At 49.8% G+C, this 115,343-nt stretch carries 106 protein-coding genes and 2 riboswitches (1 of these 108 running past the window's edge); of the genes, 47 read left to right on the top strand and 59 right to left on the bottom strand.

Features of this window, described 5'->3' with window-relative positions; all coding sequences use genetic code 11:
* Positions 1-9: 9 nt before the first annotated feature.
* Together EJN92_RS21505 and EJN92_RS21310 are read right to left on the bottom strand one after the other, a co-directional pair.
* Entirely contained in the window at positions 10-159 is a 150-nt protein-coding gene (locus EJN92_RS21505) for a hypothetical protein (protein ID WP_157984417.1), read from the bottom strand.
* A 311-nt stretch (positions 160-470) separates the two neighbouring features.
* Entirely contained in the window at positions 471-2,315 is a 1,845-nt protein-coding gene (locus tag EJN92_RS21310) for a PAS domain-containing sensor histidine kinase (RefSeq protein ID WP_126129675.1), read from the bottom strand.
* A gap of 506 nt (positions 2,316-2,821) precedes the next feature.
* Between EJN92_RS21310 and EJN92_RS21305 the strand changes: the two genes are divergently transcribed.
* Positions 2,822-3,586: an OmpW/AlkL family protein gene (locus EJN92_RS21305; protein WP_126129674.1), complete on the top strand. Its 765-nt coding sequence runs from the start codon at positions 2,822-2,824 to the stop codon at positions 3,584-3,586.
* A 372-nt stretch (positions 3,587-3,958) separates the two neighbouring features.
* Complete coding sequence (locus EJN92_RS21300) at positions 3,959-5,281, top strand: M48 family metallopeptidase (protein ID WP_126129673.1); 1,323 nt, start codon at positions 3,959-3,961, stop codon at positions 5,279-5,281.
* Positions 5,282-5,413: 132 nt separating this feature from the next.
* On the opposite strand, the gene EJN92_RS21295 is transcribed toward EJN92_RS21300, so the two are convergent.
* The gene (locus EJN92_RS21295) at positions 5,414-6,151 is read right to left on the bottom strand and encodes a carbonic anhydrase family protein (RefSeq protein WP_126129672.1); all 738 of its coding nucleotides are present in this window, start codon (positions 6,149-6,151) and stop codon (positions 5,414-5,416) included.
* Between the two features lie 285 nt (positions 6,152-6,436).
* Between EJN92_RS21295 and EJN92_RS21290 the strand changes: the two genes are divergently transcribed.
* The 4 genes from EJN92_RS21290 to EJN92_RS21275 all read left to right on the top strand — a co-directional run bounded on the left by EJN92_RS21290 (position 6,437) and on the right by EJN92_RS21275 (position 11,963).
* Complete coding sequence (locus EJN92_RS21290) at positions 6,437-8,128, top strand: L-lactate permease (protein ID WP_126129671.1); 1,692 nt, start codon at positions 6,437-6,439, stop codon at positions 8,126-8,128.
* Positions 8,129-8,333: 205 nt separating this feature from the next.
* Positions 8,334-9,119: a hypothetical protein gene (locus EJN92_RS21680; RefSeq protein WP_194074952.1), complete on the top strand. Its 786-nt coding sequence runs from the start codon at positions 8,334-8,336 to the stop codon at positions 9,117-9,119.
* Positions 9,120-9,285: 166 nt separating this feature from the next.
* Complete coding sequence (locus EJN92_RS21280) at positions 9,286-9,750, top strand: hypothetical protein (protein ID WP_126129670.1); 465 nt, start codon at positions 9,286-9,288, stop codon at positions 9,748-9,750.
* An 89-nt stretch (positions 9,751-9,839) separates the two neighbouring features.
* Positions 9,840-11,963 (top strand): M13 family metallopeptidase, encoded by a 2,124-nt coding sequence (locus tag EJN92_RS21275; RefSeq protein WP_126129669.1) that lies wholly within the window; start codon positions 9,840-9,842, stop codon positions 11,961-11,963.
* 152 nt (positions 11,964-12,115) lie between these two features.
* On the opposite strand, the gene recJ is transcribed toward EJN92_RS21275, so the two are convergent.
* Positions 12,116-13,804: a single-stranded-DNA-specific exonuclease RecJ gene (recJ, locus tag EJN92_RS21270; RefSeq protein WP_126129668.1), complete on the bottom strand. Its 1,689-nt coding sequence runs from the start codon at positions 13,802-13,804 to the stop codon at positions 12,116-12,118.
* Positions 13,801-14,874 (bottom strand): hypothetical protein, encoded by a 1,074-nt coding sequence (locus EJN92_RS21265; protein WP_126129667.1) that lies wholly within the window; start codon positions 14,872-14,874, stop codon positions 13,801-13,803. Before EJN92_RS21265 ends, recJ begins: the two co-directional genes overlap by 4 nt.
* A gap of 85 nt (positions 14,875-14,959) precedes the next feature.
* Here EJN92_RS21265 and EJN92_RS21260 point away from each other — a divergent pair, with 85 nt between their 5' ends.
* Positions 14,960-16,216 (top strand): lipoprotein-releasing ABC transporter permease subunit, encoded by a 1,257-nt coding sequence (locus EJN92_RS21260; RefSeq protein WP_126129666.1) that lies wholly within the window; start codon positions 14,960-14,962, stop codon positions 16,214-16,216.
* On the top strand, positions 16,209-16,904 hold the full coding sequence (gene lolD / locus EJN92_RS21255; RefSeq protein ID WP_126129665.1) for a lipoprotein-releasing ABC transporter ATP-binding protein LolD: 696 nt from the start codon (positions 16,209-16,211) through the stop codon (positions 16,902-16,904). Before EJN92_RS21260 ends, lolD begins: the two co-directional genes overlap by 8 nt.
* A 160-nt stretch (positions 16,905-17,064) precedes the next feature.
* On the opposite strand, the gene EJN92_RS21250 is transcribed toward lolD, so the two are convergent.
* The 3 genes from EJN92_RS21250 to EJN92_RS21240 form a co-directional block, all read right to left on the bottom strand.
* On the bottom strand, positions 17,065-17,754 hold the full coding sequence (locus EJN92_RS21250) for a hypothetical protein (RefSeq protein ID WP_126129664.1): 690 nt from the start codon (positions 17,752-17,754) through the stop codon (positions 17,065-17,067).
* Between the two features lie 405 nt (positions 17,755-18,159).
* Complete coding sequence (locus EJN92_RS21245; protein WP_126129663.1) at positions 18,160-19,107, bottom strand: hypothetical protein; 948 nt, start codon at positions 19,105-19,107, stop codon at positions 18,160-18,162.
* A 79-nt stretch (positions 19,108-19,186) separates the two neighbouring features.
* Positions 19,187-20,821, bottom strand: coding sequence for a hypothetical protein (locus EJN92_RS21240; protein WP_227869626.1), 1,635 nt, complete (start codon positions 20,819-20,821; stop codon positions 19,187-19,189).
* A 388-nt stretch (positions 20,822-21,209) separates the two neighbouring features.
* Between EJN92_RS21240 and EJN92_RS21235 the strand changes: the two genes are divergently transcribed.
* Entirely contained in the window at positions 21,210-21,938 is a 729-nt protein-coding gene (locus EJN92_RS21235; RefSeq protein ID WP_126129662.1) for a Type 1 glutamine amidotransferase-like domain-containing protein, read from the top strand.
* Positions 21,939-22,046: 108 nt separating this feature from the next.
* On the opposite strand, the gene EJN92_RS21230 is transcribed toward EJN92_RS21235, so the two are convergent.
* The gene (locus EJN92_RS21230) at positions 22,047-22,400 is read right to left on the bottom strand and encodes a hypothetical protein (protein ID WP_126129661.1); all 354 of its coding nucleotides are present in this window, start codon (positions 22,398-22,400) and stop codon (positions 22,047-22,049) included.
* A 334-nt stretch (positions 22,401-22,734) separates the two neighbouring features.
* Here EJN92_RS21230 and EJN92_RS21225 point away from each other — a divergent pair, with 334 nt between their 5' ends.
* Positions 22,735-24,786 (top strand): ATP-binding protein, encoded by a 2,052-nt coding sequence (locus tag EJN92_RS21225; protein ID WP_126129660.1) that lies wholly within the window; start codon positions 22,735-22,737, stop codon positions 24,784-24,786.
* 28 nt (positions 24,787-24,814) lie between these two features.
* Here EJN92_RS21225 and EJN92_RS21220 read toward each other — a convergent pair whose 3' ends face one another.
* On the bottom strand, positions 24,815-25,741 hold the full coding sequence (locus EJN92_RS21220) for a LysR family transcriptional regulator (RefSeq protein WP_126129659.1): 927 nt from the start codon (positions 25,739-25,741) through the stop codon (positions 24,815-24,817).
* A 178-nt stretch (positions 25,742-25,919) separates the two neighbouring features.
* Between EJN92_RS21220 and EJN92_RS21215 the strand changes: the two genes are divergently transcribed.
* Positions 25,920-26,198, top strand: coding sequence for a DUF2798 domain-containing protein (locus tag EJN92_RS21215; protein WP_126129658.1), 279 nt, complete (start codon positions 25,920-25,922; stop codon positions 26,196-26,198).
* Between the two features lie 83 nt (positions 26,199-26,281).
* On the opposite strand, the gene rsgA is transcribed toward EJN92_RS21215, so the two are convergent.
* The 3 genes from rsgA to EJN92_RS21200 are packed head-to-tail and all read right to left on the bottom strand — an operon-like array spanning position 26,282 to position 28,850.
* On the bottom strand, positions 26,282-27,205 hold the full coding sequence (gene rsgA, locus EJN92_RS21210) for a ribosome small subunit-dependent GTPase A (protein WP_126129657.1): 924 nt from the start codon (positions 27,203-27,205) through the stop codon (positions 26,282-26,284).
* Positions 27,205-27,555 (bottom strand): 4a-hydroxytetrahydrobiopterin dehydratase, encoded by a 351-nt coding sequence (locus tag EJN92_RS21205; protein ID WP_126129656.1) that lies wholly within the window; start codon positions 27,553-27,555, stop codon positions 27,205-27,207. Before EJN92_RS21205 ends, rsgA begins: the two co-directional genes overlap by 1 nt.
* On the bottom strand, positions 27,552-28,850 hold the full coding sequence (locus EJN92_RS21200) for a M48 family metallopeptidase (protein ID WP_126129655.1): 1,299 nt from the start codon (positions 28,848-28,850) through the stop codon (positions 27,552-27,554). The genes EJN92_RS21205 and EJN92_RS21200 overlap by 4 nt, the downstream gene beginning before the upstream one ends.
* Positions 28,851-28,897: 47 nt before the next feature.
* On the opposite strand from EJN92_RS21200, the gene orn reads away from it, so the two are divergent.
* Complete coding sequence (gene orn / locus EJN92_RS21195) at positions 28,898-29,485, top strand: oligoribonuclease (protein ID WP_126129654.1); 588 nt, start codon at positions 28,898-28,900, stop codon at positions 29,483-29,485.
* 102 nt (positions 29,486-29,587) lie between these two features.
* On the opposite strand, the gene dut is transcribed toward orn, so the two are convergent.
* The 5 genes from dut to EJN92_RS21170 form a co-directional block, all read right to left on the bottom strand.
* A complete protein-coding gene (dut, locus tag EJN92_RS21190; RefSeq protein ID WP_126129653.1) occupies positions 29,588-30,037 on the bottom strand; it encodes a dUTP diphosphatase in 450 nt (149 codons plus the stop codon).
* Between the two features lie 81 nt (positions 30,038-30,118).
* Entirely contained in the window at positions 30,119-31,321 is a 1,203-nt protein-coding gene (gene coaBC, locus EJN92_RS21185; RefSeq protein WP_126130054.1) for a bifunctional phosphopantothenoylcysteine decarboxylase/phosphopantothenate--cysteine ligase CoaBC, read from the bottom strand.
* A gap of 24 nt (positions 31,322-31,345) precedes the next feature.
* A complete protein-coding gene (lspA, locus tag EJN92_RS21180; protein ID WP_126129652.1) occupies positions 31,346-31,876 on the bottom strand; it encodes a signal peptidase II in 531 nt (176 codons plus the stop codon).
* A 150-nt stretch (positions 31,877-32,026) separates the two neighbouring features.
* Positions 32,027-34,891 carry an isoleucine--tRNA ligase gene (gene ileS / locus EJN92_RS21175; RefSeq protein WP_126129651.1) on the bottom strand — a complete coding sequence of 955 codons (2,865 nt, stop codon included), beginning with the start codon at positions 34,889-34,891 and terminating at the stop codon, positions 32,027-32,029.
* Positions 34,892-34,984: 93 nt separating this feature from the next.
* Positions 34,985-35,971 carry a bifunctional riboflavin kinase/FAD synthetase gene (locus tag EJN92_RS21170; RefSeq protein WP_126129650.1) on the bottom strand — a complete coding sequence of 329 codons (987 nt, stop codon included), beginning with the start codon at positions 35,969-35,971 and terminating at the stop codon, positions 34,985-34,987.
* A gap of 483 nt (positions 35,972-36,454) precedes the next feature.
* Here EJN92_RS21170 and EJN92_RS21165 point away from each other — a divergent pair, with 483 nt between their 5' ends.
* Positions 36,455-36,982, top strand: coding sequence for a GNAT family N-acetyltransferase (locus EJN92_RS21165; RefSeq protein ID WP_126129649.1), 528 nt, complete (start codon positions 36,455-36,457; stop codon positions 36,980-36,982).
* A 148-nt stretch (positions 36,983-37,130) separates the two neighbouring features.
* On the opposite strand, the gene nhaR is transcribed toward EJN92_RS21165, so the two are convergent.
* From nhaR to EJN92_RS21135, 6 genes are all read right to left on the bottom strand, one after another.
* Positions 37,131-38,057, bottom strand: coding sequence for a transcriptional activator NhaR (gene nhaR, locus EJN92_RS21160; protein ID WP_126129648.1), 927 nt, complete (start codon positions 38,055-38,057; stop codon positions 37,131-37,133).
* Positions 38,058-38,133: 76 nt separating this feature from the next.
* Entirely contained in the window at positions 38,134-38,697 is a 564-nt protein-coding gene (locus EJN92_RS21155) for a DUF2062 domain-containing protein (RefSeq protein WP_126129647.1), read from the bottom strand.
* 57 nt (positions 38,698-38,754) lie between these two features.
* The gene (locus tag EJN92_RS21150; protein WP_126129646.1) at positions 38,755-39,312 is read right to left on the bottom strand and encodes a tellurite resistance TerB family protein; all 558 of its coding nucleotides are present in this window, start codon (positions 39,310-39,312) and stop codon (positions 38,755-38,757) included.
* Between the two features lie 51 nt (positions 39,313-39,363).
* Positions 39,364-39,807, bottom strand: coding sequence for an HPF/RaiA family ribosome-associated protein (locus EJN92_RS21145; protein WP_126129645.1), 444 nt, complete (start codon positions 39,805-39,807; stop codon positions 39,364-39,366).
* A gap of 230 nt (positions 39,808-40,037) precedes the next feature.
* A complete protein-coding gene (locus EJN92_RS21140) occupies positions 40,038-40,640 on the bottom strand; it encodes a YqhA family protein (protein WP_126129644.1) in 603 nt (200 codons plus the stop codon).
* Between the two features lie 55 nt (positions 40,641-40,695).
* Positions 40,696-41,625 carry a sodium-dependent bicarbonate transport family permease gene (locus EJN92_RS21135; protein WP_126129643.1) on the bottom strand — a complete coding sequence of 310 codons (930 nt, stop codon included), beginning with the start codon at positions 41,623-41,625 and terminating at the stop codon, positions 40,696-40,698.
* Between the two features lie 117 nt (positions 41,626-41,742).
* Here EJN92_RS21135 and EJN92_RS21130 point away from each other — a divergent pair, with 117 nt between their 5' ends.
* On the top strand, positions 41,743-42,717 hold the full coding sequence (locus EJN92_RS21130; protein ID WP_126129642.1) for a LysR family transcriptional regulator: 975 nt from the start codon (positions 41,743-41,745) through the stop codon (positions 42,715-42,717).
* A gap of 215 nt (positions 42,718-42,932) precedes the next feature.
* Here the strand turns inward: EJN92_RS21130 and EJN92_RS21125 are convergent, their stop codons facing one another.
* Both EJN92_RS21125 and EJN92_RS21120 read right to left on the bottom strand, forming a co-directional pair.
* Complete coding sequence (locus EJN92_RS21125) at positions 42,933-43,145, bottom strand: hypothetical protein (protein WP_126129641.1); 213 nt, start codon at positions 43,143-43,145, stop codon at positions 42,933-42,935.
* Positions 43,146-43,398: 253 nt separating this feature from the next.
* Positions 43,399-44,553 carry a methyltransferase gene (locus tag EJN92_RS21120; protein ID WP_126129640.1) on the bottom strand — a complete coding sequence of 385 codons (1,155 nt, stop codon included), beginning with the start codon at positions 44,551-44,553 and terminating at the stop codon, positions 43,399-43,401.
* A 439-nt stretch (positions 44,554-44,992) separates the two neighbouring features.
* Between EJN92_RS21120 and EJN92_RS21500 the strand changes: the two genes are divergently transcribed.
* From EJN92_RS21500 to EJN92_RS21105, 3 genes are all read left to right on the top strand, one after another.
* On the top strand, positions 44,993-45,814 hold the full coding sequence (locus EJN92_RS21500) for a hypothetical protein (protein WP_157984416.1): 822 nt from the start codon (positions 44,993-44,995) through the stop codon (positions 45,812-45,814).
* A gap of 184 nt (positions 45,815-45,998) precedes the next feature.
* Positions 45,999-46,493 (top strand): hypothetical protein, encoded by a 495-nt coding sequence (locus EJN92_RS21110; RefSeq protein ID WP_126129639.1) that lies wholly within the window; start codon positions 45,999-46,001, stop codon positions 46,491-46,493.
* Between the two features lie 339 nt (positions 46,494-46,832).
* Positions 46,833-48,713, top strand: a complete 1,881-nt coding sequence (locus tag EJN92_RS21105) for a DUF885 domain-containing protein (protein ID WP_126129638.1) — start codon at positions 46,833-46,835, stop codon at positions 48,711-48,713.
* A 126-nt stretch (positions 48,714-48,839) separates the two neighbouring features.
* Here the strand turns inward: EJN92_RS21105 and EJN92_RS21100 are convergent, their stop codons facing one another.
* From EJN92_RS21100 to EJN92_RS21090, 3 genes are all read right to left on the bottom strand, one after another.
* Positions 48,840-49,274, bottom strand: a complete 435-nt coding sequence (locus EJN92_RS21100) for a YidB family protein (protein ID WP_126129637.1) — start codon at positions 49,272-49,274, stop codon at positions 48,840-48,842.
* Positions 49,275-49,535: 261 nt separating this feature from the next.
* Entirely contained in the window at positions 49,536-50,261 is a 726-nt protein-coding gene (locus EJN92_RS21095; protein WP_126129636.1) for a 16S rRNA (uracil(1498)-N(3))-methyltransferase, read from the bottom strand.
* Between the two features lie 97 nt (positions 50,262-50,358).
* Complete coding sequence (locus EJN92_RS21090; protein ID WP_126129635.1) at positions 50,359-54,627, bottom strand: EAL domain-containing protein; 4,269 nt, start codon at positions 54,625-54,627, stop codon at positions 50,359-50,361.
* A 624-nt stretch (positions 54,628-55,251) separates the two neighbouring features.
* Between EJN92_RS21090 and tkt the strand changes: the two genes are divergently transcribed.
* From tkt to lepB, 4 genes are all read left to right on the top strand, one after another.
* The gene (tkt, locus tag EJN92_RS21085) at positions 55,252-57,255 is read left to right on the top strand and encodes a transketolase (RefSeq protein ID WP_126129634.1); all 2,004 of its coding nucleotides are present in this window, start codon (positions 55,252-55,254) and stop codon (positions 57,253-57,255) included.
* 18 nt (positions 57,256-57,273) lie between these two features.
* Positions 57,274-57,870 (top strand): GNAT family N-acetyltransferase, encoded by a 597-nt coding sequence (locus tag EJN92_RS21080; RefSeq protein ID WP_126129633.1) that lies wholly within the window; start codon positions 57,274-57,276, stop codon positions 57,868-57,870.
* A gap of 73 nt (positions 57,871-57,943) precedes the next feature.
* Positions 57,944-58,957 (top strand): type I glyceraldehyde-3-phosphate dehydrogenase, encoded by a 1,014-nt coding sequence (gap, locus tag EJN92_RS21075; protein ID WP_126129632.1) that lies wholly within the window; start codon positions 57,944-57,946, stop codon positions 58,955-58,957.
* Between the two features lie 99 nt (positions 58,958-59,056).
* Positions 59,057-59,755 carry a signal peptidase I gene (gene lepB, locus EJN92_RS21070; protein WP_126129631.1) on the top strand — a complete coding sequence of 233 codons (699 nt, stop codon included), beginning with the start codon at positions 59,057-59,059 and terminating at the stop codon, positions 59,753-59,755.
* A gap of 71 nt (positions 59,756-59,826) precedes the next feature.
* Here lepB and EJN92_RS21065 read toward each other — a convergent pair whose 3' ends face one another.
* On the bottom strand, positions 59,827-60,612 hold the full coding sequence (locus tag EJN92_RS21065) for an IclR family transcriptional regulator (protein WP_126129630.1): 786 nt from the start codon (positions 60,610-60,612) through the stop codon (positions 59,827-59,829).
* A 191-nt stretch (positions 60,613-60,803) separates the two neighbouring features.
* On the opposite strand from EJN92_RS21065, the gene EJN92_RS21060 reads away from it, so the two are divergent.
* Positions 60,804-61,202, top strand: coding sequence for a diacylglycerol kinase (locus tag EJN92_RS21060; RefSeq protein ID WP_126129629.1), 399 nt, complete (start codon positions 60,804-60,806; stop codon positions 61,200-61,202).
* A gap of 14 nt (positions 61,203-61,216) precedes the next feature.
* Here EJN92_RS21060 and EJN92_RS21055 read toward each other — a convergent pair whose 3' ends face one another.
* On the bottom strand, positions 61,217-62,074 hold the full coding sequence (locus EJN92_RS21055) for an alpha/beta hydrolase (protein ID WP_126129628.1): 858 nt from the start codon (positions 62,072-62,074) through the stop codon (positions 61,217-61,219).
* 221 nt (positions 62,075-62,295) lie between these two features.
* Between EJN92_RS21055 and EJN92_RS21050 the strand changes: the two genes are divergently transcribed.
* Positions 62,296-63,102: a MipA/OmpV family protein gene (locus EJN92_RS21050; protein ID WP_126129627.1), complete on the top strand. Its 807-nt coding sequence runs from the start codon at positions 62,296-62,298 to the stop codon at positions 63,100-63,102.
* Positions 63,103-63,149: 47 nt separating this feature from the next.
* On the opposite strand, the gene EJN92_RS21045 is transcribed toward EJN92_RS21050, so the two are convergent.
* The 8 genes from EJN92_RS21045 to EJN92_RS21010 form a co-directional block, all read right to left on the bottom strand.
* Positions 63,150-64,988, bottom strand: a complete 1,839-nt coding sequence (locus EJN92_RS21045) for a nitric oxide reductase activation protein NorD (protein ID WP_126129626.1) — start codon at positions 64,986-64,988, stop codon at positions 63,150-63,152.
* On the bottom strand, positions 64,989-66,077 hold the full coding sequence (locus EJN92_RS21040) for a 4Fe-4S binding protein (protein ID WP_126129625.1): 1,089 nt from the start codon (positions 66,075-66,077) through the stop codon (positions 64,989-64,991).
* An 11-nt stretch (positions 66,078-66,088) separates the two neighbouring features.
* Positions 66,089-66,469: a hypothetical protein gene (locus EJN92_RS21035; RefSeq protein ID WP_126129624.1), complete on the bottom strand. Its 381-nt coding sequence runs from the start codon at positions 66,467-66,469 to the stop codon at positions 66,089-66,091.
* Between the two features lie 7 nt (positions 66,470-66,476).
* The gene (locus EJN92_RS21030) at positions 66,477-67,301 is read right to left on the bottom strand and encodes a CbbQ/NirQ/NorQ/GpvN family protein (RefSeq protein ID WP_126129623.1); all 825 of its coding nucleotides are present in this window, start codon (positions 67,299-67,301) and stop codon (positions 66,477-66,479) included.
* 23 nt (positions 67,302-67,324) lie between these two features.
* Positions 67,325-67,582, bottom strand: a complete 258-nt coding sequence (locus EJN92_RS21025; protein WP_126129622.1) for a cytochrome C oxidase subunit IV family protein — start codon at positions 67,580-67,582, stop codon at positions 67,325-67,327.
* Between the two features lie 33 nt (positions 67,583-67,615).
* Positions 67,616-68,230: a cytochrome c oxidase subunit 3 family protein gene (locus EJN92_RS21020; RefSeq protein WP_227869625.1), complete on the bottom strand. Its 615-nt coding sequence runs from the start codon at positions 68,228-68,230 to the stop codon at positions 67,616-67,618.
* A 66-nt stretch (positions 68,231-68,296) separates the two neighbouring features.
* On the bottom strand, positions 68,297-69,679 hold the full coding sequence (locus EJN92_RS21015) for a cbb3-type cytochrome c oxidase subunit I (RefSeq protein WP_126129621.1): 1,383 nt from the start codon (positions 69,677-69,679) through the stop codon (positions 68,297-68,299).
* Between the two features lie 73 nt (positions 69,680-69,752).
* Positions 69,753-70,178 carry a c-type cytochrome gene (locus EJN92_RS21010; protein ID WP_126129620.1) on the bottom strand — a complete coding sequence of 142 codons (426 nt, stop codon included), beginning with the start codon at positions 70,176-70,178 and terminating at the stop codon, positions 69,753-69,755.
* 319 nt (positions 70,179-70,497) lie between these two features.
* Here EJN92_RS21010 and EJN92_RS21005 point away from each other — a divergent pair, with 319 nt between their 5' ends.
* Positions 70,498-71,676: a cystathionine beta-lyase gene (locus tag EJN92_RS21005; RefSeq protein ID WP_126129619.1), complete on the top strand. Its 1,179-nt coding sequence runs from the start codon at positions 70,498-70,500 to the stop codon at positions 71,674-71,676.
* A 267-nt stretch (positions 71,677-71,943) separates the two neighbouring features.
* Here EJN92_RS21005 and EJN92_RS21000 read toward each other — a convergent pair whose 3' ends face one another.
* Genes EJN92_RS21000 through yjgA form a run of 3 tightly spaced genes read right to left on the bottom strand, consistent with a single transcriptional unit; the run spans position 71,944 to position 73,867 of the window.
* Positions 71,944-72,618 (bottom strand): alpha/beta hydrolase, encoded by a 675-nt coding sequence (locus tag EJN92_RS21000; protein ID WP_126129618.1) that lies wholly within the window; start codon positions 72,616-72,618, stop codon positions 71,944-71,946.
* 21 nt (positions 72,619-72,639) lie between these two features.
* A complete protein-coding gene (gene mog, locus EJN92_RS20995; RefSeq protein ID WP_126129617.1) occupies positions 72,640-73,278 on the bottom strand; it encodes a molybdopterin adenylyltransferase in 639 nt (212 codons plus the stop codon).
* A complete protein-coding gene (gene yjgA, locus EJN92_RS20990; RefSeq protein ID WP_126129616.1) occupies positions 73,271-73,867 on the bottom strand; it encodes a ribosome biogenesis factor YjgA in 597 nt (198 codons plus the stop codon). The genes mog and yjgA overlap by 8 nt, the downstream gene beginning before the upstream one ends.
* An 82-nt stretch (positions 73,868-73,949) precedes the next feature.
* Here yjgA and pmbA point away from each other — a divergent pair, with 82 nt between their 5' ends.
* Together pmbA and EJN92_RS20980 are read left to right on the top strand one after the other, a co-directional pair.
* Positions 73,950-75,302, top strand: a complete 1,353-nt coding sequence (gene pmbA / locus EJN92_RS20985) for a metalloprotease PmbA (RefSeq protein WP_126129615.1) — start codon at positions 73,950-73,952, stop codon at positions 75,300-75,302.
* Between the two features lie 341 nt (positions 75,303-75,643).
* The gene (locus tag EJN92_RS20980) at positions 75,644-76,738 is read left to right on the top strand and encodes a TRAP transporter substrate-binding protein (RefSeq protein ID WP_126129614.1); all 1,095 of its coding nucleotides are present in this window, start codon (positions 75,644-75,646) and stop codon (positions 76,736-76,738) included.
* Positions 76,739-76,945: 207 nt separating this feature from the next.
* Here EJN92_RS20980 and EJN92_RS20975 read toward each other — a convergent pair whose 3' ends face one another.
* From EJN92_RS20975 to argH, 3 genes are all read right to left on the bottom strand, one after another.
* Positions 76,946-78,622 (bottom strand): TRAP transporter large permease, encoded by a 1,677-nt coding sequence (locus tag EJN92_RS20975; protein WP_126129613.1) that lies wholly within the window; start codon positions 78,620-78,622, stop codon positions 76,946-76,948.
* 18 nt (positions 78,623-78,640) lie between these two features.
* The gene (locus tag EJN92_RS20970; protein ID WP_126129612.1) at positions 78,641-79,225 is read right to left on the bottom strand and encodes a TRAP transporter small permease subunit; all 585 of its coding nucleotides are present in this window, start codon (positions 79,223-79,225) and stop codon (positions 78,641-78,643) included.
* Between the two features lie 319 nt (positions 79,226-79,544).
* Positions 79,545-80,945, bottom strand: a complete 1,401-nt coding sequence (gene argH, locus EJN92_RS20965; protein WP_126129611.1) for an argininosuccinate lyase — start codon at positions 80,943-80,945, stop codon at positions 79,545-79,547.
* Between the two features lie 94 nt (positions 80,946-81,039).
* On the opposite strand from argH, the gene EJN92_RS20960 reads away from it, so the two are divergent.
* The 17 genes from EJN92_RS20960 (at position 81,040) to EJN92_RS20880 (ending at position 98,184) form a co-directional block, all read left to right on the top strand.
* Positions 81,040-82,077, top strand: coding sequence for a sensor histidine kinase (locus EJN92_RS20960; protein ID WP_126129610.1), 1,038 nt, complete (start codon positions 81,040-81,042; stop codon positions 82,075-82,077).
* A complete protein-coding gene (locus EJN92_RS20955; protein ID WP_126129609.1) occupies positions 82,074-82,886 on the top strand; it encodes a LytR/AlgR family response regulator transcription factor in 813 nt (270 codons plus the stop codon). The genes EJN92_RS20960 and EJN92_RS20955 overlap by 4 nt, the downstream gene beginning before the upstream one ends.
* Before the next feature lie 184 nt (positions 82,887-83,070).
* Positions 83,071-84,129, top strand: a complete 1,059-nt coding sequence (cobT, locus tag EJN92_RS20950; RefSeq protein WP_126129608.1) for a nicotinate-nucleotide--dimethylbenzimidazole phosphoribosyltransferase — start codon at positions 83,071-83,073, stop codon at positions 84,127-84,129.
* Positions 84,130-84,133: 4 nt separating this feature from the next.
* A complete protein-coding gene (locus EJN92_RS20945; protein WP_126129607.1) occupies positions 84,134-84,907 on the top strand; it encodes an adenosylcobinamide-GDP ribazoletransferase in 774 nt (257 codons plus the stop codon).
* A gap of 4 nt (positions 84,908-84,911) precedes the next feature.
* On the top strand, positions 84,912-85,469 hold the full coding sequence (locus EJN92_RS20940) for a histidine phosphatase family protein (RefSeq protein WP_157984415.1): 558 nt from the start codon (positions 84,912-84,914) through the stop codon (positions 85,467-85,469).
* 87 nt (positions 85,470-85,556) lie between these two features.
* A complete protein-coding gene (locus EJN92_RS20935) occupies positions 85,557-85,913 on the top strand; it encodes a PilZ domain-containing protein (protein ID WP_157984414.1) in 357 nt (118 codons plus the stop codon).
* Between the two features lie 139 nt (positions 85,914-86,052).
* Positions 86,053-86,296: riboswitch (cobalamin riboswitch) on the top strand.
* 73 nt (positions 86,297-86,369) lie between these two features.
* Entirely contained in the window at positions 86,370-88,355 is a 1,986-nt protein-coding gene (locus tag EJN92_RS20930) for a TonB-dependent receptor (protein ID WP_126129604.1), read from the top strand.
* 66 nt (positions 88,356-88,421) lie between these two features.
* Positions 88,422-89,396 (top strand): FecCD family ABC transporter permease, encoded by a 975-nt coding sequence (locus EJN92_RS20925; RefSeq protein ID WP_126130051.1) that lies wholly within the window; start codon positions 88,422-88,424, stop codon positions 89,394-89,396.
* Positions 89,396-90,187, top strand: coding sequence for an ABC transporter ATP-binding protein (locus EJN92_RS20920; protein WP_126129603.1), 792 nt, complete (start codon positions 89,396-89,398; stop codon positions 90,185-90,187). Before EJN92_RS20925 ends, EJN92_RS20920 begins: the two co-directional genes overlap by 1 nt.
* 44 nt (positions 90,188-90,231) lie before the next feature.
* Positions 90,232-90,849, top strand: coding sequence for a cob(I)yrinic acid a,c-diamide adenosyltransferase (cobO, locus tag EJN92_RS20915; protein WP_126129602.1), 618 nt, complete (start codon positions 90,232-90,234; stop codon positions 90,847-90,849).
* Positions 90,843-92,138 (top strand): cobyrinate a,c-diamide synthase, encoded by a 1,296-nt coding sequence (locus EJN92_RS20910; protein WP_126129601.1) that lies wholly within the window; start codon positions 90,843-90,845, stop codon positions 92,136-92,138. Before cobO ends, EJN92_RS20910 begins: the two co-directional genes overlap by 7 nt.
* Positions 92,139-92,181: 43 nt before the next feature.
* The gene (gene cobU / locus EJN92_RS20905) at positions 92,182-92,733 is read left to right on the top strand and encodes a bifunctional adenosylcobinamide kinase/adenosylcobinamide-phosphate guanylyltransferase (RefSeq protein ID WP_194074951.1); all 552 of its coding nucleotides are present in this window, start codon (positions 92,182-92,184) and stop codon (positions 92,731-92,733) included.
* Positions 92,734-93,684, top strand: coding sequence for an adenosylcobinamide-phosphate synthase CbiB (gene cbiB / locus EJN92_RS20900; protein ID WP_126129599.1), 951 nt, complete (start codon positions 92,734-92,736; stop codon positions 93,682-93,684).
* A 60-nt stretch (positions 93,685-93,744) separates the two neighbouring features.
* Complete coding sequence (gene cobD, locus EJN92_RS20895) at positions 93,745-94,776, top strand: threonine-phosphate decarboxylase CobD (RefSeq protein WP_126129598.1); 1,032 nt, start codon at positions 93,745-93,747, stop codon at positions 94,774-94,776.
* Complete coding sequence (locus EJN92_RS20890; RefSeq protein WP_126129597.1) at positions 94,773-95,717, top strand: cobalamin-binding protein; 945 nt, start codon at positions 94,773-94,775, stop codon at positions 95,715-95,717. Before cobD ends, EJN92_RS20890 begins: the two co-directional genes overlap by 4 nt.
* Positions 95,714-96,535, top strand: coding sequence for an ABC transporter substrate-binding protein (locus tag EJN92_RS20885; protein WP_126129596.1), 822 nt, complete (start codon positions 95,714-95,716; stop codon positions 96,533-96,535). Before EJN92_RS20890 ends, EJN92_RS20885 begins: the two co-directional genes overlap by 4 nt.
* 212 nt (positions 96,536-96,747) lie before the next feature.
* Entirely contained in the window at positions 96,748-98,184 is a 1,437-nt protein-coding gene (locus EJN92_RS20880) for a cobyric acid synthase (RefSeq protein ID WP_126130050.1), read from the top strand.
* 19 nt (positions 98,185-98,203) lie between these two features.
* Here the strand turns inward: EJN92_RS20880 and EJN92_RS20875 are convergent, their stop codons facing one another.
* On the bottom strand, positions 98,204-98,695 hold the full coding sequence (locus EJN92_RS20875) for a pilin (RefSeq protein WP_170174928.1): 492 nt from the start codon (positions 98,693-98,695) through the stop codon (positions 98,204-98,206).
* 274 nt (positions 98,696-98,969) lie between these two features.
* On the opposite strand from EJN92_RS20875, the gene pnuC reads away from it, so the two are divergent.
* Together pnuC and EJN92_RS20865 are read left to right on the top strand one after the other, a co-directional pair.
* The gene (pnuC, locus tag EJN92_RS20870) at positions 98,970-99,581 is read left to right on the top strand and encodes a nicotinamide riboside transporter PnuC (protein WP_126129595.1); all 612 of its coding nucleotides are present in this window, start codon (positions 98,970-98,972) and stop codon (positions 99,579-99,581) included.
* Positions 99,569-100,138 (top strand): AAA family ATPase, encoded by a 570-nt coding sequence (locus EJN92_RS20865; RefSeq protein ID WP_126129594.1) that lies wholly within the window; start codon positions 99,569-99,571, stop codon positions 100,136-100,138. The genes pnuC and EJN92_RS20865 overlap by 13 nt, the downstream gene beginning before the upstream one ends.
* Before the next feature lie 323 nt (positions 100,139-100,461).
* Here the strand turns inward: EJN92_RS20865 and rpoD are convergent, their stop codons facing one another.
* Positions 100,462-102,969, bottom strand: a complete 2,508-nt coding sequence (rpoD, locus tag EJN92_RS20860; protein WP_126130048.1) for an RNA polymerase sigma factor RpoD — start codon at positions 102,967-102,969, stop codon at positions 100,462-100,464.
* Between the two features lie 1,061 nt (positions 102,970-104,030).
* Positions 104,031-106,151, bottom strand: coding sequence for a TonB-dependent siderophore receptor (locus EJN92_RS20855; RefSeq protein WP_126129593.1), 2,121 nt, complete (start codon positions 106,149-106,151; stop codon positions 104,031-104,033).
* A 78-nt stretch (positions 106,152-106,229) separates the two neighbouring features.
* A riboswitch (TPP riboswitch) is annotated at positions 106,230-106,366 on the bottom strand.
* Positions 106,367-106,566: 200 nt separating this feature from the next.
* Between EJN92_RS20855 and EJN92_RS20850 the strand changes: the two genes are divergently transcribed.
* The gene (locus tag EJN92_RS20850) at positions 106,567-107,010 is read left to right on the top strand and encodes a hypothetical protein (RefSeq protein WP_126129592.1); all 444 of its coding nucleotides are present in this window, start codon (positions 106,567-106,569) and stop codon (positions 107,008-107,010) included.
* Between the two features lie 47 nt (positions 107,011-107,057).
* Here EJN92_RS20850 and rarD read toward each other — a convergent pair whose 3' ends face one another.
* Entirely contained in the window at positions 107,058-107,933 is an 876-nt protein-coding gene (gene rarD, locus EJN92_RS20845; protein WP_126129591.1) for an EamA family transporter RarD, read from the bottom strand.
* A gap of 206 nt (positions 107,934-108,139) precedes the next feature.
* Here rarD and EJN92_RS20840 point away from each other — a divergent pair, with 206 nt between their 5' ends.
* Positions 108,140-108,964 (top strand): M90 family metallopeptidase, encoded by an 825-nt coding sequence (locus tag EJN92_RS20840; protein ID WP_126130047.1) that lies wholly within the window; start codon positions 108,140-108,142, stop codon positions 108,962-108,964.
* A 2-nt stretch (positions 108,965-108,966) separates the two neighbouring features.
* Here EJN92_RS20840 and EJN92_RS20835 read toward each other — a convergent pair whose 3' ends face one another.
* The 10 genes from EJN92_RS20835 to EJN92_RS20790 all read right to left on the bottom strand — a co-directional run.
* Complete coding sequence (locus EJN92_RS20835; protein ID WP_126129590.1) at positions 108,967-109,854, bottom strand: cobalamin-binding protein; 888 nt, start codon at positions 109,852-109,854, stop codon at positions 108,967-108,969.
* Positions 109,854-110,705 carry a pantoate--beta-alanine ligase gene (gene panC, locus EJN92_RS20830; protein WP_126129589.1) on the bottom strand — a complete coding sequence of 284 codons (852 nt, stop codon included), beginning with the start codon at positions 110,703-110,705 and terminating at the stop codon, positions 109,854-109,856. Before panC ends, EJN92_RS20835 begins: the two co-directional genes overlap by 1 nt.
* Positions 110,706-110,751: 46 nt before the next feature.
* Positions 110,752-111,600, bottom strand: coding sequence for a segregation and condensation protein A (locus EJN92_RS20825; RefSeq protein ID WP_126129588.1), 849 nt, complete (start codon positions 111,598-111,600; stop codon positions 110,752-110,754).
* Positions 111,601-111,619: 19 nt separating this feature from the next.
* Complete coding sequence (locus EJN92_RS20820; protein WP_126129587.1) at positions 111,620-111,829, bottom strand: DUF3460 family protein; 210 nt, start codon at positions 111,827-111,829, stop codon at positions 111,620-111,622.
* Positions 111,830-112,080: 251 nt separating this feature from the next.
* Positions 112,081-112,662 carry an LOG family protein gene (locus EJN92_RS20815; protein WP_126129586.1) on the bottom strand — a complete coding sequence of 194 codons (582 nt, stop codon included), beginning with the start codon at positions 112,660-112,662 and terminating at the stop codon, positions 112,081-112,083.
* Between the two features lie 12 nt (positions 112,663-112,674).
* Positions 112,675-113,343 (bottom strand): TetR/AcrR family transcriptional regulator, encoded by a 669-nt coding sequence (locus EJN92_RS20810; RefSeq protein ID WP_126129585.1) that lies wholly within the window; start codon positions 113,341-113,343, stop codon positions 112,675-112,677.
* Positions 113,344-113,556: 213 nt separating this feature from the next.
* Complete coding sequence (locus EJN92_RS20805) at positions 113,557-114,069, bottom strand: RDD family protein (RefSeq protein ID WP_227869624.1); 513 nt, start codon at positions 114,067-114,069, stop codon at positions 113,557-113,559.
* Positions 114,070-114,072: 3 nt separating this feature from the next.
* The gene (locus EJN92_RS20800; protein ID WP_157984413.1) at positions 114,073-114,786 is read right to left on the bottom strand and encodes a DUF3106 domain-containing protein; all 714 of its coding nucleotides are present in this window, start codon (positions 114,784-114,786) and stop codon (positions 114,073-114,075) included.
* A gap of 2 nt (positions 114,787-114,788) precedes the next feature.
* Positions 114,789-115,205, bottom strand: coding sequence for a DUF3619 family protein (locus tag EJN92_RS20795; protein ID WP_126129582.1), 417 nt, complete (start codon positions 115,203-115,205; stop codon positions 114,789-114,791).
* Positions 115,202-115,343: the final stretch of an RNA polymerase sigma factor gene (locus EJN92_RS20790; RefSeq protein ID WP_126129581.1), read on the bottom strand. Its footprint extends 428 nt past the window's final position; only the last 142 of its 570 coding nucleotides appear in the window; its start codon lies beyond the right edge, outside the window; it ends in the stop codon at positions 115,202-115,204. The genes EJN92_RS20795 and EJN92_RS20790 overlap by 4 nt, the downstream gene beginning before the upstream one ends.

Raw genomic sequence — 115,343 nt, 5'->3', positions numbered from 1 at the left:
CGAGGCCAGTTAACCGATCAGTAGTCGCAGCAGTGCTAGCAGCACCGGCAGTGCTAGTAATACCAGCAGCGGGCTAGTAAGACGCAGCGCGCAGGCAAGCAATTGCCGTACTGGCTTCGCAATGCTACTGTGGCTGGTGGAAATTACGCTGCTTGACATGTGGTATTTAAAAAAAAATCTGGGCTTGCTGAATAACTTTTGCGGCTCGCAGTGGCAGTGAAACTTAAACTGAAACTGTGCTTGGCTATTATTTGAGTGTTAGCAGCGAGCGTAGTCGACTTAGCGCTGTGCTTAGTCGCAGCAGCGTAGGCAATACCAGTAGCGAGCGTGTTGCGCGCTGGAATTCTGGGGCCGAGGCTGTGAGGGAGAGTGAGTACATGGCTTAAATGTAAGCGATAGCTAGTGAGTTGGTCAAGCGCTAATATTTGAGTGATTAAGCGGGGTAAGCGGGGTAAGCCTGATAAGCGTGATTAAGTTTGACCAGAATTCTGGTCTGGGAGTGGTGCGTCCGGCGCGTTCAATGGCAGGTGCACTTCAAAGCAGCTGCCCACGCCGACTTCAGAACTGACGCTGATAGTGCCGTTGAGGGTTTTGTTAACTAGGTTTTCTACGATGCCCATGCCTAAGCCGGTGCCGCCTTTGCCAGTCTTGGTGGTAAAAAAGGGTTGAAATAATTGTTTGAGATTTTCTTCCGGGATGCCGACTCCATCATCGATAAAAAATAAATGTACTTCTTGCTCCACGAGCTTGGCACTAATGCGCAAGGCTCCATTTTCGCGTCCTTCAAAGGCATGTAAATAGGCGTTATTGATCAGGTTGATGGTCACTTGTCCGAGTGCGCCTGGCAGGCTATGCATGCGTATGCCGTAGGGGATGTCTAGCATTAGTTGATGTGGGTAACGCTTTAAGCTCGGCGCTAGGGTATCAATCACTTCAGTTAGCATCTGGGCTAAATCAAAGGCGCGCAGTTGCTCGCTGGCCTGATCATTGGCCACCTGCCGGAAGGTTTTTAGTAGCTCGGCTGCACGCTGTACATTGCGTAGCATCAGATCATTGCCCTGGGTGACAGCGTTGATGAAGTTGCTCAGGTCTGAGCGTTTAATTTGATTGCTCTCTAAAGCTAGTTGAAAACTTTTGCCTTGGTCAAAGAGTGTGTGCGCGGTCATCAGGCAGTTACCCATAGGCGTACTGAGTTCGTGCGAGACACTCGCGACCAAGGTGTTGAGAGTGGCCTTAGTTTCACTGCGGGCCAACTCTTCTTGTGTCCTTTGCAGTTTGCTCATGGCAGACTCAAGCTCTGCGGTACGTTGCACTACGCGTTGCTCCAGGCTTTCATTGAGATCGCGGATTTGCTGCTCAGCATGCAGTTTATCGGTGACGTCTATCACTAGGGCAAAGACACCGGTCACTGCATTGTCTTGGCTTATTTCTGGTTCCATCATGACATCGACGACGCGTGCTTGACCAGTGTGCGGATCTTGATAGGACCGTCGATACCCGGTGACTTCACCCTTCAGGCAGAGTTCCCAATACGGGGTCATAAATACCAGACCTTCGGGGGACATGTAGTCGGTAATTTTTTTTGCGAGTAGGTCCTCTGCCTGAGCGCCAAATAATTCGGCATAACGGGCATTGCTGAAGCGTAGTATCGCCTCGGCATCAAGCGAGGCAACACCGGCCGGTACGTGATCGAGGATTAATCGCAAATCGCGCTTGCCTTGTTCCAAGCTGTGGTTTTGGCTGGCCAATTGTGCTGATAATGCGATCGCATGGTCACGTTGATGGGTCAGACTGCGGTAGGCTGTCTGTGTTAAAAAAGCGATCGCCAGCAAATTACCAATTACGGTTGACACCACCACCAAGACCGGCGCCCTTGCTGTAGGGTGATAGACTCCGGTCAATTCTCCTAAGCCTAGTGCCAAAATAAACAGCACGCTGATAGCGGTCACCGCTAGCAACCAACGACGACCAAGTATCCAGCCAGCGAGCGCAATCAGAAATGGGTAAGTCAAAAGATTGGCACTATGCACGCCGGCAAAAATGAAGGTAGAGACCGATACGCCCAGCCACAAACCGAGCACCAGAACCTGAGTGCTACGCCGTATTGAATACGGCAATTGCAAATAACTCAGGCTAGCGATCAGCAATAAAGCCAAAACCGTTAAGACTCTAGAAAAACTGAGTGCCTGACTTACTGCGGCTCCGATGACAGTAGAGGCGCAAATAAACAAAAGGATAATGAGTACACGCTGTATTAAGCGCGTATAGGCGGCAGTTTCATCGCCAAAATCTGATTCTTGAGGGGCGTTATTCATGGCTTGCTGTGTTGGTGTGATGCGCGGCACCTAAGTTGTATGCCCTTCTTTTTTCTGTGGCACTTGATGCCAGTTTTGAATTGTACCTCTGGAATGCGCGTTCATCCTTGTTAAACCGCAATGGCGCTTATTGAATTGCCATATTTGTCGTAAGTATCCGCAAGGAAAATTTTTGTCCTGCATTTATCGCTATCGGTCTGAGTATCAAGCAGGGCGCGCCCGCAAGAGGAAAGACTCTAATTTATTCTAGGCTGCAGGGCTTAGAATTGCGAGCGAGAAATCTGATTGAACTAGCATTTTCTGATTTGCGTTTAGTCTATCGTAGATGCGTCACTCGTTTTTTCTTGTTTGCTTAGATCTGAGAATTTTGATGTGAAATTTAATTTAGCAAATTGTAGTTCTTGCTGGGAACTTTTGCATCAGCGGACAAACTAAGTAAGGCTTCCCCCGACGGCGCTATCTGAGGCCGTTAAGTAAAAAATATATTGTCCTTTTGGAGTAGATAAATGCAACAGAAATTCGCAGTCGTATCAAAAATCGCCGCCTTGTCCCTATTCGCATGCTTCGCCGCACCAGTGATGGCGCAGAGCGCAGGCAGTGTGGTTGTAAACGTCGGTTGGGCGCATATCGCACCTAATGACTCAAGCACACCACTTGCTTTCACATACCCAGTTCAAAAATCTGACCCTCTCTCTGGTGCAGGTGTTGACGCTACCAATACTCTAGGCGTTGCGCTCAACTATTTCTACACGGATAATGTTGTATTTGCTGCTGACTTGGGTGTGCCTCCGACGTATAAATTGCACGGCGAAGGTAGTCTTGCTTCAGTCGGCGAAATTGGTGATGCTAAGCAGTGGGCTCCTACTGCCTTGGTTAAATATTTCTTTGGTAATTCAAAATCTAAGCTACGTCCTTACCTTGGTGGTGGTGTGACTTACGTACGTTATTCTGATGTGGAACTGACTTCAGCATTTCAACAAAGAGTCGGCGGTACTATAGTCGCTTTGAGCCAAGGAAAATTGCCAGCTTCGTTAATCCCATCGATCGCTACCTCAGCTGATTTAGGCAGTGGTTTTGCTCCGGTTATCACTGGCGGCGTTAGTTATGAAGTTTCTGATAACTGGTACGCGAATTTTTCACTGTCCTATGTTAAGTTGAAAACAGAAGCTAATTTGACTACGACGTATAAGGGGACGGTCTTAGCAAAAAGCAATACTACTTTGACTTTAGATCCACTGGTCGCTTTCGCTAGTGTTGGTTACCGTTTCTAATTGTTGTTGCATAGGTTTTTTCCGCGTTTAAGACCTGTCTTCAACGCGCGTTTTTCTTAAATTTCTATTGGACGGCACTGGTGTTGGTGCCGGACCGTCCGATAGAAATCCCATCGCCAGATTTAGTCTGCGTCCAGCTTAGTTTTTCCTCTCATCAGCAAAACTCTCTCCCGGCTTAAGCAGAAAAGCGTACTGATAGCGCGCGTCTTTTTTGCGTCTCTCTGCAACTTTCTATGTGTGTACTTGTCAGAAAGCCAGTACTATCCCATCTTGCTAAGATGGTAAATAATTCACCTACCCGTGGCTTACCAAGCTGTCTCGGCACACGATATCTATAAAAAATAATGTGACCATCCTCACCGGAGACTTATCTTGCAGAAAAAAACATTCTGGCTGATTGCCTTACTGATGTTGGCTTTGGCGGCCATCATTGTCTACATGGCGCCGCTATCCCAAAACGAAATTTCCCGCAAAGTAGCTGAGATCGCACCTGCCACTGATGCCTGGCGCGCTGCTTTGCCGCGCGATCCAGCGGCTGCGACGGCTGCTTATATGGCGCGTTTGCCGGCAGCGGCTACGGCCAGGTCGGATGCTTATTTTGAAGGTGGCTATTGGTTGCAATTGATAGGATTTGTCGTCGGTATCGCGGCCTCTTGGGTATTGTTGAGTAGCCGTATTCTGGTCGCACTGCGCGATAAGTTAGAGCAGCATAGTCAAAGGCGCTGGCTCAATAACGCCATCTTGATTGCAGCATTTACTTTGCTCAGCAGCATCTTGAGTGCACCTCTGGACGTCTATCAACGTTATTTTCGCGAGCATTTGTATGGACTTGCGAATCAAAGTTTCGGACCTTGGTTCAGTGATTTTCTATTGAATTTTGCGCTTGCCATGGTGGTCGGCACCTTGTTCATCTCCCTGATTTTTGTGGTGATGCGTAGGCTGGTGCAGACCTGGTGGATTTGGGGTGCTGTGTTAAGCGTGGCTTTCATGGCCTTTATGATGTTGATCGGGCCCACCTATATCGATCCCTTGTTTAATACCTATACCGCGCTGAGCGATGAGAAAGTGAAGCAGCCGATCTTGTCTATGGCACGTGCCAACGGTGTACCCGCTGATAACGTGTATCAATTTGACGCCTCTAAACAGAGTAATCGTATCAGTGCCAATGTCAGCGGCATCTTCGGTAGCGCAGCGGTCAGACTCAATGACAATTTGCTCAAGCGTACTTCGCAGCCAGAGATAGAGGCGGTGATGGGGCACGAGTTAGGTCATTACGTGCTCAATCATGTGTATCATTTCTTGCTCACTTTTGGCGTCTTGTTGGTAGTCGGTTTTGCTTTTGTAAAAACCAGCTATGCCTGGGCGCTGCGTCGTTGGGGGCAACGCTGGGGGATACGCGATCAGGCTGATCCGGTTGGCTTGCCGCTGTTGGCAGCATTGTTTTCTGTGTATTTATTTGTCATGACGCCGGTCTTTAATACCACCATACGCAGCTCGGAAGTAGAGGCCGACGCCTTTGGTATCAATACCTCGCAGCAGGCCGATGGCATGGCCGAGGCGCATCTAAAACTGACCGAATATCGCAAAGCTAATCCCAGCGATATAGAAGAATTCTTTTTCTACGACCATCCTGCACCCAAGAAACGCATCTATATGGCGATGCGCTGGAAGGCGGAGCATTGGCAGGCACCCTAAGCGTTTTTAGTTTTCTGAGTGTCGCTATCAGGTTTGTCTAAAATTAGCTGATGCAGAAATTTTTTGAATTTCTGCATCAGTCGCTAAACGAATAGTTTAATTAAGTAGATTAACTAAGCTCAACTAAGCAAATCAATAAAAAACCACTTTGCCTGTTTCTACATCTAACATCGCACCGACCACTTTAATCTGACCTTTGTCGACCATCTCCTTTAACACCGGGCTTTTTTCTGTAACCGCTTGCACTGTCATTTTCACGTTCATCTCGGCTGCTGCATCGACAAAGTGATGGTTTTTAGAGCTGCGATCACTACCGTGGGTATCGGGTGTGGCCTTGACTGCCGGAGTGATTTTTGCGATCAATTGGGTTAAATTGCCCAGTGCCGCATTGTCACATGCGCCTTTGACCGCGCCGCAATGCGTGTGACCTAAAATAATGATGGCTTTGGAACCCGCGACCTTAGCGGCGTACTCTAAACTCCCCAGAATATCTTCATTAACAAAATTTCCGGCGACTGAAGCATGAAAAATATCGCCTATGCCTTGATCAAAGACCAGTGCCGGTTCAGTGCGCGAATCGATACAACTGACCACACTGGCAAACGGAAACTGACCGTCGTGTCCGGTGGCTTTCACCTGAGCGTTCAGATCACGTTTCAGCATCGCCCCTGAGATAAATCTGGTATTGCCTTCTTGCAGCATCTTAATCGCCATATCCGGGCTGGTTTTGTCTTGTTTGGCCTTATTCATCGCCACTACATCATTGGTTTTTGTGCTGGCAACTTCAGGGCTAGCACAGGCGCTGAGCAAGATGGCGGTGGTTAAAGCAAGCGTGAATTGCGTCAGCTTTTTTGAATAATTAGAAATCATGTGAATTGCTCCTAGAGGTTTTTTAGCGTCTTTGTTAAACATCGAACTACCTGAACAGGATAGCTAAACTTTCGAGAAAAGCAACAATATCGAACAAATATCGCTTTGCTGAGCGTCGGGAGGATGCTCGCCGAAATTAATTGCTTCGTAGTAATGCATCAATTTAGTTCAAGCAAACGTCAAATTCATTTCAGCTAGGCACGATGATTTCTACGCTGTGCCCTGTTGTACCATCGTTTCGCTATGAACTTAGAGTTTAACTACTAAAAATAATTGGGAGACGGTATGGTGTGGAGTCAGGTGTATGACCCTTTGGGGAATATTTGGTTGTCGGCCTTGATGGCGGCAATCCCGGTGGTGGTGATGCTGGGATGTATCGCGTTTGCGCATATGAAGGCGCATTACGCGGCCGGCTTGGGTTTGATCAGTGCCCTGCTGGTGGCGATATTTGGTTTTGGTATGCCTGCCGGTCTGGCATGGAATGCGGCGGGTTACGGCGCCGCTTTTGGGCTTCTGCCTATAGGCTGGATCGTCCTTAATATTATTTTCTTACATCAGCTGACCATAGAAAACGGCTCGTTTAAAGTCTTGCAGGATAGCCTGACCGGTATCACTGATGACAGACGCATACAGCTATTGCTGATTGCATTTTGCTTCGGCGCTTTCTTTGAAGGCGCAGCCGGTTTTGGCACACCGGTCGCAGTTACTGCGGCCATTATGATAGGTCTGGGCTTCTCACCGTTGGCCGCTTCTGGCCTATGCCTGATCGCCAATACCGCGCCGGTCGCGTATGGCGCATTGGGCACGCCGGTGATCGCATTGGCGGCCGTGACCGGCATCGACTTGATGCAATTGTCCGGCATGATAGGGCGACAATTGCCCTTGTTTTCTTTGCTGGTACCTTTCTGGTTGATCTGGGCTTTTGCTGGTTTTAGGGGCATGCTGCAAATTTGGCCAGCGATCCTGGTGGCGGGTTTAAGCTTCGCAATTCCGCAATATCTGGTCTCGAATTTTCACGGTCCCTGGTTGGTCGATGTGGTGGCCGCGATTGTCTCTATGGTCAGCCTGATTTTGTTTCTCAAAGTGTGGCAGCCGAAAAAAATCTGGACTTCTACTTCGCTGAAAGGACGTGAGGCAGAGTCTGGTAGCGCTGATTTGAGCGGCGCCCAGTCGCATCAGTCAGATGCTGGCGCTGCTATGTTTCAGAAACATGATAGACGTGCTTTGGTCATGGCGTGGATGCCTTGGGTCATCCTTACCGCGCTGGTCTTTATCTGGGGCGTGCCAGAATTTAAAAAATGGGTAGATGGAATTTCTGTGTTCAAGATCCCTTTTACTGGCTTACATAATCTGGTCGAAAAAGTGGCACCAGTGGTCGCTAAGCCGCATAAAGAAGCGGCGATTTATACCCTGAACTGGTTGTCGGCCACCGGTACCGGTATCTTTATTGCGTCTATCTTGGCAGGCTTGATGATGAAATATCGCTTGCTTGATTTGTTCCGTATTTATTTCCGCACCATCTGGCTGGTACGTTACTCTTTATTGACGATAGTCTTGATGCTGGCGCTGGGCTATCTGACCCGCTTTTCTGGTACCGATGCCAGTCTGGGCTTGGTGTTTGCGCATACCGGCATGATGTATCCTATTTTCGGTACTTTGCTCGGTTGGTTGGGAGTGGCGTTGACCGGTTCTGATACTGCCGCCAATGTCTTGTTTGGCGGCTTGCAGAAAACCACCGCCGAGCAACTTGGTCTGAGCCCAGTCTTGATGGCGGCGGCAAATAGTTCGGGTGGTGTGATGGGTAAAATGATCGATGCCCAGAGCATCGTGGTGGCCAGTACCGCCACCCGTTGGTATGGACATGAGAGTGAGATCTTGCGTTTTGTGTTCTTCCATAGCCTGGCGCTGGCGCTGTTAGTCGGTCTGTTCGTATTCTTGCAGGCCTACGTCTATCCATTTACTTTATTGGTGTATTGAGTTGCGAAACTAAGCAGCTAAGTTAATTGCTAATGTCAAAGGCGACCTGCGGGTCGCCTTTTTTGTTTTCATCTTGTGCTATGCCAGAATGCCCATACCAGCGTCAAATCGCGTTACACTTTCGCTTAAGTAGATTGCTAGCTGGCATGCTCAGTTAGCGGTAATTTCGATGTCCACCATAGACCATTCAGGAAATCTCAAGTACATGAATAAATTTTTAGACACGCAGCACTCAGACTTATGCGCGCGCGCAGCACGGGCCAGTTCAGGCGATCGCAGCGTCGCACAACTCTGTGCTGGCTTGCTGCTAGGACTCGCACTGTGTGGCTGCGCTACCGCGGACAATCCTGCCAGCACGCCTACTGGTACCAGTGCCAACACTAAGGATGCAGCCGTCAGCGAAAAATCTGCGCCAGCTAGCGGCAGCATGAGTAAGCCTGCCATGGATACCCAGGTCATCGGTGCTGTAACTTCTCCTTTGAGTGATTTTAATCTGATACGCACTGAGATTTCGCCTGAGTTAAATGCCGCTATGAAGGGGCCGTATATACTCCCATCGGATAAAAGCTGCGACGCTATCGGTGCCGAAATAACCGCCTTGGATCGCATCATAGGCCCGGATCTGGATGCGACTACCGGCAGTCAGGTGGCAAGCCTATTCGATCAGGGGCAGTCTGAATTAAGCAATGCGGCAGTCGGCGCCTTGCGTAGTACGGTCGAAGGCGTGATTCCCTTTCGTAGCTGGATACGACGTTTTTCTGGCGCCGATAAGCACTCTAAAGATGTCACTGCTGCGCTGGCGGCCGGCATCGTGCGTAGGGCATTTCTAAAAGGTTTGGGTCAAGCTAGCGGATGCCTGCCACCGGCTGCGCCCCTGCCTTTGGCAACGGCTCCCGCTACTGCGACAATTCCAGCCAAAAGCGGCACCGGCAACAATACTACTGCGCTGCCCGCCGAAACCATCAATCCACCCAGCGCGCCTGCCAAATAAGCGCTTGTTGCTTGCGCTAGACTATTTTTGATGCTAACCCAAGACGCATATTCCATGCGGCTTTCCAGCCATGCCGTGCTGCAGCCCGCATGGAATATGCGCAGTGGCGGCATGGCATCTTTATAATGGGCTGGCCTGCAATTTCCAAGATTGGTTTAATTCCCCCATGTTTAAGCTCAGTGCTTTGTTAAAATTTTTAGGTGTTAGCAGTAAGTTCATCGTGCTGCTGATGCTAGCCAGCTTGCTCAAAGAGCGTTACGACAGCATCAGTATGGTGATCCCAGCGTTACGTTGGGACACCGGGCTAGCTTTACTCTCCCTGGCTCTGCATCTGCCCTTGTTTTGGACCAGCATGATCGCGCCGCTGGCGCTTTTGATTGCTCTATCTATGGCCTCGGATGTCTTGCTAAACGCTGGTGAGCCAGCTGCTTTTGATCAGAGCATGCGCGCTCACATAGGCCGGATAGCGGGCCTGTTGATCTTCGCCGGATGTGCCTGGCTGGTGCTGGTGCCCAGCCTGGAATATTTTATTCTGAGCGGCAAGCTGAGCCTGGTGCTGCATTTTTCGCTCAATGATCTGGCGGTGCTGCTGACTGGCGTGCTTTGTCGGATGCTTCTGTTCTTTAAGTAAAAATCAGGCTGAACTTTTTCTAGGCGAAGCGATCCAAACGCCTAAATCCCCCCCCCAAAAAAAAGCAACTATAAAAATCGAGAGACCCTATGAAAAATGCTATCCGTTTTAAGTCCTCAGCCCAGCGTGGCGAGTTACCCGCTAGTTTGCGTAAGCTCAGTCTGGCTCTCATGCTGGCCTTGCCGGGCGTATTGCTGGCCGTACCAGCAAGCGCGCAACAGGGCGCCATCGTGCAAGCGCCAGCCGGTACTTCCACAATCAGTAATCCTACGGCCAGTCGCAGTGGCATGGATAGCCGTGTCGCTGCGGGCGATGATTTTAATCGCTACGCCAATGGCGGTTGGGAAGACGCCACGGAGATCCCGGCAGACAAAAGCAGTTGGGGCATATTTGGGCAGTTGAGTGAAGACACCGATAAAAAAGTTCTTAAGCTGATAGAGCAAGCCGCGCAAGCAGCGGCCGGCAGTGAGGCGCGCAAAGTCTCCGATTTTTATCAAGCCTATCTGGATATGGCGAGCATTCATCAATTGGGTCTGGCACCGTTGCAAGCGCAATTGCAGCGCATCGATGCACTGACGAATAAGTCGGCTTTATCCAGTTATCTGGGGCAGCAATTGCGCGCCGATGTCGATCCTATCAATGCCACCAATTTGTCTACCGAGAATCTGTTCGGCCTGTGGGTAGCCCAAGGTTTTCATGATCATAGTCGCTATACCGGCTATTTATTGCAAGGCGGCTTGGGCATGCCGGATCGCGAATATTATGTCTCGCGCAATCCAAAAATGGCGGCTTTGCGTCTCAAGTATCAGGCGCATATCGCCAGCATGCTAGGTCTGGCTGGGGTGGCAGATGCCGAGGCTGCGGCGGGTCGCGTGATGGCATTAGAGACGCAGATCGCGCGTAGTCATGTCAGCCGAGAAATCAGCTCGAATGTCTTGAAAGCCGATACTTCCTGGCGTAAATCGGATTTTGTGAAGCAAGCCCGCGGTCTGGATTGGGATGCGTATTTCGCCGCGGCCGGCCTTGCTGATCAAACTTCTTTTATGGTCTGGCACCCGACTGCTTTGAAGGGTGCTGCCAAACTGGTGGCGGCGATTTCTATCGATAGTTGGAAGGATTACTTACGTTTTCATGCCATCAATCAGCGCGCCTCGGTCTTGCCGCAAGCCTTTGTCGATCAAAAGTTTGCCTTTTATGGAGCCGCCTTAAACGGTACACCTGAGCCCGCGCCGCGCTGGAAAAATGCGGTGGCAGCCACCAATCATTCTTTGGGTGAAGTACTCGGTAAGCTGTATGCCGAGCAGCATTTTTCACCGCAAGCCAAGGCCAAAGTGCAGGGCATGGTGGTGAATATTCTGGCTGCGTTTAGCCAACGTATCAGCGCTCTCGATTGGATGGCAGCGAGCACCAAAGCCGAAGCGCAAGCCAAGCTCAAGGCCATGTATGTGGGGGTAGGCTACCCGGATAAATGGCGTGATTATTCGGGCTTGCAAGTGAGTGCCACTGACGCCTATGGTAATCAGGAACGTGCCGAGATTTTTGCTTACCAGCAGGCCAAAGCCAAACTAGGTAAAGCGGTGGATGCCACCGAATGGTGCATGAACCCGCAAGAGGTCAATGCCGTCAACATGCCTATGCAAAACGCCTTAAACTTCCCCGCTGCGATTTTACAGGCGCCGTTTTTTGATCTGACTGCCAGCGATGCCGTGAATTACGGTGCCATCGGTGCCATCATAGGCCATGAGATCAGTCATAGTTTTGATGACTCAGGTGCGCAGTTCGATGCCAAAGGCGAGCTGAGAAACTGGTGGAGTAAAGCTGACCTGGCACATTTTCAAAAATCCTCCAAGGCGCTGGTGGCGCAATATTCGGCGTATAAACCATTTCCAGATCTGGCCATTAATGGGCAGCAAACTCTGGATGAAAATATTGCCGATTTGGCTGGCTTGCAAGTGGCATATAACGCTTATCGCAGCAGCGTGACAAACGCTAATGAAGCGAGCGATCATGAGTTTTTCCTGGCCTACGCCGAGAGTTGGCGGAATAAATTCAGAGAGCCAGCCCTGCGTAATCAGATCGCCACGAACGGGCATGCGCCGGCCGCCTACCGGGTGCTGACGGTACGCAATCTGGATGCCTGGTATCCGGCGTTTAATGTGCAAACCGGGCAGCGTCTGTATCTGGCCCCGAAGGCACGCGTGCGAGTCTGGTAGTGGGTTTTTAGAAGTTCCCACATGGCCAGAGGCGCATATCCCATGCGCCTTGCAGGCCATGCCAGGCTGCAGCCCGCATGGACTATGCGCGCTGGGCTAGCTGGTAAAAATTATTTGAATGACCGTGTGGGGAATCTAAGTCGGGCTCAGCTTCACTCCACATGCTCCACCAATAACTGCACCTTGGTGACGCCATTGTATTCATTCACATCAAGCCGGAATGCGACCTTGACCTTGTCGCCGAAACTGTCGGTGTGACCGAACCAGATCGCGTCATAACGCAGGCCGTTTTTTTCCAAGACCATTTTTAGATGGCGCTCTTTGAGTATGCGTTGTGAGATTAGTTTGAAGTCGTCGCAAAATACCGGCGCGGCAAAGCCCTGGCCCCATACTTGCGCTGCCAGCAGATCGATAAAGTCGGTGGTGAAGTAAGCGTCTTCCAGCGCGCCATCGGTTTCTATGATGCGCTCTAATTGCTCTTGCTTGAGCCAACTCTGGCCAACTGCTTCAAAGGCTTTTTGGAAAGCCGGAAAGTCCTCACTTCGTATCGTCAAGCCAGCCGCCATCGCGTGCCCACCAAATTTTTGGATCAGGGTAGGGGAGTGTTTGGAGACTAAATCGAGCGCATCGCGCAGATGAAATCCAGGTATAGAGCGGCCCGAACCCTTCATTAAGCCTGCATCGCCGGGCGCGAAAGTGATAGTAGGGCGGAAAAATTTATCTTTTAAACGCGAGGCAACGATGCCTATTACGCCTTGATGCCAGCTCTCATCAAAGACGCTAATGGTGTGGCTGGCTGCGGCTTGAAAATCATCCAGATGCAAGAGCGCCGCGTCTTGCATATCACGCTCTATGTCTTTACGGTCGGCGTTGATGCTATTGAGTTCTTGCGCAATTTGCCAGGCGCGGCCCTCGTCATCGGTGGTCAGACATTCTATGCCCAGCGCCATATCGGCCAGTCTACCGGCGGCATTGAGGCGCGGCCCGACTGCAAAGCCGAGATCAAACGGGCTGGCTTTATGGCTATCTCTACCTGCCACCCGAAACAGCGCGGCAACTCCGGCATGCATGCGACCGCTGCGCATGCGCTTGAGACCTTGTGCCACCAGTATGCGATTATTCGGATCGAGCTTAACCACGTCGGCCACAGTGCCCAGCGCCACCAGATCGAGTAAGACATCGAGCTTGGGCTGGCTTTGGCTATCGAATACGCCGCGCTTGCGTAGTTCGGCACGCAGGGCTAGCAAGACATAAAACATCACGCCGACACCGGCCAGATTTTTACTTGGGAAGCCGCAAGCTGGCTGATTCGGGTTAACGATGACAGCGGCGTCGGGCAGGCTGTCGGCCGGTAAATGGTGATCGGTAATCACCACCTGTATGCCCATCGCATTGGCCGCTGCCACACCATCGATGCTGGCGATGCCATTGTCGACCGTGACGATGATGTCGGGCGATTTTTCTCTGGCGGTCAATGCCACGATCTCTGGCGTTAGCCCGTAGCCGTATTCAAAACGGTTAGGCACAATGTAATCGACCAGCGCGCCTAGCATGCGCAAACCACGCAAGCCCACCGCGCAGGCCGTGGCACCGTCACAATCGTAATCAGCCACGATCACCATTTTTTTGTTGGCGGCGATGGCGTCGGCCAAAAACACGGCGGCTTTGTCTATGTGCAGCAAGGCGGTCGGTGCTATCAAGGCCGGTAGTTCAGTTGCCAGTTCGCTGCTGTCGGCGACCCCGCGCGCCGCGAACAGGCGCGCCAAGACTGGATGTAGGCCGCTTTGGCGCAGAGTCTCAGATTGTTTGAGTGAGTAGGGGCGTATGCTAAGGCGTGTCATGCGGACTCTTCTGAGTTATTTTGCGGCAGAGAAAATACCGGTGTCAGTGTGGGCTTGGCCCAGAATTTCCACAGATGGCGTGGCGTCAGGCTGAACGTGGTCAGGCTGCTGGCATCGCTAAACACCAAGTCCAAGCGCTGTATTTGCTTATCCTTGAGTGCTTGCAGTAGTGCCACGCACCACTGGTCTTCTAAGCTGTGCATGGCGTCTAACCAGTAAGACCAATCGCTGTTGAGGGCGGGCTCCAAAAAGCCATCGAGCACCAGGGTGGACGCTCCTTCGCGCTGGCTGGCAGCGAATACCTGCGCTAAGTCGGCATCTGACCGGAAATGCTTAGCCTGTAGCATCAGGGCAGCGCTGCCGCTATGCAGCCAGGCCGAATTGATGATGTTCTGCCCAAGTGTTTCGCGTTGCGCATTGATAGGGTGGATATGCCATAGCATCTGTATCTCGTTTTGCAGTTTGCGCCAGGCTCTTTCTTGCTCACCCTTAGGCATCCAGATGTCGATGTTGTGGCCACAAGCGGCATCCATGGTCGAGGTCTGCAAATGCTGCCAGTCATCGGCGCGCAAGAACCAGGTTTTGGCGTCACCGTACAGCAAAGTCTTGCCTAGTTCTGCGCACATGGCGGCCGCGGCCTGAAACAGCGTAAGCGCTTCTTGCTCTGCAATCGCGAGGCGACGTTGGTCGGTGAGCACCAGATGATCGCGCGCGATGTGGATGTGGACAGGACTAAAAGTGAACCAATAGCCTTCGTTCACGGTCAATCCCAGTTCTTGCATCTTGGCATGCGTGTTGGCCGGGCTACATAGACGCGGATTGGGCAAGCTAGAATTGGCATGCGCAGTATCCATGCGGGTTTCCGGCCTAAAATGGCCTGCGAGCCAGGCTTCATGCGGCAGTAGCCTTGCAAAATCCGCTGCTAACTCGGTTTTTCCTTGTGTGGCACAGGTCAGTAGTTTGGCCAGCGCTGGTGTGCGTAGGCTGGGGGCGAGTAGTGCGCGCTGCAGATCGGGTGCTAAGGCGGCCGGTGGAATACCGAAGGGAAGAATAATTTGTAAATGGCTCATAGCAGTATTGTAGGGCATAGTGTGGCAAACTAGCGGGTTGTTCCATGTGCAAGAACTTGTTCCACCTTAAAAAATAAAGACTTTTGTGAAAAATCTCCCTTTTGAATGGCTAGTCGGCTTGCGCTATACGCGCGCTGGCAGGCGTAGTAGCCGCAATAGCTTCATCTCTTTTATCTCGCTGATCTCTATGGCCGGTATCGCACTGGGCGTGGCGGCGCTGATCGTGGTGCTGTCGGTCATGAACGGTTTTCAGAAAGAAGTGCGCGACCGTATGCTCTCGGTATTGCCGCATATCGAGGTGCTTGATGCCAGCGGCGCCTTGGCCGACTGGAAAGCCACCGCGCTAGAAGTGGAAAAAAACAAAGCCGTATTAGGCACCGCACCGTATGTCGATGCGCAAGCCATGATCATTAACGATGGCGTGATGCGCGGCGTGATGTTGCGCGGCATCTTGCCGGAGCAAGAGCCTAAGGTCTCGGTGGTGGCGAGCAAGGTCAAGGCCGGTAAGCTCAGCGATTTACGTGAAGGTGAATTTAATATCATCCTCGGCATAGAGTTGGCGCGCGCCATGCACGTTAGTATCGGCGACAAGGTCACGCTAGCCGCACCCGAAAGTCAGTTGACCCCGGCGGGCATGGTGCCGCGTTTAAAAGGTTTTACCGTGGTGGCGGTGTTTGAGGCCGGGCATTATGAATTCGATTCAGGTATGGCGTTTATCCATATTGCTGATGCGCAGAGATTTTTCCGTCAGCCTGCACCTAGCGGCCTGCGTCTGCGCATACAAGACATGCTAAAAGCGCCGCAAGTGGCCTATGAATTGCGCAATAGCTTGCCAGAAAATTTGCTACCTCGCGACTGGTCGCAACAAAATTCGAATTATTTCGCTGCCGTTAAAACCGAAAAAACCATGATGTTTATCATCCTCACGCTGATCATCGCGGTCGCCGCCTTTAATCTGGTCTCGACCCTGGTGATGACAGTGACCGAGAAGCAGGCCGATATCGCGATCTTGCGTACCTTGGGTGCATCACCTTGGTCCATCATGAAAATTTTTATGATACAGGGTGCGCTAGTGGGCTTGCTCGGTACCGCGCTGGGGGTAGGTTCAGGCATCCTGATTGCCTTAAATATCGACGTCATCGTGCCTTTTATCGAGCGTATTTTGGGCATACAGTTTCTGGCCAAAGAAGTGTATGTGATCAGTTCGCTGCCTTCTGACCTGCATTGGTCCGATGTCTGGACTATTGGTGGCGTGGCCATCGTTCTGGCGTTTTTCGCCACCATTTATCCTAGCTGGCGTGCGGCCCGCGTAAAACCTGCGGAGGCACTGCGCTATGAGTAATCCTGATATCCAAAAAACCGTCCTATCTTGCACTAATCTGGGCAAGACTTTCACCCAGGGCGAGTATGCAGTCAAGGTCTTGAATAATATAGATTTGAACGTCAAAGCGGGTGAGCGGGTGGCGATCGTCGGTGCTTCTGGTTCCGGCAAATCGACCTTGCTGCATTTGCTCGGTGGACTAGATACGCCGACTAATGGCACGGTGGTGTTACAAGGCCAAAATTTTGCCAGTCTGGGCGAGACTGCGCGCGGCGAGCTGCGCAATACTTCGCTCGGTTTCGTGTATCAGTTCCATCATTTGCTGCCTGAGTTTTCGGCACTCGATAATGTCGCCATGCCCTTGCTGATACGCCGCGTAAAGCGGGTAGAAGCACAAGAAGCGGCACGCAAGATACTTGAGCGGGTAGGACTAGGACACCGCGTCTCGCATGTGCCAGGTGAATTGTCTGGCGGTGAGCGGCAACGCGTGGCGTTGGCGCGCGCGCTGGTGACGCAACCGGCTTGCGTCTTGGCCGATGAACCGACCGGCAATCTCGACCGCGGCATCGCCGATCAGATCTTTGCCTTGATGCTGGAGTTGTCGGCCACGCTGGGTACGGCCTTCGTCATCGTCACCCACGATGCCGAACTGGCGAAACGCTGCGACCGGATTTTACGGCTAGCCGATAATGGCTTAGTGGCGGTGTGAGCTTGATCCTAGCGTTGAGCTAAGGGTCAAGTTTATAGCGTTGTTGTAACTAGGCTGGTTTGTATCAATCAATCAATTAATCAATTAATCAAACCAGCCTGATAAAGCGAGACCGATAAAGCCAGGTGCCAATTAGCTCAATCAGCACCTGAGGTTTACATCAACGATGGTAAGTCCAGTCGCATTCAAAACTAGGGACGGCACCAGGAAGCTGAGTACACATCAGCATTTCACCATTTCTGATGGTAACGGCGATTTTTCTTTCTATGGAAGTTGGAACAATCGTCCGGGTAGATGAGCCATGACTTCTAGTAATAGTGACTTCTGTTTTGCCATCGACTAACTTAGTAGTTACCCCGCTACCTGTGTATTGGGGCGTGGCGTTAACAGTGGAAATAATATCAAAGTTACCTGTAAACGTAGCCTGTAACTTAAGGTTATCGGCGACGTTACGATCTATCAGGGTGGCACTGCGGTTGGTCTCAGTGGAAATATATTGTAATGGTTGTGGCGCAGCAGTCGTACTTGTTGCTATGACCGCTCCTGTGCATCCGATGTTATCGAAGTACTCTTCTTTATCATTACCACTTAAGGTGATGCCATTGTTGGTTGCAGTCAGCACCAATGTTTCGTTGGAGTCGTACTCACATTTATGTACCCAAGTACCCACATACTTTGATAATGGGCCTTCTGGTGTGCTTGGTGTGACTACCGGCACCACTGGTGTCGTTGCGGTCGCGTTACTGCCAGTCGCGGCAACTGCTGGTGCATCAGAACTGCCACCGCCACAGGCGGATAAAATGGCGAGTGCTAGGCTAGAAGCCAAAAGTTTAAGAGAATAATTTGTCATTACGAGTTCTTTTTAATGTATAAATAGCATGCTTAGGTATGCTAAATTTTTGATGCATTTGATATAATTAAACCAATGGCACGCATTGATTTTCTAAGTGCGGACAGGTGGGTCTCAGTTGAACACATAGTCTTTACTAGAAAGACTTGTGCTTTCGGTATTTATCTACCACCCTTGCACGACATGGAGGTTGTTTCCACTAAGCAAGTATAACATACTCAGTTTTTGCAATGAATTGCATGCATTTGATTAAGCTCAACGGCATCGGAATAAGCAGTAAATTATTTGCATCCACCGGTTTGCAGGTATTGTGAAAGTTAAATTATTGAGACTGCTATCGAAACGGCGTCCCTTTAATTATTAATGCCGTCATCGTGACCGCTAAACGGCCGGATCTTCGCGCGTTTACAAACCTAATCGTTTAAAGTCGCCGCTATGTATAGCATCGAGCACACGTCTGGTTTCGGCGTGTAGTCGCTCACGATCTGCTTGGTTTGGCAGTGCCTGCAAGTAGCGTTCGCCCACCGTGCCTGAACACTGGGCGATGCTGGTACATAGCTGTAACGCGCTGAGTGATCCTGGTCCACACTCCAAACCCAATTCACAGGCTGCCAATGAAAATGCCATTGCGCGTAAATCTGGCCGTTCGCTACTGGTGAGCATTTGTGCATCTACTTGCAATACCAGGTATTGCTGGACGAAGTCTTTTAGAGAGTTGATCGCAAAAGCATCCTTGGAGGCCAGAATGTTATACACAATTTTTAAGGCGGCTTCCTGATTGCCGTCGGTGAGTTGTTTTGCCGCGGTGTCCCCAGGGCTTAAAATGCGTCCACTATTTGCCGCTTCTTGCTGCTCCGCCGTGAGCCTAAGTGTCTCCTCTCTTGGCATATCTGAGTAGGCTTTACAGCGACCCTGTAAATTCCGGTAAGCCTCTATACGGGCAGCGCGATTTGGGCTATTGACTGGTAGGCTACTGGTGAGCTCCTCTACAGTGACACTTTGCCCTGCTGCTGCGATAAAGGTTGGGAAGCAAGCGGACCAGGCGCGATATGCCGTATGCCGTTCAATCGGGTCTTGGCTGTCTTTAAATTGATAGTAGATAGCACGTAAATTGCTACTGCGCTCTAAGGGATTACCCAATAACTTGGTCGCTGACTTGATCGCCTCTGAATGCTGAATATCGATAGTCGGTGATGCTAGCGTAGATACGGAAACAGACGCGGAAGCGGAAAGCCCCGTTGTTGCTTGCGATGAGGGGTTTTCTTTTAATGCCCCAGATGGGAAGAGCAAGTAAATGGCAGCAAGGCTGACAGCAAGGAGAGAAATCGCAAATGACGCTTTGATCGCATTCATAGTCGAAAATTTATGCTTGAAAATAAAATCCCCGGCACAGGCCGGGGATAGTAATTTTTATTATCGTCACGTGGCGCTATTATTGACAACCATTGATTTTGAAGGAAGTAACGCGGGTACTCCAATTGAAAGTTCCGTCAGCCTTCAGGTATTCTGATGTGTACCAAAAAGTGCAGTCATCGACAGGATCGACACTCATGTGGCTGTAATCACCCCAGCGACTCAAAGTCCCCGTTTGCGACCCCGTTCCTTGCATGATTAGGGTTTCGTTACTCAAGGTGTTGACCGGGTCAGCAGCTAAACGTGTGGCAAAGCGTAATGCCGGTTTAATCGCGCTGCTCGATGCACTATAGCCCAAGGCGATATTCCCCATTTTATCCATCGCGACACTTCCCATCCAGCGTGACGTATTGTCAGGTGCATAGGTCGATTGCTGATACACCATTGGTGTGCCGGATAGATTGCGAATTTCATACCAGCGGGTGGCGCTATACGAGGTTTTTCTATTGCTGCCTACTTTTACTGCGTGATTGACGACCAAAGCCTCATGACCATCGGCAAATTTGCGATACGCCAGTCTATACATGGCACGGTCTGCCAAAGAATCGAGGGTGCGACTGGTTCCAGCTTGAGGAATGCAAGTTCCACCAGCACAGGCAGCGTTGAATGCGGTGACGGGAATCGCACTAGGCCCAGTTAAGGTGGAATTGCCAGGACTTACCCAGTCGACGTGAAACTTCCACATATTCAGAGAATTGGTACCCAGATTAAGCATGTAATTGGGGCTGCCAGCGGCCGGTAAAATCGTGCCATCCAAATCGGCTGGTAACAGACCACCATAGCTAGTGCTTAACTGAAAGCACTGCTGTGTTGCGGTGGCTGCGCCCGCGACCATCGCGGCCCTATCCATGGCGCACACTTTGGCTCCGCCAAAGGTATTGGGCACGAACATATTGTAGGTGACGTAGTAGGCGTCTGGCCACACCCCTGCTTTGGGATAATCATTGAAGCCAGAATACTGAAAGGCGTAGCGATTGTAGCCACCTGTGGCGTCTGAGGTTTTGGATACGGCGATACATTGAAAGTAGGGGCCACCGCTAGGAACCGCAAATTGCATCAGCACCCAGCGATTCGCGATTTTGTCATACTGGACCACAGGGTCGCCATCGTTAGAGGTCTCGCAGGCGCCGCCAAAGCCGCTAAACAAGGTATTCCCTTTTACCGGCCCGTAGGTGGCAGCGCCTGTGGCTTTGTTGAAGACCGTCAATGAGGAATTGACCCATTGTACAAATTGACTGGCGCCTACCGCGCCAGTGGTATCCGGTGGCGCTGATTGCACTGCGAAGACACCAGATGGGCCGCTAAAACCTTGACCCATACCATCAAAACCCAGGCCTGCGCTAGTTGGCGCGGCTAAGTTCTTGCTGTTGGAGCTGACATGGCTTAATTGCGCTGCTGCATCTGTCTCGAAATTGGGAGAGTCGACATAAGGGACGCGGCGCTTTTCTTTGGCTTCCTTGCGGTAATGCGGATCGACTGCTTTGCCTACCGTATCGCGCAGTACGAAGGAATGGTCATGGTGGCTTGATTCTATGATTTCTACTTTGTGAGGGCTTGCTGCCATCTGAGCATTCTCCTGCGCCGCCGCCAAGGCTGGCAAGCCGGAAGCCAATACCACTGCAGACATCAAAAGTTGTACTTTTATTGCATTCATTGCAGACGCTCCTGTTGGTTTTATAGCTTGCGTCAATTGGATAAATTGCGCAGGGTTTTAGAACAGCACCAAATCATCAGTTCAAAGTAGATTTCGGGCTGATGAATTGAGTGTAGTACCGCAATTTTTCGCAAACAATACCAGACTGCTAATGAATGAATATATGCCGGTTTTGTTGTTTTTAATTAGTTTGATTTATAGGATGAGGCGAAAATATGCATGTATTGGTGGCTATCGGGGCGTGCAATTTTTGGCGATTTATTGCTCCTAGAATTAGAGCAGGGGATAGGTTTCATTTCTATATTTTTACGATTAGAAAATCATTACTCTCAAGACAATGATTATTTGATATTCTACCGGATTAGATTTTACGATGACTGACCTGACTATGAAAACACACATCATCGCCCTCGGTGGCGGCGGCTTTTCTTGCGGCACTGAGCCTGGTTTGGATCGCTACATTCTGGAGCAGTCTGGGCTAACGAATCCACGCATAGGCTTCGTGCCTACCGCCAGTGCCGAAGATCCGGCTTATATCATCAAGTTTTATCAGCGTTTTTCTACGTTGGCGTGTTGTCCTAGTGATTTAAAGTTTTTTGATCGGACTCCTGATCTGCTGGCTTGGGCGCTGGCGCAGGATATTATTTTTGTCGGCGGCGGTAATACCAAAAGCATGCTGGCGGTATGGCAGGCGTGGGGTTTCGATGATATTTTGCGGCAGGCGATGCAGCAGGGCGTGCTGTTGGCGGGGATTAGCGCTGGTGCGATTTGCTGGTTTGAATCAGGCGTAACGGATTCTTACGCCGATCACCTCAGCGCCATTCCTGGATTGGGATTTTTGCCTGGTAGTTGCTGTCCGCATTATTCGGATGATGTGGCAAGGCGGCCAAGTTTTGAACAAATGCTCATGCAAGGCGAAATCAGAGATGGTATCGCCATCGATGATGGTGCTGCCGTGCATTTTGTCGATGGCAAGCTGACGCGCATTGTGCAGGGTAAAGCGGGAGTAAGTGCGTATCAGGTACAGAGCACGAAGGATGGGGTGCGCACTAGCGCGATTCCCGATGTGGAGATTGTGCAGACCTACCTTAGTTCTGCGGTCGTCTGCAAAAAATAAAATTGAGCCCACGCCAGCGCGCATATTCCATGCGCTTCTTCGGGCATGCCAGGCTGCAGGCCGCATAGGATATGCGTGTTGGCGTGGGTGCTTAATTTTTTTCTTTTTTTATTCTTCTTCGTCGAACTCTTCAGCCAGATTGGTCCAGCCATGTTTTTTGGCGAAAGCACAAAATTCTTCTGGCGCTTCTAAAACTATCAGTTTTCTTTCTTGCAGACCGAGATCGCTATGGCCGAAGTCGGGGCCTACATAGCCGAGGCTGCGTAGTTTTGCCATGATGTGGCCTAACAGTATTTTGTCCTTGCACAGGCTGTTTTCGATGGGGCCGGAAAAGTCAACATATACGTCGATGATGCCATAGCCTTCGTCGAAAATACGAATGGCCTTGACCTCATGGTTGGCGCCGGATGAATCGGTGGCTTTAAAGGGGCCGCTCAGCTGGATATCGGTATCGTTAGTCATTTTTTATCGCTATGAAATTGGGGAAACCGTTTATCTTAGCATGCGAGTCCTACCCTTTTGCTAAGTATGAGTGCTCTTGCCACGACTATGTCAGCGATGAGGGGGACTTTGGTTTTCGCCATAGGCGCCTTCATGAAGAATTAAATCGTGATAATTATTGAAAATACAGCTACTTCTGTTTGCCAGAAAGCTGCGGAGAAGGTAGTCTCTTTTATATTGCGAGTTCTTATTTTGTGGCGCGTACATCTCCGTCCTTAGTCTTCTGAAGTTGCTTAATTGCAAGCGGTTTCACTTTGCTCTCGTTAAATCAAATATTCACAGGGTTTTAACCGGTATGGAATTGCTCGCTAAAAATAGAAATCGGGATGCCAGGGTGGGCTTGAGTCTATTTTCCTTGCTGCTGTTGGCGTATATCTGGGGCAGTACTTATTATCAATTATTAGATGCTAAAAACGAGGCGATACAAACAGCGCAAAAAGACGCTCGCAATTATGCCCGCACCATAGAAGAGCACACCATACGCACCTTGCAGACTGCCGATCAGGCGGCCTTATTTGTCAGTGAGCATTATCTGGTGTCGGGTCTGCGTTTCGATCTGCTGTCCTATATGAAGAGCGGCATCATACTCGGAGATATTTTGAATCAGGTATCGATAGTCGATCAAAAGGGTGAGTTGGCCTTGTCTAATTTGCCTATGAAAAAGACTAACCTGGCTGATCGCGAACATATACGCGTACACATGGAAAAAGACCTGGGGCAATTATTTGTCAGTAAACCTGTGTTGGGTCGTATCTCGCAAAAATGGTCGCTGCAAATGACACGCCGAATCAATCATGCCGACGGTAGTTTTAATGGCGTCGCGGTGGTCTCGGTCGATCCTTTTTATTTCACCCGTTTCTATGACGAGATTAATTTAGGCAAACATGGCACGGTAACGATGTTTGGCGAAGATGGCATCGTGCGTGCGCGGCGCGATGGTAAATCGGCTGAGGTCGGCCAAGATCTCTCAAAAGGGATGATCTTTAAGGCGGCATTGGCCAATGGCAGCGGCGATATGCGTAGTACCAGTGTGGTGGATGGCAAAGAGCGCTTGTTTAGTTATAGAAAAATTAAAAATTACCCTCTGTATGTCGCCGCAGCAATCGGGATAGAAGATGCGCTGGCACCTTACCAGACCAGAAAGATAGAGGCGCTACGCTTGTCTTTGATCGCCTCTTTGTTGATCATCGCATTTAGCGTGTTCGTGATCGCCATGGTCGGGCGTTTGCAACGCAGTGAGCAGCATGCCCTCAGTGCCAACGCTGCCAAAACATCTTTGTTGCATGATCTGGAATTACAAAAAGATGAATTGAAGGCGTCTTCCGATAGGCTAGACACCATAGTGCAAAATGCTGCTGATGCAATTATTACGACCAATGACAGAGGGGATATTGAGTCATTTAATCACTCTGCCGAATCAATTTTTGCCTGCTCTGCCAAGGATCTGTTAGGTCGTAATATGCAACAACTGACGCCGACTTTACAAGCAGGGAGTTGGAAATTACTCGAAGCCGGAGTGTTGGGTGTGGTGGAGGGCGTGCGCAATGGCGGCGCCGTGTTCCCGCTTGAAATCACCACCAGTAAAGTGCATGTTCTGGGACAAGATAAATTTATCCTGATCGCCCGCGACATTACCGAGCGTAGGAAAGTCGAACGCCTGCAGCAAGAATTCGTTTCTACCGTCAGCCATGAATTACGCACGCCACTGACCGCGATACGAGGCTCTTTAGGTTTGGTTGCAGGCGGCGTGACGGGAGTCTTGCCTGTTCAAGCGGCTACTTTGGTGAAAATGGCGTACACCAATACCGAGCGCTTGACCCAGCTTATTAATGATTTATTGGACGTGCAAAAACTCGAGTCTGGCCTTTTAAGTCTGACCCAGGTGAGCTGTAACTTAGCTAAATTAATTGATGAGGCACGCGACGTCAATCAAGCTTTCGCCACGCGACTAGAGGTGAACATCGCTCTGCACAATCCCACGCCCGATGTGCAGGTGAACGTCGATGCGGGTCGTTTCCAGCAGGTGATGGCGAACTTGCTTTCAAACGCCTGCAAATATTCTAATCAGGGCGACACGGTGATGATAGCCACCAAGCTGCTTGCGTCCGATCGGATAAGGATAGCGGTAAGCGATCGTGGTCCGGGTATTTCTGAAGAATTTAGAGAGAGAATTTTTCAAAAATTTTCCCAGCAAGATTCCTCCGATACCAAGGCAAAAGGTGGCTCTGGCTTAGGGCTGTCGATTTCGAAAGCGATCGTCAACCAGATGGGGGGGGAGATCGGTTACCACTCCACGATCGGCGAAGGTAGCTCTTTTTATGTCGATTTCCCGGTGTATTCTGGCTAACTGCGGATGCGTAATCGGCGCGACTATTTTAAGCCTCGGTATGCGGTAAACAGGCCAGCAGGTAATCAATAAATAGACGCATCTTGAGGCTCACCTCTGCGCGATCACGATAGCAAATATGGAAATCGAGAGGCTCGGCATCCACTCTGGTGTCGTCGTTTTGATCCGATGATTCGTCAAATAAAGCTTGTAGTTGGCCGCTGGCAATCAAGGGCTCGGCGATAAAACTAGCTAAACGGGCTATTCCTGCTCCTGCCACCGCCATCTGCGTTAGGCTATCGATGTCATTGCTGATGATGCTGGGACGCAGTTCTGGTTCGAAGTGCAAACCGTCACGGATAAAGGTCCATCTGAATAACAGACCATTAAAGGAAATGCGATACAGCAGACAAGCATGCTCTTTTAAGTCTTCCGGGGTGCGCGGTATTCCAGCCCTTTGCAGATAGCTAGGCGCAGCGCAAATCACCATGGGTATGGTGGCGATGCGACGGCTCACCAGATGCGGTTCTAACTGCTGTTTGAAGCGTATGCTGAGATCGACATCGTCATTGCTGTGATTGACGTTAAAGTCAGTCGAGATCAACTCTATAGACAGACTAGGGTAGCGCGCACAAAATGCCGGCAATAGCGGTGCAATGATGTGCCTGCCATAGGTGACCGCGGTAGCGATGCGCAAGCGGCCTTGTGGCACGCCCTGCAACTGATCCACTGCCGATCTGGCTAGTTCCAGCCTATGTAAGACATCGCTCACTTTCGCATAATAAACGTCGCCGCTCTCGGTGAGACTCAATTTTCGGGTCGTCCGTGTCAGTAATTTCACCCCCATATATTGCTCGAGTCGGGCAATATTTTGGCTGGCGGCGGCGGGCGTAATGCCTAGTTGTCGCGCTGCCGATGCGATGCTACCGCTCTCTACTGCCTTGACGAAACTATTTATGCCGCTCAGAGTATCCATAGCTTTCCTGCGTGATTGATTTATTCATTCGTAATTTTAGCTTAATGGCCGACTTAGCGTTACTGCTCTAGTTAATTAGCAATCAACTGCATAAAATGAGTTCTTTCCCAGCCATTGTGGAGCTTGGTTTTCCAAGGGCATCGCGGAGCAAACTAGTCATAGAAAGAGTGAAAATAAAATGAAAAATTCTGAAGCAAGTCAGTCCTTAGCAAAGTCGGCACCGAATAGTTGGAAGCTGCCGGCCCGCTACACCCCGCAAGTTTTTGCCTTTTACATGGCTGCCATCATGGCTTTTTTGATGTCAGCGGTGATCGTGGCAGCCAACGCTGGTATCAAGGATGATTTTTTGAGCCGTGTTTTACATGCCTATCAATTAGCAATGCCGGTGGCTTTTTGTTGTGTCTTGTTGGTGCGGCCAGTGGTCATGAAATTGGTCGCTTTGACTGTGCGCAAATAAATTTGGCGTGCAGTATTGACTGGTATTGATAGTGTTGACGATGCGCATCCTAGTTCTGATACGCATCGTGGTTTGCAATAGGACTAATACCCTATAGTTTGTGCCGCCTCGTGCACTAACTGTTTAAATAGATCATGCCGCATGGCGCTGATTTCTCCGGTTTTAATTGCAGCAGTCACCGCACAGTTTGGTTCTGCATGGTGATGGCAATTGTAGAATTTGCAGTTGCCCAGATAGGGTAGAAATTCTGGAAAAGCGCGCTCCAGCATGCCTTCACTCAAATGATGTAGCCCAAACTCTTGAAAGCCTGGTGAATCGATCACTGAAGTTGGCTGGCCCTGATAGGCATCCATTTGAAATAGACGGGTGAAGGTGGTGGTGTGTTTACCAGTATCCAAGGCAGCAGAAATCTCACGGGTAGCGATCTCGGCATCCGGGATAATCAGGTTAATCAGTGAAGATTTCCCCATCCCTGATTGGCCGATCAGGATAGTGCTTTGCCCCTGCAGCAAGTTCATCAGGGTGACGCGGGTAGTGTCCGGCATGCCGGTCACGGAGACTTCGTGCACCGGATAGCCCAAGCTGGCGTATAGACCCACGCGTTCCCTTGCCTTGGGCAGGCTGGTGGTTACGTCTATCTTATTTAAAATAATGTGCGCCTTGATGCCGGATGATTCTGAAGCGACTAGCGCACGCGAGATCAAATCGTCAGAAAAACTAGGCTCGGTGGCGACTACCACCACCAGTTGCGTCAGATTGGCTGCCAGCATTTTCGACTTATACTGATCCGAGCGATACAGCAAAGTCTGGCGCGGTGTGATGGCTTCTATCACACCTTGATTCTTCGAAGTCAGCTGATATTCGACGATATCGCCGACCGCTACATCGCTTTTTTTGCCACGGGTGACGCAATGCAGTTTGATGCCATCCGCCTGCACCAGATAATGCCGGCCGTGGGCTGCAATCACAGTTCCCAGGGCGTTCGCAACGATTTCTTTCTTAGCCATCAGGAAAAACTTTGCTGATAAATGCCATCGACTTTGGCGGCACAAATGAAATCATTCTCTGAAATGCCACCTTTGCCAGCATTGACCGTGTGGGTGTCAAAGCGGATCACGCAACGATTGTAGGTCACCACTAATTCAGGATGATGGTCTTCAGCGTGTATCACGTAAGCAATTGCATTGATGAAGGCTAGTGTCTCATAGTAATTTTTAAATTCAAAAGTTTTGACTATGCGTGCGCCATCTTGTACCCAGCCTGGGGTGGCCGCGAAATAATCTGGCAAGCTGGCAGCATCGAGGGCGTCGACCGTGTGGTGAGATTTTTTCGCGAGTAGATCAGTGGTTTTTATCATGCTATTGCTCCTGATGGGGTTGCCGATGTTGCTGATGTTGCGCTCAATTGTAGTTTGCCTATCCGCACTGAGGCTGGCGGGTGCGAATCGTAAAAGGCAGAATGCAAAGGGTCTGGGGTGAGGGTAGATGCATTGTCTTCATATAACTTGACCAGGGCCGCCACTAAATTCTCGGCGCTACTATGTTTGGCCGCGAAGGCATCGGCCTCAAACTCGTGTTTGCGGGAAGTGATAGAGGACAGCGGTGACAGTATAAAAGTAAAAATAGGCAGGGACAGCATAAATAAGATCAGCGCCATGGCATCGTTAGCGGCCAGTAGCATAGGGTCTACGCCTAGTCCTGTATAGAACCAGACTTGTTGTTTCAGGTATCCCAGCAATGCCAGGAAGCCCAGCGAGATAATAAACATCACGCAGATGCGTTTGACGATGTGCTTGAGCTTAAAGTGGCCTAATTCATGTGCCAATACCGCTTCTATTTCTGCCGGACTTAAACGTGACAGCAAGGTGTCGAAAAACACGATACGTTTGGATGCACCGAAACCGGAAAAATAGGCATTGCCATGTGCACTGCGTTTAGAACCATCCATGACAAATAAGCCCTTAGAAGCGAAGCCCACTCTTAGCATCAGGCCCTCGATACGGGTACGCAGGCTATCGTCTTCCAGTGGCGTAAATTTATTAAACAAAGGTGCGATCCAAGTCGGGAAAATCACCATCATCAAGAGCTGAAAACCGCTCCAGAAGATCCAGGCATATAGCCACCATAAGGCTCCGGACTTTTCCATCAACGTCAACATGACCCAGATTAAAGGCAGACCGATCACAGCGCCGAGCAATGTGCTCTTTAGCATGTCGCCGAAAAACAGGCCTTTAGTCATTTTATTGAAGCCAAATTTTTCTTCCAGTACAAATTGCTTGTAATAATCGAAAGGCAAATCGATCAGACTGGTGATTAGTGTAAAGGCGATTAATAAACTTAATTGATACAGCATCCCCGGTCCGCTCAATTTCACCAGACTGACCGCTAGCCATTGGAGGCCGCCAAACAGCGTGAAGCCGATCAACACGATAGCGTTTAATAACAGCATCTGCATACCTAATTTGGTTTTTGCAATGGTGTAGTCGGCCGCTTTCTGATGGGCTGCCAGCGGGATGCGCTCGGCGAACTCGGCAGGCACCGCGTTGCGATGCTGCAGCACATGACGGATGTGCCGCGAACCTAGCCAAAACTGCAAAACCAGGGTCAAAAGTAAAAATGTGACGAATAAAACAGAAAACGCTGTAGAAATCATGGGAAAATGCCGCATTCAGAAATAAATTATCAAGCCAAGGAAGAATTATGTCACAAGCGACCGAGATACAAGCAAGTACGTCGAAACCAGCCAAGCCAAATGAAATGAATTTGATCTGGGTCGATATGGAAATGACCGGTTTAGACCCGGATAAGGATGTGATTATCGAAGTTGCGGTGGTGGTAACCGATATGCAGTTGAACGTGATTGCCGAAGGTCCGGTATTTGCGATTCATCAAGCCGATGAAATCATGGACAAGATGGATGCCTGGAATAAGGGCACGCATGGTCGCTCTGGTTTGATAGAAAGAGTTAAAACCTCTACCGTGACCGAAGCCGATGCCGAGAAAGCCTTGATAGAATTTTTGAAGTTGCATGTGCCTAACGGTAAATCGCCTATGTGTGGTAACACCATTTGCCAGGATAGACGTTTCATGGCGCGCGGCATGCCTAAGCTGGAAGCGTTTTTTCACTACCGCAATCTAGATGTGTCGACGCTGAAAGAGTTGTGCCGTCGATGGAAGCCTGAACTTTTAAGCGGCTTCAAAAAACATCAAAAACATACCGCCATGGCAGACATCATAGAATCTATCGAAGAGCTGAAATACTACCGCGAGCATTTCATCAAGGAATAAGTGCCCCGCAGTTTGTACCAGACTTGAAACAAAAAAGACTTCTGATCGCTCTGATCGAAGTCTTTTTTATTTTGTGCGCCACATTTAGCTGTTAAATCGCTATTAATGTTTGCCCGTGCTGCCGAAGCCGCCTTCGCCACGTTGGCTATCGCCAAATTCTTCCACGATATTGAAGCCCACCTGCAAGACAGGGACGATCACCAGTTGCGCCAATCTTTCCATCGGTTGCAAGACAAACTCGGACTGACCACGGTTCCAGGTCGAGACCATCAGTTGACCCTGGTAATCTGAATCGATCAGGCCGACCAAATTACCCAATACGATACCGTGTTTGTGGCCCATGCCACTACGCGGTAAGATCATCGCGGCATAGCCAGGGTTGTCGATGTGGATCGCCAGGCCGGTTGGTATCAATACGGTTTCACCCGGTTTGATGGTGATGGCGGCATCGATGCAGGCGCGTAAGTCCAGACCGGCACTGCCCGGCGTGCCGTAAGCTGGCAACAGGTCTGTCATACGGGAATCGATAATTTTGAGATCTATATTTTTCATGAAGATTTTTGTTCAGGCTAGGGTGTTAATGATGCGGTGATGTGTGTCAGGACTTATTTGCAGATATCTATTTGCTGAACTCTATTTGTTGATACGAGCTGCAATCTCTGTGATCAGGCCTTGCGCCAGTGTCAGCTTATCAGCGCGTGCTATGTGTTGATGGCCGTTCTTATCGAACAAAACCAATTCATTGTCATCGCTGCCGAAAGTGGCGTGACCAATATTGCCGACCAAAAGTGGAATATTTTTCTTGATGCGTTTGGCAGCGCCGTATTCCAGCAGTTTTTCTGATTCAGCCGCAAAGCCCACGCAATACGGGGCATTTTTCAATGCGGCGACGCTGGCGAGGATGTCGGGATTGAGTGCAAATTCTAATTGCGGGGTATCGCTGTCGCTGGTCTTTTTAAGTTTTTGATTGCTGGCATTGGCAACGCGCCAATCTGCCACTGCCGCTACCGCGACAAAGACATCACTAGGCTGGCTAGCTAATTGCGCCATCACAGCGTCATGCATTTGCTGCGCGGTTTGTACTTGTATGCGACGCACCCCGTACGGCGCTGCCAGAGCGGTAGGGCCAGAGATCAGGGTGACAGTTGCCCCGGCTTGCCAGGCGGCCTGCGCAATCGCATAGCCCATTTTGCCTGAAGACAGATTGGTGATACCACGTACCGGGTCGATAGGCTCAAAAGTTGGGCCGGCGGTGATCAGCAGGTGTTTGCCGCGTAAGCTCTTGGTCTGAAAACTAGCGATGATCTCGCTGAATAATTCTGCTGCTTCCAGCATGCGTCCCATGCCGGTTTCGCCACAGGCTTGTTCGCCTGCCGCCGGGCCAAGTACTTGTATGCCATCGGCGCGCAGCTGTGCGACATTGCGCTGGGTCGCCGGGTTTTGCCACATCTCTACGTTCATCGCCGGTGCGATCAGTAGCGGAATATGCGCAGGTCTTGCCACGCATAGCGTCGATAACAAATCATCGCAAGCGCCATGCGCGAGTTTGAAAATGAAGTCGGTGCTGCAGGGCGCGATCACGATTAAATCGGCATCGCGACTGAGGTCGATGTGCGGCATATTATTGGCGATGCGCGCATCCCACTGGTCGGTGTAGACCGTGTTGCCGGATAATGCCTGCATGGTGACGGGCGTAATGAATTGGGTGGCCGCCTGCGTCATGACTACTTGCACCGACGCGCCAGCTTTACCGAGCGCGCGGGTCAGTTCGGCCACTTTGTAGCAAGCGACACCACCGGTCATGCCCAAGACAATTTTCTTACCGGCTAAACTCATCAAGTTCGTCATCGCGAGGTTCCTCTATTTTTTTACGCGGCGCAGTTCGTCGAGTATGAACAAGCCGGCCCCTATGCAAATGGCGCTATCGGCGATATTGAAAGCCGGAAAATGGTAAAGCTCTTTGTAATGAAAATCTAAAAAATCAATCACATGGCCGTACAGTAAACGGTCGATGACATTGCCGAGTGCACCACCCATGATCAGCGATAAAGCCCAGCAAAACAAGCGCTGACCGGCATTTTGCTTGAGCAAATAAATGATGAAGAGGGATGCGACCACACCGATAGCCGTGAAAAAATAGCGCTGCCAGCCAGATTCTGCCGCTAAAAAGCTAAATGCCGCGCCCTTGTTATACGCTAGCACCAGATTGAAGAAAGAGGTGATCGATAGCGTTTCGCCATAAGTAAATAATTTGGTGACCGTGATCTTGCTGAGTTGATCGAGCAAAATGATAATTGCCGCCAGTCCTAACCAGGGAACTAAAGAATTGCCGGATGACTTGCTCACAAATTTATTTGCTGTGGGGGCTGCGCTGCGTTTTTTGGTTGCCATGTTCTTTGTTGGTACGGTGGTTGGTATTGTTTGATTGGGCTTAGCCTTGAATGCGCAAAACTTGATCGGTAAAGCTTCAAATAAATATAAATTGCTGAGTGCATGGTGGGTTACGGCTGCGCCTAACCCACCCTACGATGGCACTCTATTTTACGCAAATTGTCGTACTTCGCCTGCGCCAAACAAATTGCTCACGCAGCGGCCACACAGACCTGGGTGCTCTACGTGGCTGCCGACTTCGGCGCGGTAATGCCAGCAACGCTCGCATTTCACATACGGCGAGGCTTGCACAACTACCGCCTCTTCGGCTTCGCTGGCGACCAGTTCAACGCTGGCGGCTGAAGTAATTAAAGTAAATTTCAGGTCGTCGCCAAAGCTATTCAAGACTTCAAACTTGGCAGCGCTGGCCTTAATTACTACTTCGGCTTGCAAGGATGAACCGATCGCACCGGATACGCGCACTTCTTCCAATTGCTTGGTAACGTCGGTGCGTATCGCGCGCAGGGCAGCAAACTTCTCTAGCAAGGCGGCGCCATCGGCGATGGCTGGTAAATCGTAGAAAGTTTGCGTGAAGATGGTTTCATCGCTGGCGGCATAGGCGTCGGCGCTGGCAAAACTGAGCCAGGCTTCTTCGGCAGTAAACGACAGGGTCGGTGCCATCAGGCGCAACAGGCTTTGCGTGATGTGCCAGATGGCAGTCTGGGCCGAGCGCCGTGCGGCGGACGTGGTGCCGCTGGTGTACAGACGATCTTTCAGAATATCCAGATAGAAGCCACCCAGATCTTCGGAGCAGAACGACTGCAATTTGGCGACCACAGGGTGGAACTCAAACTGCTGATAATGCGCCAGGATATCCGCCTGCAAAACTGCCATATTCGCGATCGCATAGCGATCGATTTCCAGCATATCGGCCACCGCCACCGCATCTTTGCTGAAATCGAAGTCGGAGGTGTTCGCCAGCAAAAAGCGCAGCGTGTTACGGATGCGACGATACGATTCTGTGACACGCTTCAAGATCTCGTCCGAGATCGTGATTTCGCCAGAATAATCGCTAGAGGCAACCCACAGACGCAGGATGTCGGCGCCCAGAGTTTCAAAAATCTTTTGTGGCGCTAAAGTATTGCCCAGAGATTTGGACATCTTCTTGCCGTCGCCATCGACCACAAAACCGTGCGTCAGCAAAGCCTTGTAAGGGGCACGGCCATCTAGCATGGATGCCGTCAACAAGGATGAGTGAAACCAGCCGCGATGCTGATCCGAACCTTCCAGATACAGGTCAGCGGGAAAGCAAGATTGTTCCTTATGCGAACCGCGCAATACCGTGTAATGCGTGGTGCCGGAATCAAACCAGACGTCCAGTGTGTCGCGGTTTTTCACGTACATATCGGCATCGGCATCGAGGAATTCATTGATGTCCAGTTGCTGCCAGGCTTCGATGCCCGACTCTTGCACGCGTTGCGCGATTTGCTCCAATAATTCTGGGGTGCGAGGATGCAGTTGGCCGCTTTCTTTATGCAAGAAAAATGCCATAGGCACGCCCCATTGACGTTGGCGCGATAGCGTCCAGTCTGGGCGATTGGCGATCATGCCATGCAAGCGGGCTTGGCCCCAGGCTGGGAAAAATGCTGTTTCATCGATTGCCTTGAGTGCTGTTTCGCGCAGGCTAGGGCCGCCATCTTTCGGCGTGTTGTCCATGCTGGCAAACCACTGCGAGGTAGCGCGGTAGATGATAGGTGTTTTATGTCTCCAGCAATGCATATAGCTATGCTCGAACATCTTGAACGAGAATAGGGCGCCAGCTTCTCTGAGCTTGTCGCAGATAGGCTTAGAGGCTTCCCAGATCGTCATGCCGGCAAAGAACGGCAACCATGAAGCGTATTTACCATCGCCCATTACCGGGCTGATGATGTCGTTGTCCTGCATGCCGTGCGCCTTGCACGACTTGTAATCTTCAATACCGTAGGCTGGTGCTGAGTGAACTACCCCGGTGCCGCTCTCTAGCGTCACATAGTCAGCCAGATACACGGGCGAAAATCGATCGTAGCCAGCATCCATTGCGGCCAAAGGATGTTTAAATTTGATTTCGGATAAATCGGCACCCAGACAAGTGGCGATCACTGTGCCTTCGAATCCGTAATTCGCCAGACTGGCCTCGACCAGATCTTGCGCCAGGATCAGCAGAATAGCTTCGCCATCGCGCACGGTTTGCACTAGTGCATAGGTGAATTCAGGATGCACGTTCAGCGCTTGGTTAGATGGTATGGTCCACGGTGTAGTGGTCCAGATCACCGCATAGCCCTTATCCAGTGGCAGCTGGTCTAATTTAAATGCGGCCGCCAGTTTGTCGAATTCGGCAAAGGCAAAGCCGACGTCGATAGACGGATCACGCTTGTTTTCGTATTCGACTTCGGCTTCTGCCAAGGCCGAACCGCAATCGAAACACCAGTTGACTGGTTTTAAACCGCGATACACATAACCCTTGTCCAGCAAAGTGCCCAGTGCGCGGATTTCGTCGGCTTCATTGCCAAAGGCCATGGTCTTGTACGGATTGTCCCACTCGCCCAAGACCCCGAGACGGATAAAATCGGCCTTCTGGCGTTCTATCTGCACTTCGGCATAGGCGCGTGCTTTGGCTTGCACCTCGGCCACCGGCAGATTCTTGCCGTGCAGTTTTTCGATCTGGATCTCGATAGGCATGCCATGACAATCCCAGCCCGGTACATAGGGCGCATCGAAACCTGCCAGAGTGCGCGCCTTGATGATCATGTCTTTTAAGACTTTGTTGACGGCGTGCCCGATATGGATATCGCCATTGGCATACGGTGGGCCGTCATGCAGCAAAAATTTTGGGCGATTGGCAGCGGCCTTACGAACCCGCTCGTAGATTTTTTTGTCTTGCCATTCCTTGATCCATTTAGGCTCACGCTTGGCCAGATCGCCGCGCATAGGGAAGGGCGTTTCTGTCATGTTGACCGGGTATTTACTGGCCACTTTGGCTGATTTTTCGTTAGACATAATTTTGCTTAAATTCGGTTAAAAATAAATTTTAATAAGGAGATGCGGATATTTTTTTGTGTTTTTTGCGAAGAGAGGTTGCCGAGCTTCGCTTTAAATTCGGTCGCTCGCAGAGATTGCCGCGCTGCTAGCTGTGGCGCGCTGTTCAAAATAGGCTCTGGCTTGCTGGGCATCGCGTTCTATTGCAGCGGTCAGCGTAGGCAGATCGACGTATTTCTCTTCATCGCGCAGTTTTTGCAAAAATTCTATCTGTACCACTTTACCGTAGGCATTGCCGCTGTAATCAAACACATGGGTTTCTAGCAAAACGTGGCCGCTATCATCCACGGTCGGGCGCACACCCAGGCTGGCAACTGCTGGCAAAGGCGATTCGCTTAAGCCATGCACCTGCACCACAAAAATCCCTTGTAACGCCGGGCGATGATGGGCCACCCGTAAATTCAGAGTAGGGAAACCGAGTGTGCGTCCCAGCTTCTGACCATGTACCACATGACCCGAGATGCGGTAGCTGCGCCCCAATAAACTCTGGGTCTCGTTAAAATCACCAGCGGCTATCGCTGCCCGCACCGACGAGGAAGAAATTCGCACGCCCTTATCTTGCACTGCCGCCAGGACCTCTACTTCGAAGCCGTACTCTTTGCCGGCCGCGCTCAGCATGTTTATATCGCCAGCGCGTTTGGCGCCATAGCGAAAATCCTCACCGACCATCATCCATTTCACATGCAAGCCCTCGACCAGGACTTTTTGTATAAAGTCTTGTGGGCTCAGCGCGGCAAAATGGGCGTTGAAATGTTCGACAATGACTCTATCGACACCGGCCAAAGTGAGCGCATCGAGGTTGTCGCGCAGATTGGCGATGCGGGTCGGTGCTTTAGAGAGGTCGCCCAGCAACTGGGCAAAAAAGCTGCGCGGGTGCGGCTCGAAAGTCATCACCGCGGCCTCAAGATTTAGGCGTGTGGCGGCTTCGCGCAATCTGGACAGCAAAACCTGATGTCCTAGATGCACGCCGTCAAAATTGCCTATCGCCAGCGCACAAGGCGCGCGCGCGGCAGCATTAGGGAGTCCACGAAATACTTTCATTATCACTCAGGGAAACAATTGCAAAAACCTTAGATTATAAGGGCTTTCACCCTCAATTTTGCGCATGGGCATGCCTAAATGCGGATTTAGTGCCTGATGTGCGGTAATTGTTGCAACTTATGCAGTAAATTATCAGGCTGAATACTGCAATTGTGTGATGGGGTTAAGGAAGATTCATCAGTAATTCTGGGCAATTGCTGGCGTCGGACTGGCAGCTTGTTGGATTTGCTATGAGTGCGCATCATGCTTTGATACTGGCTGGGGTATAGGCTCATGCGCCGCGCTTGCGCAGATGCTTCGTGCGCAATCGGGCGGTGCTCTCGCATACTCCCTATAATCGCTAGCGAGGTGAGGGTAAAGCTTAGAGCGAAATTACTAAATGAGCATTGGTTTTATGCACTAATGTTATTATTCATGCCATGCTTAGGCTGCGTTAGTCCGCAGATTATCATTCTTATTTTTCTGGGCTTTGGAGGTGAAACGATGATATTTGCAAATGGCTTATTACTGCGCCCCTTGTTAGCTGCCGATGCCGCAGCATTTACGGCAGCGGTCTTGGAATCGGTAGCCAGCATCGCGCCGTGGATGCCCTGGTGTAAGCCTGATTACAGCGAACAAGATGCTTTGACATGGTTCGCGCACAGCGGTTCGGCTCAGGAGACTGGGAGTGCTTACGATTGTGGCGTGTTCTGTCTGGACACTGGCGACTTGCTCGGCGGTGCAGGGCTTAATTCCATCAATACCTTGAATAAAATGTGCAATCTCGGCTATTGGGTGCGTTCGTCCAGGCAAAGGCAGGGGATCGCACTGCGCTGCGTGCAAGCCTTGTCCGAACATGCGTTTTCACAACTCGCTTTGCAGAGAGTGGAAATCGTGGTGGCAGTCGGTAATAAGGCCAGCGAGGCAGTTGCGATCAAGGCCGGCGCGCAACGCGAAGGCCTGGCGCGCAAGCGCCTGTACCTGCACGGCGCAGCGCACGATGCGCATATGTTCGCGCTGGTATCGGCCTAGGTTTACTGGGCGGGATAAGAATGCTGGCGCTGATTCAAACTACTTCTTGCTCACATACCCGGGTGGGTATAAGCAGCTGAGCCGTGCTTGCGCACATACTGTATGCGCAATCGCCCGGCCAGACTGCATACTCCCTTATTTGTCGATTTTATTCGATTTCCTTAGACTTGCTACCCGCACCAAAAATGGCGCGTTTGGCGGTCTCGCTGATGGCGATCACGGCGGGGTCGGTGATGCGTCTGGCGGTGCTGATGAGGTAGATTTGTTCGATGACGCTATCGATTTGCCCCACCACGCGGACTTGATACTGCGCGCAAATATCGTCTTGCATGGCGCTGGGGCCGACGAAAAAACCTGCGGCGGCTTGGCCGAATGCCTTCATCAAGGCACCGTCATCAAACTCGCCGACGATATTGGGCCTGAGATTATTCAATTCTAACCAATGCAATAGTTTTGCCTGGATGGCCACATCCTCTCCAGGCAGTAAGAAAGGCGCCTGGTCGAGCATGGCAGGAAAAGCTAGCTTATTTTTTTTGATGAGCGCGGCGGCGCCGAAAACGCTCAGGCCGCATTCGCCCAATAAATGGTTGTAGCCACGCACGCTTAAGCTCGGTGGCATCGGCCTATCGGCAATGATCATGTCGAGCTTGTGGATCGCCAACTCTGCTAATAACATCGCCAGGCGGCCTTCGCGGCAAATCAGGCGTAGGGGGTCGGGCAATGCCAGAGCCGGTTCTAGCAGGCGATAGGCGATAGACTTGGAGACCGCGTCCGAGATGCCGACCCGAAAGCTACGTTTTTTTGCGCTGCTGGTCTGATGTAAGCTGGCCAGTAAGTCGTCGCCAGTGGAAAAGATGGCGTCGGCATGGCTTAAGATACGGCGTCCGGCATCGGTCAGTTCCAGATTACGTCCTTGCTTTTGGAATAGTTCTACGCCCAGGTTCTGTTCAAACTCCTTGAGCTGCCCGCTGATGGCGTGCGGTGTCAGGTGCATCTGCTCGGCGGCGCGTGCGATGCTGCCGGTTTTTGCCACCATCCAGTAATAGCGCAGGTGTTTGTAGTTAAGTGTGCTCATGCCAAAGTCAAAGTTGCTGCTGCCTGCTAGTTGGAAATAGGGCGGTAGTGGCAGTATTAAACTCCTGGCCTCTCGATTAATCTCCCCGCGCTAGTTGCAAACGATTATATCTGCGACGGCGCAAGGCATGTAGTACATTCAAGCGCCAACTCACTTGTACCAAGATATAGCCAGCTAGTGCCAGCAATACGGCGAGTAGCAAGATGCCTATGAGTAAGGGCTGGCCGCTCGCCAATAGCCATTCTGACCAGGCGCTCCAGAGTAATTGCGGGTGTTGCCAGTCGCTGGCGGGGAAGCTCGGTAAATTGCTGGCGCCAGCATCTCCCATGCACCAAAGGCCTAGGGTATAGGCCAACATATACAGTGGCACTATCGTAAAAGGATTGCTAAAGCAAGTGCCCAGCACCGCAGCTGGTAGATTTACCCGCAACACGATGGCAAAGGAAATCGCAGCCAGCATTTGTAGTGGGCCGGGTATCATGCCGCAAAATAGACCCAGCGCCAGACCACCAGCGATTAAATTGCGTTTCACTGACCACAGTTCTATGCGATTTAAAAATGGCGCGAAGCGTCGTGTCAATTGGTATTGGCCTAGCGTTTCGCGCTTAGGTAAATAGCGCTGTAGTAGTTTTTTGGGCATAACTTGTTTGCCTAGTGTGGATTTAGCTGGCAGAGCCTGGCGTCGGCGCTAGCGATTTTAGGCAGCGTGCCCGGACCCTGCGTTGCTGTCGCGAGCAGAGGCAAGGCTGAGGCTCAGGCTCATTGCAGGCAGCGCTGGTCTTCTCGCTCTTCGGCTCGACTTCGCGCGCGTCCTCGCTCGGATATGCTCAGGCGCAGCCCGGTAGGCTTCGGTGTAACGCAAATCGACCAGATTACACTGCCATTTTTCCAGCGCCTGAGTGAGTAATACCGCCTCACCCTCACTCAACTTGCCATCGGCATCGACCACCGCCAGCATGACATTGAGTAGTACTCTTTGCAGGCTAGGATGACTCACTTCGGTGAGTAAGCGATCGATGACTAGCCGGTCTAGCTCGATTTTTCCATAATCGTAGCCGCGCATGCTTTGCAGCATGTCTTCACACAAGTGATGCAGCACAGTGTCAAATTCTGCCTCTGTCATGTCTATGCGCGCCAATAATCTGCTATCGGCTACGACTTCGATTTCTGACTGATCTAATCCACCATCGGCAAGCATGGCCAATCCAAGTATCCTTGCCATCGCAAGCTTGCTGTTTTGTGGGTAACTACGCATGATTTTTTCCTCAATGTTTGCTGTGCTGGGTGCTAAATTTAGCAGTTAAATTTAGCGATGCGAGTGGCGCTGAGCTTGTGCATCATGTCCGCTGCGACGTGCCCGCATGGGCTGGGTCGCATACGTGGAATGCTGCTCATCTTGCTCTGCCTCGGTGTTGCTCTCGCTGGCCGAAATGCGCTGATGTTGAAACTCACGAACGCGCTCTAGTTTGCGCGATAAAGTGCGCTCTATACGGTCGGCCGCTTTATCGATCGCCACGTATAAATCGGCCTCTATGTCTTTGATAATCAGGTCGGCATGGCCGACGATAGGGATCTGTATGGTGCAGCACTTATCGTTGCCGCCACGCGGGCCGTTAATGTCGGAAAAACGTACTTTCACGGTGCGCACTTCGTCGCTAGCCCAATCAATCGCAAACTGCAAACGGCGCTCGGTATGAAGCCGCAAAGCTTCGGTTAATTCGAATCCTCTTGCCTGAATATTGATACGCATGTCTACTTCTCCTGGTGGTTGAAACGCTCTGTAAGTGGAACTATAGTAGGGCTTGCAAATAGATCGTACTAGTCGTAAATATTTATTTAATACATCGAAAAAATGAAGGTATTCATGCGGCTGAACGGTGTGCGAAAGGCGTGTTAGAAATTGTGTCAGCCATAAAAAAACCACGCATACTAGCGTGGTTTTTTATGGGGTAGTGCGGGCTTAATGTTGCTGAATGTGCCTTAATGTGGCTTGCTGGCCTGCATAGTCTTGGTCATGATCTGGTCGCAATAGGCGATCGCCAGTGCCGACAGCAAAAACACCATATGTATGCTGGTCTGCGCGATCAGCTCTTGCGCCGAATAGGCCTTGACGTTGATAAAAGTTTTTAGCAGGTGGATCGACGAGATACCGATAATTGCCATCGCCAGTTTTACTTTGAGTACCGAAGCATTCACATGCGAGAGCCACTCTGGTTGATCTGGGTGTTTATCCAGACCCAGGCGCGAGACAAAGGTTTCGTAGCCACCGATGATGACCATGATGAGCAGATTGGAGATCATCACCACATCGATCAAGCCGAGTACCACCAGCATGATGGTCGATTCATTGAGTGAAGTCGGTTTGAGTTCCGGTGTTACCGCCACCGCGGTCAGTAGATGCTGCAGTGAGGCCTCATTGCCCCAGACTGCGCCAATTAAGACGCTCAACTCGACCCAAAAATGGAAAACATATACGCATTGCGCCAAAATTAGGCCTAGATACAGAGGCAATTGCAGCCAGCGGCTAAAGAAAATTAAACTCGCTAAGGGCGATAGTTTTTTTGGTGTTACAGAAATCGACATGCAAGTTCTCCAGGGTAAAAGGGTGCTTTTTAGTAAAATTGATTAGTAAAATTGCTTAGTAAAAATTGTGTAACCAGCTTTGGTACAGCGGTAAGCCGATTAAGACATTGACCGGAAAGGTAATTCCCAGTGCGGCCAACATCGCCAGTCCTATATTAGCATCTGGGATGGCAGAGCGTATCGCGGCTGGTGCTGCGATGTAGGAGGCGCTGGCGGTGATGCCAGCCAGTACCAGAGCGCTGCCTTCTGGTAAGCCTAAGGCCAGTGCGCTGGCTATGCCTATCCACGCCAAGACGAAGGGTGACAAGCCTGCGAACAGCATCAGGCGCCAGTGCTGCCACGGCAACGGCGAGCATACCTTGGCGGTGGATAAGCCCATTTCGAGTAAAAACAGGGCCAACATGGTTTTAAAGCCGTCGAATAAGACCGGTGCCAAGGGTTTCAGGCCTAGCGGACCAAACAGATAGCCGATGACGACTCCGCCACCAAGTAATAAGACGCCACGACTGGTGAGTGCTTCGCGCAGTATGCTGCTGTTGTTACCATGCCCACTCAGGCGGCGATGCAGCCATAACATGGTGACGATGGCAGGTAATTCGAGTAACACCAGATACAGTGTGGTCTCTGGATTTAAGGGCAGATTGGCTTGTTCTACCATCGCCAGTGCCACTGCAAACGTACCGGCACTGACCGAGCCGTAATGCGCCGCGATACTGGCGGCATCGTCTAAGGATAAGCGCACGAATCTACGCAAGATCGGATAGCAGCATAAGGGGATGATGAAACCGAGTGCGACTATGGGCAATAATTGGCTCAGCATGGACAACTGAAATTTGCCATGCAAGGCCATTCCACCCTTGAGTCCGAGCACCAGCATCAGCAAAATAGACAGAGTTTCGTAAATCGATCTGGGGACCTTGAGATCCGATTTAAGCAGGCCGGCGACTAAGCCCAGGATAAAAAAAGCGATGACGATATCGGGCATGGGAGATCCAAAATGTGAACAATCTGGCTATTGTGACGACTTTTTGTTATATGGGATAATAAATACTTCGATACATAAACATAGATGATTATCTATAATTTCTCTATTTAGCCCTTCATGAATATACGTCATCTCAGTTTTCGCCTGTTGCAGGTGTATGTACAGGTAGTGCGTTCTGGTGCGATTACTGCTGCAGCGCGCAGCTTGCACCTGACCCAGCCTACCGTGTCTTTGCAGTTAAAAAAGCTAGTCGAAGCGGTCGGCGAACCGCTGCTGGAGAATCGCCAGCAGCGTCTGGTCACCACCCATGTTGGTGCTGAGCTGTACCGCGCGGCCTGTGATGTACTGGGGCGCTTTGAAGACTTCAATGGCTTTTTAGACGAGGCGCGTGGCGGCAGCTCGGGGCATATCAATATTGGCATCGTGACCACCGCCAAATATGTGATGCCGCGTATTTTGGGCGCGTTTTACCGCTTGCTGCCGCAGGTCAGCGTCACCCTCAATGTGGGTAATCGTGCGCACATCATGGAGCGCTTTGGCAAGCAAGAAGATGATTTGTATCTGTTTAGTCATCCGCCCAGCGGGCCCACGGTGCAAGCCACCCGCATCCTTAAAAACCCGCTGTTGGTGATTGCGCCTGCCGACCATTGGGCGGCCGGCCGCAGCCAGTTGCGCTTTGCTGAGCTACGTCAGGAAAGATTTTTGATGCGGGAGCCAGGCTCGGCCACGCGCATGATGTTTGAATCCTGGCTCAGCGCTCAGGGCATAGACTTGAGTAATATCATGCAGATAGAAAGCAATGAGGCGATCCGTCTCAGTGTGGCATCGGGACTCGGGCTGGCGGTGACTTCGGCGCATACGCTGGAACAGGGGCGCGAAAACCTGGTGATCTTGCCAGTCGAGGGCTTTCCTTTGGAAAGCAATTGGTATCTGGTCAGCAGAAAAGACCGGCGTATGCCGCATGCCGCCATGCAGTTGATACGATTTATCGCCGAACACCTGCACGAGTGCGTAGAGCCAGCCTGGGTCGCCCCCGATATCGCCAGCCTGGCCCAACATTTTGACAGTGCCGCGCCGCCTACTCAGGATTAGCGTTTATTCTTTGGGCAATACCGGGTGGGGTATGGGTGCTTGCGTCCTAATCGCGCATATGGCATATGCGCGATCGGCTAGCGCAGCCCTATACTCCCCTTAATTTACGGTTTGTGCAGTTAGCTTGGCAGGGCCGTTGAGCTGCTCTGGCTTAATTTAAACTGGCACGTGAACTTGGCAGTGAGCTTGGCACGTGAGCTTGGCAAGATGCGCCATCAATGATGATGCGACCACGACACATCCGGCGAGGCCAAGTAGCCTGCCACCGCCTCTTTATCGCCAGTGGCGTATTTCATCACTACACCGCAAGTACAGATACCTTGGTAAGGTTGGATATGCGAGCAGGCCGAGACTTTTTGTAGGAAGACTTCGACCTGTTTGCTGCATTGCGTGCATTTAAATCTGAGGATACGGGCTGGTTTGTTCATGCTGATGTATTTACTGATGGGTTAATTGGTGGTGATGGTTTTAAGCTGATTTTAGATTACCGTTCAGCCGACTATAAAAAAAGTCAAAACACCTCAACACAGAGACACAGAGACACGGAGGTTAACAGAGGTTAACCAGGAAATTCTCCGTTTTTTCTCTGTGTCTCTGTGCCTCCTTTGAGAGGTTTTCGTTTTTTTAATGATTTTCCTTGTAGGCTGAATAGTAACAATTTTAGGCAGATTTACGCTGAACTCAGACCAACTTCAGTCGCCATAAAGACGTCACTTCTAGCGCGCGCGCCGCGTGTAGCGGATCGCTGGTGTCGGCTGTTTTAGGGTGCTGCGGGCGTATGTCCATCTTGCCGACCACTTGCAGGCCGCCGGCCTCTATCCATGACCATAGCTCGGCGCTAGTGCGCAGGCCCAGATGTTCGGCGATGTCTGAGAGTATCAGCCAGGCTTCGCCTTGCGGCTCTAAATGCGCAGCGACACCGGCCAAAAAGCCGCGCAGCATGCGGCTGTCCGGGTCGTACACGGCGTACTCTATTGGCGAACTAGGGCGCGCCGGTATCCAGGGCGGGTTGCAGACGATCATCGGGGCGCGGCCTTCCGGAAAAAGGTCGGTCTCTAACAGTTCGACTTGCTGCGCGACGCCTAAATTGCTCAGGTTTTCGCGCGCGCATTGCAGGGCGCGTGGGTCTTGATCGGTGGCGATAATTTTTTTGATGCCGCGCTGCGCCAGCAAAGCCGCCAGCACACCGGTACCGGTACCGATATCGAAGGCCAGCTCATTGCCAGGCAAGGGCGCTTTGGCGACCAGGTCGATGTACTCGCCACGCACTGGCGAAAACACGCCGTAATGCGGATGGATGCGGCCAGCGATGGCAGTAATCTCCACGCCTTTTTTGCGCCATTCATGGGCGCCGACTACGCCTAACAGCTCGCGCAAGGATGCCACAAAGGGTGTCGCTGTCTCGCCAGCGGCCAGCGGGTAGGCCTCGCTACAGGCTTGCTGCACATCTGGCGCACGGCGCAAGGGGATTTTAAAATCGGCATCAAACGGGATCAACACCATCGCCAGCACGCGCGCCCTTTGCGATTGCGCCTGGCGGTGCAAGTGAAAAGCCTCGGCGCCGCTGGCAGGAGCTTTGGTTTTTTTAGCCGATTTCTCTGGCTTCTTATCGATACGGCGCGCCAGCGCTTGCAGCAGTTGCCGCGCATTTTGAAAATCGCCGCGCCAGAGTAAGCCAGTCCCTTCGCAGGCCAGCTTGTAGGCAGCATCGGCAGTCATGCGATCATCCGCAATCTGCACCCGTTTCGGCGGCGCCATGCCGCTTTCAGAATGCCATCTGAGGCTCTGTTGCGTATCGTTTTCTAACCAGCAAAGGAGGGGGGGTGTAGGGTTCATGTAATACCTGATGTTCTTGTTTTTGTGGGGGAAGAGCGTGCCGCATGCAAGAGAATCGCAGGGCGGGGCAAGCCTAAAGCCGAAGTGTAGCAAAGATTTGCTGGCTGACCCCGATTGCGGGGTAGTGGTGGGTGAATTTTATGTTTGAGGAGTCGAGGAGCCGGACGCTATTCGTTAAACGGATCAGCTAAATAGGAAAGTCAAAGCCGTAAAAAGCTCAAGGGGGAAATGAAATTAATTTCATTATTGCTAATTTACTTGGTAGAATGCAATTTGGTTTCTTCGCTGCACTTGTTGCCTTATTTAAACCTACTATTTTTGAAGTATATGCTAAGCGGGTTAAGGCTTGTTAGATAGAAGAAACTCGTGGCTAGCCTTTTAGTTGCCGATTATTTTTTAAATGAAAATTTAAACATGTAGGGATCTTCTTTTCATCATCATGACAACACATCAACTTGGATTGCTTGAAAACGCTGTCGATAGTCTTGCAGAAGCTCTGCTGAAGTATGAGGAAGGCGAGGATGGAAATGCAAAGGCGTACAAATTCGCTGTTCTACAAATGGCGCACTTTATAGAATTAATTTTTAAGCATCATATTGCGGCTAAGCACCCGCTTCTGATTTACAAAGATCCATTCTCTCCAAAAATCGATAAGAACAAAACGATCACTCTATGGGATGCCATTAATTTTATCAACAACGAGTCAAGTGGCACGATTTCAACCGAACTCCGGAAAGATCTTGACTGGTTAAAGCGTCTAAGGAATGAAATTGAACATCATAAATTCACGATGCAGGTTCCAGAGGTTCGTGCAACGATCGGGCGCCTATTCAGGTCAGTATTGGAATTCCTTGAAGTGCATACAGAGCTCGATATTGAGGCGTTGATTGCCGAGCCCGCTTTAGCCACTTTCCAGGTGCTTTCCGACGAATACGCTTTCCGACTAAATGATGCACTTCGCGAGGCTGATGAGTATGAACGAGCCAATCCTGTCGATCACAAAGATCCAGATGCAGATCCAGCAAGGCTGAACTGTGACAACTGCGGTAATGAAACGATGATCCAAGAGGAATCGTCTTCTACTGGTTATAGGTGTCTTTTTTGCGGAAACGAGGATGGGGACGACCTTCCCGCACGCTGCGATATCTGCGGGATTGCAGCCACGCAGGGCGAGTTAGAGAGTTGGGCTATGGACGATGATGGATATGAAATGCGCTGTTACTACTGCTCAGGCAAATATCACGCAGATAAAGATGATTGATGACACTAGCCAAGTAGATTGGGTGCAATGAGCGTTGCTTAATTATTAGATTGCTTTTCGTTAAATTTTTTGTCTGTCCAGAACACATCAAGCATCTATGCAATAAAATCAATGTTCGGAGTGGATTGCAGTTGGTCACACGGTGGTCTTAAAAAATCAATATAACCATAGCATGGAGCAAAAAATGTCTAGACCACACTTATTTAAATCGTTAAAAATAATTGTTCCCCTCCTTACTTCAATGGCTTTACTAATGTGTTTTGATGCTTGGGCTGAATGTAAAGATACACGTGAGATGTACCAAGAATTAAAAGGCAACAATTTATTGCAGTCAAACACGAATTTCAATTTGATGATTTCATCAATTCCAGCAGGCGACGGAAATATAATAAGTGGGATAACGATAATATCTGAAGTGAAATCCACATTGCAAATTATGTCATCTCTTATTGTTTTTGTTGGATTCCCACTTGTTCTAAAGAATGCAGAAGACCGTCGAATGGCTTCACTTGTTCTTGGGCAGCAAGCACAATTTGCAATTGAATCGTTTGAAGCAAGTACTAAGGTTATTAATATCAATTTAGTTAAAATGACCAATCAGTCACTAATTCAACAGGCTATCATTAGCAGAGACGCCATCGTCAATTTACGCAGTACTTTGATGAAACACTGCACATAAAGCCAGGTGGCGGGTGCAACCCGCGCTGCTTAATTGCCTGACGGGCTTTCCTTAATTTTTTGTTTGTCCAGAGCACATCAAGCGCATGAACAAGAGAATCAAGCTTCGGCGCGGGTTGCACCTGCCCTTGTTGGATAAGCATGGGCGTATCGCTGCGGCGTTGGCGCAGTGAGCTTGTATCAGGGAGTATTTTTAAGGGCGCACATCCTATATGCGCAAACTGCCATGTTTTTGCTGATACTGGCAGGAGTATATGGAAGCTAGCCAGAATTTATTGGTGACAGAATAGCGAATGTGATAATCTCGTGCTCCCAATATATTTATTGTTTGAGGTGATCCATGCAGACTAACATCGGGCATTCTCGTTTGCCGCAAGCTAAGCTTAAACTTAAGCGCACTGCCAGCACGCTCTTGGTGAACCTGCTAGGCTCGTTCTGTTTCATCAGCGCCAGTTTCGCTAGTCATGCCGAGCACGAACATGGCACCGCGGCCGCCAAAGCAGAACCGCAGCAGGCTTGTTGCAGCAAAATGGCTGGCATGAGTAATAGCAAGGCTGAGCAACATTTTAAGACGCTCAAGCAAAATTTTCTCACTGCGCTGTGGCGGCAAGATCCGGATACGGCGATGGCGGCTGGTAAATTTAGCGATGCTGCTAAATTGTCTATCCCAAATCAAATTGCGCGCGAGAGCAGTCTGCAGTTCTCCGATTATTGGTTGCAGCAATTAGGCAAAATCAATGCCGAGCAATTGGCTCCCAAAGAGCAGACCGATCTGGTCTTGATGCGTAATTATCTGAACGCTAACCGTTGGTATTTGAGCGAGTTCCGCGAGTTTGAGTGGAACCCTAGTCTCTACAATATTGGTGGCGGTTTTGATGCGGTGCTCAATACCGAGTACGCGCCTGTTGTGGCGCGCTTGCGTCTGGCGATACAGCGTTTGCAAGGCGTGCCGGCATATTATGCGGCGGCGCGTGCCAGTATTAAAAATCCTACGCCAGAACACACACGTCTGGCGATTGCCCAAAGTGGCGGTGCCTTGAGCGTGCTGGCTGATCTGGAAAAACTGGGCAAGGCGCAAAAACTCACTAGTAAGGAGCAGGGCTTGCTGCAAGTGGGCTTAGTGCATGCACGCGCTGCGGTGGATGACTATGTGCGCTTTTTGACGGACGTAGAAAAAAATCTGGATACGAAGACCGCACATTCCTTCCGTATTGGCAAGCAATTGTATGAGGGTAAATTTGCCGCCGATATTCAGTCTAGCCTGAGTGCCGAGCAAACCTATCAGCGTGCTCTCGCCAGCAAAGAGACGGCGCATCAGAACATGGAGAAACTGGCAGATCAGTTGTGGGCCAGCAGCATGGGGGATCTCGCCAAACCGGCCGAGCCTGCCAAAAAAATCGCCATGGTGATCAATAAACTCTCAGAGCGGCATGTGCAGGCCAAGGATTTGTATACCGAGATCAGAGCGCAATTACCGGTTTTGCAAAACTGGATACGCGAGCATGATCTGGTGGAGCTAGACCCAAAACGGCCACTGGTGGTGCGCGAGACACCCGAATATCAGCGCGGTGTGTCGGTGGCTTCGATAGAAGCGCCGGGCATTTTCCGGCCTCAGGATAAAACCTATTACAACGTCACACCGCTCATAGGTCGCCCGGCTGAGCAGATCGAGAGCACGCTGCGCGAATACAATTACTGGGTCTTGCAGATCTTAAATATTCATGAGGCGATTCCTGGTCATTATGTGCAACTCCAGCATGCGAATAAATCGCCATCGGTGATCAAAACCTTGTTCGGTAACGGTGCCATGATCGAAGGCTGGGCCGTGTACAGCGAGCGCATGATGCTCGAATCTGGCTATGGCGGCAATACGCCCGAGATGTGGCTGATGTATTACAAATGGAATCTGCGCGCGGTCTGCAATACTATCCTCGATTACAGTGTGCATGTGCTGGGCATGAGCGAGGCTGAGGCGAAAGATTTTCTGATGAATCAAGCCTTCCAGACTCAGGCCGAAGCCGATGGAAAATGGCAGCGCGTGCAATACACCTCGGTGCAGTTGACCAGCTATTTCAGCGGCTACAGCGAGATTTTGGCCTTACGTGAAGAGCTCAAACAACAACTGGGCGAGAAATTTAATCTCAAGCAGTTTCATGAGGAATTTCTGAGCTACGGCAGTGCGCCGGTGGGCATGATACGGCAGCTGATGTTGAAGAAATAATTGCCTTCGATAGCATCAAACATCGATTCATCAGGCAATTAAAAAGCGCTGAAACGCAGTAATGCGTTCAGCGCTTTTTTTGTGGTTCTGGTCTTAGGTCTTTAGCCTTTAGCTTAGAACTTTGCCTTAGGCCTTATTGCCAAACATATGAGAAAACTGCTGCAGTAAATCAGCTGGGTTGATGCTGCCTGCATCGGGCAATTGCCCGTTTGGTGAGAGCTTGTCGATGATGCCTGGTAGCATTTCAGCGAGGTGATTGGCAGTCTCGCCATGCGAGAGACCGACCGCTTCGGCCAGTTGGCCCAATTGATCGCTGCCTAAGGCGCTTTGTAATTGCTCGGCGGAGACCGGGTGATTGGCGCCGTTGCCTAGCCAGCTACTCACCGCGTCGCCCAAGCCGGCGTTTTGCAGAGTGCCGATCAGGCCTTGTAAGCCGCCACCTTGTTGACCACCGTTATTGTTCAGAAACCCCATTGCCGCCTGCAGCAACATCATTTTAGGGTCGCCACCCTGATTTTGATTGCCTGCCAACATGCCTAATGCCGTGTCTAAGAGACTCATGATAGTCCGATCAAAATGAAATGAATAAACGTGAATAAAAGTAAAGCTAATTAAATATTACTTCAAAACTCAAAAGACAATTGTGAACTTTGTATGAATTTCTGGCTTTGGCGTTTTAATCTCGCTAGCGCAGCGGCTGGCAAAGTAATCAAATTTTTGAAGGCATGCCCGCAGGCGCAATAGGCATGCGGGTTTCCAGCCTATCTGGTCTGCAGGCCGCATAGACTATGCGCGTTGGCAGGGCGGGCAAAGTGGCGCAGACTACATGCCGCCCCAGGCCGCATTGAGCATGGCGATCGCGGCCAGGCCTGCGGTCTCGGTGCGTAAGATGCGCGGCCCCATAGACAGCGCCAGCGCGCCCTGAGAAATGGCCAGCTGTTCTTCCGCTTCAGAAAAGCCGCCTTCAGGTCCTATCATCAGGCTTACTGCTTGCGGCGGGTGATGACGCGCCCAATCGGCGAGCGAGCTGTCTGCCCGTGGCGATAATAAAATGCGTTTATGTAGGTCTTGCTGGGCCAGCCATTTCTGCACGTCAATCAGATCACTGAGGTGCGCCAGACGATTGCGTCCGCATTGTTCGGTGGCAGAGTTGATTACGCCTTGCCAGTGCGCCAATTTTTTCTCGGCACGTTCATTTGACAAGCGCACCACACAGCGCTGTGCGGATAAGGGCTGGATCGCGCCGGCACCAAGTTCTATGGCTTTTTCTATGATCCAATCCATCTTCGAGCCTTCTGGCAAGGCTTGCGCTAGTGTCAGGGCATACGGCAGTTCGACTTCTTGGGGTAAAAATACTTTGACTTCGGCACTTGCCTGTTTCTTGCTGATACTGGCGAGTGTGGCAACGTAGGCGCCGCCTTCACCGTTAAATAATTGTATGCTGTCGCCGACTTCCAGGCGCAAGACAAACACATGGTGGGCGAGGGTGTCGGGCAGATCGACCAGAGCGCCGATAGACAAAGGCAGGGGGCAATAAAAGCGAGGCATAACAAAGACCAAAATAAGAAGGACGGGTAAGGGGCTTTAGCCAAATATGCGGATGGCCGCTAGGTTTGAGCTTGGTATGAAATACATGTTGCTGCGATTATACGACCAGTTTTAAGAACTTAGAGGGAGGCAGGTTTTTATAGGCTTGAAATTGTGACTCGCCTGCATTGCTACTGATAAAGTGCAAAAAGGCGTCAACTGGTATTGGTTTGCTGAATAGATAGCCTTGTATGGTGTCGCAACCGAGCGCGCATAAGGCGCTCAGTTGCAGTTCGGTTTCGACGCCTTCGGCCACGACTTCGAGCTGTAAACCATGCGCCATAGTGATAATCGCTTTGCAAATCGCATAGGCATCGGCCTGCGAACCTAGACCGTCGATAAAGGCTTTATCAATTTTTAAGGTGTCGATAGGCAAGCGCGTCAAATAGGCAAAAGAAGAATAGCCGGTGCCAAAATCGTCGATAGAAAGCCGCACTCCCAAATGTTTTATTTCCTGCAGTCGCAGTATCATTTTTTCAGCGTTGTCCATGACGGCGCTTTCCGTGACTTCTAACTCTATCTCATCAGGGCTCACGCCCGTGGCGGCCAAAACGCGCTTGACTGTGTCAAATAAAGTGCCACGTACTAATTGGATCACGGAAACGTTGATCGATATCAGTAATTTAGGCACGCCTGCGGCACGCATTGCTGCCAGTTGCTGGCAGGCTTGTTCGAATACCCAATTGCCGACTTCTTCTATGAGGCCAGTGTCTTCCAAAATTGGGATGAATTCGCTTGGGCAAACTACCCCATGCTGGGGGCTGGTCCAGCGTAATAGCACTTCGGCTCCCTTGCAGGCACCACTAGCCGTGGCGATTTTTGCTTGAAATACTAAAGAGAATTCTTGGTTGTGGATGGCTGTGCGTAAGCTCGTTTCTAAGGCTAGCCTACGCGCAATGGTCTTTGCCATGTCGGCGTGAAACACGGTGTAAGTATTGCGTCCTTCACTCTTTGAAACATACATGGCGGAATCGGCATATTGAATTAACTCCCCTATATTTTCAGTATCTTTAGGGTAGCTGCTGATACCTATCGATAGCGTCACCACGACTTCGGCCAGATCGATATAGAGGGGGCGTATGAAGGCGGAAAGGAGTGCCTCTGCATATTCTTCCAGTGGTCTTTGCTGGTCTTTTACTAAGGGTAAGATGACGGTAAATTCGTCTCCGCCTAAACGCGAGACCAATGCATGATCGGGCAGGTGATCGACCAAGCGATGGGCAGTCTGATTCAGTACCCGGTCGCCAAACTGATGTCCTAGCGAGTCATTGATGTTTTTAAATCGATCCAGATCGATAAAAAATAAGCCTACTTTATCAAATTCTAGCGGTACTTTTTCTATGGCATTTTGTAGCAAGCTGCTGAAATGAGTGCGATTGGGCAGCCCAGTTAAATCGTCCATTTGCGCCATGCGCCGCAATTCTTCTTCGCCTAATTTTCTTTCATTGATATTGCGCAGAGTTCCCGTCACCCGCAAAGCTTCGCCGTTGTCGCGCTGTTCGACCACTTGACCACGATCTAAAATCCACAGCCACTTGCCCGATTTGCTGCGCAGCCGGTATTCGGCGCGATAGTATTTACTCTGGCCTGATAAGATTAAGGCCATCGATTTTGACATCTCAGCTAAATCATCGGGATGAACCAGCGCGGCAAATGCTTCCTGGTTATTCTTAATTTCTCCGTCGCTGTAGCCAAGAAAACCAAGACCGGCACGAAATACCGTCGCTTTAGAAATATTCCAATCCCATAAAGCGTTATCAGAGCCGCGTAAGGCCAGACGCATACGTTGTTCGGATTCAAAAATGCGGGTGTTATATTCTTCCCTTTCTTTCGCCAGACGCATGCGGCGCCGCACGACCAGAAACGTCAATAAAGCAAAGGCTATTGCATATAAAAAATAGGCCAGCGGTGTGCGCCAGAATGGCGGAGTGACGACGATAGCAAGGCGTAATTTTTTCTTGCTGAAGCTACCATCGCTACCACTGCCTTCCACTTCAAGTACGTAGTTGCCATACGGCAGGCGGGTATAGCTAGCTTGTGCTTGCGTTCCGGTTTCCTGCCATTGGTCACCGTAACCTAGTAAGCGGTAACGATAGTGATTAAACTCAGGTGCTTCGTAGTCGAGCAGGGCAAATTCTACTCGCAGCCGATTCACGCTATAGGGAATGGTCAGGCTGCTTGGCGCAGGGTGGCTCATTTGCTGCTGCCATTGATCATCGGTGCCATAACCCGTCAAGGTAACCGCCAGGCCTTTATCTAGGGTGCTACGTAGTGTCAGCGGTGAGATCAGCGCTAAGCCTTTAAATCCACCGAAATAGAGACTGCCGTCCTCGGTACGCATAGCCGCGCCGGTATTGTAGCCGCCACTTGGTAAGCCGTAACTATGACTGTATATTTGGCTGCGGAGCGTGCTGGGGTTAAAGTGAATAATGCCTTGGTCGCTACCTAGCCATAAGTCACCATAATTGTCTTCGATAATGTCGCGCAATTGTTGATAGGGAAAGCCATTGCGTACAGTAAAACGTTCAAACTGAGTATTTTTCAGATCGCCTGGGTTCGTCATGCGATTGAGTCCTGACGAGGTAAGCACCCATAGCTCGCCATTGCGCGAGCTTAGAGTTCCGAATACTTCATCGCTACTGAGGCTCTGGCGATTGTTAATGTCAAACCTAAATTGATGTGATTTTCCGGTCTGCGTGTCTAAGTGCCATAAGCCTTGGCCATGTGACACTATCCATAACTGATGCGGCCCTGCATCGCTGATCTGGAGGATGCGTCGCGCATCGATTTGATCTCTACCGGTTTGTGGTAAATTGTAGTTTTCAAAATCATCAGTTTCCTTTCTATAGCGTAGTAAACCACCCACGCTGCCTAGCCAGAGTGTCCCTTGCCTATCTTTGTGCACGGTGAATAAGGCAGAGTGGATGGCATTGGGCTGATACGGATTAATTGCATAGAGTTTAGCCTTGGATTGTTGATCCCAATGTATCAGTCCGCTAAGACTAGCTAGCCATAAATCACTGTTTTCATCATAAGTATGACTACGGATGTTTAAGTTGGTATTGAATGGGGTATTGAATGGAGTATTAGCGGATGCCTTACTTACTTCAAGTGCATGCAGTAGTCGTGGGGTGAGGTCGCTCATAGTCTTGGCGTCAGCCGACAGATGCCGCAGACCACCCGAGCAGGCTGACATGAGCACGCCACCCTGTTGGGCTGGGCTCAAATGGCAATAATCATCGCCTGGCCAGAGCATATTTTCTTCGCTGCTTGCTACCCTGCGGCTCAACCCCGTATTGCGCAGATTGGCACGCATCACTCCTATGCTGCCGGTGCCTGCCCATAGTTGATCATCGCCATCAATATAGAGACTCAGCAAAGTCACTGTAGCTCGGTTGCCGATATCGTAAGGGGAAGAGGGAAATAGCTCGGTTTTTCCCGTATTAGTGTCGTAGCTAGCTAACTCCCGGTTGTTATAGACCATCCATAAACGCCCCTGGTTGTCCCATTGGCTGAGGGAGATTTTATTTAATTTTTCACCTGCAGTGAGGGCTATCTTTTCCAGTTGATCGAGCTTGTTGCTAAGTTTGTAGAGCCTGTTATTGGTGGTCAGCCAAATGCCATCTCTTATGCTCACGCCAACTACGCGGTCAATCTTACTTAAATCGAATAGTCTATTAGCCTGAGCGTTTGGGCTAAACGCGATAGACATAAGCCCAGTGTTTTGGATGTAAATCAATCGTTGATTTACATGGTCAATTGCAAGTGCGCGTACATGCGCAGTGTCGGCATCCGATGGTTCAGAAGTAAATTTTGTGAATTGACTAGTTTTGATGTCGAAGCGCAATAATTCACTGCCGCCACCTAGCCACAGATGACCGCGTTGATCTGCCACGATACGATTTGGTGTGTGACGCGTGCGCTTGGCTCCATTGAGTATGATAGGGAAGTGCTCAAAACTACCGTTGCCGAGTAGATGATGGATGCTTCCTTCTACACCTATGCACCAAATGCCGCTCTCATCCTCGGTAATCGCCAAGATGGTGCTACTGCCGAGGGAATTTGGAGCGTCAGGATCATTGGGGAAGTTAATGATACGTTGTCCATCGTAGCGAAATAGCCCTGAACTAGCACCGAACCACATAAAACCGTGTCTATCTTTTACGCTGGAATAAATGGCAGTGTTGTTGATCTCATCAAGTCCGACAATATTTTGAAAACCAGGTCCAGCAGCAAAAGCCGATGGCGAGAACAGCAGGAGTGAACAAAGCCAATGAAATAAACTTGTACGCAGAAACGTAAGGATAGAGGTGAAGGACTTATGCATCAGTCAAAGCAAAGTAAGTTGAAGTCTTTCTGAAAATCGAAATTGGGCTATCCGATCTTGAGCTATTCAAAAAAATCCTTAGCTTTAAGTGGGACTGCGTCTGCTCGTTTTTTTTCAATGGCATCATCTGTTTGACTTTTTTCTACTGAGGTCTTTGCAGTAAGCGAATTTGATCTTGCTGATTGATAGTTAGTGCGCTAAAGCAGATGCGGGTGCAAAAAAATAAAATTATTTTGTGCCTCAGAATTTCGCCCCTGATTTAAGTTCAGGCTTTGTAGCGTGACGGATTTTGACATACAAGTTTTCATTCATGCAAGTTTCATTTTTTTGTAATTGAATTACGCAAAATTGCCCCAGCTAGGCGCAGCGTCGAAGACGGTACGCTAGTAGGGCAAGACGCGTGCAACAACGCTGGGGCGGTTTTGTGTAAGTCCTATGTAAATAAATACAAATTTTAAGCGGTCGACTCATCTATGCATCTATCGCCCCGCGTGGTGCAAGCTTGCGGCAATTGCCGTAATTGCGCTGTGCTCTGGTAAAATAGACGGTTTTGCGAACCTTGCTAGGTTTGCAGTGCATTATTCTTCATTTTTTCGACTTTTTGACCTTACTCATCTACTCGCCATGATTTCATCTACTCCCTCAGCCGTTACCACTAAGATGGCCAACGCGATTCGCGCCTTGTCTATGGATGCCGTACAGAAGGCCAATTCCGGTCATCCGGGTGCGCCTATGGGGATGGCGGAGATCGCCGTTGCTTTGTGGGCGGGGCATTATCGCCACAATCCGGCTAATCCAAAATGGATCAATCGCGACCGTTTTGTGCTCTCGAATGGGCATGGCTCGATGTTGCATTACTCGCTGTTGCATCTCACAGGTTACGACCTGAGCATGGATGAGATTCGCAATTTCCGCCAGTTGCATTCCAAAACTGCCGGTCATCCAGAAGTGCATGTTACGCCTGGCGTAGAAACCACGACGGGTCCTTTGGGACAAGGTATCACCAATGCGGTGGGTATGGCACTGGCAGAGAAGTTGCTGGCGGCAGAATTTAATCAAGACGGTGTGAATGTGGTCGATCACCGCACTTACGCCTTCATGGGCGATGGTTGCCTGATGGAAGGTATTTCGCATGAAGCCTGTTCTCTGGCCGGCACCCTGCAACTGAATAAACTGACGGCTTTCTGGGACGATAACGGTATTTCTATCGATGGTCATGTTGAAGGCTGGTTTACCGACGATACCCCTAAGCGTTTTGAAGCGTATGGCTGGAACGTGATTCGTGCTGTAGATGGGCATGATGTGGCAGCCGTCAACCGCGCCATCGCTGCGGCAAAAACTTCCGACAAACCGACCTTGATCTGCTGCCGTACCGTCATCGGTAAGGGTTCCCCAAATATGCAAGGTACGCACAATGTGCACGGTGCTGCTTTGGGTGATAAAGAGATCGCGGCAGTGCGTGCCAATATTGATTGGGCCTATCCACCGTTTGAAGTTCCAGCGGATGTGTATAGCGCCTGGGATGCTAAGGCGAACGGTGCCAAATTAGAAGCCGAATGGAATGCCACGTTTCAGCAATATTCTCAACAATTTCCGCAGCAAGCAGCAGAATTGACGCGCCGCATGAAGGGCGATTTGCCAGCTAATTTTGACGAGGTGCTGCAAAACGCTATCGCTGCCTGCGTAGAGAAAAAAGAAAACATTGCCACTCGTAAAGCGAGCCAAAATGCGATTCAGGCGTTTGCGCCATCGCTGCCAGAATTTCTCGGCGGTTCGGCCGATCTGACTGGTTCTAACCTGACTAACTGGAAAGAATGCGTCGCAGTGCGTGCCAATCAAGCCGGTAATCACATCAACTATGGTGTGCGTGAATTCGGTATGAGCGCGATCATGAATGGTATTGCTCTGCACGGCGGCTATATTCCGTTCGGTGCAACCTTTTTGACTTTCTCCGACTACAGCCGCAATGCAATCCGCATGGCTGCCTTGATGAAAATCCGTACGCTTTTCGTGTTCACGCATGACTCTATCGGTTTGGGCGAAGATGGTCCTACCCATCAGTCGGTTGAACACATTTCTAGCATGCGTCTGATCCCGAATCTGGATAACTGGCGTCCTTGCGACACGGTTGAGTCGGCTGCGGCCTGGGGCTTTGCGGTGAAGCGCAATGATGGCCCATCGACCTTGATTTTCTCGCGTCAAAATCTGCCTTACCAAGAACGTAGTACTCAGCAAATCGCGGATATTTCACGTGGTGGCTATATCTTGCAAGACGTAGCCGATGCCAAAGCGGTCTTGATCGCTACCGGTTCGGAAATCGAATTGGCAGTGAAAGCAGCGGCTGAACTGGCGCAGCAGGGTATCGCGGTACGCATAGTCTCTATGCCATGTACCGATGTGTTTGATCGTCAGGATGTTGCTTACAAGATGGCGGTATTGGGCAAGGGCTTGCCACGTGTCGCGATAGAAGCTGGTGTTAGCGATATCTGGTACAAATATGTGGGTCTGGAAGGTGCGGTGGTTGGTATCGATACTTTCGGTGAATCAGCTCCTGCCGGCGTTTTGTTTAAGTACTTCGGTTTCACGGTTGAGAATGTGGTCGCCAAAGTTAACGCTGTGCTGGCATAAGCGTTGATGAACGACTCTATGAGCGAACCTATGAGCAGCATCAAAGAGGTCAGCCTGCGTCGTGCTACTGTGGCAGACGCAGAGTCTATCGCCAAGGTGCGCATAGAAAGCTGGTTGGCATGCTATCGCGGGATTATTCCTGACAGCTATCTGGATGAGATGAAGCTGGAAGACAGCGTACTGCACTGGCGCACCATACTCGAAGCGCTGGCAGTGGCTGGCGAAAGAATTTGTGTGTTTGTGGCTGAGAGTGAAGGGCAGATTATCGGTTTTGCCTCTGGCATGTTATTGCCTGAGTCTAAGCTGGGTATTGAGGCCGAATTGACCGCTTTGTATTTGCGCCCAGCCTGGCAGCGTTCTGGCATAGGCCGACGTATGTTGCAAAAAGTGGCGAAAGTATTCCAAGCACAAGGCGTTAATAATTTGTTGGCTTGGGTTATTTCGGATAACGCTGCAGCGAGAAATTTTTACGAAGATCTGGGCGGCGCTTTATTGCGTGAGCAAGATTTCAATTGGGATGGTTTGGAGTTGAAAGAAGCAGCTTACGGCTGGAAGGATTTATCGATTTTGATGGCATCAGTCCACGCCTTGCCTACTTCTTTGGCTTTGCATTAAGTTTTTGTGTTCTATAGTGTTCTGCAACTTGTAAGTACTTTTTAATTTGTTTTAGTTCTTTGGAGATAAAACCATGACGATTCGCGTCGCAATCAACGGCTATGGCCGTATCGGCCGTAATATCCTTCGTGCACATTACGAAGGCGGTAAGTTTAAAAATGAGATACAGATCGTTGCTATCAATGATCTAGGCAATGCAGAGTCAAATGCACATTTGACACGCTACGATACTGCGCACGGCAAATTCCCAGGCACAGTGACAGTTGAAGGCGATTTCATGATCGTCAATGGCGACAAGATCAAGGTTTTTGCTGAACGTAACCCAGCTAATATCCCTTGGGGTGAGTTGAATGTAGACGTGGTTCTGGAATGCACAGGCTTCTTCACGACAAAAGAAAAAGCATCCGCCCACATCGCTGGCGGCGCTAAGAAAGTCATTATCTCTGCACCAGGCGGAAAAGACGTCGATGCAACTGTCGTTTTCGGTGTGAACCACGGCGTCTTAAAAGCCACTGATACCGTCATCTCGAACGCTTCTTGCACCACTAACTGCCTGGCTCCATTGGCTAAAGTCTTGAACGACACAGTTGGTATCGTCAATGGTTTGATGACCACGATCCATTCTTACACCAATGATCAAGTATTGACCGACGTCATGCATGAAGATTTGCGTCGTGCCCGCTCTGCGACACAATCGATGATCCCAGCTAAAACTGGGGCTGCTGCCGCAGTTGGCTTGGTATTGCCAGAATTAAACGGTAAATTGGATGGTTATGCGATACGCGTACCGACCATCAACGTTTCTATGGTTGATCTGTCCTTTATCGCAGGTCGCGATACCAGCATAGAAGAAATCAATAAAGTATTGAAAGATGCATCCGAAGGCGCCCTAAAAGGTATCTTGGATTACAACACAGCGCCTTTGGTTTCTGTTGATTTCAATCACAATCCAGCATCCAGCACTTACGACGAAACCTTGACTAAAGTATCCGGTCGTTTGGTTAAAGTCTCTAGCTGGTACGATAACGAGTGGGGTTTCTCTAACCGTATGCTCGATACGACGGTTGCATTGATGGGCGCTAAGTAATTGCGTAGACGATTGAGTTAGTGATGCATTTAAAAATACCCCGAACTTTCGGGGTATTTTTTTGTCTATGCTGGGTGATTTGATTTCTTAGGAGGGAATATGTCATTAAAGTTTAATCTTAGTCCGCGTAAGTTGTTCGCCGAAAACAAGGGTTTTTTGCTGTTTTTAATTGGCATGATACTCATGCGTAGTGCTGTCGCTGACTGGTATTTAGTGCCGTCTAGTTCTATGTATCCTAGTCTTCTGGAAGGCGATCGGGTGATTTGTGATCGAGTCGCGTATGACGTGAAACTTCCGTTTACCGACGTGATACTGGCGCATGTAGCCGATCCTCAGCGCGGTGACATCGTGACCTTTAGTTCGCCTGAAGATGGGGTGCGCCTGGTCAAGCGCCTGATTGCGCTACCTGGTGATGTGGTCGAAATGCGCGACGAAAAACTCATCATTAATGGTGTCGCGGCGAGTTATACAGCTATCGCGGCCAAGAGCGCTGATCATCTGACACCAACGCGTGAATATGCGAGAGAGCAATTGGTCTTTAATGAAACTCTGGGGACATTACAACATGGCATGATCGTCATGCCTGACCGTGCTGCGATGCGTAACTTTGCACCGATTACTGTGCCGCAGGGCGAGTATATGATGCTGGGCGATAATCGGGATAATAGTCGCGACTCGCGCTTTATCGGACTAGTGAAGCGTGAATTAATTACCGGACAGGTGAAGCGCCTGATGTTTTCTCTGAATGCAGATAATTACTATTTGCCTAGATGGGAACGTTTCGGTGCGGGAGTCTAATTGTCTTGCCAGTCGTACTCAGCTCCCGATTCTAGTTTTAGCTAGCTACTAGAGTCGCGAGCATTTTTGATTTATTGCTTGGTCGTTGCTACGTATCCAAGCGTTGCTGAAATTTGTTCCGCTGTAGAGATCAGATCGGCCAGCCATTCTTCCTGGAGACGCCCGGCTGGGGCAGAAATCGATAGTCCAGCGATCATTTTGCCGCTGTCGTCACGTATTCCCGCGGCCATACAGCGTACCCCGAGTTCTAATTCTTCATTGTCGCGGGCGTAACCATTTTCCCTTACTTCAGATAATTCTTTTTCTAGTTTTGCCAGATCAGTGATGGAATTTTTGTTGTGGCCAGCTAAACCGGTGCGTGTGGTGTAAGCGCGTATTGCCTTCGGTTCATCCAGTGATAAAAACAATTTTCCGGTTGAGGTTAAATGCAACGGCGCGCGGCCACCGATGGCGCGTACCACCTGCATTCCAGAGCGCTCGGAAAAAGCTCGGTCTATATATACAATTTCATCGCCTTGACGCACTGATAAATTAACGGTCTGCTGGGTTTGTCTGTGCAGAGTGCGCATAAATTCCAGGGAAGCTTCGCGCACATTCAGACGGCTCTTGACCACATTACCCAATTCTAGCAGGCGCATACCGAGGCGATAGGAGCCAGCTTCTGCTCTATCGACGAAGCGGGTTTTGACCAAATCGTTCAAAATGCGGTGCGCGGTTGATGGATGCAGACCCGTGACTATGGCCAGTTCCTTTAGACTAACAGGATCTTGGTAACGCGCCAAAGCATCGAGTAGTGAGGTTAGGCGCTCTATGACTTGGATGGAAGTTTTATCGGAAGCTGCGGTTTCGGTTTTCATATTGTGGTTGGTGCATTGCAATATATCCTTTATACCATAATGTGAAAAAAATGGCAGTAGCAATATTCAGAAATAATGTGTTTCCAGCAAAAGATTTGATGAGTCTCAGGAGTGATTGCACAAATTCCGCAATTCAAGCTTCTCCTGTTAAAATTTGCCTGAGAAAAACTTAAAATTAATCAAGGGGTGGCATGGAACAGCAAGAACCAGCAGTGAGTCAATTTAAAAGTAAAAGTGGTTTTGCTAGAATTTTTTCTGCACTGTTTTACTCTATCGATGGCTTTAAGGCGGCATGGAAGAATGAGCATGCGTTTCGCCAAGAGTTATTGTTAGTGGTGACTGGCGCGGTGATCGCATTATTTTTACCGGTCTCAGCCTTTGAAAAATTAATGATGATCGCCGTCCTGGTTTTGATCCTGGTGGTCGAGTTGATTAACTCGGCGATTGAGGCGGTAGTCGATAGAGTCTCGCTAGAACGCAATCCTCTCTCAAAGAATGCCAAAGACTTCGGCAGTGCAGCAGTCTTGCTGACGCTCCTGATCGCGCTAGCGACCTGGGGCGTGGTGTTATTCAATCGTTTTTATTACTGAATCTGGAAATTGAGCTAGATGGATTTTGCCAACCCTATGATGGCGGTGTTTAATGCGCTAGCAGGGTCACTCAAGGCATCGCAAATCGTCAAATGATTGCTTTCTGGCAGCGCGATACTGGTGTGATGCTGATGTTTCCAGTGCTTTTCTAACATGCTGGTTTGTCGTTTGAATTCGTCTGATTCCAGGCCTCCCACCGCAGTAATGAAGGGGATGGCTTGCGACAAAGGCATCAGGCCCGGTGATAGTGGCAAGATACGTTCCTCAGTTAGCTTGAGATCGACGTTGACGAAATCGGTCTGCAGTAAAGGGCTTAAATCATAGACGCCTGAGAGCAGGGCAGCGGCCTTGATCAGACGCTCAGGCAATGCTGCATCATAGGTACTCCAGTTTGCCGTCATCAGCATTGCCGCTAGATGCGCGCCGGCTGAATGTCCGACCAAGATAATGCGCTCGCCATCGATTTCATATCTTTCCGCATTTTTATACAACCATGCCAGGGCACGTAATTGCTGCTGGACGATTTCTTCTATGCTGGCCTCAGGTGCCAGGCTGTAGTTGAGCATGGCGACATTCATTCCTGCGTTGGTGTAGGCCGGCGCCAGCGAAGAAAAATCAGACTTATCTAATGAGCGCCACCAGCCACCGTGAATGAAGACCAACAGCGGCGCATTGGCAACGCGGGTGGGGAAGAGATCTAATCGCTCGCCCGCGCTCTCGCCATACATCAGATCAAACAAACCGGCATGTCGGCGCCGTACTTGTGCTGATTGCTCTACCCATCGCGTGAAAATATAAGGATGCTCAGGGATATTGGCACGGGCATTGTATTGTTCGCTGTAATAGTCGGCGGAGCGGGCGGTATTTTTCATGGATGTGCGGTAGCAGAACGAAATAAAAAACTATGCTAACCCAAGTTCAAGTGGAAGGGTATTACGGCTTTTACCTAGGCTAGCTGCTCTCAGAAGTTGACACTTTGATTTTCGCTTATACTGGGAGCCGGCAATGCCGATACCAAGGGCTAGCAATTGAGTTTGAAAATTCAGCTAGCGGATACGGTGAGGTAAAATTTTCTTAACTTTCTCCTTTTTATATGACTAAGCACACAATAAAACAATTCGTCTTAATGGCAGTGATTGCTGCCAGCAGTGCTTCAACTAGTGTTTTTGCTCAATCGTTTGACTCTGTTCGTTTATTTGGTGCAGCCCCGGGTAGCGATGGCGGTTTAGTCGGTGTTGGTGCGGTGATGGGTACAGAGTACCGTGGTTCTGATCAGCGTCGAAACATGGTTGTTCCTCTGCTCGACTATCAGTGGAGTAATGGCTGGTTTGCAGGTACCAGTAATGGTGTTGGTTATAATTTCTCTAAAACCCCTGGCCTTGATTACGGCGTGCGTTTGACTGTTGATTTAGGACGAAAAGAAAATCGCTCGGATGCTTTGCGTGGCATGGGTGATATCGCTGCCAAAGCTGAATATGGTGCATTTCTGAACTATTCCGTGACACGTGAGTTCACCCTGACATCTTCTTATCGTTACGGTTCCCGCGACAACAATAAAGGAAGTGTGTTGGATCTTGGTGCCGTGTATTCATTCATGCTCGCTCCCACCTGGCGTATGGCGCTAGGCGCAGCAACTTCTGTTGTTGATAGTGACTATATGCAGACCAATTTTGGGGTGACTAAAGCGCAGGCGGCGAGTAGTAATTACGCGGCGTACACCCCGAAAAGTGGCATACGTGATGTGCGTGCTTCTAGCAGCCTTACCTACATCATTAATCCACGTGCATCGATGACTGCCGTTTTATCTTATAGCAGCTTGGCTAGTGAGGCTAAAAATAGCCCGCTGACCCGCGATAGTAATGCGCTTACCGGGGTATTGGCAGCGGTTTACGCATTCTAAATAGCGATTTGAGTCAGCGTCAGTAGTGTGGTGACTGTTGACGCTGATTAATTAGCTGTCAGTTGAAGATATAGGCGCGGTAAAACTTGCGGTAACTCGGCCGCATTTTTTACCAAGACATAGCCATTGCTGCCAAATAGATGAGGCAGGTAATCGCCCGCTTTTTCGTCGATGGTGACGCAAAATGGGGTCAATCCCAGGCGTCGTGCTTCCTGAATGGCGATGCGGGTGTCTTCGATGCCGTAGCGACCCTCATATTTATCCAGATCATTCGGTTTCCCATCTGTCAGTATCAACAACAGGCGGCGTCCAGTTTTTTGTTTGGAGAGAATTTGCGAGGCATGTCGGATCGCCGTACCCATGCGGGTGTAATAACCAGGTTTTAGTGCTGCCAGACGCCCGCGTATCTGTTCGTTATAATGCTCGTCAAAGCCCTTGAGTAAATGAAAGCGCACATTGTCGCGCCGTACTGAAGAGAAACCATACAGCGCGAATCTATCACCTGTAGTTGCCAACGCCTCACTGAACAGATACAAGCTGTCTCGTATTACATCGATCACACGTGCAGAATTATTCACCCAGGCATCGGTCGATAAAGAAAGATCAGCAAGTAACAGACAAGATAAATCGCGTATTTGTTGTCTCTGATCGATATATAAACCAGGTTCTGAGGTGGGCATTCCACTGTTTTTTTCGGAGGCGAAGCGCACGCAGGCATCTAAGTCAAGATCGCTGCCACTAACCTGGCCCTTGAGTCTGGTGCGTAAGGGCATCAGAGTTTGAAATTGTTGGCGCAAGCGCTGAGCGGTTGGTTTTAAGGCTAGCGGCAGTTCGCATGGCTGACTGTCTTTTGCCAGCATCATTTGCACTCTGCAATGCTTGGCTTGTAGCAGCCGTTTGCGGTAGTCCCATTCGGGATAGCGGATACCATCGGCCAGCAGGATGTCATCATCCGACTCGCCCGGCAAATCCAGATCAAAACGGATGCGGCTGGTGGTGGTTTTGCTGTCGCTGGCTACACTTAAAAAATCAAGATCATTGGCGGCTTTTTCAGCATCATCGTTATCGTCTTCATCCAGCGGCCGGTCTACTTTGACAAACTCGGCCCAGGAAAACAGGCTCTCTGCGCGAAACAACAGCATGAAAGGACTCTTGCCGTCGGGCATTTTGACGTTTTCGGCTTGGCGTTTGCGTGCTTGCTGGTCTTTTTTGAGTGTGCCGCCATCGGGTTGCTGAGGCTCATTTCTGGCCGCTTTTCTTTGCTCGCCCATTGCTAGTGGTGGGTCTGGGTGTAGCCACAGCATGACCGGAGCAACTGGCTTACGGCCCGCCTGAAAAATGCTGACGCTACCTGGTTCGCTGAGTGCCTGCCGTATGCTACGTTCAGCCTTGGTTTCTAGGTCAGGTAGTGATTCTGGCGCTGGGCGCAGTGCGAACTCGGCTAGGTAAAGCCGTTCGTATGTTATTTTCAAACCAGGTAGCGCCTCCAGGCAAGCTTGTGTTGCAGCTTGATTGCGAACTATCCAACTCGCATCCGGTGCGACATCATGTGCCGCTAGGGCGATTAACCAAAAATACAGATCGCGGTTTAACTCCGTGCTGGGGAAATGCTCAATCCAGGCCGGCAAATGCAGGGTGGTTTCATTGGCCCACGCCAATTCTACTTTTTCACTGATGCCGGCAACCCGTTCTAGCCAAAGCCGCCGTGCGCCGTGCGTGGTGGCGGTACCCGCCTGCAGCGTCAGCGCGCTATCTCCGCCTAGCGCACGGAAGTAAATTGGCGCGATCCTTTCTATCTGTTTCAGCTCAATCCGGGCAGCAGGATAGCCACGATAGGCCACCCGGGTAATAAGCTTGTCCCACAGCCCGCCTATATATTCTTCCATCTATGACACTCCGTTTGACTTGGTTTTGCCAGTGTCGTCACGCACCAGGGCAATTTGTATGGTCTTCGCTTGGCTACCCGTGAGTGCCGCTTCTGATTCAGCGCGCACGTGATTGACCCAGCCCAGTAACTCGCCTTCGGGATTGTCTGTTTGAGTGTGCGTGCAGGCGTCTACGCACTGACCGCATTGCACGCAGGCGAACATCATGCGTTTAACGTTGCGCGGGTTAAGGCGCATAGGGCAGACATGATCGCAGGCAGAAAAACAACTGGCGCAGTCCTTGGCGCGCTCGCGCTCAAAGCCGACCACCATCGCCTTGTCATTGCCCATCCAGGCTAAACTTTGGAATAGGCCGACAGCGCAGGCGTATCGGCAAAATAAATGGCGCGCGAACATGAATTCGATAAAAAAGGCGATACTGCCGGCAGTCAGGAATACCGCCTGATTTCTGGTTAAGCTCCAGTGCCAGATATTGCCGTAGATTTCAGCGGGCGGCAGCAAGTAAGTCAGAAGTACGCTTGCCCACACGATAGCGCAGATGATCACAAGGGGAATCACCCCTAACCACCAGATCGCGTCTGGCGTGGTGATACTGCCGTCGGCATTGCGCTCATCCATTTTCTCGGCATCCCAAATACTTTGCTTGCCTATGGCTTTTCTAAGTGTTTGATTGATGGTTTCGACGATGGAAAAATGTGGGCACAGCCAACCGCAATACAGGCGACCCCATTTCCAGCTGACATAGATTAAGGCTGCGCCTACAGACAGTAAGGGTAAAAATGCACGCAGAAAAATATTCATCGCGGCTTGACCGGCAGTGATGCCACCGGATGAGAAATTGTCCAGCCCTAAAGTCCAGTCCATGCTTAGAAAGATGAAATGCCCCAGGTGTAGATCGAGCCGAAATAAATCAAAGATAGGCGCAAAGATAAACAGGATGAAGAAACCAGCCTGAGTGAGTTGACGCCAGCGCTGAACCGAGACGCCGAACAGTCCTGTATGCGCCTTGGCAGCGACTGGAATTGCTGCAGCTACTCTGGGACCAGTACTGGGTAACTTCTTCGTACGTATCAGTTCTTTGGATAACATATTTGCCACCTTTACCACTTCCTGCTTCCTATCAGAGGGTAAACATAGGTTTGCTTGGCCATTGCGCGTGCCAGGCCCAACACTCCAAATAGTATCAGGGCAGCATGACAGCAAACGAAGTAAAGTATCAAGAGCATCCAGGTATAGGGTGATTGAAAGCCGCCCAAAAATACGATCAACAGCGTGACGATCGCCAGCAAGACCCCAGCCCAGATACTGGCGATGACGGTCTGCCGCAAATGGCAGCGCGTCAATTCTGATTCGCTTTTGGGATTGCTATGCGCTAGCCACAATAGCATCAGAAAACCTAGACCTGGGAGTAGCAGTAGGTTAATCAGATACAGGGCTTCAGCCTGTACTGCAACGGATACATCGGTCTCTGGCGTATTCATGTTTGGCTTATTTTGCCATGCTGGCTTTGATCACTTCGCGCAGGGCCGCCGCGGTGTCAAGGTCGTCGGTCAGCGGTTCTACCATAGCCGCCTGACAAGCGAGTAGTGGATCACATCCAGCCTTGATCAAAGTTGCAGCATACACCAACAGACGGGTGGAGGCGGCTTCTTCCAAATCGTGATTTTTTAGTTGACGGAAATGTCCCGCAAGTTTCACCAGACGTTGGGCTGTGGCGCTGTCTATACCAGTTTCCTTGATCAAGATGTCTTGTTCTAGCGCGGCCGGAGGGTAATCGAACTGGATCGCGATGAAGCGCTGGCGGGTCGATGGTTTGAGGTTTTTTAATAGATTCTGGTAGCCCGGGTTGTACGACACTACCAGCATGAATTCTTGCGGAGCTTGTAACTCCTCTCCGGTGCGTTCTATCGGCAAGATGCGTCTGTCGTCGGTCAGCGGATGCAAAACTACCGTGGTGTCTTTGCGGGCCTCGACTACCTCATCGAGATAACAAATCCCGCCTAGTCGTACCGCTCTGGTGAGTGGCCCGTCGGACCAAATGGTCTGGCCATCACCGATCAGATGGCGACCAACCAAGTCGGCTGCGGTCAGGTCGTCATGACAGGCCACCGTGATCAAGGGACGTGCCATTTTGGCTGCCATATGTGCCACGAAGCGCGTCTTGCCACAACCAGTCGGACCCTTGATGAGTAAGGGGAGTTGGTGATGGTAAGCATATTCAAACAGTGCGCATTCATTGCCAACTGGCTGGTAAAACGGGAGTTGCTTTACTTCGCGCACATTAAGTAGTTGGTGCGAGGTCAAATCGTTCATGACAGACTTTCTGAGATCTTTAATTAAATTCGGGTGAAGCTAAACCAGATTGTGCCAAGTACGGCAAGCAACCACGTCAGTACGATGATGCGCCATGGGCCTGCAACATGTCGTAGCGCCATAAATCTATCGATAACAATACTCCCTTTAATCAAGGTCGCCAGCAATACTGGCAAGAGAATATTTTTACCCAGGTAGTCAGTTTCTGCCAGGCCGAAACTGAGGCTGGTAAGCGCTAAAAGCATAAGCCATTGATAGGTCGCAGTTTTGATGTTGATCATGTTCGCTCTAATGGGCTAAGTGAATGCCCCGCCTTAATGTAAAACATAAATCAGGGGGAACAGGATGATCCACACCAGATCAACCATATGCCAATAAGCGGCACCAGTTTCGGCACCTTCATGATGCGCAGCGCTGTAGCCGCCTTGCCAGGCTTTGATGGCAATCGCGCCAAGTATGAGCATGCCTAAAATGACATGCATGAAATGGAAAAAAGCCAGAAACAGGTAAAACATGTAAAAATTATTGGTCGACATGCTGATGCCGGCATCGTACTTTCCAGCAAATTCCAAAAACTTTAAGACAACAAAAAATCCGCCGCAAGTGATCGCCGTCATTAGCCATTTTGCACAGACTTTGCCTTGGCCGCGCTGAAGCGCTGCGATCGCCCTGACGACAAAGTAGCTACTACTGACGAGTAATAGCGTGTTGATGAAGCCAGTGCCGCGATCCAATTGTTTTTGCGACTGATTAAACAGCTCTACATGGTGTGAGCGGGTAATGGCATACGAGATAAAGAATATGCCAAAGACCAATAATTCGGCCAGGATAAAACACCACATCGCAAAGTCGCCGGGTAAGGCGCGGCCATGCTGATTTTGATTAAGATCGACAATCGCGGTGGAGGGGAGTGCTTGAGGAGTATTCACGATGGAGATGAAGTTGCCCGCCGGTGGACGGGCAACTTATTTGGTTTTATTGCAATTTGCTAGGTTTTACTTATTGGTAACTGCAAGCGTTTCGCCTTTGACGAAGAAGCTAGCGATATACAGTGCCAGACCTATCGTGAAGACAACACCTGAACCTAAGCGCAACCAGTAGAAAATCACCAGTTGATCTTGGGTCGCCATAAAGGACATCGGTGTGGTTGAAATTCTTTGCAACCATACTTGCAAAATACCAGCTGCGGTCAGGAATAAGGTGATGAATACCATCGATACTGTCATCAACCAGAATGCCCACATTTCGACCACTTGCGATTTATTGCTATTGGCTTCACGACCGCGCATGATAGGCATGGTGTAGCTAATCATCGTCAAGATCACCATCGCATAGGCACCGTAAAACGCCATGTGACCGTGTGCTGCAGTGATTTGCGTGCCGTGCGTGTAATAGTTGACTGGTGCCAAAGTATGTAAGAAACCCCATACGCCAGCGCCCAGGAAAGCCATGACACCGGTACCTAAAGCCCACAAAACCGCGGCCTTGTTTGGATGGTCACGACGGCGACGGTTGACCATATTGAAGGCAAACACGGTCATCATGAAGAACGGTATTGGTTCCAGAGCAGAGAACACGCTACCCCACCATTGCCAGTATTCAGGTGCGCCTATCCAATAGTAGTGATGGCCAGTACCGATGATGCCGGAGATCAAAGACATCGCGATAATCACATACAACCATTTTTCTATGACTTCTCTATCCACGCCAGTGACTTTCACCAGTACGAAGGCCAGCATGGCACCTAAGATCAGTTCCCAAACGCCTTCTACCCACAGATGGACTACCCACCACCAGTAGAATTTATCCTTGACCAGATTGCTAGGGTTGTAGAACGAGAAAAGATAGAAAATCGCCAGACCCCATAAACCAGCTAGCATGACCAGACTGATACTGGTTTTACGGCCACGTAAAACGGTCATGGAAATGTTGAACAGGAAAACCAGCGCAACGATGACGATCCCTACCTTGGTCGGCAGCGGTTGCTCTAGAAATTCGCGACCCATGGTTTCGAGTAGATCGTTACCAGTCAGTTTTGCCAAAGTTGCGTACGGTACTGCCAGATAACCAACGATGGTCAGTGCGCCAGCGATCAAAAAAATCCAGAACATCAGCATCGCCAGTTTAGGGCTATGCAGTTCGCGTTCAGATTCTTCCGGGATTAGATAATAGGCTGCGCCCATAAAGCCGAACAACATCCAGACGATCAACAGATTGGTGTGAACCATCCTGGCAACGTTGAATGGGATCGCCGGAAATAGAAAATCTCCGATGATGTACTGCAGGCCCATAATCAGGCCGAACAGAATTTGCCCTAAAAAGAGGCCAATCGCCGCGATGAAATAGGGCTTCGCGACTGCCTGTGATTTGTATTGCATGGTGTTTCTCCGCTTATTTTAACTATTGATACTTATTTTTCTTATATGTTTCTTTTATTTTTACCCCAATGTATTAGCCTTCGATATTTGGTGGCCATTTGTTGGTATTGATTTCTGAAGAATATTTAAGAAATTCGATCATGTCGGCCATTTCTGTATCGTTCAAATGGAATTGCGGCATTTGACGACGACCAGGAGCGCCGGTAGGTTGGGAGTTAATCCATGCTTTGATAAAATCAGGTCCCCGACGTTTGTAGACGTTACCTAATTCTGGTGCGAAATAGGCACCTTCACCGAGCAAAGTATGACAACCGATACAGTTACGGGTTTCCCAAATTTTCTTACCGCGTATCGCTGATTCGGTAAGGTTGGCCCTATTGTCTTGCTTAGGCAGGGTCGTCATCGTATCGAAGCTGAGCCCTAAAAAAAGCAAGAAGAAGAATACCGAGCCGCCATAAAAAATATTCCTGGCAGTCGATTTTGTGAACGATGAGCTCATTTGAAGAACCCCCTTTGTTATTGTGATTTATAAAGAAAACTAGCTTACTTACCTATTTGCACCGACTAGCAAAAGCCATTTCGAAATTGGCGTGGGACATATTCCAACTTCGAGGCAATGTTATTAGCTTTGAAATTTAAAGTCCTTGATGAAGGTCAACGATAAATTAGTCGGAACAGGAATGCAGTCTCTAAGTTTCTCGCCTGAGGCACTCACTCCTTGCGCTGGCGTTGCGAGGCATGTACCTCGCTAAACACCTAAGTTATGCACTTGACGTAGAATGTCAAAGAATTAAGCATTCTTAAAGGCTAGCCTATCCATGAATCAAAAAAATAGTACTGACTCTATCTCTGCCACTGCGCTCATTCATAGCAAGTATCAGGCGCCATCCGGCTTTGCTGCTTTCCCCAGCGCGATCCATCATGCCTCTACGGTGCTGTTTAAGGATGTCGCTGCGATGCGTGAGCGCAAATGGCAAGATAAATCGGCTTACACCTATGGCCTGCATGGCACACCCACCAGTTTTACGCTAGAGGCCAGACTGGCTGAGATCGAGCAGGGTAAGTATTGCCTGCTAGCGCCGAGTGGCTTGGCGGCGATTAGCTTGGTGAATATGGCGCTGTTGCAGGCTGGCGACGATGTCTTGCTGCCCGAGAATGTGTATAGCCCGAGTCGGGATTTAGGTGATTGGCTGGCGCGTAGCTTTGGCGTCAGTGTGCGCTATTACCATCCTTTAATCGGGGCCGCGATCGCCGACCTGATACTGCCCAATACCAAATTGATTTGGACTGAAGCACCGGGCTCCGTGAGTATGGAAGTGCCGGATATTCCAGCAATATGTGCGGCCGCGCACGCAAAAAATGTACTGGTGGCATTGGATAATACCTGGTCGGCAGGAATCGCCTTGCCGGCCTTCGCGCACGGCGTCGATATCATCATGCAAGCGCTTACCAAGTATCAAAGCGGAGGCTCGGATGTGTTGATGGGCGCGGTGATTACGCGCGATCAGGCGATTAATTTGCGGCTGCAGGCGGCGCATATGCGTCTCGGATTTGGGGTAGGCATGGATGATGTGTATCTGGTGTTGCGCAATCTTGATACTCTGAAGCTACGTTTTGATGCGCATGACCAAAGTGCCCGTAAGCTGGCTACCTGGCTTGGCACGCGCCCTGAGATAGACACGGTTTTGCATCCGGCCTTGGCGAGTTGCCCAGGGCACGCAATCTGGGCGCGCGACTTCACCGGCGCTGGCGGTCTGTTCTCGGTGCTGGTCAATGCGCGTTACAGTGAGCCGCAGACCGATCATTTTGTGAACAGTCTGAAATTATTTGGCATAGGTTTTAGCTGGGGTGGTGCGCGTAGTTTGTGCTTGCCATATCGGATACAGCAAATGCGCAGCGATTGGCAGCATCAGGGTACTTTGCTACGCTTTAACGTAGGCTTGGAAGACTGCGATGATTTGATCGCGGATATCACTCAGGCGCTGCAGCAAATGTAAAGCGAGGCTCTCGCCTAATTGATGAAATAAGGGGAGTATAGGTAAAAATAGCCTAATTCGCGCATATTCTATAAGCGCATGAAAATATACCTAGGGGAGTATATTTAGTGATCAAATATCTGCCTAGCTGAGCTGGACAGATATTTGAAATCCTGGAACGACTGGCGTCGTTTTCTTTGATTGGCGTATTACTAACTTAGTTGTGAGCTTAGTTGTGAACTTAGCCGCGGCCTAAGCAGCGAACTAAGCAGCGACCTAAGCAGCGACCTAAGCAGGCACGACGCGCCGTAACCAATTGCCGATATCTCTGATCTCTTCTTCGCATACCGAGTGTTGCATCATGTATTCGTGCCACTCTAGCGCGTAGCCAAGCTCTTGCAAAAGATTGCGTGATTGTTCTGCCCGTAACAGTGGTATCACAGGATCGGCGGTGCCATGCGCCAGAAAAATAGGTGTGGCTTGATTGGCCGCAGTTCTTTCGCTTGCCACCACCTCGCGTAATGCGACATAGCCAGATAGACAAAGCAAACCGGCTAATTTTTCAGGATGACGTAAGCCTACTTGCAAGGCCATCGCGCAGCCTTGCGAGAAGCCAGCCAAGATAATACGTTCAGCCGGAATGCCACGCGCTTTTTCGCGTGCTATCAAGCTTTCTATGCGAATTTGCGACAGTCTTAATCCCGCCTCATCCTCACGCTTAACGATATCAGCACCCATAATGTCGTACCAGGCGCGCATCACATAGCCACCGTTCAGTGTCACAGGCATGGTCTGCGCGTGTGGAAACACGAAACGGATACCGGCGCAGCCGCTCAGGTCTAGTTCTTTGACGATAGGGACGAAGTCATTGCCATCGGCACCCAAGCCATGCAGCCAGATTACGGCAACGCTAGGATTTGGGGCGCTTTCAATTTCTATGCAATCTAGTAAAACGGTGGTCATATAGATTAACTTTATGAGGGTTTAATTTTCGGCTTTTGGGCGTAAGGCTGATTTAGGGCGAAATACTTTACACACTGCGTCGTGGGTTTCTACGTAAGGACCGCCGATCAGATCGATGCAGTAGGGCACCGCTGAGAATATCCCGGCAACTAGCTGAACGCCATTGGCGTCTTTGAGACCTTCCAGCGTCTCCTTGATCGACTTTGGCTGGCCCGGCAAATTCATGATCAAAGCCGCGTGTTCTGCGCTTTCGCGTATCACCGCCACTTGTCGGGACAGAATAGCAGTAGGCACAAACTTCAGACTGATCTGGCGCATTTGCTCGCCAAAACCTGGCATCTCCTTGGTCGCTACTGCTAGCGTTGCCTCTGGGGTGACATCGCGCCGCGCCGGACCGGTGCCACCAGTGGTGATCACCAGATCGCACAGCGCCTTATCGACTAAATCGATTAAGGCGGCTTCTATGGCGGCGCGCTCATCCGGGATCAATCGTGTTTCCATGATCCAGGCTGAACTCAGGGCTGCACCAAACCATTCTTGCAAGGCTGGTAGCCCCATGTCCTGATAAACACCGGCTGAGGCCCGATCCGAGATCGAGACTAAGCCTATCCGTAGGGCACGCTCCGACTTGTCAGCGTTGCCGCTAGCAAGTTCACTCATCGTCTTCCTCGTCATCGCCTTCAGCATCATCAGCAGAGCCTGCTGTTTTTACTTTAGAAAGTTCTTTGAGTAATTGGAAGATTTCGCGATACGCTTTTGGCGGCTTGCTCTCGGCTTGCTCTTTGCGCGCATTACGTATCATGGTGCGTAATTGTTGCGCATCGATTTCCGGATATTCGGCCATCAATTCGGTCACTGCAGTATCGTTGGCTAATAATTTGTCGCGTTTGCGCTCTAAAGCATGCATGGCGGCAGTATCCGATTTGGATGCACCTTTCCAGCTGTCTATGGTTTTTTGTATGAGCGCCACTTCGGTCTCATCTAAAGTACGCATCTTTTTACCGACAAACTGCAATTGTCGGCGACGGCCTTCGTGATCCTTGATTTTTTGACATTCAAGGATGGCATCGCGCACATCTTCCGGCATAGGCACACGCTTTACGCGGTCGCGCGGCTGGTCGATTAGTTCTTGACCTAGCTTTTGCAGACCTGTCATTTCACGTTTTAACTGTGATTTTGAAGGGCGTTCGTACTCTTGTTCGAACTCGGTGGACTTGAAGCCACAGGAGCCTCGATTTGGATTTGGCATAATTGACTCGCCTTTATTCTATAAACTTATTGAAACGGCTGCTATGATACCCTTTTTATCTACGCAACTAAAGAAACCGCCCATGAGCAAACCAGTTTTTACCCATACTCAGGATCAGTTAAGGCAAATTGCACAAGATATGTTGCGTTTTGCACGTGAAAAAGGCGCAACTGACGCCGCTGTCGAAATTAGCGAAGGCGGAGGGCTTTCTGTCAGTGTGCGTAAAGGCCAGGTCGAGACGATAGAACAGAATCGCGATAAAGGCATAGGCGTGACCGTGTATATCGGACAAAAACGCGGCAATGCCAGCACTTCTGATTTTTCGCAAAAATCTTTATTGGACACGGTCGATGCCGCTTACAACATCGCGCGCTTTACCGCTGAAGACAATTGTTCCGACTTGCCTGATGCCGCTTTGCTGGAGATGCATCCGCAAGATTTACAATTATTTTATCCCTGGTTAGTGAGCGCCGAAGAGGCGATCGAGTTGGCTCGCCGTACCGAGGCCGCCGCTTACGCGGTCGATAAACGAGTGACCAATTGCGAAGGCGCTGGCGTGCATGCACAGCAATCGCACTTTGTTGCGGCCAATTCACGTGGCTTCATGGGTGGTTATCCATTTTCGCGCCATACCATTTCGGTTTCTCCTATCGCTGGCAAGGGCGCGCGCATGCAGCGTGACGATTGGTACAGCTCACAACGCAATGCTAAAAAACTGGCCCAGCCGGAAGCCATAGGACGCTATGCCGCCGAGCGCGCTCTGGCGCGCATGAATGCACGCAAGCTCGATACGCGTAAATGTGCGGTGCTGTTTGAAGCGCCTTTGGCAGCCGGATTGCTGGGTTCTTTCGTACAAGCGGTCTCTGGCGGTGCCTTGTATCGCAAATCTAGCTTCTTACTCGACTCATTAGGAACTCAGATTTTTCCTACGCACTTACAAGTAGTGGAAGACCCGCATATTCCCGGTGGCGTAGGATCCTCCCCGTTTGATGACGAAGGCGTCAAGACGCAGCGTCGCGATGTGGTCAAGGATGGTATTTTGCAGGGATACTTTTTGTCCTGTTACTCAGCGCGCAAATTGGGTATGCAAACCACAGGTAATGCCGGTGGTTCACATAACCTGACACTGAGTTCTACGCAAACCAAAAAAACGGATAACTTTAAGGCCATGTTAAAAAAGATGGGCACCGGACTGTTGGTGACCGAGTTGATGGGGCAGGGCGTCAATTATGTGACTGGCGATTATTCACGCGGTGCATCCGGTTTTTGGGTCGAGAACGGCGTGATTCAATATCCGGTAGAAGAGATCACCATCGCCGGTGATATGCGTCAAATGTTCCAGCAAATCGTCGCGATAGGTGCTGATACCCTGATTCGCGGCACCAAGCAAACCGGCTCTATTCTGATAGAGAATATGACTGTTGCCGGTAGTTAAGTCGTTTTTGTCGTAATGCTGGATACGTAGAAATACTTAAATTTAAGCGAGGCTAGGATTTATCTGAAGATGAATCCTAGCCTTTGTTTTTTATAAGTGCTTGATTTTTATGGAATTTAAAATATACACGCTGTTAAATACGCTGGAAATACATACTGCAATCAATGTTTATGTTGCAATGCAATATAAACATTGATTGCGAGCTTGATACTCTGCCCATAGAATGGATTTCGCTTGCATAGTAAGTAAGACTTAATTAGCTTCAATTAGTCTTAATTTATGCACATTGCAGGCGAACCCCGAACCGAAGAAATCGGAAATATCCTTATATTGGAGACAGCATGGAACGTCGTTCCTTTCTAAAAAAAGCAGCAGTAAGCGCCTCTGTAGGTGCCGCCAGTGTGGCAGTTGCAACGCCGGCCTTGGCAGAAACCCCTACGCTTAATTGGCGTTTGGCATCAAGTTTTCCTAAAAGCTTGGATACTATTTACGGTGCGGCTGAGGTGTTTTGCAACCGCGTTAAAGAACTGACCGAAGGTAAATTTAATATTCGCCCTTTTGCTGGTGGCGAAATCGTGCCAGGCCCAGCGGTGCTCGATGCGGTCAAAGACGGCACGGTAGAGATGGGACATACCGCTTCCTACTACTTCTTTGGTAAAGATGCGACCTTCGCATTTGATACCGCGATGCCATTTGGCCTGACATCACGTCAGCAAACAGCGTGGATGTTGCATGGCAATGGTATGAAGCTGATGCGTGAATTCTTTGCTGAATACAATGTGGTGAACTTCTTGGGCGGAAATACCGGCACTCAAATGGGTGGCTGGTTTCGCAAAGAAATCAAAACGGTAGAAGATCTGAAAGGTCTGAAATTTCGCGTCGGTGGTTTTGCCGGTAAGGTCATGACCAAGTTGGGTACCGTACCTCAGCAAATTCCAGGTAGTGATATCTACACCGCGCTAGAAAAAGGCACGATAGACGCTGCTGAATGGGTAGGCCCTTACGATGATGAAAAACTAGGTTTCTACAAAGTGGCCAAGGTTTACCACTACCCAGGTTGGTGGGAAGGTGGCGCGCAATTATCCTTCTACGTCAGTAAAAAAGAATGGGAAAAATTGCCTAAGCTGTTTCAGCACGCAATCGAAGTGGCGTCCATGGAAGCCCATACAGATATGCAAGCGAAATACGATGCCAAAAATCCAGCTGCACTGGGACGCCTGTTGCAAAACAAAATTTCTCTTAAGCCTTTCCCGCAGCCTGTGATGGAAGCTTGCTTTAAAGCGGCTCAGGAAACTTTCAATGAAGAAGCCGCTAAGAACCCTAAGTTCAAAAAAGTCTACGATGACTGGGTCGCGTTCCGGAATAACCAAGGTCAATGGTTTAACGTCGCGGAACAATCATTCGCCAAATTCAATATGTCGCGCGCCCTGAAATAAATTATCCGGTCCGGAAGCGCTATTGTTTAATAAAAAAAGCCGCACTTACCATGCGGTTTTTTTTCGTTTACAGAACTGCCGGTACGGATTTATTGTTGCAACATATTAATTAAGCTGCTCTACCGTTGGCCAGTGTGGAAATTGGTAGGCGAGATCGATTAGGTGTAAAAAACCCGCTGATGCGGGTTTTTTTTATGCTTACCTCTGTTATTGAGTAAATTTCGGAGCAGGTGCTTCTTCTTCTTTATCCCCGGTGGGTTGATTTGTACCTTCCGGTAAATTGACCGGATTGCCATCATCAACAGTATCAATAGGCATAGTAATATTTAGCTGAACTTCCTCTTTCATATTCGTCTTTTTCTCAACCGAGACTATGCTAGGGAATGCAATAATTAGACTTACCATAATGATTTGAGCTGCGACAAAGGGGATGGCACCCCAATAAATGTCGCTGGTTTTGACCTCTTTAGGAGCCACTGAGCGCAGGTAAAAAAGTGCAAAGCCAAACGGCGGGTGCATGAAGGATGTCTGCATATTTACCCCTAGTAAAACACCGAACCAGATCAGATCAATCCCCATTTTTTCAGCTACCGGGCCGACTAAAGGCACCAGGATGAAGGCTAGTTCAAAAAAGTCTAGGAAGAAGGCCAATACAAAAAACATGATATTGACCACGATCAGAAACCCTACGTTGCCACCTGGCAGTGAAGTCAATAAATGCTCCACCCATAAGTCGCCATTGACTGCACGGAAAACCAGGGAGAATACGGTGGAGCCGATCAGAATAAACACCACAAAGCAAGACAGGCGCGACGTCGAATTCATAGCTTGCTTGGTCAGATCCCAGGATAGGCGGCGGTTCATCATGGCCAGCACCATTGCGCCGAAAGCGCCCATGCCGCCCCCCTCGGTTGGAGTGGCGATACCAATAAAGATGGTGCCTAAAACTAGGAAAATCAGAGCCAGCGGTGGGATTAAAACAAACACTACTTTTTCGGCCATACGTGACAATAGACCTATCTTGAACTGACGGTTGAGTATGGCGAGTACAAATGCGAATGCGATTCCTATGCTGGCAGAATAAATCACTAATTCGTCCGTCGCCACATCTGGGTGACCGGCGGCGTAGTACTTAGAATAGCCAACGCTGGCGGCCACACTCAGTATCAGTAAGATCAATAAAGATACGGCACCGCTATCGCCATTGCTTTGACGTAGATTGCGGGCTTCTGGTGGCAAGGCCGGTACCCAAGTTGGTTTGATGATGGAAATGAGTAAGATGTAGCCTGCATACATGGCAGTGAGTACCAGGCCGGGAATAAAGGCTGCCTGATACATGTCGCCGACAGAGCGGCCCAATTGATCTGCCATGACGATGAGAACTAATGATGGCGGAATAATTTGCGCCAAAGTCCCGGAGGCAGCAATCACGCCCGACGCGACTTTTTTATCGTAACCGTAACGCAGCATCACAGGTAAGGAAATCAAACCCATAGAAATAACCGAAGCTGCTACTACGCCGGTAGTGGCCGCCAGTAAGGCACCAACAAAAATCACGGCATAGGCGACGCCACCACGCAAGGGGCCGAACAACTGGCCTATGGTGTCGAGTAAATCCTCGGCCATGCCGGAGCGTTCTAATATTAATCCCATAAAGGTAAAGAAGGGGATCGCCAATAAAGTGTCGTTCGACATGATGCCGAAGATTCGGTTGGGGAGTGCCTGTAATAACTCAGGTTTAAGCAGGCCGAATTCTATGCCTAAGAAACCGAAGAATAAACCGTTAGCAGCGAGTGCAAATGCAACCGGGAAGCCCGAGAGCAGAAACAGTACTAGTGTGGCAAACATGATGGGAGCCATATTTGCGATGATGAAAGCCGTCATTTATTTGTCTCCGCCGGTTTATTTTAAATTATTTGCGGTTTTAATCGCTTCAATTTCTTCTTCTGGTGTGGCAGCGTGTTTTTCAAATTCACTTGCATCCACTAATCCTTGCAAAAAGCCTATGCGCTTGATGAGTTCGGAGACGCCTTGCAGACTCAGCATCAAGAAACCGATAGGTATCAATAATTTGGCAGGCCAGACTATCAAGCCTCCTGCATTGCTGGACATCTCCTGGCTCTGTATAGAGATCCACGCAAAGGGAATCGCGAAGTAGAGTATGAGTCCTGCCATCGGCAATAGAAAAAAGCTGAAACCAAAAATATCCATCCAGACCTGGGCGCGCTTAGAAAAGCGACCAGAGATGACGTCGATGCGTACATGTTCGTTTCTACGTAAGGTGTAGGAGGTGCCGAGCAGAAAAACCGCGGAAAATAAATACCACTGAATTTCTAGCCAGCCATTCGAGCTGGTGTTGAAGATGTAACGCACCAATGCGTTGCCGGTGCAAATAAGAACAGCGGCCAATAGCGCCCAACTCACTGCGTGGCCTATCTTTTCATTGAACGTGTCGATTGATCTCGAAATCGAGATGAGAAATTTCATTGCTTGTCTCCTGGTGTTAAATTTTTTTGTATCCATCAGTGAAAACCTGAGGATTTTTTTTCAGAACGAGGCAAGTATAAAACATTTTGTCGCAAGGACAAGTCGTGAAAGCAGGCAGTGGGGCGGGATTTTGATGGAAAGAGACAGTTCCAGTATTTCTACTTAGATCAAAAGTGAGAAATACGGTCAGTATAAGAGCATTGCTCGCAAAAATACTTGGGATATCAGCTTAAGCAGCGCGATACTTTCAAGTCTTTTTGCGAGGAATCAATACAATAAATAGCTGCGTAGAAAATAATTAAGTAGGTCTATAATTTTACTATATCGCCGCCAATTGCTGGCGTGCTCTGGCGATCGCCAATTTGACTTGTTCTGGCGCGGTACCACCTACATGATTGCGGGCAGCGACAGAACCTTCAAGAGTCAACACAGCAAACACGTCCTCTTGTACTAGGCTAGAGAATTTTTGCAATTCTTCCAGGCGCATGTCGCTCAGGTCGCAGCCTTGATCGACGCAAGTGCGCACTGCGAGTGCAACTGCTTCATGCGCATCTCGGAATGGCAGTCCCTTCTTAACCAAATAATCGGCCAGATCGGTTGCGGTTGCGTAACCTTGTAGGGCCGCTGCGCGCATCGCTTCTGGCTTCACCGTGATGCCACCCGCCATGTCTGCAAAAATCCGCAAAGTGTCGACTATGGTGTCGACGGTGTCAAACAGTGGCTCTTTGTCTTCCTGATTGTCTTTGTTGTAGGCTAGAGGCTGGCCTTTCATTAAGGTCAGTAAAGCGATCAAGTGGCCATTCACCCGCCCAGTTTTTCCACGTGCCAGTTCAGGCACATCTGGATTTTTCTTTTGCGGCATGATGGATGAGCCGGTGCAGAAGCGATCCGCGATATCGATAAATCCAACTCTAGGACTCATCCAAATTACCAACTCTTCCGACATGCGTGAAACATGGGTCATGATCAGGGCTGCTGCGGCACAAAACTCTATTGCGAAATCGCGGTCCGAAACTGCATCAAGTGAGTTGTGGCAAACATCGTCAAAGCCCAAAGTTTTTGCTACGCACAAACGGTCGATAGGGAAGGTGGTGCCAGCTAGGGCGGCCGCTCCCAATGGCAGGCGATTGACGCGCTTGCGGCAATCAAGCATACGTTCAGTATCGCGTGCAAACATCTCCACATAAGCCAAGACATGGTGACCAAATGTGATAGGTTGTGCTACCTGCATATGGGTAAAGCCAGGCATGATGGTGGCGGCGTGTTGTTCGGCCAAATCGAGCAGTGCGCTACGGAAGTCGCCTAACAGGCCAACGATAGTGTCGATCGAGGAGCGCACATACAGACGAATATCGGTTGCGACCTGATCATTGCGTGAACGCCCGGTATGCAGGCGCTTGCCGGCATCACCGACCAATTCAGTCAGGCGTTTTTCAATGTTCAGATGTACGTCTTCCAGATCAAGCAACCATACAAATTGTCCACTCTCAATTTCTGACAAAATTTGCTGCATGCCGCGCTGTATGTCGGCATGATCTCGGGCGTTGATGATATTTTGCGCTACTAACATCTCTGCGTGCGCCAAGGAACCCTGGATATCAAACAGCGCCAGGCGCTTGTCGAAGAAGACCGAGGCAGTGTAACGCTTGACTAAATCAGAAACAGGTTCATTGAAACGGGCAGACCATGCCTCGCTTTTTTTAGAGAATTGTGATGTCATAGTGGTTTATGAATTTTATGGAAATAGTGATGCTGCTTAAACTGTATTCCCCGATTATACCGTGTGCCAGCACCAAGCTTCACTCTCTATCGCTATGAATAAGCCAGCTAACACCCATGCCACTCATTTAATTTTGCCTGATTACTGCAATCTCGGCATACTTTTTCGCGTGTTGTTTATAGTTAATGCATCGGTATTTATTGCCTTACTTGGACGTGGCCAAGGCTGGGTAATCAATGGGCAGGAATTTATTGAGACATCGATGTTGGTCGAGTTGATTTGCCTCTCATCCTTGTTAAGTCTGTGCTCTTTGCGTCCTTGGTTGGCAAGTCTAGGTGTGCCTGCCTGGGTGCAGCGTTCTATTGCTGGTTGTGTGCCAGCAGGAATTTGTTGGTTGGTTTTGATGTATTTAGAAAGCATGGATTGGTTTGCCTTTAGCTTTCCTCGGTTACGAGCTTCGTATGCGGTCGCGCTGTGTTTCATCTACGGAATTGGACTGCAACACTATTTTGAATTGCGCAATCGCGCTTTTTCTCCGGCTTTAGGCGAGGCGAAATTACAGGCATTACAGGCTAGAATACGCCCGCATTTCCTATTTAATAGTCTTAATGCAGTGCTTTCTTTGATACGTACTGATCCACGTCGTGCTGAAACCGTGTTGGAGGATTTGGCTGACCTGTTCCGGGTGCTGATGCGCGATACCCGTGACATGACTACACTGAAGGACGAAATTCATCTGTGTGAACAATATTTATCGATAGAGAAGTTGCGCTTGGGCGAGCGGCTGCAAGTGAGTTGGCATACCGAAAATCTGAGCGATACTGAGCTTGGTGAAATAAAAATTGCCGCGTTGTTATTGCAACCCTTGTTGGAAAATGCGGTGCACCACGGGGTGGAACCATCGGCTAAGACATCCTTAATTTTGGTAGCGATACGTCGCAATCTGAATAAAATAGAAATTTCAGTCAGTAATCCGCTGCATGCTGATGCCAGACTGTCGCAAGGAAATCACATGGCATTGGATAATATCCGGCAGCGACTGTTGCTACTCTATGATATTGAAGCGGATTTGAGCTATGGTTCTAGCGGAAATAATTTTGAAGTGAAATTGCAATTTCCAGCAAAAAAATGAAATTACCTAAAATACTGATCGTCGATGATGAGGCTCCTGCCAGGCAGCGATTGGCCATGCTGCTGTCGGATATTCAGGACGAGTGCCCCTGTGTTCTTATTGGTGAAGCGGCAAATGCGCAGGCGGCCTTAGATAGTATCGCGGTCGGTCGGCCAGATATCATACTATTAGACGTGCAAATGCCAGGCATGACAGGTCTGGAATTGGCGCAGCATCTGGCGCGTAACTCCCAGGCTCAGCAGCCAGCAGTTATTTTTGTCACTGCTTATGACGAATATGCGCTGAAAGCTTTTGAAGTGCACGCCATGGATTATTTGCTCAAGCCGGTTAGGGCAAGTCGCTTGGCAGAGGCGATATTGAGGGTGTCGCGTTCGCAAAGCGCGGCAGCGATTTCTGGTGCGATGCAAGCTGAGACCGCAAGCACTGTGCTTCCCACATTGCCGACTGCCCGCCAATGCTTCTCGGTTCTGGAGCGCAATCGCATTCTGTTAGTTCCGGTGGCAGATGTCATATTTTTAAAGGCGGAACAAAAATACCTTACTTTACATACGAAGGGACGTAGCTATTTAATCGAAGAATCCCTGACTGCGATAGAGGAAGAGATGACGGCAAGTCTGGTGCGGGTGCATAGAAATGCTCTGGTAGCGCGACTGGCCATTGTTGGGGTAGAGCGCGCTCATCATAGCAATGATACGGATCATGAACATGAGAAAACGACGGAGTCGTGGCAAGTCATCCTGCGAGACTGCGATGAGCGTCTGCCGATTTCAAGACGGCAATGGCCAGTGATTAAGGCCTTGGTGCGCTGACTTAGTGTGCTGACTTATTGTGCTGAATAAGCATGAATTTACATCATTTAGAGTTTCGCCCGATGCTCTGGTTTTTCAGCGGTGCCTATCTTTTCCTCAGATCTTGATCTAGATATTTGTTTAAGCGTTCAGGAGGTACTACACTGGCGGCTTCCTCATTTGTTTCCTTGATTTTATTTAATCTATGACGTCTTCCTCTGCGCTTTTGCCGGTCATTTCTGGCACCCACAATTCGGTCTTGTCTGAGCAATTACATGGCTGCATCAATAATAAAACCAAACCTTTAGGTAGTTTGGGTCGGCTTGAACAGTTGGCACATCAAGTTGGTTTGATACAGCAGACTAGTTCGCCAGTATTGCTGGCGCCTGGCATCATAGTTTTTGCGGCTGATCATGGCGTGGTTGCGGAGGGAATATCCGCTTTTCCTCAGGATGTGACTTGGCAAATGGTCGAGAACTTTTTGTCGCAAGGCGCTGCAATTAATGTGTTTGCCAAACAAAATGGCATGCACTTGCAGATCGTCGATGCTGGCGTCAAGCACGATTTTGGCAGTCGCCAAAATTTGCTAGATCGTAAAATCGCTGACGGCACCCGTAATTTTGCGCAAGAGGCGGCGATGAGCGCGGAGCAATGCCAGGCAGCCTTAAGACATGGTATCGACTTGATAGCAGCCCTGTCGGGCAATGTTGTCGGATTCGGTGAGATGGGGATAGGTAATACCACCGCAGCTGCTGCCTTAATGCATAAGCTGACCGGTATTGCGGTCGCTGATTGCGTCGGTGCCGGTACTGGATTGAGCGAAGCCGGGATATTGCACAAGCAAAGCGTGATCGAAGCTGCGGTGAGCTTGCATGCGGAGGTACATGAGCCTTTGGATGTATTGGCCTGCTTCGGTGGTTTTGAAATTGCCATGATGGTGGGGGCTATGCTGGCAGCTGCAGAGCGCCGCATGGTGTTGCTGATTGATGGTTTTATCGTGACCAGTGCCTTATTGGTGGCGGCGCGTTTGCAACCAGCGATTCTTGATTACTGCGTCTTTGCACACCGCTCGGATGAGAGTGGACATGGCAAGATGCTGGCCGCCTTGGCAGCTAAGCCGGTACTGGCTCTGGATTTACGTTTGGGTGAGGGGACTGGTGCGGCGCTGGTGTACCCCTTAGTGCAAGCCGCGGTAAATTTCTTGAATCAGATGGCAACTTTCGGCTCGGCCCAGGTCAGCGAAAAAAGCCAGCTTGTAGATTGAAAGCATGAAGCAGCAACTACGCCTGTTTTTTATCGCGATGCAATTCTTTACGCGCATCCCCATCCCTGCATGGGTGGGATTTGATGCAGCCTGGTTGCATCAGGCCTCGCGCTACTTCCCAGCGGTCGGCTGGCTTGTAGGCATCATTAGCGCTGCAGTGTATAGCGTCGCGATATTATTTTGGCCGCCTTTGGTCGCCGTCGTCATGTCTACTGTCGCTGGTATATGGTTGACCGGTGCCTTTCATGAGGATGGCTTTGCGGATGTTTGTGATGGCTTTGGTGGTGGTATGACGCCAGAGCGGGTGCTGGAGATCATGAAAGATTCGCGGGTAGGCGCCTACGGTGCGATAGGGATTTGTCTGTTGCTGATTTTTAAAATATGTTTGCTTGCTAGTTTGCCTGCAGCTTACGTGGTGCCCGCGCTGTTGATTGCCCATCCCTTATCGCGTCTGGCGGCTTGTAGCTTGATATGGCGTTTGGAATATGCACGACTGGAAGGAAAGGCCAAACCTTTGGCGCAACATATGTCCGGTGCTGAGTTTTTGATAGCGGTGGTCAGTGTTAGTGTGCCGGTGATGGCGATGTTGGCTTTGAAAATGCTGCCATGGTCAGCTTGTTTGATGGGCTTGCTTGCAATGCTTGCCGCTAGCGCTTGGTTAGCGGCCTTGTTTATACGTCGTATCGGTGGTTACACTGGTGATTGCCTGGGGGCTGTGCAACAACTGGCCGAGGTGGCGTTTTATCTCGGTTTGTTGGCCATACCACGTTGGATCTGAGCTCGTGTTACTGCATCTGATACGTCATCCCAGGCTAGATATCGCCCCGGGCATTTGCTACGGGCAAAGCGATATCGTTGCCAATCATGCGCATTGCCTACAGCTCGCTGATGAATTGCGCTTGCTGCTGCCGGAGAACCTCAGCGTGATTTCCAGTCCATCACAACGCTGCCAGACCTTGGCGCACATGCTACATCCTGCGCCAGAGTTGGATGCACGCTTGATGGAAAAACACTTTGGAAACTGGGAAATGCAGGCCTGGGACGAGATCCCCCGTGCCGAAATCGATGCCTGGGTACTCGATGTGATCGCTTATGCCCCAGCAGGGGGCGAATCAGTGCTGATGATGGCGCGACGTGTGTTAAGTTTTTTAATGAGCTTGCCGATGCGAGCTGATTTACCAAGATCTGAGCTAGTTTTGCTTACTCATGGAGGGCCATCGAGCATGATACTGGCGTATCAATTTGGAATGACAGCCGAGGATCTGGCGAGCGCTGTGGCAAAAAAAAGAAAAAGTCTGGATTTTGGAGAATGTGTTCAAGTTCAAATTAAATTGTGTTAGTGTTCAAGCAAGCGTAAGTTGTTGTCGGTAAATGCAATTGCGTTTGACTCGCTCTTGCACTCTATAAAACTTTGGGGGACGATGATCATGATAGAGCTTAGAAAAAATCCTAGAACCAATGTGGTGTGGCGTGCGGTGATTAAGTTAGGCGACGATAATATTGTTGCCGCTAAGGTGGTGAATATTTCTAAGGGGGGAGTGTTGATACATTGTCCCGCTAATGTTGAGGTCAACAAAGAATATCGTTTGCTATTGAATGTCCCACATATTGATCAAACCTCTGATCAAACTTACCAGGTGCATTGCAAAATGCGCGTCTTAAATTCTTTGTTGAGCTCTGAGTATTACCATATTAATTTGAAATTTACCGAATTATCAGACCTGCATCGCTGTCTATTTGAGGCGTGGTTATCCCTAGTCAGTAAATATGAGCAACTAAGCTAAATAGGACTTAGGCAAAACCGCCTCAGCGTCCTTGTATCCGCTTTGCGGTACTAAAGTTAAGCTGCAATTAATCCAGCTCAATTATTTTGAATTATTCGTAGTAAATTTCGATAGACCTTGCTCAGTCCTGCCTCAGCCATTAAAATGGCGCAGTTTTGGTGCTCGCGGACATAATCATGTCTGCGGTTAAACGGGAAACACGATGCTTTTAATCTCTGCATTCAGTGTGCTGCCCCCGCAACGGTGTACAAGCGCCACGGATATTTTCAGAGGTTTTGATCAATCCTGGCAAGCCATCCTTCATTACCACTGTGCAAAGTGCATGGGAAGGTCAGATGGTCAAGCTCGTCAGCCCGGATACCGGCCAGAATAAGTGAAATTACACAGTACAAACTGGTAGTTTTGTTCAGTCTTGCCTACGGGGACGTTGGCAAGTTGCCTCTATTTATCTTCAATATGAATTCATTTTTCTCTCCACGTGCTCACGTGCGCGCTCGCTTTACGCCTCTGACTTTGAGTGTTGCTATACTTGCCGCATTCCCTTCTAGTCAGGTGTTTTCTCAAGGTATTCAGGCCGCGGATTCAGCCCAAGTCTTTGTCGTCGGGTCTCGGTTTTCTGAGTCTAGAGATATTGCGCCAATTGGTGCCACTGTGATCACCGCCAAAGATATTCGTGATGCTGGTGTTGATAACGTGAATCAAGCAATTCGGAAAATTGGCGGCGTATTTGGCCGTCAGAGTGCTTACGGGACACAAGATTTCGACTTGGATTTACGTGGATTTGGCACGAACAGTAGTCAAAACATGGTGATTTTGGTTGATGGTATCCGGCTGTCAGAGAATGAATTAAGTGTCGCGCTATTGTCATCCATACCAATCGATTCAGTTGCTCGAATTGAGATCATGCGTGGTGGTAGTAGTGTCTTGTATGGCGATGGGGCCACCGCTGGCGTGATTCAAATTATTACCAAACAAGCTGGGAATAAGACCTTGTCTGGTGTCGTGACTGCTGAGCTAGGTCAATTTAAACATAAAGAGTTGCGAGCATCTTTGGCGCAGGTGTGGGGAAATTTAAGCGCAAATCTTAATCTAAGCGAGCAAAAAGCAGATAACTATAGAGATAACAACGCTGTCGATCAAAAAAATATCAATGCTGGTCTGGTTTGGGCGTACGCGAATGGACGTCTCGGCGCTCGCATAGATTCTGCTCGCCAGGAATCAGGTTTTGCAGGTGCTTTGAGTTTGGCTCAGTTCGAACAAAACCCAAGGCAAACCTTGAGCCCGAAAAATTTTGGTTCAATTGATACTGATCGCTTTACTGCTTTTGCAGACCAGCAGTTCGGTGCTTGGGAAATGGCTGCGGAATTGTCGCGTCGGAATAAGACTAGCAAATCATTTTATAGCTCCAGTTATGGTGATTCCGCGGCCACTTATACTAGTCATCAAACACAGTTCTCTCCACGGATTCGCAATGTTAACGCTGGCAATGAACTCACTGTCGGTGTCGATTTAATCCGCTGGGACAGATTGGTGGATAGTAGTTATTCACAAGCAGATGCATCACAAAAATCTAAAGCTATCTATCTGCGAGATGAAATTAGGTTTAATCAAGCACGCGTGGCAGTAGGTGCTCGACGTGAAATATTTGATAAAGTATCTATCAATCCCGCCGCATATTCAATTGACAGCTACGCTAAGACATTTGGTTTGAACGCTTGGGAGTTGCAGGGCAGCTATGCAGTAACGCCGACGCTAAATCTATTTGCGAAAACAGGCCAGAGCTATCGTGTCGCGAACGTCGATGAAAATGGTTTTACTCCAATTGCGAATACGCCTTTGCAACCACAAACGTCTCATGATATTGAAATTGGAGCGACTTTTGGGGATGCCAAAAACCTATTCACCACCAGAGTATTTCGTTCTAATTTGAAGAATGAAATTTTCTACGATCCTACTGCTACGAATGCGTTTTTTGGAAAAGGTGCCAATGTCAACTTAGATCCAACCAAGCGTCAAGGTATTGAGCTGGAACTTGCAACGCAGATTTCCGCTGATTTCGCTTTCAATTCTAAATTGCAGCATCTGGCAGCTAGTTTTACCGAAGGTGTAAATGCGGGTAAAGGAATGGTGATGGTGCCAAAAAATCTGATTTCCATGAATATTAATTGGCTCCCAAAAAATGGGCAAAGTGCCAATGTTGGTCTGCAATGGGTTGATGAACAGCGCTATGGAGGTGATTTTAGCAATACTTGTACTGCCAAGATGCCGGGCTACACCACCCTAGATGCGCGTTATGCAAAAAGCTTTGGTGCTTTGGAGTTGGCGTTGTCTGGAACTAATTTGGGCGACAAACAATATTTTAGTAATGCGTATGGCTGTAAATCTGGGATTTATCCGAACTCCGGAAGACAATTGAAAATTTCTGCACGTTATGAATTTTAATTGAGTTGCTTTACTGTGCCTATCGAGCGAATACATTACGTCCAGCGCGCTAGCCGCATCTTCTTGATGTTGGGATTAGTTGCGCTAGCAAGTTTGTTACTGGCTTGCTCCATAGGTTCAGTAACGCTGTCGTTTTCTGAACTCTTGCATGCGTTGCTGGAGTTGTTGCAAGGGCAGTCTACTGGCTTGGCGACTACCTTGTTGGAGCTACGTCTGGGGCGTGCGGTGTCCGGTTTTGTCACTGGCGCGACCCTGGGTTTGGCTGGTGTGATGATGCAGGCATTGCTACGCAACCCTCTGGCTGATCCCTTTGTCCTTGGCATCTCTGGCGGTGCTTCGGTCGGTGCCTTATTTTCCATACTGTTTTTTTGCGCTGCCTGGATGGTCGATCTGGCCGCTTTTGCCGGCGCCATTGCGGTTGCAGTCTTGTTGTTTGCTTTGGCATATCGCGATTTTCGCGGTAGCGGTAGCTCCGAGGGTAGCGCACCCTTACTCCTCTTGACGGGCGTGATCGTGGCTGCTGGCTGTAGCGCCATGGTCAGCTTACTTTTGTCGATTGCACCGGACAGCCGTTTGCGCGGCATGGTGTTTTGGATGATAGGTGATTTATCGAATACCGAGTCACGTTATCTGCCCTGGATCATTTTAGTTGGCGTGGCCTGGTTTGCGATCCGCAGTGCGCGTGCGATTAATGTCGCTGCCATGCATGCAGACAATGCCAGCAGTCTGGGAATTAATATTGGCCGCTTACGCAAAGCTTTGTTTTTTTGCGCGGCACTGCTTACCGCCAGCGCCGTTAGTAGCGCCGGTAGCATAGGTTTTGTCGGTTTGATTATTCCACATGCCTGTCGCTTTGCTTGGGGTGCTGATCATCGCGTCTTGATACCGGCAGCAGCTTTGGCCAGTGGCAGTTTCATCGTTCTGGCGGATGCACTGGCGCGTACTATCATCGCACCTCAACAACTCCCGGTGGGCGTGATTACCGCCCTGATCGGGGTTCCTGTATTTTTATTTCAACTGCATCAGCTGAGGACTCGCTGATGTCGTCGCTACCAGCTCCTCTATTGCAAACGCATGGCTTGGGCCTCAGTGTCTCAGGCCGCGTCTTATTGACTGAGCTAAATTGGCAGGTCGAGGCCGGGCAGTGCTGGTGCGTGATAGGGCGCAATGGTGCCGGTAAGAGCACGTTGTTGCGTAGCTTGGCGGGTATGCGCCCACTAGAAACTGGGCAACTGCAAATGTTGGGGAGGCACTTGGCGAGCTGGCCTTTGGCGGAGTTGGCGAAATTACGCGCCTACTTGGCGCAGGGGCGGGTCGATGCTTTCGCCTATCGCGCCATAGAAACTGTGCTCAGCGCGCGCCATCCTTATCATGATGCGCACTATTGGGAGTCCGCTGCGGATATGGCGATCGCCCATGCTGCACTGTGTCAGCTTGATGTAGCCGATCTTGCGCAGCGTGATGTACGCAGCCTATCCGGAGGTGAACGGCAGCGTGTCGCTATCGCTGCCTTATTGGCGCAACAAGCGCAATTGATGTTACTCGACGAGCCTGCCAATGCCCTCGATTTGGCGCATCAAGTCAGTGTGATGCAACTCTTTGCCCGGCTTTGTCGCGATGAAAATAAGGCCGTAGTGATGGTCAGTCATGATCTGAATCTGGCGCATAGAATATCTAGCCATGCCTTGCTGCTGATGGGCGATGGCCTTTGGCTGGCAGGCACTAAAGAGCAAGTGATGACGGCGGAAAATCTAAGTCTTTGCCTAGGTCATCCTATAGAGCGCTTCGAGCACGCCCAGCAAACACTGTTTCTCCCCAAAGAAGCTGATTAAACCCCCGAAATTTTTTATATGGCTCGTATTTGAATAATACCAACATGAATAATACCGACATCGACAATATTAATACGCGCCACCACCGCCGCATGCAGCGCAAAAAAGAATTGATGGATCAAAAAATCGAGGCAGCGCAACGCGAGACTGGCGTGCTAGTGATTAACTGCGGCAATGGTAAGGGCAAGAGTTCTAGCGGCTTTGGGATGGTCATGCGCGCCATGGGACACGGCATGAAAGTCGGTGTGGTGCAGTTTATCAAGGGCGCGATGTCCACCGGAGAAGAAGTGTTTTTGCGCCGCTTCCCTGATGAGGTGCAGTTCCATGCGATGGGCGAAGGCTATACCTGGAATACGCAAAACCGCGAGCGTGACATAGAAAAAGCGCTGGCGGCTTGGGAGCAGGCGAAACGCTTTTTAAGCGATCCCGAAATCGGCATGGTGTTACTCGATGAACTCAATATCGCACTCAAATACAATTATCTCGATGTGCAGCAAGTGATCGCCGATCTCGATGGCAGGCCAGAGATGCAACATGTGATCGTGACCGGACGTGGTGCACCGCCGGAGTTGATAGAGGTGGCCGATACCGTTACCGAAATGCAGGTGATTAAACATGCTTTTAAGGATGGTATCGTGGCGCAAGCAGGCATAGAATGGTAAGCAAAACTTCCAGCGCCAAGGTGGTGCTGATTTCTGCCATCGCATCCGGCCAAGGCAAGACTACCACCACCGCGGCTTTGGCGCGTAAGCTGATTAAGCTGGGGCAAAGCGTAAGGGTTTTTAAAACTGGCCCGGATTTTATTGATCCCATGATGCTAGAACGTGCCAGTGGCGCGACTGTGCAATCGCTGGATTTATGGATGGTCGGGCTAGCCGCTTCGCAAGCCATGCTGGCGCAAGCTGCGGCCGAAGTTGATGTGATACTGATAGAAGGCGTGATGGGCTTGTATGACGGCACACCGTCGTCGGCTGATCTGGCGCGCGCTTTCGGGGTGCCGGTGCTGGCGGTATTAGATGCCTCTGCGATGGCACAGACCGTCGGCGCGCTGGCAATGGGCCTGCGTGATTTCGGGCCGGTCAATCTGGCGGGAGTGATCGCCAATCGTATCGCCTCCGAGGGACATGCCAAGATGGTAGCTGACGCGATGCGCGATATTGCTTTGTTTGGCAGTCTGCGACGCCAAGACCAGGCTTTGCCTGAGCGCCATCTGGGTTTGGTGTTGCCGCAAGAAGTGGCGCAGCTAGACAGCATCCTGGATCAGTTGGCTGACCAGTTAGAGCTAGACATAGAGGCCTGGGATCGCTTGCCGCTGACAGAATTTGCTTTACCAGAAACGCCAGAGCTACCCCTCTTATTGCTGGGTAAGACCATCGCGATTGCGCAAGATGCTGCTTTTGCCTTCATCTATCCGGCTAATCTGGAGTGCTTGCGCCAGTTGGGTGCGGAGCTGGTATTTTTTTCGCCCCTGGCGGATCAAGCTATTCCTTTGCAAGCTTATGCCTTATATTTACCGGGTGGTTATCCAGAGCTGTACGCGGCAAGGCTCAGCGAGGCTGGGCTATGGCAAGCATCCTTGCGCACTGCGCATGCAGCTGGCATGCCTATCCTGGCGGAGTGTGGCGGCATGATGGTGTTGACTGAGTCGCTGACTGATCAACAAGGCCGCTCTTGGCCTATGCTAGGACTGCTTCAAGGACGTGTCGTGATGCAACAGCGCTTGGCCGCCTTGGGCGCGCAAGCGCTGGTCACTGAACAAGGCGAGTTGCGTGGCCATACTTTTCATTACTCGCGTTTTGAGACGGATTTAATGCCGCTGGCGCGTACTGTAAAACATGCGACTCAAGCAGATGGCGAAGCAATTTATCGTGAGGGGAATCTGCAAGCCTCGTATTTTCATGCCTATTTTCCTTCCAATCCTGGCGCTGCAGCGCACTTATTTCTCAAGTGATGAGATCTAAAATGAGGGAAGTTCGCGCATGAAAGGAACACTCTTGAAGCGTACACTCATTTTTGGCGGCGCACGCTCAGGTAAAAGCGCCTATGCCGAGCAACTAGCAATCGCTAGCGGTAAGCCTGTCGTGTATCTGGCAACGGCGCAGGCCGGGGATGCTGAGATGCAGGCACGGATAGCGCATCATCAGGCGCGCCGGCCCGCTCAATGGCAGACCCACGAATGCCCTATCAATCTGGCACAAAGTATCGCGCAGCTGAGTAGCGCGGATAACCTGATTTTGCTCGATTGCCTGACCCTATGGTTATCGAATCTGCTGTTTTTCGAAACGCATGAATATCCCGAGATTGGGAGTATTACAGCGCCTGCAGAATTTACCCTGCAGCGCGCTGCCTTGCTGCAGGTTTTGCAGGATTTGCCGGGTGAGATCATCATGGTCTCGAATGAAGTCGGCATGGGGATCATTCCACAAGGTGCGATCTCGCGCTGGTTCGTCGATGAGGCAGGTCGTTTGAATCAGGCGATTGCAGCGCAGTGTGAACAAGTGAGCTGGGTGGCTGCTGGACTGCCTTTGCATTTGAAAGGCGGCTAGATGTTGTTGCTGACTGGGGCACTTATGCTGGCCTGCCTGGTGCTGGGGCTAAGCTTGGATTTGCTACTGGGGGAGGCGCGGCGCTGGCACCCACTAGTCGGTTTCGGTAAGCTCGCAAATGCGCTAGAGGCGCGTTGGAATCGTGATTATGCTGGCCGCTTTAAAGGTGGCGTAGCGTGGGCTTTGATCGTACTTCCCTTAGTGTTGGCGGCGCAATTTATTTTGATCTGGAGTGCCAGTTATAGTCTGTGGCTAGCAGCTTTATTGCATGCGTTCTTGCTGTATTTTTGCCTGGGCTTACGTAGCCTGTATGAGCACACAGCTCCTATCGCTGTGGCGCTACAAGAAGGCGATTTAGCCACCGCGCGTCGCCTCACTTCGTATATCGTCAGTCGCGATACGGGCGAGGCCAATGAAGAGGATCTGGCCAAGGCCAGTGTTGAGTCCCTATTGGAAAATGGCTGTGACGCGGTATTCGGTACTTTGTTTTGGTTTGTTGTAGCTGGTGGTGCCGGTGCACTGTTATATCGTTTAGCGAATACTTTGGATGCGATGTGGGGCTATAAAACGCCACGCCTGTTGCGCTTTGGGTGTGTCGCGGCGCGGCTGGACGATGTTTTAAATTGGCTGCCTGCCAGATTGACGGCGGTTTCGTATGCACTGATGGGCAATACCCGGTTGGCCCTGCAATGCTGGCGTCAGCAGAGCCCAGCCTGGCCTAGCCCAAATGCTGGACCAGTCATGGCGAGTGGCGCTGGTGCCCTGGGTTTGGCCTTGGGCGGTCGCGCCAGTTACGACGGTGTAGTAGAACAGCGTCCCCCGCTAGGCTTAGGTAGAGCGGCGAATGCGAGTGACATAGCGCGTGCCTGGCATCTGCTGGTGCGCAGCACCTGTTTGTGGATAGCCTGTCTCATTCTATTCGGCCTGTTTGGGCTATTCTTTTTGCGTTAACTAAAGGCCGAGTGCATACCATCGTTTTCAAATATCTTAAAACCTATCCAGGAGTGAGCAATGTTGCAGCACGGTGGTAATTTGCAAGAAGCAGCGCAACGCTTTGATCGTCCGCTCGCCGATTGGCTAGATCTGTCGACCGGTATTAATCCACGGTTTTATCCTGTCCCTGTCTTGAGTGCACATGCCTGGCATCGTTTGCCGGAGCAGATGCCTCAATTATGTAATGCAGCGCAAGAATTTTATGGGGCGCCTTTGATGTTGGCGGTAGCCGGTAGCCAGGCTGCGATTCAGGCCTTGCCGCGTTTGCGCTTGCATCAAACTGGTGTGGCGCAGGTGGTGGTATCGGCGCCGTCATACGCTGAACATGCGTATCAATGGCGCTCGCAGGGACATCGTGTTACTGAACTGCCTTATGCAGCATTAGCGGCAGCAGTCGCAGCTGGTACGCTGGATGTGCTGGTGCTGTGTAATCCGAATAATCCAACCGGCGCCACGATACCTGCAGCTACCTTACTTAGCTGGGCCGCGCAATTGGCGCAGCGTGGCGCTTGGTTGATCGTCGATGAGGCTTTTTGCGATAGCGCGCCTGATCTGAGTGTGGCGGCTGCCAGCGCGCAGACAGGCTTGATCGTACTGCGTTCGGTGGGTAAGTTTTTCGGGCTCGCTGGCTTGCGCCTGGGCTTTGTTGGTGCCGAACCGGCCTTGCTGGAACAGTTAGAAAATATGCTGGGCCCGTGGAGCGTCAGCGGACCAGCCCAGGAAATTGCCTATGCCGCTCTCACTGATAGCGCGTGGCAGCGCGATACCCGCAGCTATTTACGAGAGCAAGCGGAACGCATGCGCCAGTTATTGCTGGAGCATGGTTTTAGCTCGCAAGGCACGGATCTATTTCTGTGGTGTAGCGATGCCAGCTTACAAGGACAAACTGAAGATTTATTCTTGCATCTGGCGCAGCGGGGGATTTGGGTGCGCTTGTTTTTACAGGCTGCACGCGGTTTGCGTTTTGGCTTGCCATCCAATCAGGCCGAATGGCTGCGGTTAAGCCTGGCGTTGCAAGCGTGGTCAACAAAGACGAGAGAGATTACATGAGTGAAGTACTAAAAAAAAGATCGGCGCTGTTGGCTTGTTTATGGCTGCTCTGCTTGTTCCCTAATTTTGTGCTGGCGGCCATCAGCGTGCTTGATGATGCCGGCAATACGATCACTTTACCTGCGCCCGCCAAGCGGATTATCAGCTTGTCGCCACATGTGACTGAATTGATTTTTGCCGCTGGCGCTGGCGACAAGATAGTCGGTGCCGTGAATTACAGTGATTACCCGGCCGCAGCCAAACTGATTCCTAGAGTAGGCGACAATCGTCAACTCGACATTGAACGCATCATCGCCATGAAGCCCGATCTCTTGGTGGTGTGGATGCACGGCGCTTTCGAGCGTCAGTTAGAACCTTTACGCCAGTCTGGCATTCCCTACTTTTTTAGTGAGCCGCATAGCTTAGAGAATATCCCCGAGACGCTGATTAAACTCGGCAGTTTATTTGGCACCGAAAAAGTCGCAGGGGCAGCGGCGCTAGAGTTTCGTCAGGAATTGGCGCAATTAAGAAGCCGCTATCAAACCAGGGACACAGTACGTACCTTCTATCAAGTCTGGGGTAAGCCTATCTTTACCCTAAACGATAAAAATATTGTCAGCGACGTGATACGCACCTGTGGCGGCGAGAATATTTTTGGTCGCTTGCCGACCGATGCGCCTAGCGTCAGTACCGAAGCGGTGTTGAAGGAAAATCCAGAGTTGATCATCAGTGGCGATAGCCAAAATCAGGGGCAGAGCGGGATAGTTCAATGGAAGGGCTATGGCAACTTGCTAGCGGTTAAAAACCATAATCTGCTGGCGCTCGATGGTGATCAGCTTAATCGTGCCGGCCCGCGCATCATACTGGGTGCCAAAGCGGTCTGTAGCGCGATGGAGGCGGCACGCAATAAACGCCCGGCCAATAATGAAATTAAAGCGAATACGAAAGCAGGTGCAAAATGAAGCAGGCCAATCAAGTTAGTGCCAGTCTGTATCAACGCATCGCCTGCCTGAGTACTGAATCGGTCGAGGTTTTGTATGCGCTTGGTGCCGAGGACCTGATCGCTGGTATTTCCGGCTACACCACCAGACCGGCGCGGGCGCGCAGCGAGAAACCGAAGATTAGTGGTTTTTCTAGTGCCAATCTAGAGCGCATCTTTGCGGTTCGTCCTGATCTGGTGATTTCTTATTCGAATATGCAGTCTGAGATCAGCCGTGATTTGATCAGCGCAGGGGTGGAAGTGCATGCCTTTAATCAGCATACTGTTGATGGCATCCTGCGCATGATCGCGGTACTCGCTCATCTGGTCGGCAAGCCAGACCAAGGCGCCGCTCTGATTGCCGATTTACAGCAAACTCTGCAAGCTGCGCAACAGCGGGCGGCGCACTGGACGCGCCGCCCCGTGGTGTATTTTGAAGAGTGGGATAGCCCTATGATGAGTTGCATAGGCTGGGTCTCAGAGTTGATCACCATCGCCGGCGGGCAGGATGCCTTTGCCGATTTGGCGCAGCATCATAGCGCCAAGCATCGTATCATCGCGGACCCAGCTGAGGTGATGGCACGCGCACCAGATATCATCATCGCCTCCTGGTGCGGCAAGAAATTTCGGCCAGAAAAAATGGCTGAAAGAGCTGGATGGCAGCAGCTGCCGGCGCTGCAAAATGGGCAGGTATTTGAGATTAAATCGGCCGATATTTTGTCGCCAGGACCGTCGGCGATCACCCATGGTTTGCCGCAGTTACAGCAGATTATCGCTGATTGGCAGGCCTTAAATAGCTAATACTCCCCTAAAAATCGAGATGAATTACCATAATCGCGCATATTTCATGCGGGGTTTTAAAATATACTAGGATGGAGTATATGAATATATTGGATATTTTATCTTGGATGTTCGCCCGAATGTCTGGAGTCCGGCAGCGGCGCCCCTCCTGATAAAAATTGAACGAATAATAAAGTACTAGAAAGACGACAAGCATGAAAATCTCTACCTTGATGGTGCAGGGCACCACCTCCGATGCCGGCAAGAGCACGGTGGTGGCGGCGTTATGCCGCTTGCTGTATCGCCAGGGCGTTAAAGTGGTGCCGATGAAGCCGCAGAATATGGCTTTGAATAGTGCGGTGACGACCGATGGCGGCGAGATTGGCCGGGCTCAAGCCTTGCAGGCTTTGGCTGCTGGCTTGGCCGCGCATACCGACATGAATCCAGTGTTGTTGAAACCTTCTTCCGATACGGGGGCGCAGGTGATCATCCACGGCAAAGTGCGCGCCGATATGGATGCACGTGACTACGATCAATACAAAAGCATCGCCATGCAGGCGGTGTTGGAGTCTTACCAGCGTCTGCAGCAGCAGTACGATGCCATCATCGTCGAGGGTGCAGGGAGTCCAGCTGAGGTGAATTTACGCGCCCGCGATATCGCCAATATGGGTTTTGCCGAGGCCGTCGATTGTCCGGTGATCCTGGTGGCCGATATCGATAGAGGTGGCGTGTTCGCCCACTTTGTCGGGACGCTGGCCTGCCTCTCAGAATCCGAGCAAAATCGCATCGTTGGCTTTGTGATTAATCGCTTTCGCGGCGATATTAGTTTGTTAGAGCCGGGGCTAGAGTGGCTGCAGCAAAAAACCGGCAAGCCAGTGCTGGCGGTACTGCCTTACCTGCATGGGCTGATGTTAGATGCAGAAGACGCGATCCAGCCTAGTCAAAGTAGTAGCGGAAAATTTAAAGTGATCGTGCCAGCGATACCAAGAATTTCGAATCACACCGATTTTGACGCACTGCGTTTTCATCCTGAGGTAGATCTGCAATTTATCGGCCCCGGCATGGCTATTCCCGCCGCTGATTTGATTATTCTGCCTGGCAGTAAAAACACCCGTGAAGATTTAGCATTTTTGCTGCAGCAAGGCTGGCAAACTGCGCTCGATAAGCATCTGCGCTACGGCGGTAAAGTTATAGGGATTTGTGGCGGTTATCAAATGCTGGGGCAGATCATCAGCGATCCGCATGGGGTAGAGGGCGTGGCGGGTGACTCGGATGGTTTGGCTTTGCTCGACATCACAACCGAACTGACCACCGAAAAACGTCTACAGCAAGTCAGTGGCATGTGTGCTTTTGGTGTTAAACCCGGTGCTAAAGCGGACGCCAAGGTAGAGGGCTATGAGATACACATGGGACTGACCTACGCCAGTAACGACACCTTGCCGGCCTTTTTGATCGATGGCCAGGAAGAGGGCACACGCTCGCCGGATGATTTGATACTCGGTTCGTATCTACATGGCTTGTTCGATCATCCGGATGCCTGTGCTGCCTTGCTGGAATGGGCCGGTCTGAAAACTGAGCTTAGCGTCGATCTGGGTAGTCTGCGCGAACAAAGCCTGGATCGAGTGGCGGATGCCTGTGCACCCTTGCTGGCGGCCTTGCAAGCACTTTGAGCGAAGTTTGTTACAGGGTTTATTTTTTGTTTTGAATACGACAGGCTGCAGGTAAATGCTCTAGTTTTACCGTGGTCTTGTCGACACCCTTGATGCTCATCTTGTCGGGTGCTTCGGCGCCTGCACAGACCCAGGTGACCGGTACGATCGCCGCATCGTCCACCACCGCCGGACGCAAACTCAACACTTTTCCTTTCAGCGGGCCAGTGGCGCGATTGCCAAAGCTGATATGGATAGCACCATTTTCCAGGCTAATCGCACTGACGTAATTATTGACGATCTTATCTGAGGCAGGTAAGCCAGCAGCGGCATTATCGGTGGGGAAGTTTTGTGTCGCCAGCCAACTGGCAGCGACTGGTTTTTTTACCAGATCGGCCAAACTAATGCCCGCCTCAATTTGTTCTCTAGTGATTTTAAATAAATACGAGGGCACCGAGATTGCTGCCAAAATTGCGATGATCGCCACCACGGCCATCATTTCTATAAGGGTAAATGCCTGCTGTTTTTTCATGGGAAGGGAAATAAAAAGTTTCTTCACTATAGATGAATTTTCAGGATTTTGGAGAAGTTTGATGATTTCACGGAGGTTATTCTTTTTTTGCGCACTTATCATTCGGTTTGTCAGTAAGCATAAACAATTTTGTAGCAAGTGCAGTGTGCTTCTGTGAAATCTGTCATTCGTGTCCGTCATGAATGACAAGCCTATTCTTATCAGTGATAATGGCGCCAATCTTAGGCGCTGTTTTTTTTGCTAGCGCTATACTCTTTACTTAGAAACGCGCTGCATGAATTTATCCCTGCCTCTCTTGTTTGGCTTCACCACCACACCCTTAGAATTAATTTCCTTCCTACTCTCAGTGGTCACGGTTGCCCTGAATATTCGGCAAGTGCATTGGGCCTGGCTGTTCGCGATTTTGTCCTCGGCGCTGTATGCGGTGGTATTTTTGGATGCGCGCCTGTACGGCGATATGGCTTTGCAATTTGTGTTTATTCTGGTGTCGGTGTGGGGATGGTATTTGTGGCTGGGGGCGGCAAGCGCGTCAGATTCTGACCCTGCACCAATAAGCCCGCGTATTGCGCGCCTGACTCGATTGCAGCGTTGTTACGGTATCTTGGCCTGGGGCCTGGGCTTTGTTTTGCTGTCGTGGTTTCTGAAATCATTTACCGACACCGATGTCCCGTACGCCGATGGTTTTCTCACCGCTGGCAGCTTGCTGGGGCAACTGTTGTTGTCGCGTAAAAAATTGGAAAACTGGCATGTCTGGATCATCGTAGATGTTCTGTATGTCGGTTTATATGTGTATAAAAATCTGATGTTGACCGCAATTTTATATGCCTTGTTCGTGCTGATGGCGATCATGGGTTTGCGTGTCTGGAGTAAGCAATGTCTAAAATAGTTGAGCAAGACGAACGAAGTGAACAAGGTGAGCGGAGTGGCGTAAATCGTATCGCCATCCTCGGTGCCGAGTCTTCTGGTAAATCCGTATTAGCCGAAGCACTGGCGCAGCATTATCAGAGTGTCTGGGTGCCCGAATATTTACGTGAATTTGTCGATACTGCGCAGCGCGTGCCTAAGGAAGAGGAGCAATTGCTGATCGCTCAGACCCAGATGAAAAGGGAGAATGAGGCTGCTAAGCATGCCACAACATGGCTATTTTGCGACAGCACTCCCTTGCTGACGGCGCTCTACAGTCGCCACTATTTCGGCCGTGTGCTGCCCGCCTTGGAAGAATTGGAGCAAGAACACGATTACGATTTTACGCTAGTCACCGCACCCGATTTTCCTTGGGCGGCTGATGGCTTACAGCGTGAATCGGCGGCGGTACGCCAGCGCATACACGAAGACTTGCTGATACTCATGGAACAGCGCGACATTCCGTTCTTGCTGGTCGAGGGGAGTCTGAAGAATAGAGTGGAGCAGGTCGCGTTCGCGCTGAATTTTTTGCTCTGCTAGGATGGGGGCGCAGCAAGACGGCGCCAGTGCTTGAATTTAATGCTTGAATTTAAATGCTTAAATTTAAAAGTGGTACGCCCGCTTGCCCAATAGGCATGCGGCTTACCGAGCAATATGCCGCCAACAGGCGCATAGATAGTGCGTGTTGGCGGGGGGGGACTTCTAAAAAACCTATACTCGGGCGCATCGCGGCGTTGAAAATCCTCGCAATACCGACGTATTGCTCCGGTTTGCGCCTTGCGCTGCATCCCGATTAACGGGTTTTTAGAAGTTCCCCGGGGTGGGCTTTCAATTTTGGCTTGCAGGCATACGGCGAGCGCTAATTAGTGACTTTCGAGCAGACTCTTCAGATGCTCGGAACGAGACGGGTGGCGCAGTTTTTTCATTGCCTTTGCTTCTATCTGGCGTATCCGTTCGCGCGTGACATCGAATTGTTTGCCGACTTCTTCCAATGTATGGTCGCTGGCCATTTCCAGGCCAAAACGCATGCGCAAGACCTTGGCTTCGCGCGGGCTCAGAGAATCTAAAATTTCCTTGAGTTTTTCCTGTACCGAAGCCTGCATCGCGGCCGCCATCGGCGACAGTGTCATGCCGTCTTCGATGAAGTCGCCCAATTGGGAGTCGCCATCGTCGCCGATAGGTACGTCTAGTGAGACCGGTTCCTTGGCAATTTTAAGAATTTCACGTACTTTGCTTTCCGGTAAATCCATTTTCTCGGCGATGGTCGCCGAGTCTGGATCTAAGCCGGTTTGCTGCATCAACTGACGCTTTACGCGATTTAATTTGTTGATGGTTTCTATCATGTGCACAGGTACGCGGATGGTGCGGGCTTGATCGGCGATAGCACGTGCAATCGCCTGTCTGATCCACCAGGTTGCATAGGTTGAGAACTTGTAACCACGACGGTATTCAAATTTTTCTACTGCCTTGAGCAGACCGATATTACCTTCCTGGATCAGATCAAGGAATTGCAAGCCGCGATTAATGTATTTTTTCGCGATCGAAATGACCAGACGTAAGTTGGCCTCGGTCATGGCGCGCTTGGCATCGGCCGCGCGTTTTTCGGCGGCGACCATTTGTTTGTTGATGCTGCGTAAATCGCTCAAAGGCAATTCTACTTGCTGCTCCAAGGCGATCATTTTGCCTTGCAGTTCGCGTGCGGCATGGATGTGGCGCTTGAGCAAGGCGGCGTACGGCTGGCCGCTTTCCATTTCGGTTTCTAGCCATTCGACTTCAGTGGCATTGCGCATCAGACTAGTGACAAATTGCGCGCGTGGCATGCCACACTTGTTCACTAGCAGTTCTAACATGCGCTTTTCAGTCTGACGCAACTCTGTCATTTGTTTGCGCAGACTGTCGCACAGTTTTTCTAGCGTCTTGACTGTAAAACGGATACCTAAGAGTTCATCAGAAATCGCTTTTTGCGCCTGATTGCAGGCTGCGGACTGATAACCATCGCGGGCCCGTGCTTGCGTCATTTCTTGGTAACGCAGTCCGATGATGGCGAGTTTTTGCAGAACCGCAGCTTTTAATTGCTGTAATTGTTCGGCGCTGACGCTGGTGGCACTGGCGGCCGCATCGTCATCGTCTTCTTCCTCTTCTTCGTCATCACCATCGACACTGCTCGCGCTACTTGCCACCGCCAATGTATCGCTGGCGTTCGGGTCAAATAGACCATCGACGATATCGTCTATGCTGATTTCATCGCTACTGATTTTTTCACCCAGCGCTAAGAGTTCGGCGATGGTGCCTGGGCAAGAGCAAAGTGCCTGTAGCATGTCGCGCTGACCGTCTTCGATGCGCTTGGCGATTTCTATCTCGCCACTACGCGTGAGTAGCTCAACGCCGCCCATCTCGCGCATATACATGCGTACCGGGTCGGTAGTGCGGCCAAAGTCGGAATCGGCGGTAGATAGGGCTGCCGCAGCGGTAGCCTCGGCATCGTCTTCGCTGATGGCAGTGGCAACGTTATCCGTCAGCAGCATCATAGTCGCGTCAGGTGCCTGTTCATACACCGCGATACCCATGTCGTTGAGGGTGCGGATGATGCCCTGTATCATTTCTGGATCAGCGACGTTATCTGGCAGGTGATCGTTGATCTCTCTGTTGGTCAGATAACTGCGATCTTTACCGAGATTAATCAGCTTGGCCAGCTTAGAGCGGTAATGTGCTAATTGCTCAGCTGCGGCCGCATCAGTGAGGCCGGCAGAGGCACCGGATTTTTTTGCCTTGGCTCGGGCGACGCGCTTTAATTCAGACGACTCTACTGCATTGAGTGCATGGATCTCTTCGTTGTAAATTTGTGGCGAAGATGGTTTGCGCCCACGTTTCGCTGCTTCTCTTTGGGACGGCATGACGTAGCCAGAAGTATCGATGTCGGAGATCTTAAACGCTGAGGCAGCGGAGCCGGTAGCAGATGCGGTTGCCGGCGCGCTTAGCTTACGCGGGCTGGCTTTTACTGTTGGAGCTACTTTCGCGGTAAACACCCGCGGCTCACGTTTGACTTCTGGCGCTGGTACTGGCGTCGGCTCGGCTGGCAGCGTTGTGCTTGCTAGACTCTCTGGTGTCGTCACCGTTCTCAAAAGTCGCGATGTCGATTTTTTAATAACGACGACTGCAGCTGCTTTAGCGACACTGTTTTCTGCGCTGGCGGAATTGAAATCATCTCCGTATTGCGCGTACTCGGGTAGCACCAAAGATTCGGCCACCACTGGAGCTAACGCGGCAAGGGATACTGGAGTAGGCGCAGCAGCGTTTTCAGGCGCCTTCGGCACAGTGGCAGTAGCAGTGAAAGTGCTAACAACTGGCGCGACAACAATCGCTTGAGGCATGCTAGGCACTATGCTGGCAGTTGCTTTGACTACTGCACTCTCGATTTTTGGCGAGTTCTTGGCATCTCGGGCTGACATCAGGCGGGCTTGGGCCGCAATCAGCGCTTGAATTTGCGCTTCTATCTGCTCTTCGGTCAAAGCCTGAACTTGTATGTCGGCCTGAGCAGGGCTGGTTAACTGTTGGCCAGATGGCTGCTCCAGTTGCGGCGCGATTACAGTGACATTGTCTGGCATCTGGCTAGTTGGTGCAGCCGATTGCGCTTCGATGTGAGTTACAGTTTCGTTTTTTTGCTCTGCTTCAAACGCTGTTTCAGAGTCTGCTTCAAAATCGGCTTTAGCCACCACCGGTGCGGCTTCGGCAGCGCCGAGTAAACGTGAACGACGTTTGGTCACTACTACAGTGACGGCGGCAGCCGTCGCTGCGCCTTCACCTGAAGAAACGTCTTCATGGGCGCCAGTCTGCACTACGATGGTTCTCGCTTGCGCTTGTTCTACAGGTTTGCGCTGTAGAGTGTTCTTTCCTATCGTGAGGGTAGACGCTGTTTTGGAAGTGAGAGTTGCGGCAGAGGAGGGAGTAGTGTCAGTTAAGCTGTTTTTCATGTAACAAAATCGAGTACGACAACAATTACTTGTCAAAATGGTGTGGCAAGAGCAAAAAACGAGAACCTCTTGATGTGCTGACCTGTTGGTCGTGATCTCAGTTGTGCTTGCGATCAGAAGTCCTGAGACTTTCATTTGCGCATATTCAGACTAAGATCGCTCGCTACAGATCATGAACAGTTAGATGAAAAAGCCCGCTGGCTAAAGCGGGCTGTTTTCTTTCGTTCAAACAGGTTCTTGAAAAAGGGACGAGGACAGGATTATCCACGGCTTCACTGTTCTTGACAAGTTCAAGCTGCGCTAGATTTTCGAAATATAGCCGATAAAGGCAGATTTTAGACCAGAGCAGTATTTGTTTTGATTTTAATGATTCAATTTATATTCTTTTAATGTAAAAAAGACTGAGCTCAGTCCATTCCTTGCTCAGTCTTTTTATTTTTTAAATGGTAAAAATTATGCAATCAATAGTCAAATTGAGCCGATAGTTTGTAGGTGCGTGGAGCTCCTGGGAATAGGTAGCCGCCGGAGGATTGCGTCACATCGCGCCAGTAGAATTTGTCTAGTGCATTGTCGACGTTGAAACGAATGGTCGCGACGATACCAGCAACGGGCACAGCGTAACGCGCGCCAAAATTGAGTAGGTCATAGCCGGGCACCGAAATCTTATTGTCAGGACTGAAGGCTTTACTGCCCGCGTGTTGCCAACTGGTGTTGAGATGTAAGCCTTTTACTTGTTGCAGAGCGTAATCCAGATACACGGTCGATTTAAGCGTAGGGACATTGGTCACGCGTTTGTCTTCGAGCAGAGCATCGCCAATATTCTTTTGGCGTGCATCAATCGCCGTCAGGCTGGCCCCTAGGCTTAATTGCGGACTTAAGGTGCCGAGCGCCGATAACTCTAGTCCAGTGTGTATGGCATCGCCATTGCTGACATAAGTGTTGTTGGCATTGATATATTCCAGAGGCTTAGTAATGCGAAAGACTGAGGCCGAGACAACTAAAGCTGTGCCCAGTTCGGCCTTGCTACCGAATTCAAATTGCTGAGACTTTCCCGGGCTAAGCATGAGATTTTCATTACTGGTGTTTTTTGGCGCAATGCCACCGTGCTCTAGTCCTTCGCTGTACGCGGCATAAACCGACCAGTAATTCGCAGGTTTTAGTACCAGTGCGAGATTCGGCAACAGATAGCTGTTGGTATAACCCTTGTTATTTAGCTGACTACGATCTATGTGCTGATGACGCAGGCCCAGATGCAGATTCAAGGCGTCACTGAGGCTGATGATGTCTTGTGCGAATAAGGACCATTCCTTATCGGTACGGCGAAGCACAACGGGACCGCTAGAGTTAGCCGATTGAGGTGTAATCTGTGGATGGAAAATATTGCTAGTGCCTACCCATTCATAGATGTAATCGCCGAAATAATCGCGTCTTTGCGAGCTTGATGCACCCACAGCAATCTGGTGTTTTATTCCGGCGGTATTGAATTTTCCATTGATCTGGGCTTGAGTGCCGAATATCGATTTAGATTCGTTGACACTCTGGTAGTCGTACACATCATAGTCACCATTGGCGCAATAGCCGGGGTAGAGATTGGCCGATCCGCAGCCATAAGGGAAGGCGGTGTAGTCGTCACGTTTGAATTCATGCTTGTTCGCCGCTATCGAGGCACTCCAGTCAGCGTTGATCTGATACTCAAAGCGCAGGCCGAGATTGCTATTGCGCGTGTCAACTGGTTTGGCCCATGGCTGGTCGTTGAGCATCATGTCGGCCTTGATTCCCTGAGGCAGGTCGGTGCCGTTGAATAGTTGAAAGCCGGGTGCCGATAATTGTGATTTATGTTGGTAATCGAGATCGAGTTGCAGCAAGGCTTGCGGGCTGATATGCCAGTCAAATGCGCCGGAAACAAACTGGCGTTCACCATCGGCACCCTTGATGTAGGAGCGCATGCGTTCGCCAGCAGCGTTGATACGATAGCCGAAACGTTTGTCGTCTGACATACCGCCGAGGTCAATGGCGCCGTACGCCGTGCCGCGCTCGCTTACTTCCAGTGTCGCTGAACGCAGTGCTGCAGCACTAGGGCGCTTGGTGAGGTAGTTCAAAATACCACCTGGAGTCGCAAAACCTGCCTGGAAGCCGGCTATGCCTTTTAATACTTCTATGCGTTCTTTATTCTCAAGCGGGATGGAGGCACCGCCTGGAATCGCAAAACCATCCTTGCGGTAACTCGATGCATTATCGAGCGCGAAGCCGCGGATGGAGAATTGTTCAGCGTAGCCCACAGCGTTATATGCGTCGTTGACGCTAGCATCGAATTTCATGGCATCGCTGGTTTGGCGTATGCGTAAATCCTGCATTTGTGCTAGTGTAAAAACGCTGACCGAGGCCGGTGTTTCGAGTAAAGTGGTCTCTATGAAACCGCCGGCTTTAGTGCTCCGCTCTTGCAGTTCACTCGCTTTGCTAGCTGTGATGATCACCTCTTGCAGAGATTGTTCTTTAGTTTGGGCGTATGCGGATGGCGCAAATACGAAGGCCTGTGCGATCGCTAAGGTAAGGACGGAACGACGATGATTTTGCTTAGACATGATGTGCTCTTTTTGTTGCGCGTGATTGCGAATATGGTCTGACTGGACCTTGCATGGCGCGGGAGCAAACAAAGAAGAATGAAGCACTTTGCGCTTCCCTTCGCTGGCATTATCCAGATCAGGTAGGAAGGGACTCTCTCACCCAAATTCGAAAAATAGCAGCACTCTAAAGTGCAGGCGTATTCCTCATAAATCCAGGACCCCTAGCGAGCGCGTACTTTATCACAAAAGCGAACTTGATTCTGACTGCTGTTCTTGACCTACAACAATGGCTGCCATCTTGCCAGGTGTGAGACTTGGTAAGCTAAGCATTCTTGTATACTGAGATCTATAATAGTACTGCTTGAGCCATAGCTTACAGCGTGATGTCAGAGTCAAAGTCAAAGTCAGAGTTGAAGTCGGAATTAGGTGTGGAATGAAAACCGTAAAAAACAGTACCGTGCAACATGCGCAAGGCGCTTTCAAGCAACATGGACGGGTAGATATGGCCTTGCGAGGCAAGACTATTTCGGTACAAGCTTGTGGGCCATTTAATCTGGAATTAATGAATGCTTTGGTGGCACTTGAGGGGGAATTTCTCAGTAGCCATGTCGGACAAGGGCCATTCACCGAAATTGTCGAATTTTCAGGCAGCGTATTGGCGTCACCCGAGGTGATGGTGGGTCATGCGGAGCTGTTGAAAATGTTAAAAGGGGCGGGTCTGGCGCATAAGGCGACCGCCTATGTTATCCCTGCGCATCTGGAAGGACTGGCCTTCATGCGGCCAGTAGCGATTAAAAATTATAGTGCGCTCGATTGGCCCTTCGCCATTTTTGATAATTTGGATGAAGCTAACTTATGGATACGCGACTTCGCTTAAGGCAGTTTTTTAATCGACATGCCGTGTTTCTTGCTGTCGTGACGAGTTCATTTTCTCGCTAAATACGTATTTCTAATACCTTCGAAAGAATACAGCGCTAAGCCTAGCCATATTGCAAGAAAGCCCATGAGTCGTGCTGAACCAAACGATTCATTATAGAGATAGACACCGAGTATCAATTGTATCGTGGGTGAAATGTATTGTAAGACGCCTAGGGTCGCCATAGGAATGCGTCTGGCAGCTGTGGCAAATAGGAGTAGGGGAATGGCGGTGATAGGGCCCGCCGCCAATAATAACCAGCGGGCGCTATCGCTACTTGTTAGGTAGCTGGTTTGACCTTGATCGCTTAGCCAAAGTAAATAGCCTAGTGCAAACGGAAAGAGCAGGGCTGTTTCCAGGGATAATCCTTCCAATGCGCCTAGGGCCGCGGTTTTTCTTAGTAGGCCGTAAGTACCAAAAGACAGTGCAAGTGCTAAGCCTATCCAGGGTGGATGACCGGTTTGCCATGCCAACCACGCGACGCCAGCAGCGGCGAAACCTAGTGCCACACTTTGTAAGCGCGGCAATCGCTCATGTAGGAACGCATAGCCAAGTAGCACGCTCACTAAGGGGGTGATGAAATATCCGAGGCTAGCGTCGATTACTCTTCCATTGTTAATCGCCCAGATGTAAATGAACCAGTTAATCGAGAGTAGTAGCGCGCTTGCGCCGAAGCCTGCTATCAATTTTGGCGTGCGAAGCACTAGTCGCACCCATGCCCATTGATTACGCCAGCTTAAAATAGCAAGTAAAAAGACTAAAGAAAATAACATCCTGTAGAGCAGGATTTCTATTGGAGAAATTTCATGCAGGGCTTTAAAGTAGATTGGAAATAGACCCCAGGCTGAGTAGCACACTGTGGCGTAGAGTATTCCTTTGCGCATTTAATTCCATTAAAAAATTGCATTAAAAGAATTGATATTATCTCAGTTATCGGAATAGTCTGCTGAGTGCCGGATTATTATTGATATTCTAGTTTTAAGCCCCAATTATTGGATGTAAGCAAAGAGCGGCGCGGTGCTGTTTTGTCGTTCTGTCGCACCAAAGCTGACTTACTTAAAGTGAAGTGAACTGTAAGTCTGGACATATAATGGAACCAATAATGGCGCTGCTGTTGCTACTCTCGATAGGAATAGGTATATGCGTATTTTGGCCAGGATATCGCTTGCGACGTGCTATTGCTCATGCTTTTCCATCTCAATTTTCGAAAATATTAAGGCGAAATCTGCCTGTCTATTCTAGGATGCCAGTTGATTTGCAGTTGCAATTAAAACGACTGATTAAACAATTTTTACATCAAAAAAAATTTGTGGGTTGTGGCGGGCAAGTTATTACTGACGAGATCAGGGTAACGATAGCCGCCAAGGCCTGTATGTTATTGTTGAATCGTCCGACTGCCGTTTATCCAGGTTTGAAATTTGTTTTGGTTTATCCCACGGCATTCGTGGCCCCGCGCGTAGAAACTGGTCTGGGCGGTGGGGTCACGCATGCCAATCAAACTTTGTCTGGCGAATCTTGGAGTGATGGAAGAGTCATTCTGGCATGGGATCATGTGCGAAACGACGCAATAACATCAACCCAATTGTCTGACGGGCATGATGTGGTTTTACATGAGTTTGCGCATCAGCTCGATAGTGAGACAGGTGCGAGTAATGGTGTACCGTATTTATCAAACCGAGAGAGTTATCGACGTTGGTCTCAAATTTTCTCTATCGAATTTGAGGCATTGAAGAGCGCAGCCGCAACTAATCAATTTAGCGTTCTCGATCATTATGGGGCAAGTAATCCTGCAGAGTTTTTTGCGGTTGTTACCGAGGCGTTTTTTGAGAAAAGTATGGATTTAGCGCGTTTTCATCCAGAACTATTTGAGCAGGTCAGAGCCTATTACCAGGTCGATCCACGCCACTGGAATTAAGCTCACTTCGTTCTCGCGGTTTTTAAGTTTTTGCAAAGTTCCTCTGTGCCATCAAGTACCCTCGGGCCGGCACGATTTAACCAATCACCTTTAATTGTGTAAAGGTTTGCTTTGCTGACAGCGGATAATTTATTAAATTGCAGCCAATTTGACAGATTATCTTGTTGTTCTCCACTGGTGGTGATTATCACTTGGGGATCTGCTGCCAACACGGCCTCTATCGTAACGCTGGGACTAAGGTCTTTGAGGTCGCCAAAAATATTTACTCCACCACATAGGCTGATCGCCGAAGAGACCAAATGCTGGTTATTTAATGTCATTAAGGGCTTGCCCCACACTTGGTAAAAAACGCTGAGTTTTTTTTCAGAAGGTTTAAGCGCGTAAGTACTACGAAGTAGCTCTAGGCGATTTCGAAATCTATTCGCCGCAGCAACTCCGGTTTCATCAAGCCCAGTCAAGATAGATAGGCGCTCTAAAGAGCTGGCAAGCATTTCGAAACTACGCGGTTCACTCTCGAAGACCGGGATTTTAAGCCCGCGAAGTTTGTCTACAATCAGTTTAGCGTTGCCTGTGCCCCAGACCACGATTAAATCTGGTTTTAGCCTGATTAATCTCTCCAGATCTAGGGCGAAAATATTGCCTATGGGAGTAATTTTTTTTGCGGCCTCTGGATAGTCGCTGTAATCGCTGACGCCCACTATCAAGTGCCTGGCGCCCGCTTCAAACAGTAACTCTGTTGCGTGCGGTGCCAGGCTAATGATGCGCTTCGCTGGAGTCGCTAACTTTATTATGTGCTTAGCGTCATCTTGCACCGATACGCTGGCTGATGAACTATTTGTCGCTGAAAATAGACTTAATAGCAGCAGGCTGAAGCAAAAGACTTTTTGCATTAAATTTCCAAATTGTCGATCAAACGAGTATTGCCAAGTTTTGCCGCAGTCAAGACTACCAGTTCTGCATTTTTTTCCAGATCGGCGGCCGAGGGGGGCTGAAGATCATCGCGCTTACGAATCGAGACGTAATCGGGGTTCCAGTGACGCTGAGCGAGCTTGTTCATAGCTTTTTGCTCAATTGCGAGTAAATTCAAGTTGCCGTTTTCTCTGGCATTACGCACATCCGCGGCCACTTCATTCAGCGTCTGGTACAAGACGGGTGCTTCTTTGCGCTCGGCCTCTGATAGATAACCGTTGCGCGAGGAGAGTGCCAGACCGTCATCTGCGCGCCAAGTCTCAGCCGCGATGATTTCCGTAGGTAGGGCAAACTGTTTCGACATATTGCGGATGATCATCAATTGCTGATAATCTTTTTTTCCAAACACGGCAACCTTGGGTTGCACACATGAGAATAATTTCAATACGACGGTGGTGACCCCGGTGAAAAATCCCGGGCGAAACTCTCCTTCGAGCGTGTTTCCCAATTGATCCGGCGGTTGCACCCTATATTCTTGCGGCTCAGGATAGAGATCTTTCTCGGTCGGCGCAAACAAGACATACACGCCTTCTTTTTCGAGTTTTTCTACGTCAGCTTGAAAGCTACGCGGATACTTATCAAAATCTTCGTTTGGTCCAAACTGCAATCGATTAACAAAAATCGACGCAACGACAGGATCGCCATGTCTTCTGGCTAGGCGCATTAAAGAGAGATGACCTTCATGCAAATTGCCCATGGTAGGAACAAATGCAGTACGTAACTGACCACGCAATTGATCACGTAGTTCTTCGATTGAGGAAATTATTTTCATGTAAAACTTTTATGGATTAGAAACCTGAAACTTAAATAGAAATGCTTCAGTTTGGGGAGTAAGCTAAGCGAACATAAATAGGGGCAAAGGCTTCAGCCTGGGTGATCTCGATCAGCGTTTCTTTCGCTAGTTCGAGTAAGGCGACAAAATTCACCACTAAAACCGGCGCGCCTTTACTTGTGTCGAACAAGTCACAGAACTCCACAAATTTGCTGGACTGCAAGCGACGTAAGATACTACTCATGTGAGCACGTACCGAGAGTTCTTCTCGACTAATTTTATGATGAGCCACCAAGGTCGCCCGCTTGATAACATCTGCCCATGCAGCTTGTAGATCGGCAATTTCAACTTCTGGCCAATGTAGTACTGTATTTTGCTCAATAAAAACTTGAGAATGGAGAAAATCACGACCTAGCTGTGGAATGGTGTTGAGGTCGTAGGCCGCCAATTTCATTTGCTCGTATTCCAATAATCGACGTACCAGTGCTGCACGTGGATCATCAACCTCGTCTCCGGCGGTGCTTTTTTTACTCGGTAAGAGCATGCGTGATTTTATTTCTATCAGCATTGCTGCCATCAGTAAATATTCCGCTGCCAGTTCAAGATTGCTCTTTCGAATCTGCTCGACGTAAGTTAAATATTGCAAGGTGACTTGCGCCATTGGAATGTCGAGGATATTGAAATTTTGTTTGCGTATCAAATACAACAGCAGATCCAAAGGTCCTTCGAATGCTTCGAGAAATACTTCTAGAGCATCGGGTGGAATATATAGGTCATTTGGTAGTTTAAATAATGGCTCGCCATATAGCTTTGCAAATGCCAAACCATCGACAGTATCTGGCGTACTGTCTTTCTCACCTATTAAAGGCAAGTCGATTGCCGGCAAGGTTTGCATCTTGGCTAACTCTTAGCGCTTAGATTTTGGATTGGTAAACGTAAGCTGGTTGCTCTAGGCGGCTAGCATCATTGCGTTTTTGCGTGTCTAGATCGAGTGGGGCTTTATCCCAAAGGAGGGCGCGACCTTCACGTTGATTTTGTTCTAGGTGTGCGTTGTTTTGCTTCAATTGATTTATGAAGAGCGTGGCTTCGGATTCGTACAATTGAAATTGCTTAGAAAATTTCATGATTTGATAAACACTGAAAAGAAGATTTGAAGCCGCATTTTACTCTGTAAATACATCAAATCAGTGCTTGTGGCTGAATAACAGACATATTGTTTTCTGATGAACTCAACAAGTTGTGGAGAATGCGTAAAATGAAAGGATTCATATCGGGATAATGTAGTAGATTCAGTGATATTTTAATGGCCGTTTTGCTGAATGTAATACATTAATAGGGCGGGCTGAGTGGGTACGCTTGGGTGGTTTGTCACGCACTAACTGTCTTTCAGATGTAAGCCTTTTTTGATCTGGGTATAGTGAAAATTACTTAAACTTTGCAACAATAATTCGGGATCAGTTTCCTTGATGAGTAAATCCAATTGTTCAGATGCAAGAAATTTTGTTTTTACCGTGTGCTTTAAAAACTCTATCAATTGGTCGTAAAAACCGTTGATATTGAGTATTCCTAAGGGTTTGTTGTGTATGCCTAATTGTAGCCAAGTGAACATTTCAAATAACTCTTCCAGTGTTCCTATGCCTCCTGGGAGCGCAATGAAACCATCGGATAATTCAGACATTAATGCCTTGCGTTGATGCATGTTCTGAACGATGTGAAGTTTGCTTAACTGCGTGTGCCCAAGCTCTTTATCCATCAAGGCTTTCGGTATCACACCGATAACATGACCACCAAGTCGCAGAACTTCATCGGCGAGTATTCCCATTAAGCCTATACTGCCACCACCATACACCAAAGAAATTTGATGCGCGACTAGGACTCTTGCCAAGTCGCGCGCACCTGAAGCATAAATTTCAGATGCACCCGGCGACGAGCCGCAATATACGCAAATGGACTTCATTTGGAAATTTTATTACTGAGGTAATTTTTGCAAATATTCTTGAGAAAGTTTCTCAAATGCCGTTTTGGTCTCGCCGCGCAAATATGGGCTAATAAGCACGATCACTTGATAGCAACCGCGCGCCAGTGAATCGGACATTGTTTGCAATTCAGTATATTTTCTTGGATTTCTAACATACTCATACGAAAGCCAATAGGTGGCAACTACGACGATATTGGTCGCCAAAGCGTCAATATCCATATCAGTTCCTTCAAATTCACCGTCTAATCTCAATCCTATGCACAACTCTGAGGCAACTTTTGTTTTGTGGCTCAAGATCTGTTTGAAATTTAATTCTAGCTTGCGGTTGCGAGAAAGTAAGTCATTTAAGTCGCGATAGAAAAATCGGTAACGCCACACTAGCTCGAAAGTAAGGTGAAGGTAAGTCCAAATATCCTGGATATTGGCCTTGCGTCCCTCTGGGAAAGCGAGTTTTTTATTAATTTCAGCATCGAACTGTACGAAAATCGAATTAACGATATCATCTTTGTTTCTGAAATGATAGTAGAGATTACCTGGGGAGATATTCATTTCTTCGGCGATCACTGTCGTGGTGATATTTGGCTCGCCAAATTCGTTGAATAACCTCAGTGACAGTTCAAGTATGCGTTCTCTGGTGCGACGAGGAGCTTTGTGTTGCATGTCTATTCTCTTTATCAATCTATCGCGTCTTAATTCAAAAGTGAAAATCTTAAAATCAAGCTCGCGTTAGCGGGTGGAAGTGGACAAGGCCATGAGCAAATACGAGTATATTTCAGCGCTGGCAGATTGCTATTTCTATAGGATAACATTTTATGCTAAAAATGCAAAAAAACTACGGTGGCTGGATTGGCGTTTTTAGAGTGTTTCATCTGATTATTTTTCCGCGGATGTCGCATTGTCGATGATTAAACGTGTCTTCGCCAATTTATCATGTAGGAATTGCTTATCTTGATCAAAGTTCGCTGTAATTGCCCAGGCGATGGCCCCTACAAGAACTGCGACGATGCTGCTCCAGTTCTTAAGTTCAAACTGGTAAGCAATCGCCAGCCCTGGTATGAACCACATCCAAGCAAGGCAATAACGCACAATAGCTTTAATGATGGGGAGCTTGGACCTTTCACTATCGATGACGCGAATGTGCCAGGTTTTCATCGCCAAGGTTTGGCCGGTGCGACACCAAAAGTAAATAAAATAGACGCCGAAAATAAGAAATAACCAAAATTCTCTAGCGTATCTAAGTGTGGGCGTTGTACTGTTTTGTGTCGTAACATCAAACAGCAGTGTCGCAATAAATGCGACGCCAAATAGCAGCACGGCTTCATACAACATGCAGATTAATCGAGTGCCGATTTTCGGGGCTGAGAGTGATAATGATGGTTTTTTCAATGCTTATTTGGAAGCGGCTTGAGAGGCCGCAGCGCTGTTTGTTGTTGCAGGAGGTGTTGGAGTCGAGGTCGGAGTGCTTTGCTCGCCTGTTGAGGCAGTTTCCACGATAGGTGTGGCTAGAGGTGATGGCACTGGTTTCGGACTAGACTTGGCCGTAGGTGGTGGGCCAACGCGAATGGGCGCTAAAGGTTTGACTACCCTTTGCGATTCGGATGGAATATTCGTAATGCTTTTCTTGCTACTGACTTCGTTCGCCAACTGTTTTTTTTGTTCTTCACTAAGTTGCTGGTATTGTTGCCACTGCGCTGATTTTTGTTCGGGTTTTATCTGTGTGGTTTGAGCGAAATTTTCCCTCGCCTGCATGCGTTGCTCGGGGCTCAGTTTTACCCAGTCACGAATACGTTCTTGTACTCGAGTTTGCTCATCTGGTTTCATGTTTGGGTATTTTGCAGCTATTTCCAACCATTTTTTCTTGCGAACCTCATCGATTTTGTCCCACTCCGCTGATAACGGGGATAAAGCTAATTTTTGTTGTGGAGAGAGTGATGCCCAAAGCGGTTTGCTTGCAACCGTAGTTGAGTTCGGCGTAGTTGGCTTCTGCAATGCCGTAGCTGCGGGCAGACCATTAGTGGCAAGCACCGTAGAGGTGCCTGTCACTAACAATGAAAAAAGAAATAGTTGTAACTTAATGCTTAAATTCAGAGCGGGAAAACGCACGTTTATTCCTCAGACTTATTCAAGAAGGCGCGAAAACCGGTATCAAGATACGCATCAGGAGGCAACTCGTCCACAAGTACCGCTACATCGATCTCCGCCAGGTCAGTAATTCTTTGTTGTTGTTCGTATTCATAAATCCCAAAAAGTCCGATTACCAATACTAACAATGGAAACGCAATCCCCAGCTTACCGATTAAAGAACTTGGACCTTGAAACGAGAATCCAGAATTACCCGCTAGCACGCCACTAAAAGAACGCACAGCTACAGGAGCGGCTTGTTTTTTCTTAGACAATGCAATTTTACGTGCACTGGCTAGGCGCTCTAGTGCAGAATTTGGGATGTTTTCAGCTGATTCGTTCAGGGCTCGCCTTACTTTGTAGGCGAACTCGAGATCGTGGGTATCTTTTGTGTGGTTCATAAACGTATTCCTTTTGCTTTAAGCGATGCGGCTAATGCGTGCGTAGCTCTTGAGCAATGTGTTTTTACACTACCTTCGGAGCATCCCATTGCGGTGGCCGTTTCTGCCACATCCATGTCCTCCCAATAACGCATGAGG

This window comes from Undibacterium parvum (genome assembly GCF_003955735.1).
Classification (GTDB): Bacteria; Pseudomonadota; Gammaproteobacteria; order Burkholderiales; family Burkholderiaceae_D; genus Undibacterium; species Undibacterium parvum.
Note: the sequence above shows the minus strand (reverse complement) of the source record. Positions and strands in the feature narration are given on the sequence as shown.

Bases quoted from the DNA above. Each gene is read 5' to 3' on its own strand.
- mog (WP_126129617.1), bottom strand. From the start codon at position 73,278: ATGAGTGAACTTGCTAGCGGCAACGCTGACAAGTCGGAGCGTGCCCTA.
- EJN92_RS21010 (WP_126129620.1), bottom strand. From the start codon at position 70,178: ATGAGCTCATCGTTCACAAAATCGACTGCCAGGAATATTTTTTATGGC.
- EJN92_RS21090 (WP_126129635.1), bottom strand. From the start codon at position 54,627: ATGCATAAGTCCTTCACCTCTATCCTTACGTTTCTGCGTACAAGTTTA.
- EJN92_RS20810 (WP_126129585.1), bottom strand. From the start codon at position 113,343: ATGCAACACAAAGCTCCTCGTCGCACCAGAGAACGCATACTTGAACTG.
- EJN92_RS20890 (WP_126129597.1), top strand. From the start codon at position 94,773: ATGAGTGAAGTACTAAAAAAAAGATCGGCGCTGTTGGCTTGTTTATGG.
- EJN92_RS21215 (WP_126129658.1), top strand. From the start codon at position 25,920: ATGAAAAATTCTGAAGCAAGTCAGTCCTTAGCAAAGTCGGCACCGAAT.
- EJN92_RS21165 (WP_126129649.1), top strand. From the start codon at position 36,455: ATGATATTTGCAAATGGCTTATTACTGCGCCCCTTGTTAGCTGCCGAT.
- EJN92_RS21135 (WP_126129643.1), bottom strand. From the start codon at position 41,625: ATGCCCGATATCGTCATCGCTTTTTTTATCCTGGGCTTAGTCGCCGGC.
- cbiB (WP_126129599.1), top strand. From the start codon at position 92,734: ATGTTGTTGCTGACTGGGGCACTTATGCTGGCCTGCCTGGTGCTGGGG.
- EJN92_RS21140 (WP_126129644.1), bottom strand. From the start codon at position 40,640: ATGTCGATTTCTGTAACACCAAAAAAACTATCGCCCTTAGCGAGTTTA.
- EJN92_RS21280 (WP_126129670.1), top strand. From the start codon at position 9,286: ATGTTTAAGCTCAGTGCTTTGTTAAAATTTTTAGGTGTTAGCAGTAAG.
- EJN92_RS20820 (WP_126129587.1), bottom strand. From the start codon at position 111,829: ATGAAATTTTCTAAGCAATTTCAATTGTACGAATCCGAAGCCACGCTC.
- EJN92_RS21170 (WP_126129650.1), bottom strand. From the start codon at position 35,971: ATGAAAGTATTTCGTGGACTCCCTAATGCTGCCGCGCGCGCGCCTTGT.
- lepB (WP_126129631.1), top strand. From the start codon at position 59,057: ATGTCATTAAAGTTTAATCTTAGTCCGCGTAAGTTGTTCGCCGAAAAC.
- tkt (WP_126129634.1), top strand. From the start codon at position 55,252: ATGATTTCATCTACTCCCTCAGCCGTTACCACTAAGATGGCCAACGCG.
- EJN92_RS21060 (WP_126129629.1), top strand. From the start codon at position 60,804: ATGGAACAGCAAGAACCAGCAGTGAGTCAATTTAAAAGTAAAAGTGGT.
- panC (WP_126129589.1), bottom strand. From the start codon at position 110,705: ATGAAAATAATTTCCTCAATCGAAGAACTACGTGATCAATTGCGTGGT.
- rarD (WP_126129591.1), bottom strand. From the start codon at position 107,933: ATGCGCAAAGGAATACTCTACGCCACAGTGTGCTACTCAGCCTGGGGT.
- EJN92_RS21265 (WP_126129667.1), bottom strand. From the start codon at position 14,874: ATGAGCCATTTACAAATTATTCTTCCCTTCGGTATTCCACCGGCCGCC.
- EJN92_RS20885 (WP_126129596.1), top strand. From the start codon at position 95,714: ATGAAGCAGGCCAATCAAGTTAGTGCCAGTCTGTATCAACGCATCGCC.
- EJN92_RS21080 (WP_126129633.1), top strand. From the start codon at position 57,274: ATGAGCGAACCTATGAGCAGCATCAAAGAGGTCAGCCTGCGTCGTGCT.
- EJN92_RS21035 (WP_126129624.1), bottom strand. From the start codon at position 66,469: ATGAATACGCCAGAGACCGATGTATCCGTTGCAGTACAGGCTGAAGCC.
- EJN92_RS21235 (WP_126129662.1), top strand. From the start codon at position 21,210: ATGAAAACACACATCATCGCCCTCGGTGGCGGCGGCTTTTCTTGCGGC.
- yjgA (WP_126129616.1), bottom strand. From the start codon at position 73,867: ATGCCAAATCCAAATCGAGGCTCCTGTGGCTTCAAGTCCACCGAGTTC.
- EJN92_RS20880 (WP_126130050.1), top strand. From the start codon at position 96,748: ATGGTGCAGGGCACCACCTCCGATGCCGGCAAGAGCACGGTGGTGGCG.
- EJN92_RS21295 (WP_126129672.1), bottom strand. From the start codon at position 6,151: ATGATTTCTAATTATTCAAAAAAGCTGACGCAATTCACGCTTGCTTTA.
- coaBC (WP_126130054.1), bottom strand. From the start codon at position 31,321: ATGAGTTTAGCCGGTAAGAAAATTGTCTTGGGCATGACCGGTGGTGTC.
- EJN92_RS21045 (WP_126129626.1), bottom strand. From the start codon at position 64,988: ATGGAAGAATATATAGGCGGGCTGTGGGACAAGCTTATTACCCGGGTG.
- argH (WP_126129611.1), bottom strand. From the start codon at position 80,945: ATGACATCACAATTCTCTAAAAAAAGCGAGGCATGGTCTGCCCGTTTC.
- EJN92_RS20970 (WP_126129612.1), bottom strand. From the start codon at position 79,225: ATGAAATTTCTCATCTCGATTTCGAGATCAATCGACACGTTCAATGAA.
- EJN92_RS21095 (WP_126129636.1), bottom strand. From the start codon at position 50,261: ATGCCTCGCTTTTATTGCCCCCTGCCTTTGTCTATCGGCGCTCTGGTC.
- EJN92_RS21005 (WP_126129619.1), top strand. From the start codon at position 70,498: ATGAATCAAAAAAATAGTACTGACTCTATCTCTGCCACTGCGCTCATT.
- rpoD (WP_126130048.1), bottom strand. From the start codon at position 102,969: ATGCCTCAAGCGATTGTTGTCGCGCCAGTTGTTAGCACTTTCACTGCT.
- EJN92_RS21290 (WP_126129671.1), top strand. From the start codon at position 6,437: ATGGTGTGGAGTCAGGTGTATGACCCTTTGGGGAATATTTGGTTGTCG.
- EJN92_RS21015 (WP_126129621.1), bottom strand. From the start codon at position 69,679: ATGCAATACAAATCACAGGCAGTCGCGAAGCCCTATTTCATCGCGGCG.
- EJN92_RS21275 (WP_126129669.1), top strand. From the start codon at position 9,840: ATGAAAAATGCTATCCGTTTTAAGTCCTCAGCCCAGCGTGGCGAGTTA.
- EJN92_RS21245 (WP_126129663.1), bottom strand. From the start codon at position 19,107: ATGAATGCGATCAAAGCGTCATTTGCGATTTCTCTCCTTGCTGTCAGC.
- EJN92_RS21055 (WP_126129628.1), bottom strand. From the start codon at position 62,074: ATGAAAAATACCGCCCGCTCCGCCGACTATTACAGCGAACAATACAAT.
- pnuC (WP_126129595.1), top strand. From the start codon at position 98,970: ATGAATTTATCCCTGCCTCTCTTGTTTGGCTTCACCACCACACCCTTA.
- EJN92_RS20925 (WP_126130051.1), top strand. From the start codon at position 88,422: ATGTTGGGATTAGTTGCGCTAGCAAGTTTGTTACTGGCTTGCTCCATA.
- EJN92_RS20855 (WP_126129593.1), bottom strand. From the start codon at position 106,151: ATGTCTAAGCAAAATCATCGTCGTTCCGTCCTTACCTTAGCGATCGCA.
- pmbA (WP_126129615.1), top strand. From the start codon at position 73,950: ATGAGCAAACCAGTTTTTACCCATACTCAGGATCAGTTAAGGCAAATT.
- EJN92_RS20960 (WP_126129610.1), top strand. From the start codon at position 81,040: ATGAATAAGCCAGCTAACACCCATGCCACTCATTTAATTTTGCCTGAT.
- lolD (WP_126129665.1), top strand. From the start codon at position 16,209: ATGAGTAATCCTGATATCCAAAAAACCGTCCTATCTTGCACTAATCTG.
- EJN92_RS21000 (WP_126129618.1), bottom strand. From the start codon at position 72,618: ATGACCACCGTTTTACTAGATTGCATAGAAATTGAAAGCGCCCCAAAT.
- EJN92_RS21505 (WP_157984417.1), bottom strand. From the start codon at position 159: ATGTCAAGCAGCGTAATTTCCACCAGCCACAGTAGCATTGCGAAGCCA.
- EJN92_RS21130 (WP_126129642.1), top strand. From the start codon at position 41,743: ATGAATATACGTCATCTCAGTTTTCGCCTGTTGCAGGTGTATGTACAG.
- EJN92_RS21680 (WP_194074952.1), top strand. From the start codon at position 8,334: ATGAATAAATTTTTAGACACGCAGCACTCAGACTTATGCGCGCGCGCA.
- EJN92_RS21125 (WP_126129641.1), bottom strand. From the start codon at position 43,145: ATGAACAAACCAGCCCGTATCCTCAGATTTAAATGCACGCAATGCAGC.
- EJN92_RS21230 (WP_126129661.1), bottom strand. From the start codon at position 22,400: ATGACTAACGATACCGATATCCAGCTGAGCGGCCCCTTTAAAGCCACC.
- EJN92_RS20840 (WP_126130047.1), top strand. From the start codon at position 108,140: ATGGAACCAATAATGGCGCTGCTGTTGCTACTCTCGATAGGAATAGGT.
- cobO (WP_126129602.1), top strand. From the start codon at position 90,232: ATGAATAATACCGACATCGACAATATTAATACGCGCCACCACCGCCGC.
- EJN92_RS20875 (WP_170174928.1), bottom strand. From the start codon at position 98,695: ATGAAAAAACAGCAGGCATTTACCCTTATAGAAATGATGGCCGTGGTG.
- EJN92_RS20935 (WP_157984414.1), top strand. From the start codon at position 85,557: ATGATAGAGCTTAGAAAAAATCCTAGAACCAATGTGGTGTGGCGTGCG.
- EJN92_RS20910 (WP_126129601.1), top strand. From the start codon at position 90,843: ATGGTAAGCAAAACTTCCAGCGCCAAGGTGGTGCTGATTTCTGCCATC.
- EJN92_RS21220 (WP_126129659.1), bottom strand. From the start codon at position 25,741: ATGGATACTCTGAGCGGCATAAATAGTTTCGTCAAGGCAGTAGAGAGC.
- EJN92_RS20865 (WP_126129594.1), top strand. From the start codon at position 99,569: ATGTCTAAAATAGTTGAGCAAGACGAACGAAGTGAACAAGGTGAGCGG.
- EJN92_RS21120 (WP_126129640.1), bottom strand. From the start codon at position 44,553: ATGAACCCTACACCCCCCCTCCTTTGCTGGTTAGAAAACGATACGCAA.
- EJN92_RS21155 (WP_126129647.1), bottom strand. From the start codon at position 38,697: ATGCCCAAAAAACTACTACAGCGCTATTTACCTAAGCGCGAAACGCTA.
- EJN92_RS21065 (WP_126129630.1), bottom strand. From the start codon at position 60,612: ATGAAAACCGAAACCGCAGCTTCCGATAAAACTTCCATCCAAGTCATA.
- EJN92_RS21050 (WP_126129627.1), top strand. From the start codon at position 62,296: ATGACTAAGCACACAATAAAACAATTCGTCTTAATGGCAGTGATTGCT.
- EJN92_RS21040 (WP_126129625.1), bottom strand. From the start codon at position 66,077: ATGTTATCCAAAGAACTGATACGTACGAAGAAGTTACCCAGTACTGGT.
- EJN92_RS20920 (WP_126129603.1), top strand. From the start codon at position 89,396: ATGTCGTCGCTACCAGCTCCTCTATTGCAAACGCATGGCTTGGGCCTC.
- EJN92_RS20850 (WP_126129592.1), top strand. From the start codon at position 106,567: ATGAAAACCGTAAAAAACAGTACCGTGCAACATGCGCAAGGCGCTTTC.
- EJN92_RS20980 (WP_126129614.1), top strand. From the start codon at position 75,644: ATGGAACGTCGTTCCTTTCTAAAAAAAGCAGCAGTAAGCGCCTCTGTA.
- EJN92_RS21150 (WP_126129646.1), bottom strand. From the start codon at position 39,312: ATGCGTAGTTACCCACAAAACAGCAAGCTTGCGATGGCAAGGATACTT.
- EJN92_RS21030 (WP_126129623.1), bottom strand. From the start codon at position 67,301: ATGAACGATTTGACCTCGCACCAACTACTTAATGTGCGCGAAGTAAAG.
- EJN92_RS21310 (WP_126129675.1), bottom strand. From the start codon at position 2,315: ATGAATAACGCCCCTCAAGAATCAGATTTTGGCGATGAAACTGCCGCC.
- EJN92_RS20815 (WP_126129586.1), bottom strand. From the start codon at position 112,662: ATGAAGTCCATTTGCGTATATTGCGGCTCGTCGCCGGGTGCATCTGAA.
- rsgA (WP_126129657.1), bottom strand. From the start codon at position 27,205: ATGGCTAAGAAAGAAATCGTTGCGAACGCCCTGGGAACTGTGATTGCA.
- EJN92_RS20975 (WP_126129613.1), bottom strand. From the start codon at position 78,622: ATGACGGCTTTCATCATCGCAAATATGGCTCCCATCATGTTTGCCACA.
- EJN92_RS21240 (WP_227869626.1), bottom strand. From the start codon at position 20,821: ATGAATGCAATAAAAGTACAACTTTTGATGTCTGCAGTGGTATTGGCT.
- EJN92_RS21145 (WP_126129645.1), bottom strand. From the start codon at position 39,807: ATGCGTATCAATATTCAGGCAAGAGGATTCGAATTAACCGAAGCTTTG.
- gap (WP_126129632.1), top strand. From the start codon at position 57,944: ATGACGATTCGCGTCGCAATCAACGGCTATGGCCGTATCGGCCGTAAT.
- lspA (WP_126129652.1), bottom strand. From the start codon at position 31,876: ATGGCAACCAAAAAACGCAGCGCAGCCCCCACAGCAAATAAATTTGTG.
- orn (WP_126129654.1), top strand. From the start codon at position 28,898: ATGTCACAAGCGACCGAGATACAAGCAAGTACGTCGAAACCAGCCAAG.
- EJN92_RS21200 (WP_126129655.1), bottom strand. From the start codon at position 28,850: ATGATTTCTACAGCGTTTTCTGTTTTATTCGTCACATTTTTACTTTTG.
- EJN92_RS20945 (WP_126129607.1), top strand. From the start codon at position 84,134: ATGAAGCAGCAACTACGCCTGTTTTTTATCGCGATGCAATTCTTTACG.
- recJ (WP_126129668.1), bottom strand. From the start codon at position 13,804: ATGACACGCCTTAGCATACGCCCCTACTCACTCAAACAATCTGAGACT.
- EJN92_RS20955 (WP_126129609.1), top strand. From the start codon at position 82,074: ATGAAATTACCTAAAATACTGATCGTCGATGATGAGGCTCCTGCCAGG.
- EJN92_RS21305 (WP_126129674.1), top strand. From the start codon at position 2,822: ATGCAACAGAAATTCGCAGTCGTATCAAAAATCGCCGCCTTGTCCCTA.
- cobT (WP_126129608.1), top strand. From the start codon at position 83,071: ATGACGTCTTCCTCTGCGCTTTTGCCGGTCATTTCTGGCACCCACAAT.
- ileS (WP_126129651.1), bottom strand. From the start codon at position 34,891: ATGTCTAACGAAAAATCAGCCAAAGTGGCCAGTAAATACCCGGTCAAC.
- EJN92_RS21100 (WP_126129637.1), bottom strand. From the start codon at position 49,274: ATGAGTCTCTTAGACACGGCATTAGGCATGTTGGCAGGCAATCAAAAT.
- EJN92_RS20795 (WP_126129582.1), bottom strand. From the start codon at position 115,205: ATGAACCACACAAAAGATACCCACGATCTCGAGTTCGCCTACAAAGTA.
- cobD (WP_126129598.1), top strand. From the start codon at position 93,745: ATGTTGCAGCACGGTGGTAATTTGCAAGAAGCAGCGCAACGCTTTGAT.
- EJN92_RS21250 (WP_126129664.1), bottom strand. From the start codon at position 17,754: ATGACAAATTATTCTCTTAAACTTTTGGCTTCTAGCCTAGCACTCGCC.
- dut (WP_126129653.1), bottom strand. From the start codon at position 30,037: ATGAAAAATATAGATCTCAAAATTATCGATTCCCGTATGACAGACCTG.
- EJN92_RS21110 (WP_126129639.1), top strand. From the start codon at position 45,999: ATGTCTAGACCACACTTATTTAAATCGTTAAAAATAATTGTTCCCCTC.
- EJN92_RS21025 (WP_126129622.1), bottom strand. From the start codon at position 67,582: ATGATCAACATCAAAACTGCGACCTATCAATGGCTTATGCTTTTAGCG.
- EJN92_RS20825 (WP_126129588.1), bottom strand. From the start codon at position 111,600: ATGCAAACCTTGCCGGCAATCGACTTGCCTTTAATAGGTGAGAAAGAC.
- EJN92_RS21500 (WP_157984416.1), top strand. From the start codon at position 44,993: ATGACAACACATCAACTTGGATTGCTTGAAAACGCTGTCGATAGTCTT.
- EJN92_RS20930 (WP_126129604.1), top strand. From the start codon at position 86,370: ATGAATTCATTTTTCTCTCCACGTGCTCACGTGCGCGCTCGCTTTACG.
- EJN92_RS20835 (WP_126129590.1), bottom strand. From the start codon at position 109,854: ATGCAAAAAGTCTTTTGCTTCAGCCTGCTGCTATTAAGTCTATTTTCA.
- EJN92_RS21205 (WP_126129656.1), bottom strand. From the start codon at position 27,555: ATGATAAAAACCACTGATCTACTCGCGAAAAAATCTCACCACACGGTC.
- nhaR (WP_126129648.1), bottom strand. From the start codon at position 38,057: ATGAGCACACTTAACTACAAACACCTGCGCTATTACTGGATGGTGGCA.
- EJN92_RS21105 (WP_126129638.1), top strand. From the start codon at position 46,833: ATGCAGACTAACATCGGGCATTCTCGTTTGCCGCAAGCTAAGCTTAAA.
- EJN92_RS21225 (WP_126129660.1), top strand. From the start codon at position 22,735: ATGGAATTGCTCGCTAAAAATAGAAATCGGGATGCCAGGGTGGGCTTG.